98 protein-coding genes, 4 tRNA genes, 2 pseudogenes and 1 riboswitch (1 of these 105 only partly in view) are annotated in these 115,058 nt (G+C 69.0%); of the genes and pseudogenes, 55 read left to right on the forward strand and 49 right to left on the reverse strand.

The features are described from left to right. From ACIQBL_RS36165 to ACIQBL_RS36195, 7 genes are all read left to right on the forward strand, one after another. Positions 1-550: the final stretch of a transposase gene (locus ACIQBL_RS36165; RefSeq protein ID WP_401949748.1), read on the forward strand. It extends 1,661 nt beyond the left edge of the window; only the last 550 of its 2,211 coding nucleotides appear in the window; the start codon falls outside the window, past its left edge; its stop codon occupies positions 548-550. After that, on the forward strand, positions 547-1,707 hold the full coding sequence (locus tag ACIQBL_RS36170; protein WP_401949751.1) for an AAA family ATPase: 1,161 nt from the start codon (positions 547-549) through the stop codon (positions 1,705-1,707). Before ACIQBL_RS36165 ends, ACIQBL_RS36170 begins: the two co-directional genes overlap by 4 nt. Next, the gene (locus tag ACIQBL_RS36175) at positions 1,704-4,325 is read left to right on the forward strand and encodes a TniQ family protein (RefSeq protein WP_401949754.1); all 2,622 of its coding nucleotides are present in this window, start codon (positions 1,704-1,706) and stop codon (positions 4,323-4,325) included. The genes ACIQBL_RS36170 and ACIQBL_RS36175 overlap by 4 nt, the downstream gene beginning before the upstream one ends. 83 nt (positions 4,326-4,408) lie before the next feature. Then, positions 4,409-5,089 carry a hypothetical protein gene (locus tag ACIQBL_RS36180; protein WP_347612102.1) on the forward strand — a complete coding sequence of 227 codons (681 nt, stop codon included), beginning with the start codon at positions 4,409-4,411 and terminating at the stop codon, positions 5,087-5,089. Next, a complete protein-coding gene (locus ACIQBL_RS36185) occupies positions 5,086-7,173 on the forward strand; it encodes a hypothetical protein (RefSeq protein WP_401949757.1) in 2,088 nt (695 codons plus the stop codon). Before ACIQBL_RS36180 ends, ACIQBL_RS36185 begins: the two co-directional genes overlap by 4 nt. A 141-nt stretch (positions 7,174-7,314) precedes the next feature. Next, positions 7,315-9,261 (forward strand): hypothetical protein, encoded by a 1,947-nt coding sequence (locus tag ACIQBL_RS36190; protein ID WP_401949760.1) that lies wholly within the window; start codon positions 7,315-7,317, stop codon positions 9,259-9,261. A gap of 72 nt (positions 9,262-9,333) precedes the next feature. Further along, positions 9,334-10,962: an ISAzo13 family transposase gene (locus ACIQBL_RS36195; RefSeq protein ID WP_401949763.1), complete on the forward strand. Its 1,629-nt coding sequence runs from the start codon at positions 9,334-9,336 to the stop codon at positions 10,960-10,962. Between the two features lie 56 nt (positions 10,963-11,018). Here ACIQBL_RS36195 and ACIQBL_RS36200 read toward each other — a convergent pair whose 3' ends face one another. Beyond that, positions 11,019-11,477: a hypothetical protein gene (locus ACIQBL_RS36200; protein ID WP_401949766.1), complete on the reverse strand. Its 459-nt coding sequence runs from the start codon at positions 11,475-11,477 to the stop codon at positions 11,019-11,021. 109 nt (positions 11,478-11,586) lie between these two features. On the opposite strand from ACIQBL_RS36200, the pseudogene ACIQBL_RS36205 reads away from it, so the two are divergent. Beyond that, positions 11,587-11,748, forward strand: a pseudogene (locus ACIQBL_RS36205) (IS5/IS1182 family transposase); the annotation flags it as partial. A 14-nt stretch (positions 11,749-11,762) separates the two neighbouring features. Here ACIQBL_RS36205 and ACIQBL_RS36210 read toward each other — a convergent pair. Both ACIQBL_RS36210 and ACIQBL_RS36215 read right to left on the reverse strand, forming a co-directional pair. Further along, positions 11,763-12,419, reverse strand: a complete 657-nt coding sequence (locus ACIQBL_RS36210; protein ID WP_401949769.1) for a hypothetical protein — start codon at positions 12,417-12,419, stop codon at positions 11,763-11,765. Between the two features lie 311 nt (positions 12,420-12,730). After that, positions 12,731-13,297, reverse strand: a complete 567-nt coding sequence (locus tag ACIQBL_RS36215) for a dihydrofolate reductase family protein (RefSeq protein ID WP_401949772.1) — start codon at positions 13,295-13,297, stop codon at positions 12,731-12,733. Between the two features lie 195 nt (positions 13,298-13,492). On the opposite strand from ACIQBL_RS36215, the gene ACIQBL_RS36220 reads away from it, so the two are divergent. After that, entirely contained in the window at positions 13,493-14,878 is a 1,386-nt protein-coding gene (locus ACIQBL_RS36220) for a serine hydrolase domain-containing protein (RefSeq protein ID WP_401949775.1), read from the forward strand. A 94-nt stretch (positions 14,879-14,972) separates the two neighbouring features. Here ACIQBL_RS36220 and ACIQBL_RS36225 read toward each other — a convergent pair whose 3' ends face one another. After that, positions 14,973-15,425 (reverse strand): GNAT family N-acetyltransferase, encoded by a 453-nt coding sequence (locus ACIQBL_RS36225; protein ID WP_401949778.1) that lies wholly within the window; start codon positions 15,423-15,425, stop codon positions 14,973-14,975. A gap of 39 nt (positions 15,426-15,464) precedes the next feature. Next, a complete protein-coding gene (locus ACIQBL_RS36230; RefSeq protein ID WP_401949781.1) occupies positions 15,465-15,923 on the reverse strand; it encodes a MarR family winged helix-turn-helix transcriptional regulator in 459 nt (152 codons plus the stop codon). Between the two features lie 141 nt (positions 15,924-16,064). On the opposite strand from ACIQBL_RS36230, the gene ACIQBL_RS36235 reads away from it, so the two are divergent. Next, entirely contained in the window at positions 16,065-17,273 is a 1,209-nt protein-coding gene (locus tag ACIQBL_RS36235) for an MFS transporter (RefSeq protein ID WP_401949784.1), read from the forward strand. Between the two features lie 112 nt (positions 17,274-17,385). Beyond that, complete coding sequence (locus tag ACIQBL_RS36240) at positions 17,386-17,808, forward strand: heme-binding protein (protein ID WP_401949787.1); 423 nt, start codon at positions 17,386-17,388, stop codon at positions 17,806-17,808. 69 nt (positions 17,809-17,877) lie between these two features. Here ACIQBL_RS36240 and ACIQBL_RS36245 read toward each other — a convergent pair whose 3' ends face one another. After that, on the reverse strand, positions 17,878-18,744 hold the full coding sequence (locus tag ACIQBL_RS36245) for a GNAT family N-acetyltransferase (protein WP_401949790.1): 867 nt from the start codon (positions 18,742-18,744) through the stop codon (positions 17,878-17,880). A gap of 194 nt (positions 18,745-18,938) precedes the next feature. Between ACIQBL_RS36245 and ACIQBL_RS36250 the strand changes: the two genes are divergently transcribed. Beyond that, the gene (locus ACIQBL_RS36250) at positions 18,939-19,574 is read left to right on the forward strand and encodes an HAD family hydrolase (RefSeq protein WP_401949793.1); all 636 of its coding nucleotides are present in this window, start codon (positions 18,939-18,941) and stop codon (positions 19,572-19,574) included. A gap of 305 nt (positions 19,575-19,879) precedes the next feature. Beyond that, the gene (locus tag ACIQBL_RS36255) at positions 19,880-21,439 is read left to right on the forward strand and encodes a globin domain-containing protein (protein ID WP_401949796.1); all 1,560 of its coding nucleotides are present in this window, start codon (positions 19,880-19,882) and stop codon (positions 21,437-21,439) included. Positions 21,440-21,455: 16 nt separating this feature from the next. Here ACIQBL_RS36255 and ACIQBL_RS36260 read toward each other — a convergent pair whose 3' ends face one another. The 5 genes from ACIQBL_RS36260 to ACIQBL_RS36280 all read right to left on the reverse strand — a co-directional run bounded on the left by ACIQBL_RS36260 (position 21,456) and on the right by ACIQBL_RS36280 (position 25,202). Further along, a complete protein-coding gene (locus tag ACIQBL_RS36260; protein ID WP_401949799.1) occupies positions 21,456-21,938 on the reverse strand; it encodes an NUDIX domain-containing protein in 483 nt (160 codons plus the stop codon). Between the two features lie 111 nt (positions 21,939-22,049). After that, positions 22,050-22,955, reverse strand: a complete 906-nt coding sequence (locus tag ACIQBL_RS36265) for a LysR family transcriptional regulator (RefSeq protein WP_401949802.1) — start codon at positions 22,953-22,955, stop codon at positions 22,050-22,052. Positions 22,956-23,183: 228 nt separating this feature from the next. Further along, positions 23,184-24,329, reverse strand: coding sequence for a cystathionine gamma-lyase (locus ACIQBL_RS36270; RefSeq protein WP_401949805.1), 1,146 nt, complete (start codon positions 24,327-24,329; stop codon positions 23,184-23,186). Continuing rightward, complete coding sequence (locus ACIQBL_RS36275) at positions 24,326-24,817, reverse strand: low molecular weight protein-tyrosine-phosphatase (RefSeq protein ID WP_401949808.1); 492 nt, start codon at positions 24,815-24,817, stop codon at positions 24,326-24,328. Before ACIQBL_RS36275 ends, ACIQBL_RS36270 begins: the two co-directional genes overlap by 4 nt. A 7-nt stretch (positions 24,818-24,824) precedes the next feature. Continuing rightward, positions 24,825-25,202 carry a phage holin family protein gene (locus tag ACIQBL_RS36280; RefSeq protein ID WP_401949811.1) on the reverse strand — a complete coding sequence of 126 codons (378 nt, stop codon included), beginning with the start codon at positions 25,200-25,202 and terminating at the stop codon, positions 24,825-24,827. A gap of 48 nt (positions 25,203-25,250) precedes the next feature. Here ACIQBL_RS36280 and ACIQBL_RS36285 point away from each other — a divergent pair, with 48 nt between their 5' ends. The 4 genes from ACIQBL_RS36285 to ACIQBL_RS36300 all read left to right on the forward strand — a co-directional run bounded on the left by ACIQBL_RS36285 (position 25,251) and on the right by ACIQBL_RS36300 (position 27,621). Continuing rightward, complete coding sequence (locus tag ACIQBL_RS36285) at positions 25,251-25,568, forward strand: cupin domain-containing protein (protein WP_019073397.1); 318 nt, start codon at positions 25,251-25,253, stop codon at positions 25,566-25,568. A 196-nt stretch (positions 25,569-25,764) separates the two neighbouring features. After that, positions 25,765-25,977, forward strand: coding sequence for a DUF5326 family protein (locus ACIQBL_RS36290; RefSeq protein WP_401949814.1), 213 nt, complete (start codon positions 25,765-25,767; stop codon positions 25,975-25,977). Positions 25,978-26,175: 198 nt separating this feature from the next. After that, positions 26,176-27,084, forward strand: a complete 909-nt coding sequence (locus tag ACIQBL_RS36295; RefSeq protein ID WP_401949817.1) for an IclR family transcriptional regulator — start codon at positions 26,176-26,178, stop codon at positions 27,082-27,084. Positions 27,085-27,183: 99 nt separating this feature from the next. Then, positions 27,184-27,621: an SsgA family sporulation/cell division regulator gene (locus ACIQBL_RS36300; RefSeq protein ID WP_401949820.1), complete on the forward strand. Its 438-nt coding sequence runs from the start codon at positions 27,184-27,186 to the stop codon at positions 27,619-27,621. A 78-nt stretch (positions 27,622-27,699) separates the two neighbouring features. Here the strand turns inward: ACIQBL_RS36300 and ACIQBL_RS36305 are convergent, their stop codons facing one another. After that, complete coding sequence (locus ACIQBL_RS36305) at positions 27,700-29,226, reverse strand: YibE/F family protein (RefSeq protein ID WP_401949823.1); 1,527 nt, start codon at positions 29,224-29,226, stop codon at positions 27,700-27,702. 71 nt (positions 29,227-29,297) lie between these two features. Then, positions 29,298-29,487: riboswitch (TPP riboswitch) on the forward strand. On the opposite strand from ACIQBL_RS36305, the gene thiC reads away from it, so the two are divergent. The 3 genes from thiC to ACIQBL_RS36320 all read left to right on the forward strand — a co-directional run bounded on the left by thiC (position 29,480) and on the right by ACIQBL_RS36320 (position 32,523). Then, complete coding sequence (thiC, locus tag ACIQBL_RS36310) at positions 29,480-31,354, forward strand: phosphomethylpyrimidine synthase ThiC (protein ID WP_401949826.1); 1,875 nt, start codon at positions 29,480-29,482, stop codon at positions 31,352-31,354. Its footprint overlaps the riboswitch before it by 8 nt. Positions 31,355-31,504: 150 nt before the next feature. Continuing rightward, positions 31,505-32,038 carry a phosphoribosyltransferase gene (locus ACIQBL_RS36315; protein WP_401949829.1) on the forward strand — a complete coding sequence of 178 codons (534 nt, stop codon included), beginning with the start codon at positions 31,505-31,507 and terminating at the stop codon, positions 32,036-32,038. A 251-nt stretch (positions 32,039-32,289) separates the two neighbouring features. Continuing rightward, entirely contained in the window at positions 32,290-32,523 is a 234-nt protein-coding gene (locus tag ACIQBL_RS36320; RefSeq protein ID WP_401950380.1) for a hypothetical protein, read from the forward strand. 750 nt (positions 32,524-33,273) lie between these two features. Here the strand turns inward: ACIQBL_RS36320 and ACIQBL_RS36325 are convergent. Both ACIQBL_RS36325 and ACIQBL_RS36330 read right to left on the reverse strand, forming a co-directional pair. After that, positions 33,274-34,377 carry a metallophosphoesterase gene (locus ACIQBL_RS36325; RefSeq protein WP_401949832.1) on the reverse strand — a complete coding sequence of 368 codons (1,104 nt, stop codon included), beginning with the start codon at positions 34,375-34,377 and terminating at the stop codon, positions 33,274-33,276. Positions 34,378-36,063: 1,686 nt separating this feature from the next. Further along, entirely contained in the window at positions 36,064-37,176 is a 1,113-nt protein-coding gene (locus ACIQBL_RS36330; RefSeq protein ID WP_401949835.1) for a LacI family DNA-binding transcriptional regulator, read from the reverse strand. A 531-nt stretch (positions 37,177-37,707) separates the two neighbouring features. Between ACIQBL_RS36330 and hisC the strand changes: the two genes are divergently transcribed. The 6 genes and pseudogenes from hisC to ACIQBL_RS36360 all read left to right on the forward strand — a co-directional run. Continuing rightward, positions 37,708-38,787, forward strand: a complete 1,080-nt coding sequence (gene hisC / locus ACIQBL_RS36335) for a histidinol-phosphate transaminase (RefSeq protein WP_401949838.1) — start codon at positions 37,708-37,710, stop codon at positions 38,785-38,787. Between the two features lie 247 nt (positions 38,788-39,034). Then, entirely contained in the window at positions 39,035-40,543 is a 1,509-nt protein-coding gene (locus ACIQBL_RS36340) for a cytochrome ubiquinol oxidase subunit I (RefSeq protein WP_401949841.1), read from the forward strand. 21 nt (positions 40,544-40,564) lie between these two features. Beyond that, the gene (gene cydB, locus ACIQBL_RS36345) at positions 40,565-41,569 is read left to right on the forward strand and encodes a cytochrome d ubiquinol oxidase subunit II (RefSeq protein WP_401949844.1); all 1,005 of its coding nucleotides are present in this window, start codon (positions 40,565-40,567) and stop codon (positions 41,567-41,569) included. An 82-nt stretch (positions 41,570-41,651) separates the two neighbouring features. Continuing rightward, complete coding sequence (gene cydD, locus ACIQBL_RS36350; RefSeq protein WP_401949847.1) at positions 41,652-45,155, forward strand: thiol reductant ABC exporter subunit CydD; 3,504 nt, start codon at positions 41,652-41,654, stop codon at positions 45,153-45,155. 60 nt (positions 45,156-45,215) lie between these two features. Then, complete coding sequence (locus tag ACIQBL_RS36355) at positions 45,216-46,901, forward strand: GAF domain-containing sensor histidine kinase (RefSeq protein ID WP_401949850.1); 1,686 nt, start codon at positions 45,216-45,218, stop codon at positions 46,899-46,901. Between the two features lie 187 nt (positions 46,902-47,088). Then, positions 47,089-47,508: pseudogene (locus tag ACIQBL_RS36360) on the forward strand (M23 family metallopeptidase); the annotation flags it as partial. A gap of 51 nt (positions 47,509-47,559) precedes the next feature. Here the strand turns inward: ACIQBL_RS36360 and ACIQBL_RS36365 are convergent. Beyond that, positions 47,560-48,447: a Cof-type HAD-IIB family hydrolase gene (locus tag ACIQBL_RS36365; protein WP_401949853.1), complete on the reverse strand. Its 888-nt coding sequence runs from the start codon at positions 48,445-48,447 to the stop codon at positions 47,560-47,562. 88 nt (positions 48,448-48,535) lie between these two features. Here ACIQBL_RS36365 and ACIQBL_RS36370 point away from each other — a divergent pair, with 88 nt between their 5' ends. Then, positions 48,536-49,438 (forward strand): LLM class flavin-dependent oxidoreductase, encoded by a 903-nt coding sequence (locus tag ACIQBL_RS36370; protein WP_401949856.1) that lies wholly within the window; start codon positions 48,536-48,538, stop codon positions 49,436-49,438. Between the two features lie 93 nt (positions 49,439-49,531). Here ACIQBL_RS36370 and ACIQBL_RS36375 read toward each other — a convergent pair whose 3' ends face one another. The 5 genes from ACIQBL_RS36375 to ACIQBL_RS36395 all read right to left on the reverse strand — a co-directional run bounded on the left by ACIQBL_RS36375 (position 49,532) and on the right by ACIQBL_RS36395 (position 54,687). After that, positions 49,532-50,080: an RNA 2'-phosphotransferase gene (locus tag ACIQBL_RS36375; protein ID WP_401949859.1), complete on the reverse strand. Its 549-nt coding sequence runs from the start codon at positions 50,078-50,080 to the stop codon at positions 49,532-49,534. A 122-nt stretch (positions 50,081-50,202) separates the two neighbouring features. Further along, a complete protein-coding gene (locus ACIQBL_RS36380) occupies positions 50,203-51,117 on the reverse strand; it encodes a MerR family transcriptional regulator (RefSeq protein WP_401950383.1) in 915 nt (304 codons plus the stop codon). 77 nt (positions 51,118-51,194) lie between these two features. After that, positions 51,195-52,097 carry a metal-dependent hydrolase gene (locus ACIQBL_RS36385; protein ID WP_401949862.1) on the reverse strand — a complete coding sequence of 301 codons (903 nt, stop codon included), beginning with the start codon at positions 52,095-52,097 and terminating at the stop codon, positions 51,195-51,197. Then, on the reverse strand, positions 52,094-53,848 hold the full coding sequence (locus ACIQBL_RS36390; RefSeq protein ID WP_401949865.1) for an SDR family oxidoreductase: 1,755 nt from the start codon (positions 53,846-53,848) through the stop codon (positions 52,094-52,096). Before ACIQBL_RS36390 ends, ACIQBL_RS36385 begins: the two co-directional genes overlap by 4 nt. Next, a complete protein-coding gene (locus tag ACIQBL_RS36395; protein ID WP_401949868.1) occupies positions 53,845-54,687 on the reverse strand; it encodes a M24 family metallopeptidase in 843 nt (280 codons plus the stop codon). Before ACIQBL_RS36395 ends, ACIQBL_RS36390 begins: the two co-directional genes overlap by 4 nt. Positions 54,688-54,933: 246 nt before the next feature. On the opposite strand from ACIQBL_RS36395, the gene ACIQBL_RS36400 reads away from it, so the two are divergent. The 5 genes from ACIQBL_RS36400 to ACIQBL_RS36420 all read left to right on the forward strand — a co-directional run bounded on the left by ACIQBL_RS36400 (position 54,934) and on the right by ACIQBL_RS36420 (position 58,759). Next, positions 54,934-55,902, forward strand: a complete 969-nt coding sequence (locus tag ACIQBL_RS36400) for an ABC transporter ATP-binding protein (RefSeq protein ID WP_401950385.1) — start codon at positions 54,934-54,936, stop codon at positions 55,900-55,902. After that, the gene (locus ACIQBL_RS36405) at positions 55,892-56,800 is read left to right on the forward strand and encodes an ABC transporter permease (RefSeq protein ID WP_401949871.1); all 909 of its coding nucleotides are present in this window, start codon (positions 55,892-55,894) and stop codon (positions 56,798-56,800) included. The genes ACIQBL_RS36400 and ACIQBL_RS36405 overlap by 11 nt, the downstream gene beginning before the upstream one ends. Then, positions 56,797-57,708 (forward strand): ABC transporter ATP-binding protein, encoded by a 912-nt coding sequence (locus ACIQBL_RS36410; protein WP_043676185.1) that lies wholly within the window; start codon positions 56,797-56,799, stop codon positions 57,706-57,708. The genes ACIQBL_RS36405 and ACIQBL_RS36410 overlap by 4 nt, the downstream gene beginning before the upstream one ends. Before the next feature lie 11 nt (positions 57,709-57,719). After that, a complete protein-coding gene (locus tag ACIQBL_RS36415) occupies positions 57,720-58,439 on the forward strand; it encodes an ABC transporter permease (protein ID WP_401949874.1) in 720 nt (239 codons plus the stop codon). 80 nt (positions 58,440-58,519) lie between these two features. Next, positions 58,520-58,759, forward strand: coding sequence for a hypothetical protein (locus ACIQBL_RS36420; RefSeq protein ID WP_401949877.1), 240 nt, complete (start codon positions 58,520-58,522; stop codon positions 58,757-58,759). Positions 58,760-59,171: 412 nt separating this feature from the next. Here ACIQBL_RS36420 and ACIQBL_RS36425 read toward each other — a convergent pair whose 3' ends face one another. The 9 genes from ACIQBL_RS36425 to ACIQBL_RS36465 form a co-directional block, all read right to left on the reverse strand. Next, entirely contained in the window at positions 59,172-59,975 is an 804-nt protein-coding gene (locus ACIQBL_RS36425; RefSeq protein ID WP_401949880.1) for an HAD family hydrolase, read from the reverse strand. Beyond that, on the reverse strand, positions 59,972-61,249 hold the full coding sequence (gene serS, locus ACIQBL_RS36430; RefSeq protein ID WP_401949883.1) for a serine--tRNA ligase: 1,278 nt from the start codon (positions 61,247-61,249) through the stop codon (positions 59,972-59,974). Before serS ends, ACIQBL_RS36425 begins: the two co-directional genes overlap by 4 nt. 561 nt (positions 61,250-61,810) lie before the next feature. Then, positions 61,811-62,743, reverse strand: coding sequence for a prephenate dehydratase (gene pheA / locus ACIQBL_RS36435; RefSeq protein ID WP_401949886.1), 933 nt, complete (start codon positions 62,741-62,743; stop codon positions 61,811-61,813). A gap of 72 nt (positions 62,744-62,815) precedes the next feature. Further along, positions 62,816-64,114 (reverse strand): iron uptake transporter deferrochelatase/peroxidase subunit, encoded by a 1,299-nt coding sequence (gene efeB, locus ACIQBL_RS36440; RefSeq protein WP_401949889.1) that lies wholly within the window; start codon positions 64,112-64,114, stop codon positions 62,816-62,818. A gap of 8 nt (positions 64,115-64,122) precedes the next feature. Beyond that, complete coding sequence (locus ACIQBL_RS36445; protein WP_401949892.1) at positions 64,123-66,075, reverse strand: copper resistance CopC/CopD family protein; 1,953 nt, start codon at positions 66,073-66,075, stop codon at positions 64,123-64,125. 15 nt (positions 66,076-66,090) lie between these two features. Next, positions 66,091-66,537: a copper chaperone PCu(A)C gene (locus ACIQBL_RS36450; RefSeq protein WP_401949895.1), complete on the reverse strand. Its 447-nt coding sequence runs from the start codon at positions 66,535-66,537 to the stop codon at positions 66,091-66,093. Beyond that, positions 66,534-67,184, reverse strand: coding sequence for an SCO family protein (locus tag ACIQBL_RS36455; protein WP_401949898.1), 651 nt, complete (start codon positions 67,182-67,184; stop codon positions 66,534-66,536). The genes ACIQBL_RS36450 and ACIQBL_RS36455 overlap by 4 nt, the downstream gene beginning before the upstream one ends. 93 nt (positions 67,185-67,277) lie before the next feature. After that, positions 67,278-68,003, reverse strand: a complete 726-nt coding sequence (locus ACIQBL_RS36460; RefSeq protein WP_401949901.1) for a YcnI family protein — start codon at positions 68,001-68,003, stop codon at positions 67,278-67,280. A 171-nt stretch (positions 68,004-68,174) separates the two neighbouring features. Beyond that, complete coding sequence (locus ACIQBL_RS36465) at positions 68,175-69,023, reverse strand: hypothetical protein (protein WP_401949904.1); 849 nt, start codon at positions 69,021-69,023, stop codon at positions 68,175-68,177. 236 nt (positions 69,024-69,259) lie between these two features. Between ACIQBL_RS36465 and ACIQBL_RS36470 the strand changes: the two genes are divergently transcribed. The 3 genes from ACIQBL_RS36470 (at position 69,260) to ACIQBL_RS36480 (ending at position 71,630) form a co-directional block, all read left to right on the forward strand. After that, complete coding sequence (locus tag ACIQBL_RS36470) at positions 69,260-69,706, forward strand: ATP-binding protein (protein WP_401949907.1); 447 nt, start codon at positions 69,260-69,262, stop codon at positions 69,704-69,706. A 148-nt stretch (positions 69,707-69,854) separates the two neighbouring features. Further along, positions 69,855-70,787, forward strand: coding sequence for an intradiol ring-cleavage dioxygenase (locus ACIQBL_RS36475; protein WP_401949910.1), 933 nt, complete (start codon positions 69,855-69,857; stop codon positions 70,785-70,787). A 9-nt stretch (positions 70,788-70,796) separates the two neighbouring features. Continuing rightward, positions 70,797-71,630 (forward strand): triphosphoribosyl-dephospho-CoA synthase, encoded by an 834-nt coding sequence (locus tag ACIQBL_RS36480; RefSeq protein ID WP_401949913.1) that lies wholly within the window; start codon positions 70,797-70,799, stop codon positions 71,628-71,630. Here ACIQBL_RS36480 and ACIQBL_RS36485 read toward each other — a convergent pair. From ACIQBL_RS36485 to ACIQBL_RS36500, 4 genes are all read right to left on the reverse strand, one after another. Beyond that, positions 71,605-72,858, reverse strand: coding sequence for an MFS transporter (locus tag ACIQBL_RS36485; protein ID WP_401949916.1), 1,254 nt, complete (start codon positions 72,856-72,858; stop codon positions 71,605-71,607). The two genes, ACIQBL_RS36480 and ACIQBL_RS36485, sit on opposite strands and share 26 nt — an antisense overlap. A gap of 68 nt (positions 72,859-72,926) precedes the next feature. Beyond that, positions 72,927-74,300: a PLP-dependent aminotransferase family protein gene (locus ACIQBL_RS36490; protein ID WP_401949919.1), complete on the reverse strand. Its 1,374-nt coding sequence runs from the start codon at positions 74,298-74,300 to the stop codon at positions 72,927-72,929. 129 nt (positions 74,301-74,429) lie between these two features. Next, positions 74,430-75,896, reverse strand: coding sequence for an aminopeptidase P family protein (locus tag ACIQBL_RS36495; protein ID WP_401949922.1), 1,467 nt, complete (start codon positions 75,894-75,896; stop codon positions 74,430-74,432). Between the two features lie 93 nt (positions 75,897-75,989). Continuing rightward, positions 75,990-77,543, reverse strand: coding sequence for a SpoIIE family protein phosphatase (locus ACIQBL_RS36500; protein WP_401949925.1), 1,554 nt, complete (start codon positions 77,541-77,543; stop codon positions 75,990-75,992). A 459-nt stretch (positions 77,544-78,002) separates the two neighbouring features. Between ACIQBL_RS36500 and ACIQBL_RS36505 the strand changes: the two genes are divergently transcribed. Both ACIQBL_RS36505 and ACIQBL_RS36510 read left to right on the forward strand, forming a co-directional pair. Further along, the gene (locus ACIQBL_RS36505; protein ID WP_401949928.1) at positions 78,003-78,668 is read left to right on the forward strand and encodes a bifunctional DNA primase/polymerase; all 666 of its coding nucleotides are present in this window, start codon (positions 78,003-78,005) and stop codon (positions 78,666-78,668) included. Between the two features lie 95 nt (positions 78,669-78,763). After that, entirely contained in the window at positions 78,764-79,327 is a 564-nt protein-coding gene (locus tag ACIQBL_RS36510) for a hypothetical protein (protein WP_401949930.1), read from the forward strand. Between the two features lie 244 nt (positions 79,328-79,571). Here ACIQBL_RS36510 and ACIQBL_RS36515 read toward each other — a convergent pair whose 3' ends face one another. From ACIQBL_RS36515 to ACIQBL_RS36525, 3 genes are all read right to left on the reverse strand, one after another. After that, entirely contained in the window at positions 79,572-80,537 is a 966-nt protein-coding gene (locus ACIQBL_RS36515; protein WP_401949933.1) for a DUF5926 family protein, read from the reverse strand. Between the two features lie 196 nt (positions 80,538-80,733). Beyond that, positions 80,734-81,408, reverse strand: a complete 675-nt coding sequence (locus ACIQBL_RS36520) for an ATP-binding protein (protein WP_401949935.1) — start codon at positions 81,406-81,408, stop codon at positions 80,734-80,736. A gap of 143 nt (positions 81,409-81,551) precedes the next feature. After that, a complete protein-coding gene (locus ACIQBL_RS36525) occupies positions 81,552-82,397 on the reverse strand; it encodes a glycerophosphodiester phosphodiesterase (protein WP_401949938.1) in 846 nt (281 codons plus the stop codon). 260 nt (positions 82,398-82,657) lie between these two features. Here ACIQBL_RS36525 and ACIQBL_RS36530 point away from each other — a divergent pair, with 260 nt between their 5' ends. The 4 genes from ACIQBL_RS36530 (at position 82,658) to ACIQBL_RS36545 (ending at position 85,865) form a co-directional block, all read left to right on the forward strand. Then, the gene (locus tag ACIQBL_RS36530; protein WP_401949940.1) at positions 82,658-84,169 is read left to right on the forward strand and encodes a S1C family serine protease; all 1,512 of its coding nucleotides are present in this window, start codon (positions 82,658-82,660) and stop codon (positions 84,167-84,169) included. A 368-nt stretch (positions 84,170-84,537) separates the two neighbouring features. Continuing rightward, positions 84,538-84,711 (forward strand): hypothetical protein, encoded by a 174-nt coding sequence (locus tag ACIQBL_RS36535; RefSeq protein ID WP_401949942.1) that lies wholly within the window; start codon positions 84,538-84,540, stop codon positions 84,709-84,711. 85 nt (positions 84,712-84,796) lie between these two features. Continuing rightward, positions 84,797-85,681: a GNAT family N-acetyltransferase gene (locus tag ACIQBL_RS36540; protein ID WP_401949945.1), complete on the forward strand. Its 885-nt coding sequence runs from the start codon at positions 84,797-84,799 to the stop codon at positions 85,679-85,681. A gap of 93 nt (positions 85,682-85,774) precedes the next feature. Continuing rightward, a tRNA-Ser gene (locus ACIQBL_RS36545) sits at positions 85,775-85,865 on the forward strand. A gap of 896 nt (positions 85,866-86,761) precedes the next feature. Here ACIQBL_RS36545 and ACIQBL_RS36550 read toward each other — a convergent pair. The 3 genes from ACIQBL_RS36550 to ACIQBL_RS36560 all read right to left on the reverse strand — a co-directional run bounded on the left by ACIQBL_RS36550 (position 86,762) and on the right by ACIQBL_RS36560 (position 88,556). Next, the gene (locus ACIQBL_RS36550) at positions 86,762-87,604 is read right to left on the reverse strand and encodes a protein kinase (protein ID WP_401949947.1); all 843 of its coding nucleotides are present in this window, start codon (positions 87,602-87,604) and stop codon (positions 86,762-86,764) included. Positions 87,605-87,674: 70 nt separating this feature from the next. After that, a complete protein-coding gene (locus tag ACIQBL_RS36555; protein WP_093628013.1) occupies positions 87,675-88,118 on the reverse strand; it encodes a hypothetical protein in 444 nt (147 codons plus the stop codon). A gap of 195 nt (positions 88,119-88,313) precedes the next feature. Further along, positions 88,314-88,556 (reverse strand): hypothetical protein, encoded by a 243-nt coding sequence (locus tag ACIQBL_RS36560; protein WP_401949950.1) that lies wholly within the window; start codon positions 88,554-88,556, stop codon positions 88,314-88,316. Between the two features lie 113 nt (positions 88,557-88,669). Between ACIQBL_RS36560 and ACIQBL_RS36565 the strand changes: the two genes are divergently transcribed. Then, a complete protein-coding gene (locus tag ACIQBL_RS36565; RefSeq protein WP_401949952.1) occupies positions 88,670-90,010 on the forward strand; it encodes a hypothetical protein in 1,341 nt (446 codons plus the stop codon). On the opposite strand, the gene ACIQBL_RS36570 is transcribed toward ACIQBL_RS36565, so the two are convergent. Together ACIQBL_RS36570 and ACIQBL_RS36575 are read right to left on the reverse strand one after the other, a co-directional pair. Beyond that, complete coding sequence (locus tag ACIQBL_RS36570; protein ID WP_401949955.1) at positions 89,988-90,521, reverse strand: NUDIX hydrolase; 534 nt, start codon at positions 90,519-90,521, stop codon at positions 89,988-89,990. The genes ACIQBL_RS36565 and ACIQBL_RS36570 overlap by 23 nt on opposite strands. A gap of 225 nt (positions 90,522-90,746) precedes the next feature. Beyond that, positions 90,747-92,498, reverse strand: coding sequence for a toll/interleukin-1 receptor domain-containing protein (locus ACIQBL_RS36575; protein ID WP_401949958.1), 1,752 nt, complete (start codon positions 92,496-92,498; stop codon positions 90,747-90,749). 363 nt (positions 92,499-92,861) lie between these two features. On the opposite strand from ACIQBL_RS36575, the gene ACIQBL_RS36580 reads away from it, so the two are divergent. Then, positions 92,862-93,545 carry a DUF6338 family protein gene (locus ACIQBL_RS36580; protein ID WP_401949961.1) on the forward strand — a complete coding sequence of 228 codons (684 nt, stop codon included), beginning with the start codon at positions 92,862-92,864 and terminating at the stop codon, positions 93,543-93,545. A gap of 243 nt (positions 93,546-93,788) precedes the next feature. Here the strand turns inward: ACIQBL_RS36580 and ACIQBL_RS36585 are convergent, their stop codons facing one another. From ACIQBL_RS36585 to ACIQBL_RS36600, 4 genes are read right to left on the reverse strand one after another with little or no spacing between them, the layout of a single operon-like run. Beyond that, positions 93,789-95,147: a TIR domain-containing protein gene (locus ACIQBL_RS36585; protein WP_401949964.1), complete on the reverse strand. Its 1,359-nt coding sequence runs from the start codon at positions 95,145-95,147 to the stop codon at positions 93,789-93,791. Between the two features lie 7 nt (positions 95,148-95,154). Beyond that, positions 95,155-95,637: a hypothetical protein gene (locus ACIQBL_RS36590; RefSeq protein WP_401949967.1), complete on the reverse strand. Its 483-nt coding sequence runs from the start codon at positions 95,635-95,637 to the stop codon at positions 95,155-95,157. Continuing rightward, positions 95,634-96,635, reverse strand: a complete 1,002-nt coding sequence (locus ACIQBL_RS36595; RefSeq protein WP_401949970.1) for a caspase domain-containing protein — start codon at positions 96,633-96,635, stop codon at positions 95,634-95,636. Before ACIQBL_RS36595 ends, ACIQBL_RS36590 begins: the two co-directional genes overlap by 4 nt. Further along, positions 96,632-97,045 carry a TIR domain-containing protein gene (locus tag ACIQBL_RS36600; RefSeq protein WP_401949973.1) on the reverse strand — a complete coding sequence of 138 codons (414 nt, stop codon included), beginning with the start codon at positions 97,043-97,045 and terminating at the stop codon, positions 96,632-96,634. The genes ACIQBL_RS36595 and ACIQBL_RS36600 overlap by 4 nt, the downstream gene beginning before the upstream one ends. Before the next feature lie 387 nt (positions 97,046-97,432). On the opposite strand from ACIQBL_RS36600, the gene ACIQBL_RS36605 reads away from it, so the two are divergent. Next, a tRNA-Ser gene (locus ACIQBL_RS36605) sits at positions 97,433-97,519 on the forward strand. A 125-nt stretch (positions 97,520-97,644) separates the two neighbouring features. Here the strand turns inward: ACIQBL_RS36605 and ACIQBL_RS36610 are convergent. Further along, entirely contained in the window at positions 97,645-98,664 is a 1,020-nt protein-coding gene (locus tag ACIQBL_RS36610; protein WP_401949976.1) for a bifunctional DNA primase/polymerase, read from the reverse strand. Between the two features lie 369 nt (positions 98,665-99,033). Between ACIQBL_RS36610 and ACIQBL_RS36615 the strand changes: the two genes are divergently transcribed. The 8 genes from ACIQBL_RS36615 (at position 99,034) to ACIQBL_RS36650 (ending at position 106,967) form a co-directional block, all read left to right on the forward strand. Beyond that, positions 99,034-99,345 (forward strand): hypothetical protein, encoded by a 312-nt coding sequence (locus ACIQBL_RS36615; protein WP_401949979.1) that lies wholly within the window; start codon positions 99,034-99,036, stop codon positions 99,343-99,345. A gap of 243 nt (positions 99,346-99,588) precedes the next feature. After that, positions 99,589-100,806 (forward strand): acyl-CoA dehydrogenase family protein, encoded by a 1,218-nt coding sequence (locus tag ACIQBL_RS36620; RefSeq protein ID WP_401950388.1) that lies wholly within the window; start codon positions 99,589-99,591, stop codon positions 100,804-100,806. Beyond that, positions 100,803-101,777: a bifunctional MaoC family dehydratase N-terminal/OB-fold nucleic acid binding domain-containing protein gene (locus ACIQBL_RS36625; protein ID WP_401949982.1), complete on the forward strand. Its 975-nt coding sequence runs from the start codon at positions 100,803-100,805 to the stop codon at positions 101,775-101,777. Before ACIQBL_RS36620 ends, ACIQBL_RS36625 begins: the two co-directional genes overlap by 4 nt. A 1-nt stretch (position 101,778) precedes the next feature. Further along, positions 101,779-102,858: an acyl-CoA dehydrogenase family protein gene (locus ACIQBL_RS36630; RefSeq protein WP_401949985.1), complete on the forward strand. Its 1,080-nt coding sequence runs from the start codon at positions 101,779-101,781 to the stop codon at positions 102,856-102,858. Next, positions 102,855-103,262 (forward strand): MaoC family dehydratase, encoded by a 408-nt coding sequence (locus tag ACIQBL_RS36635; RefSeq protein ID WP_401949988.1) that lies wholly within the window; start codon positions 102,855-102,857, stop codon positions 103,260-103,262. Before ACIQBL_RS36630 ends, ACIQBL_RS36635 begins: the two co-directional genes overlap by 4 nt. Beyond that, positions 103,259-104,434: a lipid-transfer protein gene (locus ACIQBL_RS36640; RefSeq protein WP_401949991.1), complete on the forward strand. Its 1,176-nt coding sequence runs from the start codon at positions 103,259-103,261 to the stop codon at positions 104,432-104,434. Before ACIQBL_RS36635 ends, ACIQBL_RS36640 begins: the two co-directional genes overlap by 4 nt. Positions 104,435-104,581: 147 nt before the next feature. Then, positions 104,582-105,184 carry a SigE family RNA polymerase sigma factor gene (locus ACIQBL_RS36645; protein ID WP_401949994.1) on the forward strand — a complete coding sequence of 201 codons (603 nt, stop codon included), beginning with the start codon at positions 104,582-104,584 and terminating at the stop codon, positions 105,182-105,184. A 106-nt stretch (positions 105,185-105,290) separates the two neighbouring features. Then, positions 105,291-106,967 carry a long-chain fatty acid--CoA ligase gene (locus ACIQBL_RS36650; RefSeq protein WP_401949997.1) on the forward strand — a complete coding sequence of 559 codons (1,677 nt, stop codon included), beginning with the start codon at positions 105,291-105,293 and terminating at the stop codon, positions 106,965-106,967. A 66-nt stretch (positions 106,968-107,033) separates the two neighbouring features. Here ACIQBL_RS36650 and ACIQBL_RS36655 read toward each other — a convergent pair whose 3' ends face one another. Beyond that, positions 107,034-108,248, reverse strand: coding sequence for an MFS transporter (locus tag ACIQBL_RS36655; RefSeq protein ID WP_401950000.1), 1,215 nt, complete (start codon positions 108,246-108,248; stop codon positions 107,034-107,036). A 160-nt stretch (positions 108,249-108,408) separates the two neighbouring features. Between ACIQBL_RS36655 and ACIQBL_RS36660 the strand changes: the two genes are divergently transcribed. Beyond that, the gene (locus tag ACIQBL_RS36660) at positions 108,409-108,987 is read left to right on the forward strand and encodes a TetR family transcriptional regulator (RefSeq protein WP_401950003.1); all 579 of its coding nucleotides are present in this window, start codon (positions 108,409-108,411) and stop codon (positions 108,985-108,987) included. Positions 108,988-109,042: 55 nt separating this feature from the next. Here the strand turns inward: ACIQBL_RS36660 and ACIQBL_RS36665 are convergent, their stop codons facing one another. Together ACIQBL_RS36665 and ACIQBL_RS36670 are read right to left on the reverse strand one after the other, a co-directional pair. Next, entirely contained in the window at positions 109,043-113,755 is a 4,713-nt protein-coding gene (locus tag ACIQBL_RS36665) for a PAS domain-containing protein (RefSeq protein ID WP_401950007.1), read from the reverse strand. A gap of 239 nt (positions 113,756-113,994) precedes the next feature. Next, positions 113,995-114,471: an SSI family serine proteinase inhibitor gene (locus ACIQBL_RS36670; RefSeq protein ID WP_401950010.1), complete on the reverse strand. Its 477-nt coding sequence runs from the start codon at positions 114,469-114,471 to the stop codon at positions 113,995-113,997. Positions 114,472-114,639: 168 nt separating this feature from the next. Here ACIQBL_RS36670 and ACIQBL_RS36675 point away from each other — a divergent pair. Further along, positions 114,640-114,730, forward strand: a tRNA-Ser gene (locus ACIQBL_RS36675). A gap of 196 nt (positions 114,731-114,926) precedes the next feature. Next, positions 114,927-114,999: transfer RNA gene (locus tag ACIQBL_RS36680), tRNA-Arg, on the forward strand. The last annotated feature ends 59 nt before the right edge of the window (positions 115,000-115,058 follow it).

Consider the following 115,058-nt stretch of genomic DNA (forward strand, 5'->3'; position numbering starts at 1 on the left):
CCGGGGCGAGAGCAGCGAGTACACCGGGGCGAAGGCCAAGGGCCTGTGGCCCATCCAGGTCGACCCGGACAACATCAACTACATCTACTTTCGACGCCCCGACACCCGCCGCTGGCACGCCCTGGAGTGGGAGCATGCACCGGCGCTGAAGTTCCCGATCAGCGAGGGGGCCCTCCAACTTGCCCGGAAAGCGGCGGGCGAGAAGTCGCCCTTCCCTAACGACGAGAGTGCGGTTGCCGACCTGCTCAAGCGGTGGCACCTGGGACTGGGCCTGACGTTGCCAGAACGGCGCCTTGCCCTGCGCCATGCCCGTGAACAGTCTGCCTTCGACCTGCCGGAGACCGCCTGGGACGACGTGCGTGCGCTGCCGTCCGTCGCCCGGCTCCTTGCCAGTAGCGGCGACGAAGACGACCGGGACGCGGATGACTTCCAGGCGGGTGAGGCGGAGCCGTATGAGGGCCTGGTGGCCAGTGACGACGACGATGACGACGAACTCGACGGACCCGATGACGACGAGGACTTCTACGCCGATGCCCTGGAGGACGCGTGACGCCGCCCCGCACCACCGAGCTGCCTGAGGGCGCGCGTCCGAAGCTGGACAATCTCACGCTCTCCCGCAAGGAGGGGCTGCATGCCTTGGCCGAGGCGCCCCGCCGACTGCAACCGGAGACCTTGACGCTCAAGCAGATCGCCGCTCTGGGGGAGGTGGCCCGACTGGAATACGAGCACGGCCGCAGTGTCTGGCACGCCAACCTCGGCCCGCTCAGGACGCCTCAACTCGAAGCGCTGCACGAGGACTTGTGGGACATCGTCGCCAGCAATCAGCAGGACGGCGACAAGGCCAAAGGAGCCGTCGCCGTGGACGCGTTTCCCGGGCTCGGGAAGACCACAGCGGTACTGGACTTCGCACTGAAGTACCACCAGAGGGAGATTGTGCGGGTCGGATCCTTCACCGACTCCGGTCACGAACGATGGCCCGTGTGCCGGGTCGGGCTCACCAGCAACATCGGCATGAAGGACTTCAACCGCGCCCTGCTGGAGTTCTACGCACACCCCGGCCGCAAGACCGGCACGGCCACACTGTTTGCTCAGCGGGCCCTGGACTGTGTCCTGGAATGCGAGACGAAACTGCTGATCATCGACGACCTGCACTTCCTCAAGTGGCAGGACAAGAACGGCAAGGAGGTCAGCAACCACTTCAAGTACATCGCGAACGAGTTCCCGGTCACGCTCATCTTCATCGGCGTCGAACTGGGCAACCGAGGCCTGTACTCCGAGTCTGACTCCCGCGGTGACATCACACTCGCCCAGACCGCGCGTCGCACCACCCCGCTCACCATGGACGCCTATGCGGTGGGCAACAACAAGCAGCGGCACCAGTGGCGCAAGCTGATGCTGGGGCTCGAACAACGCCTCGTCCTGGCCCGGAAGTACCCCGGCATGCTCGCCGATGACCTGTCTGACTACCTCTACATCCGCACCACCGGCCACATCGGCTCACTGATGACGCTCATCAACCGAGGCTGTCAGCGCGCTGCCCGCACGGGAACCGAGCTCCTCGACCAGGAGCTGCTGAACCAGGTGAAACTCGACGCGGGGGCGGAGAGGGCGCGCAAGGCACTGGAGAAGAAGTTCGCCCGCAAACGCATGACGACCAAGCCCCGTTCCCGCGTGGCGAGGACCGTGCCGGCGAAGACTGTGGCATGAGCCGGACCCGTACGCTGCCGCTCCGCCGGGACCCGCTATCCGGCGAGGCTCTGGACTCTTGGCTGGAGGCTCTCGCCTACCGGCTTCGGACGCCGCTGGGTGAGGTGATGCTGAGCATCGGCCTGCCGCTCCTGCGGAAGACAGGAAACCCCTTGCTCGGCATCCCGCCGGACTGGACGATCCTCTTGGGTCCCCAGCAGGCCGCTGCCTTGTCTGCGACTACCGGCCTGGCGGAGGCCCGCCTCCACGCGATGACGCTGCGCCATTACGATCAGCGGGCGCTGGAGATCGACCATGAACGGCGCTTCGTCAACCGCCGGGTGCTCTGGGGACGGGGCGGTGGCTCCCGCTTCTGCCCGGACTGCCTGGCGGAATCCGGCGGCCGCTGGATGCTGTCCTGGCGGCTGGGATGGTCCTTCGCCTGCCTGCGGCACCACCGGCTGCTGGCCGACCACTGTCCGAACTGCGGGCGCGTGCCTCGTCTGCGGCCCCGAAGCGAGCGAGTCATCCCCAAACTCGGGCATTGCGGGAACGCGCCCTCCACCCAGAGTGGTTCCTTCACCAGTGGCTGCGGTCTCGACCTCACTCAGACATATACCCTCCGCCTGTCCGCCGGGCACCCAGTCACAGCCGCCCAGGCACTGATCACGGACATCATCGAGACAGGCACAGCCACCTTCGGGGCCTTCGCACTCGCACCGCAGCCGGCGGCGGGTGCGCTCAGCGACATCCGTGCCCTGTGCGGACGCGTGCTGTCCAGCCTCCCCGCCGAGGACCTCGCCCGACGGGTCCCGGCTGACATTACCGACGCCCACCTTGGTCCCGGCGCCGTCGGCTTGCTCGCGGTGGTCGGCGATCGGCCCGGTTTCATGGCTCCGCCCAGAGCCGCGAGCGCGGCGGCCGCTGTCACCGTCGCGCTGAGCGTCCTGGACCGGCCAGACATCCACCAAGTCGGCGAGGCGATGCGCGACCTGCTCGTCGCGATGCACGCAGACCTCTCCGAAGCCGGCATCGGTCAGATCAAGAGCTGGGGGAACCGCGTCACCCCAGTGCTCACAGGCGTACAACTGGCAGCAGCAGCACCCCTACTCCGCCCCGCGAACTATCTGCGGCACCGCATGACCTCGCCGGTCCCGCGACGGCCCATGGCCAAGAACGAGGACATCGCACAGCGGAGCCGGAAGATCCCCAGCACGTTCTGGAGCCTGTGGACTCTCCGGCTGGCCCCGCCCGACGGAACCGTCCCGCGCATCCTGGCACCCGCCTTGGCCGCAGCTGTGCTGACCGTCGACAGTCGCACCGACTTCGACACCGCCGGTGAACTCCTGGGATCGGTGGTGCACCGTATGGACGTTTCCTACGCCCTGCAGGCATTGGACGACCAACCACAGTGGCTCCATATCGTCACCGCTTTGACCAGGCTGGCCGATCACCTCGATGCCGCCGACGTCCCCATCGACTATGCGAGACGGCGGCGCCTTGACTACACCGGCCTGCTGCCGCGAGGCCGCTGGGGTGAGATCTGCCGCCGCACCGGCACACACCCCGGAACAGACCGCCGCGAACAGATCATCCGCTGCTACCTCTTCCAACGCATGAGCGGACTCCCACCCGAATCCACACAGGGTGCCCCGAACGCCGGTGAGGCGCTGTTCCGTACGGACTACTTCCGCTTCCTCGCCCAGCAGGGCCCGCAGCTGGCGCAGGCCGTCGACGCCGAAGCACGGGCCTTCCTCGCCAACCAGGACATCCACGACGAGCCGATCACCTGGCAGCCGCCCAAAGATCTCCTGGACGGGCTCGTTCTCCCGGGCCCGGACCCCGACCAGGTCGATATCTCCCAGCTGCATCACCTCGTACGTCGGCGAAGGCATGCCGTTCGACACGCTGCTGACGTGCTGGGTACTTCGGTCGAAGCCGTCCGATATCTCTTGGGGGAACAGCCTGCTCCCTCGCTCTCACCGACGACAGACCAGGCCATGGACAGGGCAAGGTACGCCAAAGCCATGCAGACCTTGCCCAAGGAGCGAATGGTCCGCCTGTATCTCGACGAGCACCGCTCTTTGTCGCAGATCGCCAAGCTCACCGGGTTCTCCTACAAGGTGGTGGCCCGGCTCGCCCACGAGTACGAGATCCCGATGCGCAGGCGCGAGGACTACGGGAGACATGACGCCGTGGAGCGTGACTGGCTCCATGACCAGTACGTCGTTCACCGCCGGACTCTGGCCGATCTTGCCCGTGAGAAGGGAGTGAACCAGAGGACCATGGCCCGCTGGGCACGCCACCACGAGATCCCGCTTCGCCGTGGCGGGGTACCCGCTGCCGCATACCGCGCCCCTGACTGGGCAGCCCGCGCTCCGGGGTTCCTGCGGGACGCTCTGACCGCCCCATACGCCTGGAAGTGGTTGGAACTCGTTGTTGCTGCGATGCCGTACGCCACGATCAGGAAGGCTGCCCAGGGCCTCGGCATCCATCAATCCACCCTGATCAAGAAGGTCAACGAGCTCGAAAGGGATCTGGGCCACCCTCTGATCGAGCGAGCCGAGCGAGGCCGCAGGATGCGACTAACACCGTTTGGCACCAAGGTCGCGGACGCCGTCCGGATCGCGACCTCCTGAGCCGAAGACCGTAGAGACGCCCGTGTAGATCTCGTAGCGCAGACGGGTTGATCGAATACCTTACGTATCGGTACGTTGAGTCAATGCCTGTGGAAGATGAGGGTGACCGGTTCTCCGATGCGGTCCGGCTTCTGCTCCTCATAGCGGCGACCGCTGATCCCCTCGACGAGGTCGCTATGCGTGCGGCGCCGGCCAACGCAGTTGCGGTCCTACACGCGGAGAGTCGATTGCAGAAGCTGGATTTTTGGCTACGCAATCCGGACTATCTTGCCGACGAACTGCTCAACGACTACGAACGCCAGCCGGAACCAGTGTTGCTGGACTTGGCTGGTCGGATCCTGGACTCGGAGGAGCCAGAGATCTACGCGATCCCGATGGTCCGCTACCTCTTCGGAGCGTTTGAGCACCTGGATCGTGCGTTGAGTGTCTTGGTGGCTCCTCGGCTGCTCGTGGTGTCCAGCCAGCGTGGAGCGAGCGGACAAGTGATCAAGGATAGCTACTACCTGACGCAGAAGGGTCAAGACGTCGCCGAGCAGGCCACGGCGCAATTCTCCGAACTGGCTTGGTACACCGAACGGGCTTTGCTGGTCCGGGCATTAGCGGAGGCGACGGGGCATACCGCATTGGCTCTGCGCAAACGCCAGTATCTGCAGCGGGACTACGCGCAGACGCCGCTGGGTGCCATCATTCCGTCGATCGCAGACAGGACGCGGAGCAGGCTGGCGTATCTTCGCGCCGCCGCATTGGGGGGGAACGCCGCATGAACGCAGACCTGCCGGTTCCATCGGAGGGCGAGCTCTACAAGCGCATTGCTGACCGGGTCGGTGTCGATTCAGATCGAATAGCCGAGGTGTTAACGTCTCACGGGCTGGAGCTGACGGGGTCACTGCCAGCGAAGCGTGAGTTGGTTGTACATCGCTTGATCTGCGAAGGCCGTAAGACCGGCACCACGGGCAATGACGGTCCCTTCACGGTTGACATGGGCCTGGGGCGCGGCCCCTGGGTAATCTCCAGCAGTATCAACTCGGCCGGTAAGTCGAGCCTGCTCTGGGCACTGAGTTTCGCGCTAAGAGGCGAGGGATTCGATGCGTTCTGCCGCCCCGAGACCGTCAGCTGGTTCCGCTTCGTTCGTGTCGACATCGAGGTTGGTGGAGCCGCAGCGTCGATCCGTCTGTACTTCGACAAACCTGGGCGCCCCAGCGTCCGGCTCCTAACTGCCGACTCGATCAGCGATCTACTCGTGCTTGAAGGCCGGGCCGAGGGGCGGATAGGTGTGCGCCTCGCAGCCACGGCCGAACCTAGCGGCGTGAAGGGTTTGATCGGCCGGTTCATGATGGAGCGCCTTGGTCTGCAGTCGGTATCGGTATGGGTGGCTGAGTCAAACGCGCCGAAGGACGAGGACGGTAACCGGGATAGCACCGAGCAGGTTCATGGCTGGGCAAGTTTCTTCTACGCCATCGCGTTGAACTCGGCCAGCGACAGTCTCCTCCTTGGACCGACGCTCGTCGGACAGCTTCCGGTCAAGCTGATGCAGTTGTTCTTGGATGTCCCGTACGCGCCGGAGCTGTCCCGCTTGACCACACTGCGCAAAGCGGAGACACAAGAGGTCAGTCGGGTAGCGCGTCGCGCCAAAGAGGACGCCCGCGCCCGCGACGAGCAGGCCGCCCCGCTTCGAAAGGCCCTCGAGGTAGCTCAACAGCGCCTCAGGGGACTAGAGGCTGGCCGGCCGGACGTTGGGAATCTTGTTGCGGCGGTGGATCATGCGGCGGCCGAACTTGCCCCATGCCAGGCGGCGTATCAGGAGGCGGCTGAGCAGCACCAGGCCGCGAAGAAGAGCCGCCAATCGGATCAGCGAGCTGAGCGCCGTGCCAAGCAAAGCGGCGCTGCACGGCTCCTGCTGGGCGCGCTGGACCCGGAGGTATGTCCACGATGCGATCACGACATCGACGACGAGCGCCGAGCCGCCGAAGATAACGAGCACCAGTGCTCCGTATGCGCCCGTCCACTAGCCAGCCTGCCGCAAGACCCGCAGGCTCAGGCTGACGCACTCGCTCGCATCGAAGCCCGTCTGGCTGCCTCGAAGACAGCGGAGGACAGTTGCGCAGCTGCGCTCGCTACCGCCACAGAGCGACTTACGGCCGCGCGGGCAACCTACGATCAGTCCGTAGCTCAGCTGGAAAAGACCCGCTCGAGCGACTGGTTCGCCCTCTTCGACAAGGCTCAACGTGAAGTTGACCAGCTGCAAGGAGCGGTGACCCTGTCCACCGGTGGCAGGAGCGGAGACACTCCGCCGGCGCTAGTGGCGGCGCTGGCCGCGGCGAAGCCAGCTCAGAAGACCTCTGTCGAGCAAGGCCCGGACGACGAGACCTTGCTGACCGCAGCAGCTGAAGTCATCAAGGATGTGGTGGATCAGCACAGTCGTGCGCTGTTCTCCGAACTCAACGACGAGATCGTTCAGATTGCCCACGACTTGGGGGTCACGAACCTCACGAGTGTAAATCTCTCACTGGGGGGTCAGCTCAACGCCGTCAAATCCGGCTCCAAGCACCGATTCTCCGCTTTCAGCCCGGTCGACCGGCTACGAATGAGAATCGCGGTCGTCGTCGGCATGATCAAGGTGAGTCGTAGGCGGGGCATCATGTCCCACCCGGGGCTGCTGCTGATTGACGCGCCCACAGCCGAGGAGCTAACTCCGCAGGCCACCTACCAGGTGCTGGATACCCTGTACCGCACTGGCAACAAGGTGCCTGGCTTGCAGATGATCATTACTTCGATCGAGGAAGCCGTCTGGGACATCTACCCGAAGGACCGTATCGTGACGGGAACCGACGGCCGAGAACTGTTCTGAAAGGCAAAAAGGGGCAAGGCGGGAATTCAACCTACGCTGGGGGCAGCCGTGCACGTCATGGATGAGCGAATCTCTGCGTGGGCGCGCACTGCCACTCCCGACCAGCGCCGCACCGGACCGACTCTCAATGATCTGGGCGGGTTGGACGAAGTCATCACACATGCGGGCTACCTCACGGGCGGCCCGCTCCTGGGCTTCCTCGTCAGTGCTGCTGCAAACGAGGTGAAAGAACCCTCCCTCCCGCCGGCCCTGAGCGACGCGATCATCACTGGGCTGGCGTCCTCCACCCGGCATCTAGCTTTCGCGGAGGCCGTCGACAAGCTGGCCACCCATCCACGACTGGTCGGTGACCTGGGAAGCAAGGCGATTAGGACTCTGCTACGCCGGCTCACAGATGCCCCGGACGCTGGGGACGACCCAGCAACTGCGCTCATTGGCGCCGAAGCCGCTGAGTGCCTTGTTCAACTCACCCTGGCCGGTGTTACCACCCCAGCTCAGTTGCTGGGAGCGATGGACATGGTCACGGAGGACACAACTGCTCTGCCGACTGAGTTCGCGGTAAGGCTTCCCCGCCTGTTAGGCGTCTTGGACGCGCACCATCCCGGAGCTGGGCTGCGGGAAGCCCTGGAACGCTGTCTTACCCCGGAGCACACCTTCCGGGACGCGGCCTTTGAACTTGCCCTGGGCGACGTGCGCACCGCCTTGGAGCAGGACGGTTATCAAGCGATGGTTGAGCAGCTCTCAGTCTGCAGGCAGCGTCTCGCCGAGTTAACGGCAATCGACCCTGACCGTCTGGATGCCCAGATCTACCTGGTCGGTATCGATGGCTTGCTTGGCCTGTCTGCACCGGACGCCCCCGCGCGCGTGGCTGCGGCAGCTAAGGCGTTGTACGACCGGCTGCATCACTATCGGGCCTGGCGCATACGCACCAACACTCCCGCATGGGCAATGGGAAGACAGGACGACATCACCGCCTGGTACGAGCTGACGGTCCTCCTGGACCATGCCGCTCAGCACATGGGCGATGGCGACCCGTGGTACACCCACGGCCACGGCATCTTGACCGCCCTCCTGCGTGCCTACACTGCGCACCACACCGTGAAGGTACTGACCGACACTCCGGCCGAGCAGGTTGTCGAGACTCTCGTGGCCCCAGTGATCGAGGACGCTTTTCTCAGGCGCGAGAACCGGTTCCACATCCTTCAACACGCTCTGGCTCACGATGAGGAATTGCACGACGATCAGGATGCGCAGCGCCTCTACGCGTCGCTCGGCGCGCGCCTGCGCAGTCCCGCTCCACATGAGCCCGGGACGGTGGGTGACCCGGGAAAAGCGCGTCGCTGGCCGCAGCTGGCGCGCCAGCTGCCCGGGGAGTTCACCGTCTTCGCTGATCAGAACAGCGACTACGTGCTGGACAGACTGGAGCTGGCATTGCGTGACAGTGAGGAGTTTCTCTTCTCCGTGACTGACGCTAAATACAGCCGTCTGATGGACGCGCTGATTGTGAGACTGGAGCAGTCTCGCGACTGGATCCCCACAGTCGCGGAGCCTTTTCAGGTTCTCCTGGAAGCAACCGTCCGATTCGCTTTCCTCTGCTATGACGTGGGCCGCACGATGGGTGGTGGCTACACAGAGTATCTGCGCGGTCGAGACAAGGGCGGTAAGAAACAGAAGGTCGATGAGGCTCTATTCCATCAGCACTACCGGGAGTTCCTTGCTGTCACTGCCCTGTTCCGGGTAGCTCATTTTGAGGTGATCGACAAGGCCGGAGGTCGCGTTGACGTATTGGCCACCTTCCCCTCGGCCTACTTCAACGTCGAATGCAAGATAGAAGAGAAAGACGGGAGCAAGGAGTCCCTGCGCACCTATGTCGCTCAGGCAGCCGAGTACCAGAATGCTGGCCCTTCCTTCGCGATCCTCTTGGCCCTGGACAAGACTGTTGGCAAAGAGGGCGCAGTCAATCTATTCGACAGCATCTGGATCGAGGAGGTGCAACGCCCCGGCGAGCTGGAGCCGTGCCTTGTGGTCGTTGTGCGCGTTCCTGGCGGACGCGAGAGCCCGAACGATCTGCGACCTGCTTCGCAGTAGGGTCGAGGTCCGGGCTAAGGGCTTGCAGGGAATCAAGGTGTTGCTTCCTGTCCTGAAGCTCGTTGGTGTGGCATGCGCATCCCGGATGAGACTCGTGATCAACTCGCCGTGAAGTTCGCGGTGTTGCTCCCGCATCTGGACGAGCGCCAGCGACGGCTGTTGATGGCTGCGGAGGCCCGGGCACTGGGACACGGCGGCGTCCGAGCCGTGGCACAGGCCGCGTCGGTCAGCGAGACGACCGTCCGCAAGGGCGTGTTCGAACTCGAGGCCGGTGAGGAGCCGTTAGGGCGGGTGCGTCGGCCGGGCGGGGGCCGCAAACGAGTCGCGGATCTGAATCCGGGCCTGCGGTCGGCACTGTTGGCGCTGGTCGAGCCGGATGTGCGGGGTGACCCGATGTCGCCGCTGCGGTGGACGGTGAAGTCCACCCGCACGCTGGCGCAGGAGCTGACCCGGGCCGGCCACCGCATCAGCGCCGACACCGTCGCCGGCCTGCTGCGGGAGGAAGGCTTCAGCCTGCAGGCCAACGCCAAGACCATCGAGGGCAGCCAGCACCCCGACAGGGATGCCCAGTTCCGCTATCTCAACGAACACGCCCGCACGCACCGGGACGCCGGCCAGCCCGTGATCAGCGTGGACACCAAGAAGAAGGAACTCGTCGGCGAGTTCAAGAACAACGGCCGCCAGTGGCGGCCGACGGGTGAGCCGGTGCCGGTGAACGTGCACGACTTCACCGACCCACAGCTGGGCAAAGCCGTCCCCTACGGGATCTACGACGTCGCGGCGAACACCGGCTGGGTCAACGTCGGCACCGATCACGACACCGCCGCGTTCGCGGTCGAGTCGATCCGCCGTTGGTGGCACAGCCAGGGCCAGACTGCCTACCCGCAGGCGGCACGGCTCCTGATCACCGCCGACGCGGGCGGTTCCAACGGCTACCGCACCCGGGCCTGGAAACTCGAACTCGCCCGGCTCGCCTCCGAAACCGGGCTGACGATCACCGTGTGTCACCTCCCGCCCGGCACATCGAAGTGGAACAAAATCGAGCACCGGCTCTTCTCCCACATCACGATGAACTGGCGAGGCCGCCCGCTGACCAGCCACGAAGTCATCGTCCAGTCCATCGCCGCGACCACCACCCGCACCGGACTGCGCGTGAGCGCCGCACTCGACACCAACATCTATCCCACCGGGGTCCGTATCGGTGAGGCGGAGATGGCGGCACTGCCGCTGACCCGGCACGCCTTCCACGGCGAGTGGAACTACACCCTGCACCCGCAGCCCCGCCCTGCTGTTCCGATGGCCCGGGCTCCACAGCACCCGGCCCCGCGATGGGACCAGGCCCTGCTGTCCGATCCCGCCCTGACCGGTATGTCCCGGCAGCAACTCGCCGACTTCACAAGGACTTTGATCCCCGACGGCGATGCCCGACGCGGCCGTCCGCCCCGGCTCGCCTTCCCCGAACAGATCCTGGCCACCGTGCTCCACCTACGGGTCGCCCTGGCCGCTGAACCTCTCGCCGTACTGTTCGGCAGCAGCCGGACCGCGATGCACCGCACCCTTCTGAAAAACAGAAGACTCCTCAAGGCACACGGCATCGTCATCCCACCCGCGACCACGCCACCCGTCGTCCTTGCAGCCCTCCACGCGCGGGTCCTCGCTCAAACCGGCGAGCCCCACAACAAGATCAAGACGACGTGTTAATGATCTGCAAGCCCTAAGGATTGTCCCGTAAGTCGCGGGCGCCTGCGGTCCGGTGGTCAGCCGAAGACGATCTCAACGTCCTTGTCCAAACAGAACTTCATGACGGTGACTAGCTGGCGGGTGTCATCGATACGTCGTTCGAGAACGGGGTCGCTGGCATCGTGTTGCCGCTCATCAATGATTGCTTCCAGCCGGGGCAGTATAGCCGCGCATTGAGCGGGCGTGAGGTCCGGACCAGCGTCATCTGGATGGTTGAGTAGTGGTGCCAGCGTTGTGGAGACGGTGCTCCACGGGCGGTCTCCGTCGAAGCCGTGCATCTCGGAGAGGATGAACCCCTCGGCCTGGGCCAGCCACACCCTGAACATGTTGAAGCCGGTGTAGGACCAGGAGATGTCCGGGCTGGTCACATCGTCGTCTCCGGGGAAGAGCACGAGCCCCATCCTGTCCTCCTTGTTTGCCCGGTGCTCAGGATCGATCGTGGGAAGCCTGTCGGCAACTGAAATGATCTGCCGCATGGTTGGTGTGATCACGGCGTCGGAGTCGTCCTGGATACGTCAGTTCGCCGGGTTGAGCCCCCGCTGCTTCAGCAAGTTGGTGACCGCGGTGCGGCGCGAGAGCACAGCCGAACACAACCGCTCACACAAGCAGGTCCGTGCACGAGTGAAGCAAGTATTTGCCCGGATGAAAACTTGGAAGATTCTCCGCGACTGCAGACTCAAGGGCGACGGCGTACACCTCGCCGTGCGCGGCATCGCCCGCCTGCACAATCTCACCCTTGCTGGATAGGAACATGGCCAAACTCAGGCAGGTCCCTCATCCGCGTCCGCCAGCGGGGGCGGCGTGTGCCGCGGCCACTGCGCGCCCACCTGTTCCATAACAGCGGCCCGGAACGCTTCCAAAAGGACGCATCCGGGATACGTCCCAAACGCTCCGTACTTCCAACGGTAGTAGCACGACCAGTAGCTCACCACGCGCCGCTCCGTGCGTGTGAAGAAGGCCGGATTCCGAGCGATGAACTCCCCGTAGAGTCGGCGCTGGGTTGAGCCCGGGACCGCAAGCCTGGGCAGCCCCCGGCCGATAGACTCAAGGATCTCCAGCACGTATTCGCCGGCCAACTGCACCACGAACGGGACCACCCACGGCTCACCCGACGCCGTAATCTGCTCGAGGTGCCGCTGGCGGACCCGGCCATCGTGGTGCCGGGAGTACAGGCAGTGCAAAATCATCTGCTGGGTTCCGGACAGGGGCCGCTCCAAGTTGGCGTACGGCTCCTCGTTGTAGAGGCGATAGGGGATGGCGACGATCTCGTCCTGCACCTCGACCTCGAAGGGCATCATCGGTGCGGAGCTGGCCTCCGGCATGACCGCCAGGACACTCTGCACGTCACCGGCGAGACGGGTCGGAAACGCCGCCGCCAGGGCGTGGGCGACGTTCGACGGATCCCGAGGCAACTGCACAACAGGAGGATAAGCGGCGGACCTCTCGGTCTCTCAACCGCCCACCTCAACGTTGCGGGACAGTCCTTGGCGAACCCTCGGCGGCTTTCCGTAGGCAGGCAACTGGTCTCGTGTTCCGGCAGCCCTTGTTCGTCTCAACTGCCCCGTGCGGCAGGGAAAAGGACACGGAGGTGAGACGAACTCACGAGGACATCGCGTGAGACGTCAAGCGTTGAGCCTGGTTAACGCTGTGCCTGGGGACATCAGAAATGCGAACCTACAACGATGTCGGATATGGCATCACCGTGAGACCAGCGCGTGGGTGCTGCTGCTCAGCGCCTCGTCTCGTACCTGGTCAGGATCACGCCGCCGGGAAACGTCCGCGTCTCCACCATGTTCAGGTTCACCCAGTTGTCCAGTGCGGTGAAGAACGGCGTGCCGGCGCCCACCAGGACCGGCGCGGTGGCCAGCACGTACTCGTCGATCAGCCCGGCCCGCATGGCGGCCCCGGCTAGCGTCGCGCCGCCGATGTCCATCGGGCCGCCGTCCTCGGCCTTGAGCCGGGTGATCTCGGCGACCGCGTCGCCACTGACCAGGCGGGTGTTCCAGTCGACCTTGTCGGTCGTCGAGGAGAACACCACCTTCGACATGTCCCGCCAGCGGCGCGCGAACTCGATCTCCGCCGGGGTGGCCCCCGGCTGCTGGTCGCCGGTCGGCCAGTGGGAGCTCATCGTCTGCCACAGCTTGCGCCCGTACAGCGACAGATCGGTCGCCTGCAACTGGTCGGACCAGAACTGGAACAGCTCGTCGCTCGGCGGTCCGCTCCAGCCGATGTCGTCGCCGGGCGCGGCGATGTAGCCGTCCAGGGTCAGGTTCATGCCGTAGATCAGTTTCCGCATGGCGCCAGCCTTCCGTGAGTCGGTCTCACGCGTACAGACCGGCGCGCCGCGGGGAACTCATCGGTGCGCGTTCTGCTCACATGTAGTCCTCGTGGCGGCGCGACGCGGCGCCACGCGACCGCAGGCGGCCGACCCGGCGCCGTGTCCCGAGAAATGTGCTCGACGTACGGCCGTCCCGCCGGATGGACTGGGGGCATGACGACATCTCAGGACGACTTGCTTCCCGGTACCCGCAGGGCGCTGCTGCATCGGATCGCCGTGGCCCAGGCCGAGGGGCGGGCGCCGTCGTTGGTCGCGACGGTGGTGCGGGGAGGGCGCGCGGTGTGGCACGGCGCGCGGACCTCGGTGGACGGGCACGGGCCGGACGAGAACGTGCAGTACAGGATCGGCTCGATCACCAAGACGTTCACCGCAGTCCTGGTGCTGCGGCTGCGTGACGAGGCTGTCCTCGATCTCGGTGACCCGCTGGAGAAGCATCTGCCCGGCACCGGCGCGGGGGAGGCCACCATCGCCGAACTCCTCGCGCACACAGGCGGGTTGGCTGCCGAGTCGCCCGCGCCCTGGTGGGAGCGGACGCCGGGTTCCCTGCGTCCGGAGCTTCGCGATGTGCTGGGTGAGCAGCCCCTGCTGCATCCGGTCGGCCGCAGGTTCCACTATTCGAACCCCGGCTACACGGTGTTGGGCGCGCTCGTCGAACAACTGCGAGGTGCCCCGTGGGAGGACGTACTCCGGCGGGAAGTGCTCGAACCTCTGGGCCTCGACCGCACGAGTGCTCAGCCGCAGGCGCCGCACGCGGGTGGCTGGGCGGTGCATCCGTGGGCCGACGCGCTGTTGCCGGAACCCGCCGAGGACCTCGGCCGTATGGCACCGGCCGGTCAACTCTGGTCCACCACCGCAGACTTGGCCCGGTTCGCCGTGTTCCTGGCCGACGGAGACGACCAGGTCCTGAGCGCGGAGTCCGTGCGGGAGATGCGGACGCCCGCGGCACCGGCGGAGGCCGCCGACGTCATGGACGGCTCCGCATACGGTCTCGGACTGCAGGTCCAACGCCGCGACGGCCGACTGTTCGTCGGCCATTCCGGATCGCTGCCCGGCTTCCTGGCGAACCTCACCATCAGCCTGGCGGACGACGTCTCGGCGGTGGTGCTGGCCAACTGCACCTCCGGACCGCTGCTGTCATCGGTGGCCGCCGATCTCGTCCGTATCGTCGCCGAGGCCGAGCCGAGGATTCCCGAGCCCTGGCGACCGATGGCCGAAGTCGACGCCGCCGTACTGGAGTTGGCGGGGCAGTGGTACTGGGGGACGCACGGCTTCGCCCTACGGCTGACGGCCGACGGAGGGGCCTCGCTGGAGCCGTTGGCCGGCAGTGGCCGCCGTTCGCGTTTCCGGGCCAACGGTGATGGCACCTGGACCGGGCTGGAGGGCTACTACGCCGGAGAGCTCCTGCGACCCGTACGGCGCCCGGACGGGTCCGTGAGCCACCTTGACCTCGGCTCGTTCGTTTTCACACGTCAGCCGTACGAGGAGAGCGCTTCTGTGCCGGGTGGGGTGGACCCGGAGGGGTGGCGGGGGATTCGTTAGCCGTCGCGGCCGCGGAGGGGTCATGTTTCACGTGAAACATGACCCCTCCTGCCGTCGGCAGGATGCTTCGGTCCCGCTTGGTGGAGAGCTCTCTTCAGAGCGGGAGTTTGAATCCCACGTGTGAGGCGGTGAAACCGAGCCGCTCGTAGAAGCGGTGGGCGTCGGTGCGCGTGATGTCAGAGGTCAGCTGGACCAGTTGGCAGTCCTGGCGGCGTGACTCGGCGATCGCCCACTCGATGAGCCGCGTACCCAGGCCGCTGCCTCGCTCGTCAGCGTGGACGCGTACGGCCTCGATGATCGAGCGGGTGGCTCCCCTGCGGGACAGCCCGGGGACGACCGTGAGCTGGAGGGTGCCGACGACACGGTTCTCGCGCACGGCGACGACCAGGTGCTGGTTCGGGTCGACGGTCAGACGTTCCAGTGCGGCCAGGTAGGGCGTCAGGTCGTCCGGTGACTCGCGCTGGGAGCCCAGCGGATCGTCGGCGAGCATGCCGACGATGCCGGGGACGTCTTCGGTGACTGCGGCCCGTATTTCAAGATCTCCCATGACCCCACCTTAGGCAGTGGCGTGCGGCACGGGACGGGCCTAGGCGGGCGCGTTCGTCGACTCCACGACCCGGACCAGGGGTGCCAACTCGGGGTTCCGGGCCGCCGCGTCGAGAGCCTCGCGCAGAGCGGTGTCGTTGGTCGGGCGGGCCTCTTCGAGCAGGGCGAGGCCGGCCTCGGTGACGTTCGTGTAGATGCCCCGGCGGTCGGTCGGGCAGAGGTACCGGGCGAGCAGGCCGCGGTCCTCGAGCCGGGTGACCAGCCGGGTGGTGGCGCTCTGGCTCAGGACGACAGCGTCGGCGACCTGCCGCATCTGGAGATGGCCCCCCTCACCGTCGTGCTGCCGACTGAGCACGTCGAGCAGGGAGTACTCACGCAGGCTCAGGTCGTGCTTGGCCTGCAGGGCCCGCTCGATGTGCACCTCGATCCTCCCGTGCAACAGGGAAAGGGCGCACCAGCCCTGGGCGAGGGCGGTGAGTGCGGGGTCCGTCGCTGTCATTGGCGTTTCCTCCGTTCCGGAGCGGCTGAACCCAGGATAGGGCACAAGTGAAATAGTCTGCGCTTGCATATAACCCGCGCCTGCAACTATTGTGAACGCGCGTAAAGCGCTCATGCAATCTTCTGGGAAGGGCACCTCCACATGCCTCTCGCGCTTCTGGCCCTCGCGATCGGGGCCTTCGGAATCGGCACGACCGAGTTCGTGATCATGGGTTTGCTGCCCCAGGTCGCGGGTGACTTCGGGGTCTCCATCCCCACCGCGGGACTGCTGGTCACCGGTTACGCGCTGGGTGTCGTCATCGGCGCCCCGCTGATGACCGTGCTCGGCACCAAGGTCCCCCGCAAGCGGATGCTGATGCTGCTGATGGGCCTGTTCATCGTCGGCAACCTGCTCTCCGTCGTCGCCCCCAGCTTCTCGGTGATGCTGATCGGCCGCGTGGTCGCCTCGCTCGCCCACGGCGCCTTCTTCGGTATCGGCTCGGTCGTCGCGGCGGAACTCGTGGCCTCGGACAAGAAGGCCGGAGCCATCGCGATGATGTTCACCGGCCTGACCGTCGCCAACGTCGTGGGCGTCCCGCTGGGCACCCTCGTGGGGCAGTCCATCGGCTGGCGGGTCACCTTCGCCCTCGTCGCGGGCCTCGGCGTCATCGGCCTGGCCGGCATCGCCAAGCTCGTGCCCGACCTGCCCAAGCCGGAGGGCGTACGACTGCGGCACGAACTGGCCGCGTTCAAGAACACCCAGGTCCTGCTCGCCATGGCGATGACCGTCCTCGGCTTCGGCGGCGTCTTCGCGGCCATCACCTACATCGCGCCGATGATGACCCACGTCGCCGGCTTCGCCGACGGCTCCGTCACCTGGCTGCTCGTCCTCTTCGGCCTCGGCATGGTCGGCGGCAATCTCGTCGGCGGCAAGTTCGCCGACCGCGCCCTGATGCCCATGCTGTACGTCTCGTTGGGCGCCTTGGCCGTCGTGCTCGCCCTCTTCACGGTCACCGCGCACAACAAGATCGCGGCAGCCGTCACCATCGCCCTCATCGGCGCCCTGGGCTTTGCCACCGTGCCGCCGCTGCAGAAGCGGGTCCTCGACCAGGCACACGGTGCCCCGACGCTGGCCTCGGCCGTGAACATCGGCGCCTTCAACCTCGGCAACGCGCTGTCCGCCTGGCTCGGCGGCCTCGTCATCGCGGCCGGCTTCGGCTACACCGCACCCAACTGGGTCGGCGCCGTCCTCGCCGCCGCTGCTCTGGTCCTCGCGATTCTCTCGGCCGCCCTGGAACGCCGTACCAGCGCCCGCAGCGCGGTCCTGGCGGCTGCCACACCGAGCGAGCAGCGGACCGCCCTCCACCACTGACCCCGCCGGGCAGCAGTGGGGAGACGCGGGGCCAGGGCGGCCCCTGTGCCCTCCTGCCGACCTCGGCCTCTGACCGACACCAGAACAGCAACACCCGCAAGGAGAAACCCTGATGAGCACCAACACCGCCGTAGCCCCGCTGACCATCCAGGACGCCGAGGCACTCGTCACTCAGGCCCGCTGTGCCGTTGAGGCCGCCGGGGTCACGGTCAGCATCACCGTGCTGGACGCGGGCGGTCATCTGCTCGCCTTCCGGCGGGACGACCAGGCTGTGCTGATCTCCGGGGAGACCAGCACCCGCAAGGCGTACACCGCGCTGCAGTTGAACGCGGCCACCGCCGACCTCGTCGAGGCCGTTCAGCCCGGAGGTCTCTTCCACACCCTGCCCACCGCGCTCGACCGGCCGCTGCTGTTCATCGCGGGCGGTATCCCCGTGCACCGTGACGACCGCCTGATCGGAGCGATCGGGGTCGGTGGCGGCGCGCCGACGCAGGACCACGGCTTCGCGCAGGCCGCCGTAGAGGCACTCGTCTGACGCTTGACGATGACGGAAACGCCGATCCCTGAGGTAGCCGGGGGCCGGCGTTTCCGTACACCGAAGTCGTCAGCCTGCCGCGACCGTCAGTGGGGCGAACCGCCGTGTCCAGTCGCCCGGCAACTCCGCGATCCCGTACGTCATCACGGCGTTGAAGGCGGAGGAAACGAGTCCGCGTTCCTTCGCCCAGGACAGCAGGTCTTCGTGGCGTACGTCGATGTCGGTGCGCAGCGGACGGTCGGTGCGGGCGGCGAGTGAGGCGAGGAGTGCCTTCGCTGTCTCCGCGTCCTGTGCGATCAGTGGGCCCACGACCTGTGTGTCCATGTTGGGCCAGGCCGCCGCGTACCCCATGATCCGGCCGTTCTCCTCCGCCACCCGCAACTGGTCGGCAAAGGCGGGGAGCCGGGCGATGAGGGGCGTGCGATCGGTGCCGAACACCGCCTCGTCGAGACGCAGGATGCCGGTGAGGTCCTCTGCTGTGGCCGCACGGGTGGCGATCCGGGACTCCGGTCCAGCAGACGTGAAGTGTCCGCGCAGCGTCTCGGACCGGCCGGTCGCCTTGAAGCCGAGTTCCTCGTAGAGCGGGCGGCCGTTCGGGGTCGCGTACAGGGTCAGGGGTGTGGTGCCCATCGCCGAGAGCACATGGTGCATCAGCCGGCGTCCCACACCCTGGCGGGCATGCCGCTCGGCGACCAGAACCATGCCGATGGCAACCAGATCCGGGCGGTCCTGCGGGCCGTACTCCGTGACGACGCATGCCGCGACGAGGCCGCCCTCGGGATCGTCGATGCCGTAGCCCTTCCCCGCGCTGAGGAGGAAACCCCACTTGTGTTCCTCGCGTGGCCACCTCCGGTCCTCGGACAAGTCGGCACAGGCGATGCGATCGCGGAGCGTCAGCCGGCGGATGGGCAGAGCGGCGAGGGAAGGAGTCGGCACGCAGGTCAGGCTGTCTGACTGCGTTGTCGGCGTCCACCTGTTTCCGATCAGACGTACTCGCTTTTGGCCATGTCGTGGCCGACTGCACAACGCACCGACAGAAGCCGGATGTTTCACGTGAAACACCGGCGAACGGTGGTCATCCGGCAGGCTCGCGGAAGGCGCCACAGGGTGTCCCACTAACCTCGTGGCCCATGGCGAGACTTCATCTCTTCGACCTCGACGGCACTTTGCTGCACGGAACCAGTGCGCCCCTGGAGATCTCACGTCAACTCGGTCTGGAGGCCGAGACGGTGGCACTTGAGCAGGAGATCTCGGCCGGGCTGATCGGGCCGCCGGAGTATGCGACCCGCGTGTACACGCTGTGGGCGGATCTCACCGAGGCAGATGTAGCGGCGGCCTTCGAAGGCGCCCCTTGGCTGGCGCGGATCCGTGAGGTCTGGGCCGAGATCAGGAGTGCCGGCGAATACTGCGCCGTCGTATCGCTCTCGCCTTCCTTCTTCGTGGAACGGCTCAGAGGCTGGGGCGCGCACGCGGCACACGGATCGCTTTTTCCCGCCGTGCCTTTCACCGAGCCTTCCATGGACCTGGCCGGTGTCCTCAATTCTGCGGCGAAGGTGGTGATCGCGGATCGATTGTGCGAGGAGTTCGGGGTGACGAGGGCCGACTGTGTCGCCTATGGCGACTCGATGTCGGACAAGGATCTGTTCGGTGCCGTGCCCGTCTCTGTGGCGGTCAATGCCGATCAGCATCTGTCGGGCCTCGCGACTCACTCCTATGCCGGGCGGGATCTGTGGGATGCCTACGAATTGGTGCGCCGCGCCCGGTAGTTGAGGGAGCCGATGGTTCGCCTCTCTGCCTGTTCGTGGGGGAGCGAGCCGGGGCTTGTGTGCGGAACGCGGGCCGGTATGGTCGACTCCGGTTCCTGTGCGGAGCGGGACGCCGCGTGAGAGTACTGCGGGCAATGTCACACTCTCGCCTTACTTGTCCGTACGCAGTGCGAATGCGGGTTGGATATGGCTGTATTGGCCGCTTGACCGAATGGGGAGAAGCAAGCCGTCCACGCGGAAAGCAGGCAGCTTCCGGTTGAGGAAGCGCGCCGACCGACCGAGAGATGTTCGAGGCGAGGCACACCATGGACGGTCCGACCACCCCGTCGGCCGACGACGGCACGTCCGGGGGCGGCGGCGGAAGCGGCTGGTTCACTCCGCGCAAGCAGCCGGAAGTGCCTCTGGGCGAAGAGCGTGAGACGACGGAGGGGCGGCGTCCAGCCGTGCTGCGCCCGGTCCGCAGAGGCACGGCGGGGAGCAAGGAGCGTCCGCCCATGGAGAGTTCGGTCCGGACCGATCCGAGCGGCGACGCTGCCGGGTCGCATACGGGCGGGCCCGGTGCTCAGCAGGGCACAGTGGCCTACCAGGAGCGAATACCGTCGGCAGAGACCGCCCCGCAGCCCTCCACCCCTGCCCAGGCACTGTCTCCCGCCCCCGCGCGGACGGCGCCCCCACTGCGCGCTGTCGAAAGCGCCCCGGCCACTCTGCGCGTGCCCGCCCAGCGTTCTTCCGGCCCGGTCCCCGAGCAGGCATCCCCGGACGCCGTGCTCATCCGACGGACCATGGCCGAAGTCGGGCCCGTGGCCGACAAGGTCACCTCGTACTTCTACGCGCTGCTTTTCGTGCGCCACCCCGAGCTGCGGTCGCTGTTCCCGGCGGCGATGGACACCCAGCGGGACCGGTTGCTCAAGGCGTTGCTCACCGCGGCCGAGCACATCGACAACACCGAGGTCCTCGTCGCGTATCTGCGGAACCTCGGCCGCGGGCACCGCAAGTACGGCACCCGGGCCGAGCACTACCCGGCCGTCGGCGAGTGCCTCATCGGCGCCCTGAACAAGTACGCCACCGCCGTCTGGGACGCGGAGACGGAGGCGGCCTGGGTACGGGCGTACACGACGATCTCGCAGGTCATGATCGACGCGGCCGCCGCCGACGAACTGCGCGCTCCGGCCTGGTGGCATGCGGAGGTCGTCAGCCACGATCTCCGAACCCGGGACGTCGCCGTCGTCACCGTCCGCCCGGACCAGCCCTACCCCTTCCTCGCCGGGCAGTACACGAGCCTGGAGACACCCTGGTGGCCGCGGATCTGGCGGCACTACTCCCTGGCCTCGGCACCCCGCTCGGACGGACTGCTGACCTTCCATGTGAAGGCCGTCCCGGCGGGCTGGGTCTCGAACGCGCTGGTGCACCGAGCCCGGCCCGGCGACGTCATCCGGCTCGGCCCGTCGGCCGGCTCGATGACCGTGGACCACACCACCGACAGCGGCCTGCTCTGCCTCGGCGGCGGCACTGGCATAGCGCCGATCAAGGCGCTCGTCCAGGACATCGCCGAGCACGGCGAGCGGCGACCGGTGGAGGTGTTCTACGGCGCCCGCACCGACCAGGACCTCTATGACATCGACACGATGCTCCGGCTCCAGCAGTCGCACCCGTGGCTGGAGGTCCGGCCGATCGTCGAACAGCGGGCGCGCCTTCAACTCCCCGACGCCATAAGGACGTACGGGCCGTGGAGCGGCTACGACGCCTACGTCTCGGGGCCGCCCGGAATGATCCGCAGCGGTGTCCATGCCCTGAGGGACGTCGGTATCCCACCGGAACGCATACGGCACGACGCGGTCGAGGAATTGGTGGCGGCCGGGGACTGACCCGGTGCCGGAGGCGTCAGCCGAGGTCGGGAGCGTGCATCGCGCGGACCCCTTCGATGTTGCCGTCCAGGTAGTGCCGTAGGGACAGGGGCACGAGATGGACGGACGCGATGCCGACCCGGGTGAAGGGCACTCGTACGATCTCGTACTCGCCGAGGGGCTCGTCCACTTCGGGGCCGTGGCGTAGCGCCGGGTCCATGGACTCCAGGTGGCAGACGAAGAAGTGCTGCACCTTCACGCCGGTCGTGGCCGCGTTCGCGCCGATGTGCTCGACGGTGTCCACGAAGCAGGGCACCACGTCGGTGATCTTGGCGCCGAGTTCCTCGTACACCTCTCGGTGGAGGGCGTCGACGACGGTTGTGTCCCCGGGTTCGACCCCGCCACCGGGCGTGACCCAGTAGGGATCCACACCGGGCTTGGTGCGCTTGATGAGGATCAGGGCGTCGCCGTCGAGGAGAACGGCGCGTGCGGTGCGCTTGACCACGGGTCGGACGGTCATGGGAGAAATGTGGCCCGGCTGGTTCCACGTGAAACATCGCGAAACGTGACCTCGACGGTTCAGAGCGTGACGTTCGGCGCGCTCGTTGCGGAGCGGCCGTAAAGTCCCTGGTCAGCCCCAGTCGGTGGCCGCCCGCTGCAACCACTCGTGGGCCCGGGCGATGTGCGGCATCGCGAGAGTGCCGGTCCGGACCACCAGGAAATACGTCCGCAGCGGCGGTACCGCGGGCTCGTGGAGCGGGACGACCTCACCGCGTTCCAGCGCGAGGGCGCACAGATAGCGGGGCAGTACCGCGAGGCCGGCTCCCGCGATCGCGCAGGCGAGGACCGCGCGCAGGTCCGGTACGACGACGGTGCCCGGGGTGGCCGGACGGGAGTCGAAGACGGAGGCCCAGTACCGCGAGACGAAGGGCAGCGACTCGTGGACCTCGACCACAGGGAGGTCGTCCAGGGCAGGGGCGTCCTTGGGGCCGGGCTTCGCGGAGTCGATCTGCTCGGCCCAGTGCGGGGCGGCGACCAGGACGTGCTCCTCGTCGCAGAGCGTTGTCGCGGTGAGCAGAGCCCCTCGGGGACGGGCCGTGCTGATGGCCAGATCATGATGTCCGGCGGCCAGCCCCTCCAGGGTCTCCTCGGCGTTCCCGAAGGACGCGCGCAGTGCGAACCCCTGGCCGTCGTCGCCGGTCAGCTCCGTGAGCGCGGGCAGCGCCCGCTCGGCGGTGAACTCGGGAGGCCCGGCGAGATGCAGGGTGCGCAGCGAGGAGTCGTTGTCGGGGCCCGTCTCGGCTATCTCCACGAGCGCGTCGAGATGCGGCGCGGCCTTGTGCGCGAGTTCGTCGCCCATGGTGGTGGGGGTGACTCCACGGGCCTGGCGCAGGAACAGAGGGCGGCCCAACTGCCGTTCCAGGGTGCGGATCTGGGACGTCACCGCCGGCTGGGAGAGGCCGAGCAGGGCCGCGGCGCGGGTGAAGGAGCCGGCCCGGTGCACGGTCACGAAGGTGCGCAGCAAGGCCAGATCCATGGCGCGCACTCTCCTTTCCCCACCCTTTCTCCAGCCCCGGGCAGGGCCCAACTATAAATAAGTCGATAGGTTGCTGTCGCTACTGTGATTGGACACTGACACAGAGTCAACTAGCCTGGTTCGCGCGGTTCTTCGCGTACGGAACCGAGGACGGTCCGAGCCACGAGGGGGGAGGCTCGGACCGTCCGTTGTGCGTATCAGGACACCGACCGGCGGTACGTAAAGCGGTCACCGCGCCGACGCGTCCAGCGCACGCAGCACATCGGCCACCAGGTCCTCGGGATCCTCGGCACCGACCGAGAAGCGAATGAAGCCCTCCGGCACCGCGTCACCTCCCCAGCGCCCCCGCCGCTCGGCGGTGGACCGCACCCCGCCGAAGCTCGTCGCGTCGTCCACGAGCCGCAGGGCGTCGAGAAAACGCTCGGCACGCGCGCGCGTGGGCAGCGTGAACGAAACCACACACCCGTAGCGCCGCATCTGCCGCGAGGCGATCTTGTGCGAGGGGTCGTCCGGCAGCCCCGGATAGCGCAGTCCCGTCACCTCGGCCCGTCCGCGCAGGGCCCCGGCGAGGGTCAGCGCGGTGGCGTTCTGCCGGTCGACGCGCAGCTGGAGGGTGGCGATCGAGCGGTGCGCGAGCCAGGCCTCCATGGGCCCGGGAATCGCGCCGACGATCTTGCGCCAGCGGCGTACGGCGGCCATGGCGGTGGCGTCGGTTCCGGCGACGTACCCCAGGAGGACGTCCCCGTGCCCGGTGAGCTGCTTGGTGCCGCTCGCCACGGAGAAATCGGCGCCGAGTGCCAGCGGACGCTGTCCCAAGGGCGTGGCGAGGGTGTTGTCGACGGCTACGAGGGCGCCACGCGCGTGTGCCGCTTCCACGAGCCGACTGATGTCGCACACGTCGAGCCCGGGGTTCGACGGGGTCTCGATCCACAGCAGTTTCGCGCCGTCGAGGACGTCGAGCTGGGCGTCCCCGGCGGTCGGCGCGGTGCGCACCTGGATGCCGTACGCCTCCAATTGCGCACGGACCAGGGGCAGTACCTGGTAGCCGTCGTCGGGCAGGACGACCGTGTCGCCGGCCCGCAGCTGGGAGAAGAGCACCGAGGAGATGGCGGCCATGCCGGAGGCGAACACGAGCGTCTCCACGCCGTCCTGCCCGGGTGCCTCCAACTCTCCGACGGCGCGCTCCAGATGGGTCCACGTCGGGTTCTCGTCACGGCCGTAGGCGTACGGGCCCGTCACCTCGCCCGGGAGGTGGAAGTGCGCGGCGAACACCGGCCCGGGCAGGGTCGGTTCGTGCTTGACCGGCTCGGGCAGTCCGGCCCGCACCGCGCGCGTGCCGTCTCCCGCCCCCTTGTCTGCGGCGGAATCACTCATACCGCTCGTCCCTCCACTTCCTCGCGCACCGCGGCGAGCAGTCCCGCGCTCGCCGCCTCCACCATCTCAAGGCACTCCTCGAAGCCGTCCAGGCCCCCGTAGTACGGGTCGGGTACATCCAGGTCGCCGTCGGCGGCGGGGTCGTAGGAGCGGAGCAGGTGGACCTTCCGGGCGTCCTGCTCGGTCGGGGCGAGGCGGCGCAGTGCGCTGCGGTGGCCCGAGTCGAGGGCGACGACCAGGTCCAGACGGGGGAACCAGGAGGCCTGGAACTGGCGTGCGACATGGTCGCCGTCGTATCCGTGCTCCTCCAGGACGGCGACGGCGCGCGGGTCGGCGCCGTCGCCCTCGTGCCAGCCGCCCGTGCCCGCGCTGTCGACCTCGACCAGACCGTCGAGCCCGGCCTCCTCCACCCGCGCGCGGAAGACCGATTCGGCCATCGGGGAGCGGCAGATGTTGCCGGTGCAGACGAAGCTGACGCGGTAGGTCACGGCGTGCTCAGTCCCCGTCGGGCAGGACGACGTTGAGCGCCCAGGAGACGACCGAGATGATCAGGCCGCCCAGGACGGCGGTCCAGAAGCCGTCGACGTGGAAACTCAGGTCGAACTTGTCGGCCAGCCACGAAGTGAGCAGCAGCATCAGCGCGTTGACCACCAGGGTGATCAGACCGAGCGTCAGGATGAACAGCGGGAAGGTCAGCACCTTGACGATCGGCTTCACGAGGAAGTTCACCAGGCCGAAGACCACCGCGACGAGCAGCAGGGTCCAGACCTTCTTGAACGTGTTGTCGCCGGTCAGAGTGATCTTGTCGAGCAGCCATACGGCGACCGCCAGGGCGCCCGCGTTGGCGATCGTCTTGACTAGAAAATTCTTCATGTGTCTGATCGTGACAGAAGAGATCGAATCCGAGTGTGGACGAGGGCGATGAAGGCATTCCGGTTGGATGAACTGGAGGCGGAGCGTGCCGCCAACGACGGCGCATACCTGCAGTTCCTGCGTGAGAAGAACATGTCGGTCGGCCTGTACGCGCTCGACGCGGGCGACCACGACCGTCAGCAGCCGCACAACCAGGACGAGGTGTACTTCGTCGTGAGCGGGCGCGCCGCGATCACCGTCGGCATGGAGACCACCCAGGTGGCACGCGGCAGCGTGGTCTACGTGCCGGCCGGGGTGGCCCACAAGTTCCATCACATCAGCGAGGACCTGCGGGTGCTGGTGGTGTTCTCGCCCCCCGAAGCCTGACTCTCCACCGGAAGCCTGACCCGTGTCTCAGGGTTCCCTAGGGGAACGGTCAGGGGAGGACAAGGGCTGCGAGGCCCCCGTTCGGCCGTCGCCCGCCCTAGCATCGGGTGCAGGACATCAGAGATCCGGCACAGGAGTGCCGGACACCGACAGGACCCGGTACGAGCGACGGGCGGAGAGGCAAAGGACGAGGGCAATGCGAGAGATCTTCGGCGGACTGCCGTGGTGGGTGAAGTGGGTCGCGGTGCCGGTCATCGCCCTGGTCGTGTTCGGCAGCCTGATAACGGCCGTCGTGAGCATCATCGTCGGCCTGCTCTTCAAGGTGCTGGTCTTCGTGGCGCTGGTCGGCGGACTGATCTACGTCGTGCGGAAGTTCACGGCGAGCTCCTCCTCACGCAGCGACTGGTGAGGCCCTGCTGGGCAACCGGTGATCGGTAACAGGAATCACCGGTTCCCTCGGGGGAGGGAAGTTTTCCGGACAGGCCGTCTGCGGGCGGTGGCGGGCGGTTAAAGTCCGGAATTCGACGCGGGGACGAACCCCGCGGGCGGCGCACCCCCTCCCCGTGTTCCCCGCACGGGCTGCCCCCTCGCGCTCCGGGAGTGACCCTTGGCCACGGTTGACACCGCACCCGTAGAACCACACGCACCCCCCACCCAGCCCGTCCCACCCCCTCAGCCACGACCCCTGACGGCCTCCGCGCGGCAGCCGCGCCCGGTGGCGGCCCCGCCGCAGCAGCGCTCCGTGCCGGCTCCCGACCAGCATCAGTCCGCCGCCACCCTCATCGGATCCGTGCAGCGGGCGATGCGCCTGCTGGAGTCCGTCGCCGGGCACGAGCACGGAGCCCCCGCCAAACAACTGGCCCGTGAGACCGGCCTCGCCCTTCCCACGGCGTACCACCTGCTGCGCACCCTCGTGCACGAGGGCTATCTCCGCCGCGACAAAGGGCTGTTCTTCCTCGGAGAAGCGGCCGAGCGGTTGAGCAGCAGCGGAGCACAGGAGAAACGTCGCAGCACGATCGTCGACGCGTTGGCGGCCTGGCGGGATTCGATCGGCGTACCGGTCTACTACGCGATGTACCGCGACGGCGAGATCGAGGTCATGTGCGTCTCCGACACCCCGGGCAATCCGGCGGTCGAGGAGTGGGCCGACTTCCGTGAGACGGGGCACGCGCACGCGATCGGGCAGTGTCTGCTGGCTCAGCTGGACGAGGAGGCCCGGCGCGACCACCTCGACCGTTTCCCCGTGCGGTCCCTCACCCCGTACACCGTGCGGGACGGCCACTCCCTGCTGCGGCGCCTGGACGGGATGCGGCGGATGGAGCCGGTGGTGGAGCGTCAGGAGTACGCGCTGGGGACGGTCTGCGCGGCGATTCCGATCACGCTCGGCACCACGGCCGCCACGATGGCCATCTCCCTGCCCGCGCATCAGGCCGAACGGCTGCCGGCCGCGGCCCGGCAACTGCAGACCGAGGTCGGCAGGCTTGTGGGGTCGCTCGCGCTCTCTATCAGCATCTGAAAAATTACTCCTTGTGATCTGCCGTGCACGTTCAGCAATATTCCTTCAGTGTCACAGGGATCATTCCCAGCCAGTCGGCGGCAATTGACGGGATAGGCGATGCGCGAGTCCGTACAGGCAGAGGTCATGATGAGCTTCCTCGTCTCCGAGGAGCTCTCCTTCCGTATCCCGGTCGAACTGGGCTACGAGACATGCGATCCGTACGCCGTGCGGCTGACCTTCCATCTGCCGGGGGACGCCCCGGTGACCTGGACCTTCGGCCGGGAGCTGCTGATCGACGGGGTGGGCAGGCCGTGCGGGGAAGGGGATGTGCACATCGCCCCCGTCGATCCCGAGACGCTGGGCGAGGTGCTGATCCGGCTTCAGGTGGGCAGCGACCACGCGCTGTTCCGCACCGGCGCGGCACCGCTCGTGGCGTTCCTCGACCGCACCGACCGGCTGGTTCCGCTCGGTCAGGAGCGTGCCCTCGCGGACTTCGACGCCCACCTCGACGAGGCGTTGGACCGCATCCTGGCAGAGGAACAGAGCGCCGGCTGAAGCGCTGTCACGGCGGTGTTGGGCCGATTAGCTGGCGTAACGCTTCTGCTCAGCTCTGCGCGGCGGTTCTCGCCGTCCTCAGTGCTTGCGGCGCCGGCCCTTCCCGCCGCGTGCCGGTGCGGGCTTGGCGCCCGGCGCCGCAGTAGCCGCCGCCGGTGCTCCCGCCGTAGCCGCTGCCCGTCCTCCCGCCGGAGCCTTCTCGGGTCCCGGTCGGTCCGCCGAGACCACCAGGGCGGCGAGGGCCGTGGTGACCGGTACCGACGCGACCAGGCCGATCGAACCCACCAGCGTGCGCACGATCTCCTCGGCTACCAACTCGCTGTTGGCGACCGCCCCGACGCTGCTCTGCGCGATGGAGAAAAGCAGCAGCAGAGGCAGGGCGGCGCCCGCGTAGGCGAGGACGAGCGTGTTGACGACGGAGGCGATGTGGTCGCGGCCGATACGGATGCCGGCGCGGTACAGCCCGCGCCAGCCCATCGACGGGTTGGCCTCGTGCAGCTCCCAGACCGCCGATGTCTGCGTGACCGTCACATCGTCGAGCACACCGAGCGAACCGATGATGACGCCGGCGAGGAGCAGACCGCTCATGTCGATCGACGGGTAAAGGCCATGGATCAGGCCCGTGTTGTCGTCCGTGTTACCGGTGAGCGCGGCCCAGCCGATGAACACCGACCCCAGGACGCCGATGAGCACCAGCGACATCAGCGTGCCGAGCACCGCCACCGATGTACGGGCCGACAGGCCGTGGCACATGTAGAGGGCGATCAGCATGATGGCGCTCGACCCGACCACCGCCACGATCAGCGGGTTCGAGCCGTGCAGGATTGCGGGCAGGATGAAGAAGTTCAGGATCATGAAGCTGATGGCCAGCGCGATCAGTGCCATGACACCGCGCAGCCGTCCCACCACCACGACGGCCAGCGCGAAGATGCCGGCGAGCAGCGCCATCGGGAACTTGCGGTTCACATCGGCGACCGAGTACTGCAGATCCCGGGGCGCGGAGGGTTCGTACGCGACCACGACCTTCTCGCCCTGATGCAACTGCCGTGACTGGTCGGGCTGCACGATCTCCGTGAACGTACGGCCCTTGTCCTTGCCGGTGCCGACCGTGACCGTGGCCTTCTTGCAGGTGCCGCCCGCCTCCTGCTGGGCGGAGGAGCCCTCGGCGGTGGAGGTGTCCCCGGTCGCGCTCCCGCCCGAGGCGTTCACCGACGCGCAGCTCACGCTGACGACCTTGGTGACCGTCGCCTGCTGCGTCTGCCGGTCGAAGCCGACCCCGGTGCGCTTGTGCGACGGGGCGCCGCCGGGCCACAGCACCACCATGCCGACCACGACCGCCACGGTGAACGGGATCAGGATCGCCGCGATGACCTTTCGGAGATGCCGGGAGACGGGGGCGGCGGGGCCGTGACTGTGGGAATGACCGTGTCCGCCGCCCGCACCGGAACCGTGTCCGCCGTCCCCGCTGGAGCCGTGGTCGTCCCCGGAACCCGATCCGGAACCATGGTCGTCCCCGGACCCGTGGCCGTGGTCGCCTCCGGGACCGTGGTCGTGGCCATGGGGCGGCCCGGTCGGCGGGTACGGGGGCTGCTGCGTCGTGGTCACCGCCCGATCATCGCAAGAACGCCGGAGGCCCACTGTTCACCGCGCCACTTATGACGCTAGCGTGGAGGCACCTTTGCACACGCGGGAGCTCGGAGCACCGGGCTGAGAGGGCGCTGACCTTCGTCTCTGCGATGTTTCACGGGAAACGTCACCTGAATCGAGTGATGTTTCACATGAAACATCGGCTGACGGAAGCCGCTGCGTCGACCGCCGAACCTGTTACCGGGTAATGCCGGCGTAGGGAGTAGGTCTCATGACCAACAAGGACGTACGCACGTCTGCCTTCAGCCAGGACGAACAGCCCATTCCGGGCGAAGAGTTCGCGCGGGCCGGGCAGTCCACAGAGGCCGAGCAGTCCGCGGCGAACGGAAAGCCGACGGAGGCCGAGCGGCGCATCGGCTGGCACAAGGGGTACGTCGCGGGCTCGCGCCCCGATCTGCGGGTGCCGGTCCGTCAGGTGCACCTCACCAATGGGGAGTCGGTGACGCTGTACGACACCTCCGGCCCGTACACCGATCCGCTCGTCGACACCGATGTCCGCAGGGGGCTGGCGCCGCTGCGGGAGAACTGGATCATCGCCCGCGGCGACACCGAGGAGTACGCGGGCCGTCCCGTTCGCCCCGAGGACGACGGAATCAAGCACACCTCACCGCGCGGTGGGCTGCGCAACCTCGACGCGGTCTTCCCCGGGCGGCCTCGTCAGCCGCGACGCGGACGCGACGGCGTGGCGGTCACGCAGCTCGCCTACGCGCGACGGGGCGAGATCACGCCCGAGATGGAGTTCGTGGCCGTACGGGAGAACGTTTCGCCCGAGGTGGTCCGGGAGGAGATCGCGGCCGGGCGGGCGGTGCTGCCAGCCAACGTCAATCATCCCGAGATCGAGCCGATGATCATCGGCAAGCGGTTCCTGGTGAAGGTCAACGCCAACATCGGCAATTCCGCGGTCACTTCCTCCATCGAGGAGGAGGTCGAGAAGATGACCTGGGCGACCCGCTGGGGCGCCGACACGGTCATGGACCTGTCCACCGGCCGCAACATCCACACCACCCGCGAGTGGGTGCTGCGCAACTCCCCCGTCCCCATCGGCACGGTGCCGCTCTATCAGGCGCTCGAAAAGGTCGACGGCCGCGCCGAGGAGCTGACCTGGGAGATCTACAAGGACACGGTCGTCGAACAGGCCGAACAGGGTGTGGACTACATCACGGTTCACGCGGGCGTGCGGCTGCCGTTCGTACCGCTGACGGCGAACCGCAAGACCGGCATCGTCTCGCGCGGCGGCTCGATCATGGCGGCGTGGTGCCTGGCGCACCACAAGGAGTCTTTCCTGTACGAGAACTTCGAGGAGCTGTGCGAGATCCTCGCCGCCTACGACGTCACCTACTCGCTGGGTGACGGCCTGCGGCCGGGGTCGATCGCGGACGCCAACGACGAGGCGCAGTTCGCGGAGTTGCGGACGCTCGGGGAACTCAACACGATCGCGAAGCGTTTCAATGTACAGACCATGATCGAGGGCCCGGGACATGTCCCGATGCACAAGATCAAGGAGAACATCGACCTTCAGCAGGAGATCTGTGATGAAGCTCCGTTCTATACGCTCGGCCCGCTGACGACGGACGTCGCGCCGGCGTACGACCACATCACCTCCGGCATCGGTGCCGCGATGATCGCCTGGTGGGGCACGGCCATGCTCTGCTATGTCACGCCCAAGGAGCACTTGGGCCTGCCCAATCGTGACGACGTCAAGACCGGCGTCATCACCTACAAGATCGCCGCCCACGCAGCCGACCTCGCCAAGGGGCACCCCGGTGCGCAGGAATGGGACGACGCGCTGTCCGACGCCCGCTTCGAGTTCCGCTGGGAGGACCAGTTCAACCTGGCCCTCGACCCGGACACGGCACGGGAATTCCACGACGAGACGCTTCCGGCGGAGCCGGCCAAGACGGCGCACTTCTGCTCGATGTGCGGGCCGAAGTTCTGCTCGATGAAGATCAGCCAAAGCATCACAGCGCAGTTCGGTGGTACGGCGGCTGCGGGGGCGACGGCTGAGGAGGTCGCCGAGGGGATGCTGCAGAAGTCGAAGGAGTTCGCGGCCAGCGGGAGCCGGGTGTACCTGCCGCTCGCTGACTGACGCTCACACGAGCGCCGCTCCGAGAAGCTCCGCTGTCGGGGCGGCGTTTCGTCGCAACTGTTTGTGGACGCCGGTGGGTCCGGTGGTGGTTGGTGGTGTCGACCGCATATTGAGTTGCCCAGCTGACAGGGGGACACGAGACTCGCGACCATGTCGACCACTGCGCGCAGCCTCACGCTTGAGCACTTCCAGTGGATCGACGGCCACGCCGATGTGTGGAAGATCTTCCGCGACCCCAAGGCGCTCGCCCTGGTTGTCCGTGGTCTGGTGGACCCGTTCAAACAGGACGACATCACGGCTGTCTGTGGCATCGAGTCCCGAGGATTCCTGCTCGGGGCGGCAGCCGCCATCGAACTTGGGGTCGGATTCGTCCCGGTGCGCAAGCAAGCCGGACTCTTTCCGGGCGTGAAGGCCGTCCGGCAGACCGCTCCCGATTACCGCGGCATCCGCCACGAGCTACGCCTTCAAAGGGCGTCGCTGACCCCGACGGACTTGGTGCTGATGGTTGACGACTGGATCGAGACTGGCAGTCAGGCGACAGCTGTCCGGTTGATGGTCGAAGAGTGTGGCAGTCGCTGGGGCGGTTGCGGCGTGATCGTCGACCAAGCCAGTGACCACTGCCGATCGAACCTTGGAGTCCGTGGCATCGTCAGCGCGGCTGAGCTGCCCGCCCACAACGCGTAATAGGCGGTACGACCTGCCATACGGCATTTCATGGGTGTAGCTGTCCTCAATGAAGATCTCCCGCGACATCCGGCGTGAGCAGGGCGGGGAGTCGGGGAGAGTTCGACGAGGGCACGGCTCCGCGGCCCCTGTGACCGGGTGTTCGGCTTGCGCTCCCCTGGGTGGGGGCGCAAGCCGAGGGGCTACTCCGGCGCGTGCTCGGGCCCCCCGAAATCCGGACTGCTGAAGTCCGGGCTGCTGAAGCTCGGGCGGTGGCCCGGCTCCGGGCCGTCGTCGGGGCTGGAGAAGCCGGGGCGGTCGTAGCCGAGGTGCGGCATGCGACTCGGGCCCGGGGGCGTCGTACGGCGCACTGGTGCCGCTCCTGGAGTCGCGAGCGCCTCTTGGAGGAACGGCAGGATGCCGCGTTCCAGGAGGGCGTCGTGCCAGGCATCCCTGGCCCGGGCCACTTCGCCGCCCGACTCGCCGTAGGGGCCGGTGTCGGGTGAGGGCCGGTTGCGCAGGGCGGTGAGCAGCAGGCCGACGGCGGCGACGAGGATCGCCGCGGCCGTCATGGCGCCGAACACCCATCCGGCGGTGAGCATGGTCTGGGCGAACGCCGGTTCGGGGGTGAGCATCTTGAGGATGTAGCCCACGAGCAGGAAGATCGCCGCGGCCGTGCCGGCGAGGACGGGGGTGAGGACGGCGGCGACGGCGACGGCACCCGCACCCTCGGCAGCCTCCCCCAGGGTGGTGGCGAGCCCCATCGCACCCGCGGCGTCCGGCTCCGCGGAGCCGGTCTCGCCGACGGACGACGGGGTGGACGACGCCGGATGGCGCAGTTCCTCGCGGACCTTCACGTAGTGCTGGTACTCGGTCGCCGCGGCCGCCGTGATGAGTGCGGTGGCGTTCAGCGCCATGGTGCGCAGCTGTTCGGGGTTGAGCCGCTTACCGACAGCGGCCAGTTCCGGGCGGGTAGGGGCGGAGCGCAGCGCCTCGTCGAGGATCCGCTCGTACTCCTGGCGGTCCTCGCTGTGCAGGTGCTGCGGAACGCTGTTCATGTGCATCCCCCGATGCTCCGTAGGGCTTGGGGCTCGCATGCCAACGAGCCGTCGGGCAGAAACGGAGGGGAGCCTGCTACGGATAAGGCGATGGTAGAGCGGCGACGGCACACGGTGACAGGGGGTTTCCAGAAATTGGCCCCTGGCCAGCGCTGTCGTCCGCCGGTCCTCCGAGGGGGACGTCTGCCCGATAAACGCTCAGATATCCAGGGGCAGTTGCTGGACCAGCAGTTTTCCGGCCATGGTCACTCCGCCGTCCATCGCGATGGCCAGTCCCTCGGCGTAGACGTGCGGTCCCTCGACCACGGGACCGGCGGTGTCCTCGCCGTCCTCGGAGCCGACGTCGCCCAGGAGATAGGGAATCGGGCTGTGGCCGTGGACGATCCGGGTCCCGCCGTACATGTCGAGCAAGGAGCGGACGTGTTCGGCGCCGCCCTCGTCGCGGAAGGAGAAGCGCTTGGTGAACTTGCGGAACACGTCCCACACCTCGTCCGCGTCGTTGCGCGTGAGGGTCTCGCGGACGTTGTCGTTGACGGCCTCGATCGAGTCGCCGTAGTCGAGGTAGGCGGTGGTGTCGGAGTGGACGAGCAGATGGCCGTCGACCTCCTCCATGGCGTCCAGACGGGCCATCCACTGCAGGTGGACGTCCTGGAGGCGGTCCATGTCGGTCTTCTGGCCGCCGTTGAGCAGCCAGGCCGCCTGGAAGGTGGCGGTGCCCGCGCCGGAGTTGACGGGGGTGTCGCCGAACCGCTTCGCGCCGAGCAGGAGCAGCTCGTGGTTGCCCATGAGCGCCTTGCAGTAGCCGCCGGCCGCGGCGGCCTCGGCGGACAGGCGCATCACCAGGTCGATGACGCCGATGCCGTCGGGTCCGCGGTCGGTGAAGTCGCCGAGGAACCACAGCCGGGCGGTGCCCGCGCACCAGCTGCCGGCGGCGTCGATCAGGCCCTTCTCCCGCAGTGCGGCCACCAGTTCGTCGAGGTAGCCGTGCACGTCTCCTACGACGAACAGCGGACCGGGGCCCTCCGTCTGCTGCGCGGCGGCCACCGACGCCGGGTCCACCGCGACCTGAACCGTGTCACCCCGATTGATGACCGGCAGATCGCGCTGAGTCGGCGTGTACCCGTCGGGATAGGCCTCGTCGAAGGCCTCCTCGTCGGGTCGTACGGCGCCGCCGGGCTGCGCGCTGTCGGCGTACGGACCGGTCTCGTGGACATACGCCGGTACCCGGAAGTCGCGCAACGTCGCCGTCCGCTCCACCTCGGGTCCCTGACCGGCCCCCTGAGTCATCGACCCCTCCACCATCGCGCCGCATCTGCACCGCGTCGGACTGCCTGGTCGCAGCGGCCCGCGGTGCCGTGGGCCCATCATAGGAATGCGGATCGCGCCATGTGATGACCCAGGGGTGGTGAATCAGAGCAGGACTCCACTTCACGGCGGCTTTCGCCCCGATTGGACCGGGCTTCGACCGGGTGCCCTCCGCTTGACGGCGGTCGGTTCCCGCCGTGTACGCGGCTGGATTTCGCCGGTGGGGGTGCTGGGTCGGCCGGGGCGGGTACGGGGGGCCTTGCCGGTGCCGGTGCCCGGCCCCTGCCCGTGCTGGGTCTCTGCCTGGTGCTGATGCCGGGCCCCTGCCGGTGCTGGGTCTCTGCCTGGTTCTGACGCGGGTGCGGGTCGTCTGCCCGGTGCTGGCGCGGGTGCGGGTCGTCTGCCCGGTACCGATGCTGGTTGCCTGCCTGCTGGCGGTATTGGGTTACCAGTGGGCGCCGGTGCCCAGAACCTGCCTGGCTCGTGCCGGCGCCGGTGCCCAGCGCTCGCCCGGGGTCATCCCGGTGCCGGTGCTGTTCGGGCCGTCGCGGGCGGTTGCGGGAAGTCCTGCGCATCGCGACGTCGGGTGTCTGCCCACCGCTCCGGTTCTCCTACGGCGGCTGGCGTGCTGCCTCCGGGCGCCCGCCTCGGCCGGACCGGGGGGAGGGGTCGGAGCCCTGGGGTTGGTTTCGCTCGCCAGGCGCGCCTGGGGGTTCTCGCAGTGGGTCCGCTCCCGCCCCCGGCGGGCCCCGGCACGGCTCCGGGCGTTGCCTCGGCGGGACGGCAACACCCGGTGGGAGCCGAACGGCGGGCGGTACCCGATAGGACTCCGGCACCGCGCCCACTCGCCACGCCACCCGAAAGGAGTGCTCAGCACCGAACCCTCCTCGGCACGGGCACCCGGCGTGAGTTCCGACACCGAGCAGCCCTTCCCCAGCGGGAAGGTGGAGCGCGAATGCGGAGCGGGAGGGTGGCAACTCCGCGCCCCGCTCTGCCGGACCGCGGTACCCGGTGGCGAGCCCGCGCCCTGCCGCGCCGGGCTGCGGTACCCGGTGGGAGTCCGAGTACCGCTTCTCCCGACACCACGTCCCGAGAGAGTCCCGGCAACAGCGCCCGCCCCTGACGGGCACCCGTAGACGAGCCTCGACACCGAGCCACGCCCCTGGCACACCTCGACGGGAGTCCCGGCACCACCCCTCGCGAGGCACCCTCGCGAGGCACCCTCGCGAGGCACCCTCACGGGGACCCGGAGCGGGTCCGGTCCTGCCCGCGCCAGACCACGGCACCCGGTGAAACCCAAGCGCAGCCCCGTCCGACGCCAAGCCCTGACCGGATCCGGCCCCCGGCGACGGCACCAACGCCCGCCCAAGCGGCCCCTGCGCCCCGCCAACCCGTCACAGCACCCGGCCGCGAGCGCAAGCTCAACCGCCCCACCCACTCGCGGCGCCCACCACATGCTCAGGCACCGCCCACTCGGCAACAAGCCTCACCCGGCAACAAGGCTCACTCGGCTTCAAGCCCCGCCCGGCACGAAGCCCCACCTGGCACCAATCCTCGCCCGGCTTTTAGCCCCATCCGGCACCAAGCCCCACCCGCCCCTGGTGCCGCCCCCCCAATGCCCTCCCAACGCCCTCCCGATGCCCTCCCGACGACAGACCCCGACAAACCCCCGGCAGGCTCCCCCTACTTCCCCTCGGGCGACCGAGGCGGACTGACGGTTGTCCGAGGTGGACGCCGCTGGGACGACGTCCGCACGATCAGTTCCGTCGGTATCACCTGCTCGATCGGCTGGTCCGAATCGATGCCCTCGATGGCGTCGATGAGGAGTTGGACCACCGCCGTGCCGATCCGGCGCGGCTTCAGGGAGAGCGTGGTGATGGGCGGCTCGGTGTTGGCGTACACCGTGGACTCGCTGCAGCACACGAGCAGCAGGTCCTCCGGCACGCGCAGCCCGTAGCGGCGCGCGGCGGCCAGCAGATCGGTGCCGTTGGGGTCGAACAGGCCGTAGACCGCGTCGGGACGGTCGGGGCGGGCGAGCAACCGGTCGGCGGCGACGGCTCCCGCGCACGGATCGTGCGCCGGATAAGCCTCGTACACCGGATCCTGGCCCACCCGCTCGCACCAACGCAGGTATGCGGTGGTCGACAAGTGCGTGTACGTGTCGGTCGTCGTGCCCGTGAGCAGGCCGATCCGGCGGGCGCCGGCGTCGGCCAGGTGGTCGAGGATGCCGAGGACGGCGGCCTCGTGGTCGTTGTCGACCCAGGCGGTCACCGGGAGCGACCCGGCCGGGCGGCCGTCGGAGACGACCGGTAAACCCTGCCGGACGAGCTCGCTGACCACCGGGTCGTGGTCGGACGGGTCGATGACCACGGTCCCGTCCAGGGCGACGTTCGACCACACGTCGTGGCGCGAGGTCGCCGGAAGGATCACGAGGGCGTAGCCGCGGGCGAGCGCGGCCGAGGTGGCGGCGCGCGCCATCTCGGCGAAGTACGCGAACTCGGTGAAGGTGAAAGGTTCATCCCCGTATGTCGTCACGGTCAGGCCGATGAGGCCCGACTTGCCGGTACGGAGGGTTCGGGCAGCCGCGGAGGGCCGATAGCCCAGCCGGTCGGCCACTTCACGGACATGGCGTCGGGTGGCGTCCGGGAGCCGGCCCTTGCCGTTGAGGGCGTCGGAGACGGTCGTGATGGAGACTCCGGCCGCGGCGGCCACGTCTCTGATTCCCGCCCGGCCCGGCCGGCTTCCTCGACGAGAGGTTTCCGCGCGGCTCACCTGGTGCTTCCCTGCTGCTGTCATGGCGAGCCGATAGTAGGGCTCATGCGGTGGGGTAGTGCGGACGCATATGCACGCGTTGACAGGCACGTTTCTGCAAGGTCAGAAGGGGTCAACTGCCTTAGAAACAAAGTCAGTTAAACGATGCAATGGCATTACGTGACTTGTCGGCGCGCATGGGCCTGCCAAGTCCCCCATGTTTCGAAGAGGTCTCAACTCACCTGTACGAGGGATGCGCGCCACGGCGTGAGCTACCAGCGCATAGATATATGTACAGCGCGCCCCCGGTTCGTGCGCCTTCGTGCGGTGTTGCCCCTGATGTGGATGTGACGCGTGGGGCGTTCCCCGACCGGCACCCGACCGGCACCCGACCGGCACCCGACCGGCACCCGACCGGCACCCGGCAGGCACCCGGCCGGCAGCCAGCAGGCATCCGGCCGGCACTTCACCCGCACCCGGCGGCTGCCCGCCCGGACCCGATCTGTACGCGTCGGCGCCTAATCCTCATAAGGTGAGCAGTATTGAAAGCCGGTGGTGGTCACAAGGAGGACTGCGGTGAGCGAGACGAGCCCGAAGCTGCGTGCCGAGCTGGAGGGTATCCCCACCTACAAGCCGGGCAGGCCTGCCGCGGCCGACGGTCCGGTGGCCTACAAGCTGTCCTCCAACGAGAACCCGTACCCGCCCCTGCCCGGCGTGCTGGAGAGCGTGACCGCGTCCGCCGCGTCCTTCAACCGGTACCCCGACATGGCGTGCACCGGTCTGATGAACGAGCTGGCGGAACGGTTCGGCGTCCCGGTCTCCCACCTGGCCACCGGCACCGGCTCGGTCGGCGTCGCCCAGCAGCTGATCCAGGCCACCAGCGGCCCCGGCGACGAGGTCGTCTACGCCTGGCGGTCCTTCGAGGCGTACCCGATCATCACGCGCATCAGCGGTGCCACGCCGGTGCAGGTGCCGCTGACCCCGGGCGATGTGCACGACCTGGACGCGATGGCCGACGCCATCACGGACCGGACCCGGCTGATCTTCGTCTGCAACCCCAACAACCCGACCGGCACGGTCGTACGGCGGGCCGAACTGGAGCGCTTCCTGGACCGGGTGCCCGGCGATGTGCTCGTCGTACTGGACGAGGCGTACCGGGAGTTCATCAGGGACCTTGAAGTGCCGGACGGCGTCCAGCTCTACCGCGACCGGCCGAACGTCTGCATCCTGCGGACCTTCTCCAAGGCGTACGGCCTCGCCGGGCTGCGGGTCGGTTTCGCGATCGCGCACGAGCCGGTGGCGGCGGCGCTGCGCAAGACGGCCGTGCCCTTCGGGGTGAGCCAGCTCGCGCAGGACGCGGCGATCGCCTCGCTGCGCGCCGAGGACGAACTGCTGGGCCGCGTCGGCTCGTTGGTGAGCGAGCGCACCCGTGTGGTCGACACGCTGCGCGCCCAGGGCTGGACGGTCCCGGAGACCCAGGCCAACTTCGTGTGGCTGCGGCTGGGGGAGCGTACGGTCGATTTCGCGGCGGTGTGCGAGCGGCACGGTGTGGTCGTCCGGCCGTTCGCGGGCGAGGGCGTGCGCGTCACGGTCGGGGAGACCGAGGCCAACGACATCTTCCTGAAGGTGGCGGAGGGGTTCCGCAAGGAGCTCTAGCGGTCTCCGGCGGACTTGGCCGTCGGTGCGTCGGTCGAGGTCGTTCGTAACGAGTGACGTTAGGGGGGTTGCCACATGGGGACCCCCCTTCGTAATGGGACCCCCCTTCGGATGTCGAAAATCGGTGCGTCATAATAGCTTGTGAATGTGAACGCGTTCACAAGCGTGTCCCGGTTCGTCCCGTGATGCATGTGGCACAAGGGGCAAACTGCCGCTGTGACCACGGCGACATAAGGAGACTGACGACGTGGAATTCGCTCTGGCGCCGGAGACACTGGCGCGATGGCAGTTCGGCATCACCACCGTCTACCACTTCCTGTTCGTCCCCCTGACGATCTCGCTCGCCGCCCTCACGGCCGGGCTGCAGACCGCGTGGGTGCGCACGGAGAAGGAGAAGTACCTCAGGGCCACCAAGTTCTGGGGCAAGCTCTTCCTGATCAACATCGCCATGGGCGTCGTCACGGGCATCGTCCAGGAGTTCCAGTTCGGCATGAACTGGTCCGCCTACTCGCGGTTCGTCGGCGACATCTTCGGAGCCCCGCTCGCCTTCGAGGCGCTGATCGCGTTCTTCTTCGAGTCCACCTTCATCGGGCTGTGGATCTTCGGCTGGGACAAGCTGCCCAAACGGATCCACCTGGCCTGCATCTGGATGGTGTCGATCGGCACGATCCTGTCGGCGTACTTCATCCTCGCGGCCAACTCCTGGATGCAGCACCCCGTCGGCTACCGGATCAACAAGGCCAAGGGGCGCGCCGAACTCACCGACTTCTGGCACGTGCTGACCCAGAACACGGCGCTGGCGCAGGCGTTCCACACGCTCTCCGCGTCGTTCCTGACCGGCGGCGCGTTCATGGTCGGCATCGCCGCCTTCCACCTGTTCCGCAAGAAGCACATCCCGGTGATGAAGTCCTCGCTGCGGCTGGGCCTGATCACCGTCACCATCGCGGGCCTGCTCACCGCCGTCAGCGGTGACACCCTCGGCAAGGTCATGTTCAAGCAGCAGCCGATGAAGATGGCCGCCGCCGAGGCGCTGTGGGACGGCCAGAACTCCGCGCCGTTCTCGATCTTCGCCTACGGCGACGTCAGCAAGGGCCACAACACCGTCGAGCTGTCCGTCCCCGGGATACTGTCGTTCCTCGCCGACGACGACTTCAACTCGTACGTCCCCGGCATCAACGACACCAACAAGGCCGAGCAGGCCAAGTACGGTCCCGGCGACTACCGGCCCATCATCCCCGTCACCTTCTGGGCGTTCCGCTGGATGATCGGCTTCGGCATGGCGTCCTTCGCGATCGGCCTGGCCGGACTCTGGCTGACCCGCAAGAAGTTCATGCTCGCTTCCCATCTGCGGGTCGGCGACGACGAAGTGCCGAACGTGGTCCTCTTCAAGAACAAGACCCTCGGCCCGAAACTCACCAAGCTCTACTGGCTCGTCTCCATCTGGACCCTCGGCTTCCCCCTCATCGCCAACTCCTGGGGCTGGATCTTCACCGAGATGGGCCGCCAGCCCTGGGTCGTCTACGGCCTCTTCCAGACCCGCGACGCGGTCTCCCCCAGCGTCTCCCAGGGCGAGGTCCTCACCTCGATGATCGTCTTCACCTCGCTCTACGCCGTCCTCGCCGTCATCGAGGTCAAGCTGCTCGCGAAGTACGTCAAGGCCGGCCCGCCCGAACTCACGGAGGCCGACCTCAACCCGCCCACGAAGATCGGCGGCGACTCCCAGGACGCCGACAAGCCGATGGCCTTCTCGTACTAGGCCGAGGGAGCTGCAACAGTCATGGAACTGCACGACGTCTGGTTCGTCCTCATCGCCGTCCTGTGGACCGGCTACTTCTTCTTGGAGGGCTTCGACTTCGGGGTCGGCATCCTCACCAAACTGCTCGCCCGCGACCGGGTCGAGAAGCGGGTCCTGATCAACACCATTGGGCCCGTCTGGGATGGCAACGAGGTCTGGCTGCTCACGGCCGGCGGCGCGACCTTCGCCGCCTTCCCCGAGTGGTACGCCACCCTCTTCTCCGGCTTCTACCTCGCCCTGCTGGTCATCCTGGTCTGCCTGATCGTCCGGGGCGTTGCCTTCGAGTACCGGGCGAAGCGGCCGGAGGAGAACTGGCAGCGCAACTGGGAGACGGCGATCTTCTGGACCTCACTGCTCCCCGCGTTTCTGTGGGGTGTGGCCTTCGGCAACATCGTGCGGGGCGTGAAGATCGACAAGAACTTCGAGTACGCCGGCACCTTCTGGGACCTCTTCAACCCGTACGCGATCCTCGGCGGCCTGGTCACGCTGACGCTCTTCACCTTCCACGGTGCGGTGTTCACGGCGCTCAAGACGGTCGGGGACATCCGGACCCGGGCGCGCAAGCTGGCCCTTCAAGTCGGGGTCATCACAGCCGTGTTCGCGCTGGCCTTCCTGATCTGGACCCAGGTCGACAGCGGTGACGGCAAGAGCCTGGTCGCGCTGATCGTGGCCGTCGTCGCTCTCGTCGCGGCGCTGGGGGCGATTCAAGCCGGCCGTGAGGGCTGGTCGTTCGCGTTCTCCGGCGTCACCATCGTGGCGGCCGTCGCGATGCTCTTCCTGTCGCTCTTCCCGAACGTCATGCCGTCCTCGCTCAACCCGGACTGGAGCCTCACGGTCACCAACGCCTCGTCGAGCCCGTACACCCTGAAGATCATGACCTGGTGCGCGGGGATCGCCACGCCGATCGTCCTGCTCTACCAGAGCTGGACGTACTGGGTGTTCCGCAAGCGGATCGGTACGCAGCACATCGCCGAAGCCGCGCACTGAGTCCGAAGGGGAGGGCGTCTCACATGCCCCGCATCGTGCACAGGGATGTTTCACGTGAAACACCCTCCCCTGACCGAAGGGCATGTTTCACGTGAAACCAATCGACCCGCGTCTCCTCCGGTACGCCCGTGCCACCCGCCTCTTCCTTGTGGCTGTCGTCAGCCTGGGCGCCGTCGGTGCGGGGCTGGTCATCGCGCAGGCGATGTTGATCGCCGAGATTGTGGTCGGCGCCTTCCAGCACCGGATGTCCGTCGGTGAACTCGGCACTCCCCTGCTGCTGTTGGCGGCGGTCGCCGTCGGTCGTGCCCTGGTCTCCTGGCTCACCGAACTCGCCGCCCACCGGGCCAGCGCCGCCGTGAAGTCGGAACTTCGACGCCGGTTGCTGGAGCGTTCCGTGGCGCTGGGGCCCGGGTGGCTGAGCGGGCAGCGGACCGGATCGCTGGTCGCCCTCGCCACCCGGGGCGTCGACGCCCTCGACGACTACTTCTCGCGCTATCTCCCGCAGTTGGGGCTCGCGGTGGTCGTCCCGGTCGCGGTGCTGACGCGGATCGTCACGGAGGACTGGGTCTCGGCGGCGATCATCGTCGGCACGCTGCCGCTCATCCCGCTCTTCATGGTGATGATCGGCTGGGCCACGCAGTCCCGGATGGACCGCCAGTGGCAGTTGCTGTCCCGGCTCTCCGGGCACTTCCTGGACGTGGTCGCGGGGCTGCCGACGCTGAAGGTGTTCGGGCGGGCCAAGGCGCAGGCCGAGTCGATCCGGCGCATCACCGGCGAGTACCGGCAGGCGACCATGCGGACCCTGAGGATCGCCTTCGTCTCCTCCTTCGCGCTGGAGTTGCTGGCCACCCTCTCCGTGGCCCTGGTCGCCGTGACGATCGGCATGCGGCTCGTCCACGGCGACATGGACCTCTACATCGGTCTCGTCGTCCTCGTCCTGGCCCCCGAGGCGTACCTGCCCCTGCGTCAGGTGGGCGCCCAGTACCACGCGGCGGCGGAAGGTCTTGCGGCGGCCGAGGAGATCTTCTCGGTACTGGAGACACCGGTCCCGCCCTCGGGCACCACCGAGGTGCTGTCGGACGCCCTGGCCTTCGAGGGCGTGACGGTCCGGTACCCCGGGCGGTCCATGGATGCCGTATCGGAGATCTCCTTCGCCGTGGAACCCGGAGAGACGGTCGCCCTCGTCGGCCCCAGCGGCTCCGGCAAGTCCACTGTGCTGAACGCCCTGTTGGGATTCGTACGGCCCGCCGAGGGCCGGGTGAGCGTCGGGGGAGTCGATCTCACCGACATCGACCTGGCGCGGTGGCGGTCCCGAATCGCCTGGGTACCGCAACGGCCGCAGCTGTACGCCGGGACGATCGCCGAGAACGTACGGCTCGCCCGGCCCGACGCCGACGACACCACCGTACGGCGGGCGTTGGCCGACGCCGGGGCCCTGGAGTTCGTGGACGCGTTGCCCGAGGGGACCGGGACCGTGCTCGGTGAAGACGGGGTCGGGCTGTCCGCCGGGCAGCGGCAGCGGCTCGCGCTCGCCCGGGCCTTTCTCGCCGACCGGCCCGTGCTGCTCCTCGACGAGCCGACGGCCGCGCTGGACGGGGCGACCGAGGCCGAAGTGGTCGAGGCGGTACGGCGGTTGGCGGTCGGGCGGACGGTGCTGCTCGTGGTGCACCGGCCGGCCCTGCTGGCGGTGGCGGACCGGGTGGTACGGGTGACGGAGGGCGTGGCCGCGGTGCGCGCGGAGGCCGGGCCGGCGACCCCCGGGACAGGGACTGCCGAGGAATCGTCGGCGAGTTCCACTGCTCCCGACGAGCCCGAGACGCGGCTCGTGGCGCACGCGGGTGGCGTGCTCTCCCGGGTCCGTGCGATGTCCGGTGCCCGGCGTGGGCGGCTCGCCCTGGCGCTGCTGCTCGGAAGTCTCGCGCTGGGCAGTGCCGTTGGGCTCATGGCCACCTCGGGATGGCTCATCTCGCGGGCCTCGCAGCAACCGCCCGTGCTGTATCTGATGGTGGCCGTGACGGCGACCCGGGCCTTCGGGATCGGGCGGGCCGTGTTCCGGTACGCGGAGCGGCTCGTGTCGCACGACGCGGTGCTGCGGATGCTGGCCGACACCCGGGTCGTCGTCTACCGGCGCCTGGAGCGGCTGGCGCCCGCCGGACTGCGTGACACCCGTCGCGGCGATCTGCTCTCCCGGCTCGTCGCCGACGTAGACGCGCTCCAGGACTACTGGCTGCGCTGGCTGCTGCCCGCCGGGGTCGCGGTCGCCGTCTCCGCCGCGACGGTCGGCTTCACCGCCTGGCTGCTGCCCGAGGCCGGGGCCGTGCTCGCGGCCGGTCTCCTCGCGGCCGGCGTCGGTGTCCCCCTCGTCACCGGTGCCGTGGCCCGCCGTGCCGAACACCGGCTGGCCCCAGCCCGCGGGGTGCTCGCCACCCGGGTGACCGAACTGCTCACCGGAACCGCCGAGTTGACGGTCGCCGGCGCCCTGCCGGCCCGTACCGCCGAGGCTCGACGAGCAGACGGCGTACTCACGAGGATCGCCTCCCGTGCCGCCACCGCCACCGCCCTCGGCGACGGTCTCACCGCGCTGCTCTCGGGCCTGACCGTCACCGCCACCGCCCTCGTGGCCGCCCAGGCGGTCGCCGCGGGACGACTCGGCGGAGTGCTGACGGCCGTCGTCGTCCTCACCCCGCTCGCCGCCTTCGAAGCGGTCCTCGGACTGCCCCTCGCGGTGCAGTACCGGCAGCGGGTCCGCAAGAGCGCGGAGCGCGTGTACGAGGTGCTGGACGCCCCCGAGCCCGTACGGGAACCGGAACGGCCCCTCCAGGCACCCGCGACGCCGTTCCCGCTGGTCGTGCAGGGGCTGGCCGCCCGGCACACCGGGCAGGACCGGGACGCGCTCGCCGGGCTCGACCTGACGCTGGAGAAGGGCCGCCGGGTCGCCGTGGTCGGGTCCTCCGGGTCCGGCAAGACGACGCTGGCGCAGGTGCTGCTGCGGTTCCTCGACACGGATGCGGGCTCGTACACGCTGGCCGGCGTGGACGCGTACGCGCTGGACGGCGACGACGTACGACGGCTCGTCGGGCTGTGTGCCCAGGACGCGCACCTCTTCGACAGCTCGGTGCGCGAGAACCTGCTCCTCGCGAGGAAGGACGCGACCGAGGACGAACTGCGGGCCGCGCTGGAGCGGGCCAGGCTGCTCGACTGGGCCGACGGGCTGCCCGACGGCCTGGACACGCTGGTCGGTGAGCACGGGGCGCGGCTGTCCGGCGGGCAGCGGCAGCGGCTGGCCCTCGCCCGCGCGCTGCTCGCCGACTTCCCGGTCCTCGTGCTCGACGAGCCCGCCGAACACCTGGACCTGGCGACCGCCGACGCGCTCACCGCCGATCTCCTGGCCGCCACGGAGGGCCGTACGACCCTGCTCATCACGCACCGGCTCGCGGGTCTGGAGGACGTGGACGAGGTGATCGTGCTGGACGAAGGGCGTGTGGTGCAGCGAGGGTCTTACGCCGGACTCGCCTCGGTGGAGGGGCCGTTGCGCGGGATGGCGGAGCGGGAGGCTGAGTCGGAGCTGTTGGTGGCGGCCGGTTGAGGGGCTCACGGCTGCTGCGCTCGACTTTCCGTGTCAAAGGGGACTAATTAGGCTCGGGGCATGTCAGTCGCCGCGCGTCCCGGTCCCCCGCCGCCCGCCTCGGGACCGTCGGCCGAACTGGCCGCCCGCGTGCCGCAGTTGCTGGCGGCGATGCGGTCCGTGGGCAGTGGGCTCGAACTGCACTCCACACTGGAGCGGATCTGCGAGGCTGCGGCCACTCTGACGGACGCCCGTTACGCGGGCATCGGTGTCGTCGACGAGGACGGTGACGCCCTGATCGACTTCGTCTTCCACGGGGTCGACGCGGGGACCGCGCGGCGCATCGGGCGGATTCCCGACGGGCACAAGGGGTTGCTCGGCGCGCTCATCCGGGAGCCGGATCCGGTCCGGCTCACGGATGTGACCGAGGATCCGCGTTTCTGGGGCTTCCCCGAGCATCATCCGCGGATGCGCGGCTTCCTCGGCGTTCCGATCCGTGTCCAGGGGGAGGTCTTCGGCAACCTCTATCTGGGCGAGAAACGCGGCGGGGACCCCTTCGACGACTACGACCTCGGCATGGTCCGCGTCCTGGCCACTGAGGCCGGTATCGCCATCGGCAACGCCCGGTTGTACGAGGCCGCCAAGCAGCGTGAGCGGTGGATCGACGGATCGGTGGCCGTCACGACCGCCCTGTTGTCCGGCGGCGACGCGGAGGACGCGTTGCAGGTGGTCGCGGAACAGGCCCGTCGGCTATCCGGTTCGGCGGCCGGGATCGTGCTGCTGCCCGCCGACGAGGGCGGCATGGAGATCGTCGCCGTGGCCTCGGAACGGCCGTCGAACGCCCTCGGCGTGGTCGTCCCCCCGGAGAGCGAGATCGTCGCCGAACTCCTGGGAGGAAAGCCGGTGTTCGTGGCGGACGCGGCCACCGACCCACACCTCGTCACCGGTCTTGCGTGTGCCTACGGGCCGGTCATGGTGCTGCCCCTGCAATGCGACGGGCGCGTCCTCGGGGCCCTCGTCACGCCACGGGCGCGAGGAGAGCGGCCGTTCACGGAGGCGGAACGCACCCTCGCGATCCAGTTCGCCTCGCAGGCCGCGCTCGCGCTGATGATGGCCGAGGCACAGCGCGACCGGGAGCGGCTCGCGGTGTACGAGGACCGCGACCGGATCGCCCGCGACCTGCACGATTTGGTCATCCAACGGCTGTTCGCCACCGGGATGATGCTGGAGAGCGCCCAGCGCGGAGCGCTCGCCCCCGAGGTGCGGCAGGGCGTGGGCAACGCCGTCGACGAACTCGACGTCACCATCCAGGAGATCCGCACCGCGATCTTCGCGCTCCAGCAGGGCCCCGCCGAGGCGCCCTCCGGGCTGCGTACGCGGGTGCTGCGGGAGATCAACATGGCCGCCGTGCCGCTCGGTTTCAAGCCCGCGCACCGTTTCGTCGGTGACGTCGACATGGCGGTCGGCGACCTCACCGGCAAGAACCTCGTCGCGGCCCTGCGCGAGGCCCTCTCCAACGCGTTCCGGCACGCGGCGGCCACCCGGATCGAGGTCGTCGTCGACGCGACCGCCACCCTGCCGGACGGGCGGCCGGGCGTACGGCTCACCGTCGCGGACGACGGGGTCGGTATCCCCGCGGGCGGTCGGCGCAGCGGCCTGAAGAACCTCAAGCGGCGCGCCGAATCCCTGGGCGGCGACAGTTGCTACGGGCCGGGCATCGGCGCCGACGGAGGCGGTACGACGGTGGTGTGGCAGGCACCCCACTGAAGCCGTCCTCATGGGCTTCCGCTGAGCCGTTCGCAGCAACGCGTCCCCCATGCCTACGACGTGAACAAGGCCCTCGTCCGAAGCACGGGTCAGGATCGCTGACATGGGCTCATCCCGCCGTCACCCGCTGCTCGTTCCGGCGCTGCTGTGCGCGATCGCCGTGCTGGCGGCCCGACCCGGTGACGACGCCGACCTGAAGCGGGATATCCAGCGGAAACTCGACGAGGCGCGCGGGCAGTTGCAGGGTCAGGCGGACGTCTCGGTCGCGGCGGGCACCTGCCGGGGCGCCGTCCGCCTCGACCAGCCGCCTGCCCAGGTCGCCGACCCGTGGGTCGCGCCGGTGGAGAGCGTCGAACTGTCCGCCGGATTCGGCAGCGGCGGCTCCCGCTGGGCGAACCGGCACACCGGCCAGGACTTCGCGGTCCCCATCGGCACGCCGGTGCGGGCGGTCGGAGCGGGCCGGGTGGTGCGGGTGTCGTGCTGGGGCGCCTTCGGCATCGCGGTCGTGGTCGAGCACCCGGGCGGCTACTCCACGCAGTACGCCCACCTCGCCGCCGTCACCGTCGACCAGGGTGACCGCGTGACCACCGGCCAGTGGATCGGCCAGGGCGTCTATGTAAGGGGTGTGCTCCGGGACGACGCTCGTTACCGGCCGCTGCTACCGCCGCTCCGCCAGCATCCGCTCGATCACGACGGCCACACCGTCCTCGTTGTTGTCGACGGTCCGCCCCGAGGCCGCGGCGAGCACGGCGGGGTGCGCGTTGCCCATCGCGTACGACCGTCCCGCCCAGGTGAGCATCTCGACGTCGTTCGGCATGTCCCCGAAGGCGACGACCTCCTCGGGCGCGATACCGCGCTCCGCGCAGCACAGGGCGAGTGTGCTCGCCTTGGAGACGCCGGGCCCGCTGATCTCCAGCAGGGCGCTGGGGCTGGAGCGGGTGACGTTCGCGCGGTCGCCCAGGGCAAGGCGGGCCGTGGTCAGGAAGGCGTCCGGATCGAGCGCGGGGTGGAACGCGAGGATCTTCAGTACCGGCTCGTCGGCCCCCGGGGCGTCCGACGCCAGGAGCTTCTCGGCGGGCGCGAGGGTGTCCGGTATCTCCATGTGCAGCTTCGGATACGCCGGCTCCTGGTAGAAGCCGTACGTCTGCTCGATCGCGTACACCGTCCCGGGCGCCGCCTCACGCACGAGCTGTACGGCGTCGATGGCGTTCTCCCGGGCCAGCTCGCGGACCTTTACGAAGCGGTGGGCGCCGGGGCCGCCGTGCAGGTCGACCACGGCGGCGCCGTTGCCGCAGATCGCCAGGCCGTGGCCGTGGACATGGTCGCTGACGACGTCCATCCAGCGGGCCGGGCGGCCTGTGACGAAGAAGACCTCGATGCCTGCCTCCTCGGCAGCCGCCAGCGCGGCCACCGTGCGGGGGGACACCGACTTGTCGTCGCGCAGCAGAGTGCCGTCCAGGTCGGTGGCGATCAGCCGTGGGGGGACGGCGGAGGCCGGGGTCTCGGGCTGTCGAGTCGCTGAGGTCACCGGACCATTCTCCCGCATATGCCCGCACGCCTGTGCGGGACCATCACAGGCGGCGCCGGCAACGCTCGTTCGGCGCCCCACATTGCCGCGCCGTAGGCTCTGAGGCATGAGTCTGCGTCTGAGCACCGTGATCCTCCCGTACCGCCGCTGGAACGAGGGGAGCCGCGAGGCATGGCAGCGGGCGGAGCAGCTCGGGTTCCATACCGGCTTCACGTACGACCACCTGTCCTGGCGCACGTTCCGGGACGGCCCGTGGTTCGGTGCCGTGCCGACGCTGACGGCCGCCGCGGCCGTCACCGATCGGATGCGGCTGGGGACGCTCGTCACGTCGCCCAATTTCCGGCACCCGGTGACCCTCGCCAAGGAACTCATCTCCCTCGACGACATCTCCGACGGGCGGGTCACGCTGGGGATCGGTGCGGGTGGTACCGGGTTCGACGCCACGGCACTCGGGCAGGAGCCGTGGACCCCGCGGGAGCGTGCCGACCGGCTCGGGGAGTTCGTTCCGCTGCTGGACCGGCTGCTCACCGAGGACTCGGTGTCGTACGAGGGGGACTTCTACTCGGCGCACGAGGCTCGGAACATCCCGGGGTGCGTGCAGCGGCCCCGGCTGCCGTTCGCGGTGGCGGCCACCGGCCCTCGTGGTCTGAAGCTCGCCGCCCGGTACGGACAGGCGTGGGTGACCACCGGCGATCCCCGGCTCTTCGAGAGTGGTACCCCTGAGCAGTCGGTGCAGGCCCTTCGTGGGCAGGTCGAGAAGCTGGCCGACGCCTGCGCGGCGATCGGCCGGGAGACGGCCGAACTCGACAAGATCCTGCTCACCGGGTTCACCCCGGACCGCGGCCGTCCGCTGGAGTCCCTCGGCGCCTTCGTCGACTTCGCCGGCCGGCACCAGGAACTGGGCTTCACCGACATCGTGATCCACTGGCCCATCCCGGACACGGACTTCGCCGCCGACGAGAAGGTCTTCGAGCAGATCGCGATGGAGGCTTCGACGCAGCTCGGCTGAGTCGGTGATCTTTGGGGCGGCCTCGCTGGGATCGGCTGTGCGGCCGGTCATGTTTCACGTGAAACCCCGTCACCCCACCCGGCTGCTCAGCGGTCAGTGCGACTCGGGAAACCGCAGATACCCCACGGGCACCCCCTCCGTGAGCCACACCCCGTTCTCGCTGACCCGGAACACATGGCCATCACTGTGCATCGCGCCCGCGTCCACGGAGAGCACGACGGGTCGGCCACGCCGGGCTCCTACGCGGGTCGCGGTCTCGCGGTCGGCGGAGAGATGTACGGCGTGGCGGTTCATGGGCCGGAGCCCCTCGGCCCGGATCGCGTCCAGGTTGCGGGCGACCGTGCCGTGGAAGAGGTACGGCGGCGGGGTGGCCGGGGGCAGTCCGAGGTCGACCTCGATGCTGTGGCCCTGGCTGGCGCGGATACGGGTGCCCTCAATCGCGAAGCGGCGCTTGTCGTTCGTGGCCACCACATGGTCGAGGTCCTCACGGCTGAACCGGAACCCGTGTGCGGCACAGGCGGCGATCAGCGTGTCGATCTCGACCCAGCCGGCCTCGTCGAGGGTGAGCCCGATCCGCTCGGGTTGGTGGCGCAGGTGCTTCGAGAGGTACTTCGACACCTTCACGGTGCGTCTTTCATCCATCCGCTCAGCATGACGGGAGAGACGTGGATCACGCATTTTCTTTTGTGGCCGATGTTTGATCCACAACCAACTGTAGTTATCCACAGGGGAATTGGCGTTTCTGTGGACAACTCCCGGTCGTGTCACCCCTGTTCGTCAAGATCAGCTGGGGGCGCACCCTTTGGCATGAGCGCATCCAACGCCCTTGCCCGCACCTCGCGTTCAACCGCCAGAGCGACGAACGCGGCAACCCGTCCCGGGCCAACCAGCTCCTCCACCGCCCGAATTGTCTCTTTGGGCACGGCCACGGAACGTGACGTCGGGCCTGTCCTACGGGACTCCCCGGTACCCAGGTGCCGGCGCAGCGAACGGTTGGCGAACAGACGCATCGCGCGGGCGAGTTCGGCGTCCACGGTCTGCTGCGCGAGAGGGCGCAGTCGTCGTACGAGTGAGGCCGCCTCGGCCGCGTCCGCGTCCGTCGGACGGTGCGGGCCGTCGAGGTAGCGGGCGAAGACGTGCTCGGTGGTGAACTCCAGGAAACGGGAGGCGATGTGCTCGACCTGCACCCTCAACTCCCGCAGGTGGGACGAGATCGCGGACAGCGGGACGCCGGAGGCGTACAACTCGACGGCCACCGCCAGCTCTTGGGGGCTCGGCACGAGGAAGAAGTCGGCGTCACCGGGGACCGGCTCCAGTACGCCGAGTTCGACGGCTTCGGCGACGGCCGCGTCGTCCGAGCCGCCGCCGAAGCGCCGCTCCAACTCGGCGCGCGAGATCCGGACCGCCTCCTCGTCGGTCCACGGCCCGTCGACCTCGGCGACCAGCCCGAGCACCCCGCCCAGGCCCTTGCCCGCGTCCCAGGCCTCCAGCAACTCCTTGATGGAGGCCAGGCCGTAGCCGCGGCCGAGGAGGTCGGCGATCTGGCCGAGCCGGGCGAGATGGACGTCGGTGTACACGTTGGCCCGCCCGCGCCGCTCGGGGCGGGGGAGCAGGCCGCGGTCCTGGTAGGCGCGGATCGTCCGCACGGTGGCCCCGCTGAGATGCGCGAGGTCCTCTATCCGGTAGGCGACCTCGCCAGGAGGGGAGTTGGCGCCGGAACCCGAGTCGGCGCCGGCGTCCGGACCGGACCCGGAACTCACGCGGCCCCCGCCCGCGCCGCCGGTGACCTCCTCAGGTACTCCATCGCCCTGCTCAACGATCCCTCCCGCGACGGATGGTAGGAGCGCCGTAGATAGCGCGGAACGGCCGCGCCGAGCGACCGCCACGTGGGCAACAGGCCTTTCCGTACCGCCCTGTTGTGCTCGGTGAGCGAGTAGCGGACGCGCCCGGCGAGCTGGGGGTCGTGGCGGATCAGGTAGGCCGTCCCCCAGGCCCACAGGTAGAGCATCACGGGCGCCGTGACCGCCATGCCGGCGATACGGCGGGTGTACCGGGGGAGTCCGCGGCCTCCGCAGTGCTGGAACATGTCGAAGGCCACCGCGCGGTGTTCGACCTCCTCCGCGCCGTGCCAGCGCAGCAGGTCGAGCATGATCTCGTCGGCGCCGGCCCGGTCGAGGCCCTCGGCGGCCAGGATCCAGTCGCCCAGCACCGCCGTGAACTGCTCGATCGCCGCGACGACCGCCAGCCGGAAGCGCAGCCACTCGCGTTCGGGTATCGGCGCGCCGAGCGGCGGGCGTTCGCCGAGCAGCCGTTCGAAGAGGAAGTCGACGTACTGGGTGAAGTCGACGGTGTCGAGCCGCTGGGCCGCCAGATGGTCCAGCACGTGCGCGTGCTGGACGCTGTGCGTGGCCTCCTGGCCCATGAACCCCTTGACGTCCGCGAGGAGTTCGCGGTCCCTGACCAGCGGCAGGCCCTCTTTCAGGACCTTCACGAACCACCGCTCCCCCGCCGGGAGCAGCAGATGCAGCACGTTGATGACATGGGTGGCCGTCGGCTCGCCCGGAATCCAGTGCAGAGGGGTGCGTGACCAGTCGAAGGAGACCCGGCGGGGCGCGATCGCGTGGTGCTCGTGCGCGTGGTGCTCGGTGGAGGCGGTCACAGCGGCGGCTCCACGCGGGCCATCGCCCGCAAGGCGCGCGGGGCGAACCGGGACAGCAGACGGGCGCCGCGCGCCTCCGGGGTGACGGGCACGACGGCCTGGTTGCGGACGACCGCCCGCAGGATCACTTCGGCGACCTTCTCCGGTGGGTAGTTCCGCAGCCCGTAGAGCCGTGCCGACCTCTTCTGGCGCCGCTTCTCCTCGTCGGCGTCGACCCCGGCGAAGTGCGCGGTCGAGGTGATGTTGGTGTTGACGAGGCCCGGGCATATCGCCGAGACGCCGATCCCCTGCCCGGACAGTTCGGCGCGCAGGCACTCGCTGAGCATCAGCACGGCCGCCTTGGAGGTGCTGTAGGCCGGCAGCACCTTGGAGGGCTGGAACGCCGCCGCCGACGCCGTGTTGACGATGTGGCCGCCCTGGCCGCGCTCGGCCATCTGCTTCCCGAAGAGCCGGCAGCCGTGGATCACGCCCCACAGGTTGACGTCCAGGACCTTCTTCCAGTCCTCCGGGGTGGTGTCGAAGAAGGAACCGGAGAGTCCGATTCCGGCGTTGTTCACGAGGACGTCCACGACTCCGTACTCGGCGGCGACCTTCTCGGCGAGCTTCTCCATGGCCTGCTCGTCGGAGACGTCGACCGTCTCCGACCAGGCCTCCGAAGCGCCGATCAGCCGGGCCAGCTCGGCGGTGCGGGCGGCGCTTTCCGCGTCCCGGTCGACGGCCACCACGCGCGCGCCCGCCTCGGCGAACGCGAACGCCGTGGCCCGCCCGATCCCGCTGCCCGCCCCGGTGACCAGCACCAGTTGGCCGCCGAACCGCTCGGCGTACTTGCCCGTTGCTGTGGACGTCACCTGTCCGCCTTCGTTGGCCGTCACGAACTCCGTGATCCAGGACGCCAGTTGATCGGGCCGTGTGCGTGGGATCCAGTGCTTGGCCGGCAGCGTCCGCCGCACCAGGCCCGGCGCCCACTGCTCCAGCCCGTCGTAGAGCCGCGCGGAGAGAAACGCGTCCCCCAGGGGCGTGACGAGCTGCACGGGCGCGTGCGCGTACGCGTCGGGGCGTGGCCTGCGCAGCCTCGCCCGGACGTTGTCGCGGTACAGCCAGGCGCCGTGGGCCGCGTCGGTGGGCAGGGAGGAGGTCGGGTAGTCGCCGCCGGGGACCTTCTCGACGCGTTCCAGGATCTTCGGCCAGAGTGTGCCCAGGGGGCCGCGCCAGGCGAGTTCGGGCAGCACGGGCGTGTGCAGCAGGTACACGTACCAGGACTTGGCGCCCTGGCCGAGGAGTTGGCCGACGCGGCGCGGGGTGGGCCGGGTCAGGCGCTTGTTGATCCAGTGGCCGAAGTGGTCGAGGGACGGCCCGGACATCGATGTGAAGGAGGCGATACGGCCCTTGGCGCGCGCGACGGTGACGAATTCCCAGGACTGCACCGAGCCCCAGTCGTGCCCCACCAGGTGCACCGGCCGGTCCGGGCTGACCGCGTCCGCGACCGCCAGGAAGTCGTCCGTGAGCTTCTCCAGGGTGAACCCGCCCCGCAGCGGCTTCGGAGCCGTGGACCGGCCGTGGCCCCGGACGTCGTAGAGCACGACGTGGAAGCGGTCCGCGAGGCGGCCGGCCACCTCGGACCAGACCTCCTTGCTGTCGGGATAGCCGTGCACCAGGACCACCGTCGGGTTCGACGCGTCCCCCAACTCCGCGACGCACAGCTCGACTCCGCCGGTCCGTACCCAGCGCTCCCGCGCACCCTCAAGCGTCACTTGTCCTCCGCCCAGCGCCGCACGTGCGGCAGATCGTCGTCCAGCCAGAAGGCGCTCTGTTCGGGGTCCTTGGAGTCGGTGACGACCAGGATCTCCTCGAACTTGGCGCCCGTGCCGCGGAATCCGAGATGCGGTTCGACCGCCCACAGGCCCGGGTGCGGCGGGTGGTCCGAGAAGCGGTACGGCGACCACAGCGGGGACCAGCCGTCGCGATGGCCGTGCAGCGCGTCGCTCGCGAGGCCCTTCAGAGCCTGGGTGCCGAACCCGAACAGCCGCGGGGACCAAGGGCGTTCGGCGACCCGGTCGACCTTGTGCGCGATCACGCCGAAGGGGTACGCGCGGTGCCGGTTGGCGTAGCCCTGGCGGACCATGAGGCGGTCCACGTCCTCGTAGATCTCGCGCAGCGGGCGCCGCTCGCGCACCTCGCGCAGGAGCAGCCCGCGATGCGCCTCCAGGTCGGCCATCAGCCTGTCCTGCACCGGGTTCGCCCCCAAGGAGCCGGAATACCCGATGTCGGCCGTGAAGCTCTTGTACACGGGGGCCATGTCCAGGATGAACGGCATCCCCGGCTCCAGCCGGCGGCCCGTGGGGAAGAACTGCAGCGGCACCCGGAAGTTCGTGAACGCCGTGCGGTCGCCGAACCAGGCGAAGGGCAGATGGAACCAGTCCCGCACTCCCCGCGCGCGCAGCCACGACCGCTGCATCCGCGCCGCGTCGCGCTCGGTCACCCCGGGCTCCAGCCGGGCCGCGACGGCCTCGGCGCACTCGTACGCCAGCCGCTGGACCTCTTTGAACCCCCGCAGTTCCGCGGAGAGTTCGCGTGTCACCGCCGTAGTCATGCCACCGCCCCCACCTGTCCACACTGACTGCGGTACGTGCTCGTAACTTGACACTGGTGAATGTGACAGTTGTTAGAGGCTGCGTCAATAGGCCTGATCTCTCTCTGTGGACAACCCGGCGGAGCCTCCGCGTAGCTCTCAAGCAGGGCATCCCCTACGGGCCCGTACGTCTGGAGTCTGACGTGAGGACAGCTCTGCGGGGTGACGACCGGAGTGGTCCGCGTCACTACCTTCGAAGATGTGACTGTGATCGCGACCGAAAGCCTGAGCAAGCGGTTCCCCCGGGTGACCGCGCTTGACCGGCTCTCCGTGGACGTCGGCCCCGGTGTGACGGGGCTCGTCGGTGCCAACGGAGCCGGCAAGTCGACCTTGATCAAGATCCTGCTGGGTCTGTCCCCCGCCTCCGAGGGCCGTGCCGAAGTGCTCGGCCTCGATGTCGCCACCAAGGGCGCCGACATCCGCGAGCGCGTCGGGTACATGCCGGAGCACGACTGCCTGCCGCCCGACGTCTCGGCCACCGAGTTCGTCGTCCACATGGCGCGCATGTCCGGACTGCCGCCCACCGCGGCACGCGAGCGCACCGCGGACACGCTGCGCCATGTCGGTCTGTACGAGGAGCGCTACCGCCCCATCGGGGGCTACTCGACGGGCATGAAGCAGCGCGTCAAGCTCGCGCAGGCCCTCGTCCACGACCCGCAGCTGGTCTTCCTGGACGAGCCGACCAACGGCCTCGACCCGGTCGGCCGCGACGAGATGCTCGGCCTGATCCGCCGCATCTACACGGACTTCGGCATCTCGGTCCTGGTGACCTCGCACCTCCTGGGCGAACTGGAGCGCACCTGCGACCACGTGATCGTGGTCGACGGCGGCAAGCTCCTGCGGTCCAGCTCCACCACGGACTTCACCCAGACCACCACCACCCTGGCCATCGAGGTCACCGACACCGACGACCACCCGGACGGCACCCGCGCGGTGCGCGAGGCGCTCCACGCGCGCGGGGTGGAGACCCACGACAGCAGCGGGCTGCCGGGCGCGGGTCACGTCCTCCTCCTGACGGCCTCGGGCGAGGAGACGTACGACCTGATCCGCGACGTGATCGCGGACCTGGGCCTCGGACTGGTGCGCATGGAGCAGCGCAGGCACCACATCTCCGAGGTCTTCACCGACAGCGACAACGACGCAGAGCGGAAGGAGGCCGTAGGCCATGGCAATTGACCAGCCCCTGGTCCCCCAGCCGGGCGACCAGACCCGCATCCACAACATCGGCTACCGCAACTACAGCGGCCCCCGCCTGGGCCGCGCCTACGCCCGCCGCTCCCTCTACTCGCAGTCCCTGCGCGGCGCCTACGGCCTCGGCCGCTCGGTGAAGTCCAAGGTGCTGCCGATGCTGCTGTTCGTGGTCATGTGCGTGCCCGCGGCCATCATGGTGGCCGTCGCGGTCGCCACGAAGGCACACGACCTGCCGGTGTCCTACACCCGCTACGCGATCATCATGCAGGCCGTGATCAGCCTGTACGTCGCCTCGCAGGCACCCCAGTCCGTCTCGCGCGACCTGCGCTTCAAGACCGTACCGCTGTACTTCTCGCGGCCGATCGAGACCGCCGACTACGTGAGGGCCAAGTTCGCGGCCCTGGCCTCGGCCCTGTTCGTACTGACCGTCGCCCCGCTGATCGTGCTCTACGTGGGCGCCCTGCTGGCCAAGCTGGACTTCGCAGACCAGACCAAGGGCTTCGCCCAGGGCCTCGTCTCCGTGACCCTCCTCTCGCTGCTCTTCGCCGGCATCGGCCTGGTCATCGCCGCGGTCACCCCGCGCCGAGGCTTCGGCATCGCCGCCGTCATCGCCGTACTGACCATCTCCTACGGCGCCGTCTCCACCCTCCAGGCGATCGCCGACAATCAGAACGCCACGAGCGCCATCCCCTGGATCGGCCTCTTCTCGCCCGTCACCCTCATCGACGGACTGCAGGCGGCCTTCCTGGGCGCGAGTTCGGCGTTCCCCGGAGGCGTCGGCCCCAGCCACGCGGAAGGCGTGGTCTACGTCCTCGCCGTCCTGGGCCTCACCGCCGCGACCTACGGCCTTCTGATCCGCCGCTACCGGAAGGTGGGCCTGTGACCACGCTCTCCATCGACCACGTCTCCCGCTGGTTCGGCAACGTGGTCGCCGTCAACGACATCACGATGAACGTCGGCCCCGGCGTCACCGGACTCCTCGGCCCCAACGGCGCCGGAAAGTCCACCCTCATCAACATGATGGGCGGCTTCCTCGCCCCCTCCACCGGCACCGTCACCCTCGACGGCCAGCAGGTGTGGCGCAACGAGCAGATCTACAAGCACATCGGGATCGTCCCCGAGCGCGAGGCGATGTACGACTTCCTCACGGGACGCGAATTCGTCGTCGCCAACGCCGAGTTGCACGGCCTCGGCGCCAAGGCCGCCCAGAAGGCGCTGGCCACGGTCGAGATGGAGTACGCGCAGGACCGCAAGATCTCGACGTACTCCAAGGGCATGCGCCAGCGCGTGAAGATGGCGTCCGCCCTGGTCCACGACCCCTCGCTGCTGCTCCTCGACGAGCCCTTCAACGGCATGGACCCGCGCCAGCGCATGCAGCTCATGGACCTGCTGCGGCGGATGGGCGACGAGGGCCGCACGGTGCTGTTCTCGTCCCACATCCTCGAAGAGGTCGAGCAGCTCGCCTGGCACATCGAGGTCGTCGTCGCCGGACGGCACGCGGCCAGCGGCGACTTCCGCAAGATCCGCCGCCTGATGACCGACCGCCCGCACCGCTACCTGGTCCGCTCCAGCGACGACCGCGCCCTCGCGGCAGCCCTGATCGCCGACCCGTCGACGTCCGGCATCGAGGTCGACCTCGCCGAGGGCGCGCTGCGCATCCAGGCCGTGGACTTCGGCCGCTTCACCGCCCTGCTGCCCCGGGTGGCCAAGGACCACGGCATCCGGCTGCTCACGGTCTCGCCGTCCGACGAGTCGCTCGAATCCGTCTTCTCGTATCTCGTCGCGGCGTAGGAGGCCAAGAGATGTACGACCCCACAGTCGCCCGACTCACCTACCGGGCCCTGCTCGGCCGGCGCCGGGCCCTCATCCTGGGCGCCCTGCCCTTCCTGCTGATCGCGATCTCCGTCGTGGTGCGGGGCCTCGCCGGCGCCGACGACCAGACCGCGGTCGACGTCCTGGGCGGGCTCGGCCTCGCCACGATGGTGCCGATCATCGGCGTCATCGCGGGCACCGGCGCGATCGGACCGGAGATCGACGACGGCTCGGTGGTGTACCTGCTGTCCAAGCCGCTGAAGCGGCCGACGATCATCTTCACCAAGCTGATCGTCGCGGTCGCCGTCACCATGGTGTTCTCGGCGGTCCCCATGCTGATCGCCGGGCTCATCCTCAACGGCAACGGACAGCAGATCGCCGTCGCCTACACGGTGGCCGCCCTGGTCGCCTCCATCGCCTACGCGGCGCTCTTCCTGCTGCTCGGCACGGTGTCCCGGCACGCGGTGGTCTTCGGACTCGTCTACGCCCTCGTCTGGGAGGCCCTGTTCGGCTCCCTGGTCGCCGGCGCCCGCACCCTGAGCGTCCAGCAGTGGTCCCTGGCCGTCGCCCACAAGGTGGCCGGCGGCGACCTGGTGACCTCGGACGTCGGACTGACCACGGCGACGGTGTTCCTGGTCGCGGTCACGGTGGGAGCCACCTGGTACGCCGGACAGAAGCTGCGCTCGCTGAAGCTCGTCGGCGAGGAATGACAGGTCCTGATCTTGACGGGGGCTTCATCTCTGTCCGGGCACACTGGGCAAACGGGACGGCACGGCTAGGAGGAACGGGGATGGCTGGAGAGGCAACGTACGGCGGCGGTCAGGCCGAGCCGGGGGACGGCTGGGACAAGTTGGTCCTGGACGACGACTTCATACGGTCCGCCGAGACGGCCGAGCCGTCCGCCCGCGCCCGGATGCTCGCGGCACGCTGGCGCGACGAGTCGCCCGAGCCGCAGCCGTGGCGCTCCGACGAGCCGCCCGCGGGGTGGTTCTTCAGCAAGGCGCGTCGGCGCAAGTGGCGGCGGCGGTAGCCGTTCCGGCAGATGCGTAGCTCGCTTGCCGCGGGCCGGTGGGGGCCGGTCGCGCCCACGCGGCGGAGCCGCACAGTGTCACAGCCCCGCGCCCCTTGGGGGCGCGTGCCGGAGCCCGGGTTAATTAGGTGGCGTCCAACTCGGCGTACAGGCACAGTTGTTGTGTCGACGCCGGATCAGCCGGCGCCACCGACTGGGAGAGGAGCTGGACGATGTCGATGCACGACAGGACGTCCAACTCCCTTCAGGGCAGCCCGCGGCGGTCTCCGGAGTAGTTACCCCTCCGTCGAGTCGCCCACCACGGGGAGCTGCCCGGGGCGGCCGCTTCGAGCACGCGACTCATTCTCGCGTGGGCCGCCCTCCCTGTTGCCCCCTCGCAGGGGGCAAGCCGAGCTGGGGCGGTTGCCCACACCTACGCGAGCAACCGCTCCAGCACCACCGCGATGCCGTCCTCCTCATTGGACGCCGTCACCTCGTCCGCCACAGCCTTGAGTTCCTCATGCGCGTTGGCCATCGCCACGCCGTGGGCCGCCCATCCGAACATCGCGATGTCATTGGGCATATCGCCGAAGGCAATCGTGTCGGCGGACTTCAGTCCCAGGCGACGGGCCGCCAGGGACAGACCCGTGGCCTTGGACAGGCCGAGCGGGAGCAGTTCGACGATGCCCTCGCCCGCCATCGCGGCCGAGACGAAACCGCCCGCCGCCTCACGGGCCGCCTCGGCGAGTTCGTCGTCCGTGAGGGTCGGGTGCTGGATGTAGATCTTGTTCAGGGGAGCGGCCCACAGATCGGACGCGTCCGTGAACGGGGTCGCGGGCAGTGCCCCCGTGACCCGGTACCCGGGACCGACCAGCACCTCGCCGTCCAGGCCGCCCTGGCTCGCCGCCAGGAACAGCGGGCCGACCTCCGCCTCGATCTTGGCGAGCGCCACAGCGGCCAGTTGCCGGTCCAGGGTGACCGAGGTCAGCAGGCGGTGCTCGCCGGCGTCGTAGACCTGGGCGCCCTGGGCGCAGACCGCGAGGCCCGCGTAGCCGAGGTCGTCGAGGATGTGCCGGGTCCAGGGGGCCGCGCGGCCGGTCACCACGATGTGCGCGGCACCGGCCTCCGTGGCCGCCGCGAGGGCGGCACGGGTGCGCGGCGAGACCGACTCGTCGGAGCGCAGCAGCGTTCCGTCGAGGTCGGTCGCGATCAGCCGGTAGGGGAAGTCGGCGGTCACTTGGCGACCGGCGTCAGGACCTCACGGCCGCCCAGGTACGGGCGCAGCACCTCGGGCACGCGCACGGAGCCGTCGGCCAGCTGGTGGTTCTCCAGGATTGCCACGATCGTGCGCGGTACGGCGCACAGCGTGCCGTTGAGCGTGGCCAGCGGCTGCACCTTCTTGCCGTCGCGCAGGCGCACGGAGAGCCGGCGGGCCTGGAAGCTGTCGCAGTTGGAGGCCGAGGTCAGCTCGCGGTACTTGCCCTGGGTGGGGATCCACGCCTCGCAGTCGAACTTGCGGGAGGCGGAGGCGCCCAGGTCGCCCGAGGCCACGTCGATGACCTGGAAGGGCAGTTCGAGGGCGGTGAGCCACTGCTTCTCCCAGTCGAGGAGCCGCTGGTGCTCGTTCTCCGCGTCCTCGGGGAGGACGTACGAGAACATCTCGACCTTGTCGAACTGGTGCACGCGGAAGATGCCGCGCGTGTCCTTGCCGTAGGTCCCGGCCTCGCGGCGGAAGCACGGGGAGAAGCCCGCGTAGCGCAGCGGGAGCTTGTCCGCGTCGAGGATCTCGTCCATGTGGTAGGCGGCGAGGGGGACCTCGGAGGTGCCGACGAGATAGAAGTCGTCCTTCTCCAGGTGGTACACGTTCTCCGCGGCCTGGCCGAGGAAGCCGGTGCCCTCCATGGCGCGCGGGCGGACCAGCGCCGGGGTCAGCATCGGGATGAAGCCGGCCTCGGTGGCCTGTGCGATCGCCGCGTTGACGAGCGCCAGCTCCAGGAGGGCGCCGACGCCGGTGAGGTAGTAGAAGCGCGAGCCGGAGACCTTGGCGCCGCGCTCGACGTCGATGGCGCCCAGCGCCTCGCCGAGCTCCAGGTGGTCCTTGGGTTCGAAGCCCTCGGCGCCGAAGTCGCGGATCGTGCCGTGCGTCTCCAGGACGACGAAGTCCTCCTCGCCGCCCACGGGCACATCGGGGTGCACGAGGTTGCCGAGCTGGAGCGCGAGGCGCTTGGTCTCCTCGTCCGCCTCGTGCTGCTCGGCGTCGGCCGCCTTGACGTCGGCGGCGAGCTGGCCCGTCTTCTTGAGCAGCTCGGCCTTCTCGTCGCCGGAGGCCTTGGGGATGAGCTTGCCGAGCGCCTTCTGCTCGGAACGCAGCTCGTCGAAGCGGACGCCGGACGACCTGCGCCGCTCGTCGGCGGACAGGAGAGCGTCGACGAGCGCGACGTCCTCTCCACGGGCGCGCTGGGACGCGCGCACACGGTCGGGGTCCTCACGAAGCAGGCGAAGGTCAATCACGCGGACCAGGCTACCGGTGCCGGGTTCCGGCTCACGACTTGGTATTCCGAACTGCGTCTTACATCCAGTTATGGGGCAATTGCGAAGAGTGTCGTCCCAGGTCAATGCGAGTCAATAAAAGAGCGTCCCACTCCCTGGAACGGGGCAGGCGCGAGGCGGCTGGTTGACTCGAATCCCTTGCGGGAAACGGGACTTGAGGTCGCGGTTGTCCACAGGAATCCACATCCCGGAAAAGTTATCCACAGGCTGTGTGGAAGATCTGTGGATGTCGGAAGTGATCATTCCGAAAAGAGCCTCCGGGGTGAGGAATTCCCGACCCAAACGTCCCTCACACCCACTTTCGGGTGGAATTGCGTCGCTCCATAGGATTGCCCGAAGGAAACGGGTGGACGAAGAGTGACCTACGCGCCGGTGCGCGCCCCTGTGGGCTGTAGGGCGATTTGTCGACAGGATGGTGCTCCACTGTCGACTTGTCCCCAGGTCGAGAGTGCGCCTGTGGATAACTTCTGTGGATAACGAAGATACGCAGGTACTACCGGGGCGCTACCGGGGCGCAACCTGTCAGAAACGGCCGTCCTGGCAGTGCGCGACCCAGTCGGCCGCCGCGAGGAACTCCTCGTCCGAGGTCCCCGGGAACGGCGCCCGCACGCCGTCCACGCCGACGTCCGCGCGCGGGTACGAACCGAGGAAGCGCACCTGGAGACAGATCCGCTTGAGCCCGGTCAGGGCCTCGGCCACCCGGCGGTCGGAGATGTGCCCCTCGGCGTCGACGCAGAAGCAGTAGTTGCCGATGCCGGCACCCGTCGGGCGGGACTGGAGCAGCATCAGGTTGATGCCCCGGGTGGCGAACTCGCCCAGCAGGTCGCGCAGACCGCCGGGGTGGTCGTCCCGCTGCCAGATCACGACGGACGTCTTGTCCGCGCCGGTCGGGGCCGCCGGCCGGGCGGGCCTGCCCACCAGCACGAACCGGGTCTGCGCGTTCTCCGCGTCGTGGATCTCGGTCTCCAGGGCCTCCAGACCGTACCGGACGGCGGCGAACTCACCGGCGAACGCGGCGTCGTAGCGGCCCTCCTGGACCAGCCGGGCGGCGTCCGCGTTCGAGGCGGCCGACTCCCAGAGGGCGTCCGGGAGGTTCGCCTTCATCCAGTTGCGGACCTGCGGCTGGGCGGCGGGGTGCGCGGAGACGGTCTTGATCTCGGAGATCTTCGTGCCGGGCCTGACCAGCAGCGCGAAGGTGATCGACAGCAGCACCTCGCGGTAGATCATCAGCGGCGCGCCCGCGACCAGCTCGTCCAGGGTGGTGGTGATGCCGCCCTCGACGGAGTTCTCGATCGGCACGAACGCGGCCTCGGCCTCGCCGGTGCGCACCGCGTCCAGCGCGGACTGCACCGACACATACGGGATCAGCTCCCGGGTGGCCGCCTCGGGAAGCGTGCGCAGGGCGACTTCGGTGAAGGTGCCCTCGGGGCCGAGATACGCGTAGCTGGCTGGCATGACCTCACCCTAATGGGCCTTGCGAAACCGGGCGCACGCTTCCCCGATCGGCCACCCGTCAGGGCGACGGCCTCACCCCTCCAGCAGCCGTTGCCCCACGTACTCGCCCTCCGCCGCCCCGCCCGGCACCGCGAACAGGCCGCTCGCCTCGTGGCGGACGTACGTCGACAGGGCGTCGCCGCGGTCGAGTTTCCGCTGCACGGTGACGAAGCCGCGCAGCGGGTCGGCCTGCCAGCAGACGAAGAGGAGCCCGGCGTCCGGGGTGCCGTCGGCGGCGATGCCGTCGTGATACGAGAAGGGGCGGCGGAGCATCGCCGCGCCGCCGTTCTGGTCGGGGCGGGCGATCCGGGCGTGCGCGTTGATGGGGACGACCAGAGCGCCCTTCGCGTCGGTCTTCTCCAGGTCCATCGCGGTCGTCTCGGTGCCCCCGGACAGCGGTGCCCCATTGGACTTGCGGCGCCCGATGACGTTCTCCTGGGCGCCGGCCGAGAGCTTCTCCCAGTCGTCGAGGAGCATGCGGATACGGCGTACGACGGCGTAGGAGCCGTTCGCCATCCACGCCGGGTCGGTCGAACCCGACGCCGGCACGAAGATCCGCTTGTCGAAGGTGGACTCCGTCGGCTTGGGATTGCGGGTGCCGTCGAGCTGGCCCATGAGGTTGCGGGCCGTCATGGTGTGGGCCGTCGCGCCCGGCGTCCGGTTGAAGCCGTTCATCTGCCAGCGGACCTTGGCCGCGCTGCCCGCGTCCTTCTGGATCGTGCGCAGGGCGTGAAAGGCGACCAGCGCGTCGTTGGCGCCGATCTGCACCCACAGGTCGCCGTTGCTGCGCGTCTTGTCGAGCTGGTCGGAGGAGAAGTCGGGCAGCGGGTCGAGGGAGACAGGGCGCTGCTTCTCCAGCCCCGTACGGGAGAAGAAGCTGTTGCCGAAGCCGAAGGTGATCGTCAGCGACGAGGGCCCCGCGTCCCGGGCGACATCCGTGTCGTCCTGCGCCGCCGGCTCGCCCGCCATCAGCCGCTGCGCTGTCGTCGACCAGCGGCGCAGCAGGGCCGCCGCCTCCTTGCGGCCCGCGCCCGCCGCCAGGTCGAAGGCGACGAGGTGACCACGCGCCTGGAGGCCCTCGGTGATGCCGGGCTGATGTTTCCCGTGAAACATTGCCATGTCCTCGCCCAGCGAGGTGAGCGGTGTGGCCCCGGCGGGCGCGGAGGCGTACCCCACGGCCCCGCCCGCCGCACCGAGCACGAGCCCGGTGGCAGCGGCCGTACCGAGGAGGCGTCGGCGGGAAATGCCCTCCTCTGGGGAGGCGTTTTCGGAAACGGTCTCCCCAGGAGGTGCCTCTGCGCTGCGCGCCTCGGGAAGGGACTGGTCAGGCATGGCGTGGTTCAGCCGATCTGCGCGTTCTTGTCGACGGTCGTCTGGTCGATGTCGGAGGTCCGCACGGTCACCGAGATCTTCCAGTCGCCCGCCATGGGGATCTGGATTCCGTTCGCGGCCCAGTGCCCGGTGGCGATGCGGTCGGGCGTCACGGGCAGTGGGCCGATCTTCTTGGCGGCGAGGGTGAAGGCGACCTTCACCTCGGGGACGTCGAAGGCCCGGCCGTTGGGCCGCTGCACATAGACGTGCATCTCGTTGCCGCCGACCCGCGCGGGGTCGAGGTCGAGCCGGATGACGCCCTTGCCGTCCTTGCCGCCGGTGTCGAACGACATGTCCAGGGTCAGGGCGCCGGCGGACGACGAGGAGGACGAGGACGATGCCTTGGCCGCCTTGGCGTCCTCCTCCGTGCGGCCCGGTTCCGTGGTCGTCAGGGCCGTGGTGACGGCGAGGACGACGATGGCGACGGCGGTCTCGGCGAGGACCGAGCGGCGCAGGCCGAAGCGGTTCGGGTCGGCGTCGCGCAGCCGCTTCTGCCGGGTGGTGTCCACGGCGGCCTGCTGGCGGGCGAGTTGGGCGGCGCGCTGGGAGTCACCGGTCGTGGCCGACGAGCCGCCGGTCTCGGCGGACGCGGTCACATCGGAATCGGCCTTGGCGGACGAGTCACCCGTCTTGGCGGACGCCGTGGCGTGGGCCTTCTCCGGCTCGCGTTCCTCGACGACCGTCTCGGCCGTGTCCGCCAGCCGTCCCGTCCAGCGGCGGGAGATCGACGCGATGCCGACGAGCAGCGCCACCAGCCCGATCTTCACGAGCAGCAGCTGCCCGTACCCGGTGTCGGTGAACGCCGACCAGGAGCCGAGCTGGCGCCAGGACTGGTAGATCCCGGTCGCGATCAGCGCGACGACACTGCCGAACGCGACGCGCGAGAAGCGTTGTACGGCCGCCCGTTCGACGGGGTTGTCGGAGGGCGCCCGGTAGAGCGCGACGAGGAGGGCGGCGAGGCCGCCGAGCCAGGCCGCGACGGCCAGCAGGTGGACGACGTCGACGGGCATCGCGATGCCGGGCTGCAGCCCGGTCGAGGCGTGCTCGGCCAGCGCCCAGCTCGCGGCGAGCCCTGCGGCCACCACACCCCCGCCGATGGCCAGCCCGAAGGTCAGGTCCCGCTTCTCCTCGTCCTCGCGCTTGTCATAGGCCCCGAAGAGGACGGCGATGAACAGCGCGGCGGCGGCGAGCAGCAGCAGCCGGGAGACGAGCGCGGCGCCCGTCTTGGTCTGGAGGACCTGCCCGAGGAGGTTCAGGTCGAAGATGTCGCCGAACTTCCCGCTGGTCGTGTACGAGCCGCGCAGGAGCAGCAGCCACAGCGTGGCCGCGGTCAGCGAGACCCAGCCGGAGACGACCAGCCGCTGCACCGCGCGCACACCGGCGCCCCGCTGCCAGCAGGCCAGCACGAAGGCGGCGCCGCCGACCATCACGATGAAACCGGCGTACGACAGGTAGCGCCCGAAGCCGTACAGCCCGCCGACGAGCCCGCCGCCCACGTCCTGTTCGGCCGCCGCGGAGACGGTGGTCTTCGAGGGGGAGCCGATCGAGAAGGTGAAGGCGCCGCCGACGGGGTGGCTGTCCGCCGACACGACCTGCCAGGCCACCGTGTAGGTGCCGTCGGGCAGCCCGCTGCGGATCTGCACGGAGTACGTCGTACCGCTGATGTTGGACGGTTTGCCGACGTCGACGCGCTTGCCCTTCGGGTTGAGCACGCGCAGTGAGTCGTCGTTCGTCGCGACCTTCTCGGAGAAGGTGAGCGAGACCTGTGTCGGAGCCTTGTTGACCACCACCCCCGAAGAGGGGTCGCTGCCGGTCAGCGCGGCGTGCGCGGACGCCGTCCCGGCACCGGCGAAGAGCATGCCGGTGACGGCCAGGAACAGCAGCACCAGATTGCGGACGCGGGGGGTGATGGTCGTCTTCAAGATGGGGTCCCTCCCTCAGTGCCCGGTCGTGGGGTTGTACGTCGCCGACTTCACGGGCATCTCAACCGTGAGGGGGCCGGACTTGGCAAAGTGCAGCTTCACGGTCACGCGGTCGCCCTGCTTCAGCGTGTGCTTCAGCTTGTCGAACATCAGGTGGTTGCCCCCGCTCTTGAACACGAGTTGACCGTGTGCGGGCACATCCAGGGAGGTGACCTCCTCCATCGCCTGGCCGACCGTCCGGTGCACGGAGACGGGACCGAGATCACTGGTGACGGAGGTCAACTCGTCCTTCGCACCGCCCTTGTTGGCGATGTCCAGGAAGCCCGCCGCCATGTCCGAGACCGGCTGGGGCATGTAGGCGGAACTGACGGAGAGGTCGGCCTTCGCGTCGTCCGAGCCGCCACAGCCGGTGAGGACCAGCGCCCCCGTGATCACCGCGGCGGGCACGACAGCGTGTCTCACGGCGTCTCCCCCTTGATGATCTTGGGGAGGTCCTTGGTGTAGTCGTCGACGGTGGTGTCCTGGCCGTAGAGCAGGTAGCCGCCGTTGGTCTTCGGGGAGAACGCGACGACCTGGGTGCCGTGGACGGAGACGAGCTTGCCGTTCTTGTCCTTCGAGGTCGCCTCGATGGAGATGCCCAGGGTGCGGGCGCCGGCCTGGATGGTGGCGAAGTCGCCGGTCAGGCCCACGAACTGGGTGTCGATGCCCTTGAGCCACTTGCCCAGTTCCGACGCGGTGTCCCGGGCCGGGTCGGTGGTGACGAACACGACCAGCAGCTTGTCCTGCTCGGCCTTGGGCAGCGACTTCTTCGCCACGGCGATGTTGTTCATCGTCAGCGGGCAGATGTCGGGACAGTGGGTGTAGCCGAAGTAGATCAGCGTCGGCCGGCCCTTGGTCTCCGCCCGGAAGTCGTACTTCTTGCCGTGCGTGTCCGTGAGGACCAGGTCCGGCTTCTCGAACGGGGTGTCGAGCACGGTGGCGGCCTGTGTCGCGGTGTCCTCGGAGACCACGGCGACGGGGCTGTTGCCGTCGGCGCCGCTGCCGCAGGCGGAGAGCGTCAGGGTGGCGGCGGCGAGCAGCGCGGCTGCCGCGAACGTCTTCTTGCGCATAGAGAAATGTCCCAGTTGTGAGAGCTCCGGCGCGCACCGGGGTCGTACGCAAGAGTCGCACGGACCCCTGTGCGCACCATGAGCGGACGGGCCTCAGACGGTCGTACGCCGCCGGCCGGCGAGAACTCCGTACGCCACGCCCGCCGCGCCCACGACGATGCCGACCACGCCGAGGACGCGGGCGGTGGTGTCGGCGGAGCCGTCGGAGGAGGTGGTGTCGGACGCGGTGGTCTCGGTCTTCGCGGATGTGTCGGAGGCGTCCTCGGCGGTCGAGCCGGCGGCCGATGCGGAGGTCAGCTCAAGCGTGGGTGCCGGGTTCTCGGGCTCCTCCGCGCCGTCCTTCTGCACCTCGATCCAGCGCACGACCTGCTTGTCGGAGTACGTCTGCAGCGCCTTGAAGACGAGCTGGTCGGTGTCCGTGGGCAGCATGCCGACGGAGACCGGGAACTTCTGGAAGTAGCCCGGCTCGACGCCCTTGCCGGTCGCGGTCCAGGTGACCTTGGTGACGGCCTCGGTGATCGTCTCGCCGTGCATTTCGGCGGGCTTGGCCAGCTTCGACCTGGTGACCTTGACGGTCCAGCCGCTGATCGGCTCCGGCAGCACGGACGCCAGCGGGTGGTCGGTCGGGAAGGTGACTTCCAGCTGGGTGGTCGAGGCGTCGTCGCGCTCGTTCGGGACCTTGAAGTCGACGACCGCGTAGCCGCCCTTGACGGCCGCGCCCTCCGGCTGCACGGAGACGTGCGCGAAGGCGGGGGAGGACAGGACGACGACGGCCGAGCCGGCGACGGCAGCGGCGGCGGCGATACGAGAAGCCTTCATGGAAAGGAGCACTCCACTTCGAGTTCGAGTGAGTTCCGGTGGTGAAGAGGGGCGCGTGATGTCCCTGGTGAGAGGGGGTTTCCCGGCTGAAGAACACGGGCACGCGCGTGTGCCGCACGACGGCGGCCTCTCCACGCACAGAAGGGAGTGCGGGGTGGTGGTCGCGTCGCGTCAGGCGGCGAGGACGTGTGCGGCGGCGGCCGGCGGGCCGCGGCGGATCACCGAGTGCTGGAGTGCGGTGGTGTGCGGCGCGAGCGGGGCGAAGAGGGCCGTACGACACGGGCGCGGGCCCGCCTCGGGCGCCCCCGGCAGTCCGGCCCGCAGGGCGCGCACCAGGGCGAGGGCCCCGCGCAGGGACCGTACGAGCGCCCCTTCCGCGACTCCGTGCGCCGACAGTTCCATGAGGCGCAGCAGCGCCAGGTCCCCGCGCCGCAGCAGCCAGCCCGCGGCGAGCGCCGCGAGGACGTGGCCGAGCAGCATGGACAGGGACGGGAACAGCGGCATGGAGGAGGCGGCGGAGGCCGACATGGCGTCGGCCGGGTGGAGCATCGACCCCATGGCGCTCATCGAGCCGTGGGAAGCCGTCGAGCCCGAAGTCGGCAGGATCCGCGCGTTGGTGAGGATCTGGTGGGCCTGCGCCGGACTGATCGCCGCCGCGGTGGTCCCGCACAGCAGATGCGCGGCGCGCGCGACGAGGGTGGCGTCGGACGAGGACAGACCGCCGGTGGCCTGCGTACCGGCGGCGCTCTGACCGAGCCCGAACACCGTGTGCAGCACGGCCTGTCCAACCGCGAGCAGGGCCGCGATCCCCGCCCCGGAGCGGGCGCGCCCGGCGAGCGGTGTCACGACCAGGAACGTGCCGAGGAAGCCCGCGCCCAGTGTCCACAGCGGGACGGTCGCGCAGGAGGCGATCGCGTGACCCGCCGCGGCCAGCACGACACAGACCGCGGCGAACACCGCGGCCCGCAGGATCCGGAGTTCACCTCCGGAGCGCGCCGTGCGTGGGTGGGGGACAGTCATGGCGGGCTCATCATCGCACCGGCGTTGTCGGCGCCATACGGCAGGTCCGCAACGCCGGGACCATAATGTGTCGTAGGTCACAAAGGTGACTCTCCGACGTGAGCTACCTCCGGATACACCAATTACGTTTGGGACACATCCCCCATATGGGCGGCATCACGTCAACTCCGTGCTTACACAGGGGCACTGGCGGCAATAGGTATCGGTATGTCGAGCCGCGGCCGGGAGGCTGGAGCATGAGCATCTGGTGGTCACTCCATCTGAGGCGCGAGGCCGCGAGCGTGCCACTCGCCCGGCGACTGTTCCTCGGCACGATGGAGACCGCGGGCGTCGACCCGGACATCTCCTACGACCTCTCCGTCGCCCTCAGCGAGGCCTGCGCCAACGCGGTCGAGCACGGCGGCGACACCGCGCACGGCGCGCCCTCGGAGGCGTACCGGGTCACCGCGTACCTCGACGGCGAGAAGTGCCGTATCGAAGTGGTGGATTCGGGCCCCGGGTTCGCCCGCGCGCAGTCCGTCCGGCCGGCCCCGAGCGAGGCCGAGAACGGCCGCGGCCTCTGTCTCATCCAGGAACTCGCCGACCACGTCCACATCGGCAACAAGCCGGGGGTGGGCGGCGCGGTGGTGAGCTTCGACAAGATCCTCAAGTGGCGGAAGGACGCGCCGTTGATGGCGGTGTGAGGGCGCGGCGGAGGCGGGCACGCGGCTCGACGGCAGACGCCTGTCCGACGACTCGGCCGACGACCCGACTTCAGGTTTCTGGGGATTCTTACCTCGCGCACAGCCCAGGCCCACGTCCCTGACGGCTGCCGTCCCTAGCTTCGTGATCATGACGGGAAACCACAGAGACAAAACCATCAGCCGGCGTCGCGCCCTCGCGGTGACCGGCGGGACGGTCGCGGCCGGCGGGCTGGTGGCGGCCGGGTTCCAGTCGGCGTTCGCGGACACCGCGGACACGACGGCCGACGCGGACGCCACGGCGTCGGCGACGTCGACCAGCAGCGAGTGCATGACGCTGATGACGAGCGTCACCGAGGGCCCCTACTACCTCGACGGCGCCCTGGTCCGCAAGGACATCACCGAGGGCAAGGCCGGCGTCCCGCTCACCCTGCGCCTGACCGTGGTCGACGCCACGGACGGCTGCACCCCTGTCTCCGGCGCGGCCGTGGAGATCTGGCACTGCGACGCCTGGGGCTACTACTCCGGCTACACCACCGCCAACCCCGGCGGCTCGGCCCCCGCGGAGAGCGAGGAGGGCGACTCCGCCAACGACCAGACCTATCTGCGCGGTTACCAGATCGCCAACGCCAACGGGGTCGTCAAGTTCGAGACGATCTTCCCGGGCTGGTACACGCCCCGCACCTGCCACATCCACGTCAAGGTCCACACCGGCGGCGAGAAGGAGGACGGCACCTACGAGGGCGGCAAGGTCAACTACACCGGCCAGCTGTTCTTCGCCGACGACATCGCCGAGGAGATCTTCACCCTCGACCCCTACGCCAAGCACACGGGCTCGTACACCGTCCTCGCCGACGACATGGTCTACGACGGCGGTGGCGCCTCCAGCGGTCTGCTCACCCTCAAGGCCGTGCACAAGAAGGACCCGTCCAAGGGCTACAAGGGCTCGCTGACGCTCGGGGTCGACCCGGACGCCGAGAGCACGGGCGCGGGCAGCGGCGGAGGCGGTACGCCCCCGAGCGACGCCCCGACGGGCACACCGCCCAGCGACAGCCCCTCCCCTTCGGCCTCCGCCTCCTCCTAAGGTACGACGATGACGAGCCGCGAGGACGAGGCGCTGGCGCGGGCCGCCGTGGACGCGCTGACCGTACAACTGGCCCTGGCTCCCAAGCCGGGCCTGCCCGACCCGCGCGACCTGGCCGCCCGGACGACCCGCGTGGACCACTGCGCCCTGCGCTGGTCGGCGAAGGCGCTGGCACCCGGCCTCGCGGCGATGGCGGCGGCGGCCCGCCGCACAGGAGAGCCGACTCCCGTGCTCCGCGCGGAACTCGGCGCGATCGGCCGCTGCACCGAACACTCGGTGACGCTCGCGGGCGGCGGCCACCGGGGTGCCCTGTGGGCGCTGGGTCTGCTGGTCGCGGCGGCAGCCCTGGACCCCCGTGCCGGGGCCAAGGACGTCGCCGCGACCGCGAAACGCATCGCCGGCCACCCCGACCGACGCGCCCCGCGCCGCCCGTCCCGCGGCTCGTCGATCTCGGCGAAGTACGGCGCGGCCGGCGCCCGGGGCGAGGCCAAGGCCGGATTCCCGCACGTACGGCGGGCGTTGGACACCCTCACGGCGGTCCGCTCGACCGGTGCCACCGAGACCCAGGCCCGCCTGGACGCCCTGCTCACCGTGATGTCCACCCTCCAGGACACCGAACTCCTCCACACGGCGGGCCCGTTGGGCCTGCGCCACGTCCAGGCGGGAGCCCGCGGCGTCCTGGAGGCGGGCGGTACGGCGACGGAGGCGGGCGCGGAGGCACTGGCCGCCCTGGACGCCGACCTCCACGCGCGCGCGTGGAGCCCGCGCGGGAGTGCGGGGCTCCTGGCGGGCGCGCTGTTCCTGGACTCCCTACCGGTCAACTCGCCAGCGCGGGCCGCCTGACAGCCTCGCCCTCCTCCCCCTCCTCATCGGCCTTACGACCCGTACCGGCCGCCCTCCGCACCGCCGGCCCCATCGCATACGACGCCACCACTGTCGCCCCGCCCAACAGCAGCCAGCCAGGCGTCCCCCACTCCAGCAACAGGGACGTCAGCACCAGGGGCCCCATCGTCCTGGCCACCGTGACGCCGGTCCCGAAGAACCCCTGGTACTCGCCCACCCGGTCGACAGGCGCCAGATCGAAGGACAGTTGCCAGGAACCCGCCGACTGGCCCATCTCGGCGGCGACTTGGAGCACCGCTCCGGCCACCAGCGCCCCCACGGCCACCCACGGCGACGCGCCCGCCGACAGTGCGAACGCCGCGCATGCCGCCAGCATCACCCAGCCCGATCGCCGTACCGCGCGCGTGGCCGACGCGAGCCCCGTGATCCCGCGCGCCGTCCGGACCTGGAAGACCATCACCGCCCCGGTGTTGAGCACGAACAGCGCGGAGACCACCCAGGTCGGCGCGTCCGTCCGCTCGGCGATCCACAGCGGCAGCCCGAGGCTGAGCAACGGCATCCGGAGCAGCAGCACGGTGTTGAGGAGCGTGACGACGACGTAGGGGCGATCCCGCAGGACGCCGAGACCGCCCGCCTTCCGCGCCTGGACGCCCCGCACCGGGGGCAGCCGCAGCAGCAGCCCCGCGCACACCAGGAAACTCACCGCGTCCAGCGCGAACACCCCGAGGTACGCCGACCGCGTCCCCGCCCGCAGCGCCAGCCCGCCCAGACCCGCGCCCACCGCGAGCCCGGCGTTCAGCGTCGACTGGAGATGGGCCAGCAGCCCGGTCCGCTCCCCGGCGGACACCAGTCCCGCCAGCAGCGCCTGCCGGGCCGCCGCGAGCCCCGACTGCGCGGACGCGTACCCGCACGCGGCGATCACGAACGGCACGAATCCCCGTACGACGAGGAAGGAGGCCACCGCGAGCCCCGTCGCCAGCGCCAGGAGCACCGCCGTACCGCGCGGCCCCCGCCGGTCGGCCAGCCGCCCCAGCGGTACCCCGACCAGCGAACCGACGGCCCACGCGAGGGTGAGCCCGAGGCCCACGCGTGCGGGGGCGAGGCCGACGACGTGGGTGAAGTACAGCGCCGAGGTCACGTAGTAGGCGCCGTCGCCGACGGAGTTGGTCAACTGGGCCAGCGCGAGGGTGCGTTGCGGGCCGGCGGGCGGGACGAGTGAGTTCGTCATGGCTACGACGGTAGAAGGTCAATGGGCCGCCCGAAAGAACCAATAATCATCACTGTTACTGGTCCAATTCAGAACCCCTCCAGCACCCGCCCCAACACCTCCAACACCTCCGGATACACCCGCTCCCGAGGCGTCCCGTACCCCACCACCAACCCCTGCGGCCGGCCCTCGCCGCCGTCCGCCGCGTGCCAGTGCTCACCGAGCCGCCCCACCGCGAGCCCCTCCGTCTCCGCGCGGGCGAGCACGGCTTCCTCGTCGGCGACCTCCACCAGCGCGTGCAGCCCGGCCGCGATCCCGCGCACGCTTCGGCGCGCCCCCAGCCGGTCGAGGAGCTGGTCGCGGCGGCGCCGGTACCGCAGCCGGCACGCGCGCACGTGGCGGTCGTAGGCGTGGCTGTCGATCAGTTCGGCGAGTGCCAGCTGGCCGATGGTCTCGGTGTGGTGGTCGCTGTGCAGCTTGGCGTCGGCGATCGGGTCGACGAGGTGGGGCGGGAGCACCATCCAGCCGAGCCGCAGCGCGGGTCCGAGGGTCTTGGAGGCGGTGCCCAGGTATACGACCTGGCCCGGTGCCATCCCCTGGAGCGCGCCGACGGGCTGGCGGTCGTAGCGGAACTCGCCGTCGTAGTCGTCCTCGACGATCAGTCCGCCACGCGCGCGTGCCCAGTCGGTGAGCGCCCGTCTGCGCTCCGGGTGCAGGGTCACGCCGGTCGGGTACTGGTGGGCCGGGGTGACCACCACGGCCGCCGCGTCCCCCAACTCCTCGGCGCGGGCGCCCCGTTCGTCGACCCCTACGGGCACCACGTGTCCGCCGTTGTGCCGGACCACCTCCCGGTGGAAGGGCAGTCCGGGATCCTCCATGGCCACCCGGGAACCGTCGAGCACGCGCGTGAGGAGGGCGAGTCCCTGGACGTACCCGGACGTGATCACGATCCGCTCCGGGGGCGCGATCACCCCGCGCGCACGCCCCAGGTAGCCCGAGAGCGCGGTGCGCAGTTCGACACGGCCGCGCGGATCGCCGTAGTCGTACGCCAGGGAGGGTGCCGTCGCGATCGCGCGGCGCAGTGAGCGCAGCCAGGCCGCCGCCGGGAACGCACCGACGTCCGGGCTGCCGGGCCGCAGGTCGAAACGGGGTACACGCGCGCGTGCCGCCGCGCCCGGTGCCTCCGCGTCGACGGAGGGCAGCAGCGCGACCTGGGTGCCCGAGCCCTGGCGGGCGGTCAGGTAGCCCTCGGCGACGAGCTGGTCGTAGGCCGCCTTCGCGGTGCCCCGGGAGACGCCGAGTTCGGTCGCGAGGCGGCGGGTCGCCGGGAGGCGGGTCCCTGGGGACAGCCGGCCGTCGCGTACGGCGTCCCGGAGGGCGCGTTCGAGACCGACCCGGCGGCCTCCCTCCGAGTCGGGTTCCAGATGCAGGTCGACCCCGACGCCGGACCAGAAGTCGTTCACGAAAAAGCCCTCCCCCTGGGCACGTTCATGAAAAACGCCTCCCCCTAGGCACACGATTGGCACACGAATGGCCGGGCACCGCACGTGTGCCCGGCCATCAGTCTTGTATCAGTTGGCGGTCGTCGGCTGTCAGCCCTTGAGGGAGGCCATCCACAGCTCGACCTCGGACGAGGTCCGGGGCAGCGCGTCGGACAGGTTCCGGTTGCCGTCCTCGGTGACGAGGATGTCGTCCTCGATGCGGACGCCGATGCCGCGGTACTCCTCGGGGACGGTCAGATCGTCCGCCTGGAAGTACAGGCCGGGCTCCACCGTGAGGACCATGCCGGGCTCCAGGGTGCCCTCCACGTACGTCTCGGTCCGCGCGGCGGCGCAGTCGTGGACGTCCATGCCGAGCATGTGACCCGTGCCGTGCAGCGTCCACCGGCGCTGGAGGCCCAGCTCCAGGACCCGCTCCACAGGGCCCTCGACGAGCCCCCACTCGACGACCTTCTCGGCCAGCACGCGCTGCGCCGCGTCGTGGAAGTCGCGGTACTTGCCGCCCGGCTGCACCGCCGCGATACCGGCCTCCTGGGCCTCGTAGACGGCGTCGTAGACCTGCTTCTGGATCTCGGTGAAGCGGCCGTTGATCGGCAGCGTGCGCGTCACGTCGGCGGTGTACAGGGTGTGCGTCTCGACGCCGGCGTCCAGGAGGAGCAGGTCGCCGGAGCGGACCGGGCCGTCGTTGCGTACCCAGTGCAGGGTGCAGGCGTGCGGTCCTGCGGCGCAGATCGAGCCGTAGCCGACGTCGTTGCCCTCCACGCGCGCGCGGAGGAAGAACGTGCCCTCGATGTAGCGCTCGCTGGTCGCCTCGGCCCTGTCGAGGACCTTCACCACGTCCTCGAAGCCGCGGACCGTCGAGTCGACGGCCTTCTGGAGCTCGCCCACCTCGAACTCGTCCTTGACCAGGCGTGCCTCGGAGAGGAAGACCCGCAGTTCCTCGTCGCGCTCGGCGGTGACCTTGTCGGTCAGCGCGGCCTGGATGCCCGCGTCGTAGCCGCGGACGACCCGGACCGGGCCGGTGGCCTCGCGCAGCGCCTCGGCCAGTTCGCGGACGTCGGAGGCGGGGATGCCGTAGAGCTTCTCGGCCTCGGTGAGGGAGTGGCGGCGGCCGACCCACAGCTCGCCCTGCCCGGAGAGCCAGAACTCGCCGTTCTCGCGGTCGGAGCGCGGCAGGAGGTAGATCGTCGCCTTGTGGCCGTCGGCGATGGGCTCCAGGACGAGGACGCCGTCCTCGGTGAGGTTGCCCGTCAGGTACGCGTACTCGACCGACGCCCGGAAGGGGTACTCGGTGTCGTTCGAGCGGGTCTTCAGGTTGCCCGCGGGGATCACCAGGCGCTCGCCCGGGAAGCGCGCGGAGAGCGCGGCGCGGCGGCGCGCGGTGTGCCCGGCCTGCTCGACGGGCCGCAGGTCGTGCAGCTCGGTGTCGGCCCAGCCGGACTTCATGCTCTCGGCCAACTCGTCCGACACGCCCGGGTACAGGCCGTTCTTCCGCTTCTTGATGGGCTCTTCAGACTCATCTTCCGGGGTCTCCGGGGTGAGCTCGTCGGCCACGGTCATCCTCCTAGATACGGCACTGGACCCCGTCCATCGTACGGTCGTACGGAAGGGGGCCCAGGGCCGGAAGGCCTGTTACACATGGCTGCGCGGCGACTACTCGAAGCGAGCCGCCAGGAGGACGACGTCCTCGTCGCTGTCGGCCGTGTCGAGGCCGTCCGGCAGCACGGTCCGCAGCACGTGGTCGGCGATCGCGGCCGGGTCGGCGCGCAGCGCCTTGGGGACGCTCGCCGCCGCCGCGTGGAGGCGGGCGAAGGCGCGGTCCATGGGGTCGCCGGTGCGGTGCAGCAGGCCGTCCGTGTAGAGCAGCACCGTCTCGCCGGGCTCCGCCTCCAGCTCCACGCTCGGCGCCTCCCAGCAGGCCAGCATGCCCAGCGGCGCGGAGACGGAGGTCTCCACGAACTCCGTGCGTCGCTCGCCGACCAGGAGGGGCGGGCTGTGTCCTGCCCCCGCCAGGGTGATCTTGCGCAGCGCGGGCTCGCAGTAGGCGAACAGGGCGGTGGCCGAGCGGGCGGGTTCGGTGAGCCTGAGGAGCAGTTCGAGGTCGGACAGGACCGCGACCGGGTCCTCGCCCTCCATCACCGCGTACGCCCGCAGGGAGGCGCGCAGCCGGCCCATCGCGGCGATCGCGCTCGGCCCGGAACCGGTCACCGAGCCGACGGCGAGGCCGAGTGCGGCGTCCGGCAGCGGCAGCGCGTCGTACCAGTCGCCGCCGCCGCGCGGACCCGTGCGGTGCAGCGCGGCGAGCTGCACACCGGCCACGCGGGGGAGCCGGGACGGCAGCAGCTCCTCGGCGATGGTCGTCATGCACGCGCGCGTGCGCTCGACTTCGAGGAGCCGCGCCAGGTGCTCGGTGGCGTAACGGACGTACAGGCCGGCGAGATGACGCTGCCGCTCGACCGGCTCGGCGGGCTCGTCGTACAGCCACACGGCGGCGCCGATCCGCCCGGCCGCGTCGGTCGCCAGGGGCAGCGCGTAACTGGCCGCGTAGCCCAGGCGTACGGCGACCTCGCGGTGGCGCGGGTCGAGGGCGGCCTCGGCGAACAGGTCGGGGTGGACGACCTCGTGGCCCTCGCCGCAGGGAACGCCGACAGGGCTGTCGAGGAGCCGGCCGTAGGACATCGCCCCGCGCGGGACGGTCTCGATGTGGCCGAGGTCCGAGCGGGCGAGGCCCAGACCGATGGTGGTGTGGGGGCCGAGGCCGTCGCCGGGTTCGAGGACGACGAGTCCGCGCCGGGCGCCCACCAGGGCGGCTCCGGCGCGCAGCAGCTCCTGGAGCGCTTCGTCGAGTGCGTCCGTGCGTGCCAGCCGCTCCGTGAGTTCGTGGAGGGTCGTGAGATCGGAGACCCAGCCGGCGAGACGGTCCTGGAGCAGGGCACTTGGCGCGTTCGGAGCGGTTTCCGGCGTGTTCTGGGTGTTCGGGGAGGGGGCCGGAGGGGTACCGGTGGCGGCAGGCGCGGGCGCGACAGTGTGTGCGGGCGAGGGAACCGTTGAATCGATTCCAGCCACTTTCGGAGGGTGAGGGGCGTTCATGGCGTCCGGCTTTCCGACCGGTGCGTATTGCTCAAAAGCATCGCAAACCCCCATGTCATTCTGCGCCGCTGGCAGTGTCTCCACATGTACACGCACTCGTGAGGGGATGTCCAGCATTGTCCTGCTGGGATTCCTGGTGTCCATGGGTTTCGCGGGGGCGTTTCGCTCTCCCCTTGCGGATTGGCAAAGTTGGCTTAAAACTGCATCAGGGGACGGTCCATTGCGGTCGACTGGGTTTGCTCGACGGAGCGTCACAGCGGTCGTGATGGGTACGTACTCGGAGAAGGCCAGGGGTGGCTGGGGGCCACCCGGAACCTGGCGCGGGACCCGGGCGTCTTAACCACCGACGATCGTGCCCCATCCTCCCGTGGCGGAGGCGGAGAGAAATACGCGGAACGGCAAAACGCCAGACTTCGCCACCCCCACGCCACGCCCATGCTTTTCAGCACGCACGGGTTCCCCTTGCCGCAGGCAGGGGTGTGATGCGCCAACAGGTACGCACAGTGAAGTGATCGACACATGGTGTGATGTGGTCCTCGGTGTTGCCAGCGGTGCAACGGAAAGGAACGAGCGCTCATGCGCGAGATCCTCGGAAAGCGACGCAGGCTCCTGTCCAGGCGAGACAACAGGAGGTCTGAGATGCTCAGCGCGGCCCTGACCTTCGCGACGGAATGGAAATGGCCCGTACTCCCGGGCGTGGCACCGGACCCCCAGGGCCGGGCCCGCTGCGGCTGTCCGGACCCGGAGTGCACGGTGCCCGGCGCACACCCCTTCGACCCCGGCCTCCTCGCGGCCACCACCGACGCCCGCATGGTGCGCTGGTGGTGGGGCAACCGAACCGCCGCGCCGATCGTCCTCGCCACCGGCGACAAGGCCCCCTGCGCGGTCAGCCTGCCCGCACCCGCGGCCTCCCGGGCCCTCGCCGCGCTCGACCGCCAGGGCATGCGCCTCGGCCCGGTCGTCGCCGCGCCGACCCGCTGGTCGCTGCTCGTCAAGCCGTACTCCCTGGAGCAGCTGGGCGAGCTGCTCTACGCCAAGGACCACGTCCCCGGCTCGCTCCGCTTCCACGGCGAGGGCGGCTACCTCGCCCTGCCCCCCTCCGAGACCGGCCAGGGCCAGATCCGCTGGGAGCGCGCGCCACTGCCCGGCTCGTCCTCGCCCTGGGTGCCCGATGTCGAGGCCGTGGTGGACGCCGTGGTCGAGGCCCTCACTCGTACGGGTGTGAGCGCGCCCGAGTTGTAGGGGTGTCGGGCGTGCGGGGAACGTGGCGCCCGTAGTTGGTCGTTATCTTCCGACACATGCTGCGTCATTCCGGGGGACGACCCCCAGACCCCCGAATGGTTCGTCTGCTCGCCCTCGCGGGCGTCGCGGTGTGCGCGGTCGCGCTGCCGCTGGCCGTGGCGTCCGCGGGGCCCGTACGCGACGAGGGCCACGCAGTCGTACGTTCCCTGGTCCACTCCTCGGATTCCTCCGGCTCCTCCGACGGTGACGCGAAGGAGGCGTCGGCCGCGCCCTCGCCCGCCCGCTCCCCGCTGACGCTCGGCCTGGGTCTGGCGACCGCCGCGCGCTGCGGACCCGAACTCTCCTCCCCCGACGGCGTCGAGGCGCAGACCTGTGTCATGACGCAGGGTGAGGACACCTGGGCGCGCACCTACTACCGCAACGCGACCGGCGACGACCTGGACGCGGTGCTGAGCCTCATGGGTCCGGCGGACCGCACCGTGCAGATGCACTGCGCCGTGGCGGCCGAGGACGAGCCCGCGCTGTGCGAGACACCCCGGGAGCGGACACAGGGCGATCTGGCCGCCTACACGGCCGTAGCGGAGTTCGCGGCGCGGAGCGGGAGCGGGCCGCTTTTGCTGCGCTCGGGGAGCAACTCCTCGGCACCTACGGCGAGTTGACGGACGGCGTCGTTCCGTAAACGGGAGCCGGGCATGAAAAGACCCGGTTGCTGGCGACGGGGGATGCACCAGCAACCGGGCTACTCGAACGGTAACAAGAGATCGGCGGTTCGCAAATTCGATCTCGGCTATTCGGACACCGACTTCCCTTTCACAACGGGGAGTTGTGACAGGAGTCACCGGAGTGAACAGGCCTGTTGCGGCTGAACGGTCGGTCAGTCGAACCCCTGCCCCATTCCGTACGTCAGCTCAGCGTGACCTGCCGGTTGGTCAGACCGCCGCGCGCGCGGCGCTCGTCCGCGGTGAGCGGCGCGTCCGTGGCCAGCGCGGCGGTGAGGCGCTCGGCGAACTCGGCGGCCGGCTTCTCGATGTCGTCCGCGGTGAGCCCGCTCGGGAGGTCCCAGACAGGGACGGTGAGACCGTGAGCACGGAAGGACCCCACGAGACGGGTGCCCTCACCGAGACCGGAGCGGCCCGCGGCGTGCAGCCGGGCGAGACCGTCCAGAAGCTGCTCCTCCGGGTACGGCATGACCCAGCGCAGATGGTTCTTGTCCGGCGTCTCGCACCAGTACGCGGCGTCCACGCTCTGGAGCTTCGTGGTCGGGATGGCGGCGGCGTTGGCGCGCTCCAGGGAGGCGGTCACCTCCGGCGTCGCGTGCTCCGCCTCCGGAACCCAGAATTCGAAGCCCGGGTGCACAACTGGCTCGAACGTGCCTTCCGGGTCGAGCAGGTCCTGGAGCCGCGGACCGTCGGCCGGGGCCCGGCGGGCCTGCACCGGAGTGCCCGGCTCCGCGGCCAGCGCGCGCTGGAGGGTGTCGGCGAGGTCGCGGCTGATGTCGCCGGAGGCCGTGTCGTTCTGCAGGCCGAGCAGCACCGAGCCGTCGTCCCGGCGCAGGGCCGGCCAGGCCATCGGGAGCACCGTGGCGAGTGTGACCGACGGGACCCCTTCGGGGAGGCCGCCCTTCAGGGGCAGTGCGACCGTGGCGGCGGGCACCAGCTCGCGCAGCGCCACCCAGTCGCCCTCGCCGGCCAGCCCCTCGAAGGGGCGCTGCACCAGCTCGGTCGCCGCGTGGGCCGCGGCCCGGCCGTGGCAGGCCTTGTAGCGGCGGCCACTGTCGCAGGGGCAGGGCTCGCGGGCACCGACCACCGGGACCTCTGCGTCGCTGAGCTGAGGCCGCTTGGCCGTGGTCTGGGGTCGCTTCTTGGCCATCGTGGGTGTCTCCCGGTTACGGCTCGTCTCGTACTGGCGGGAGCCTAGCCGTTCACGCCATGACCGACGGGAGCCTGTGGACAACCGGGCGGGTGTGGACGGCGGCCTGTGCACGACACCGCCGGTGCCGGCCTGTGGACGACGCGGCCGGTGTGGACAGGTGCGTGCCGTCAGGGGTCGGTACTGGCCCGGCGTGTCAGTCCAGGTCGTCGAACGCGTCCGCGAACTCCAGCCGGGGGACCGCGGCGACCGCGGGTGCCGTGGGGGCACCTCCCGCTCGAGCGAAGTCGCGAGTGGGGGAGCGCGTAGCGAAGTCGTCCCGGCGGTGTCCGGCGTCCGGATCATCGACGTCGTCCTGTACGACGACCCACACCGTGACCTCGCCCTGGGCCTCGTCGCGTACGCCCCAGTCGTCGGCCAGCGCGGTGATGATGTTCAGCCCGCGTCCGCCGTGCGCCGTCACCGAAGGAGTGGCCGGAGCCGGGCGGGTCGGGCCGCCGCCGTCCGTGACCTCGACCGTGAGCCGTCCGCCCGTGTCCACGCGCCAGGCGCACCGCACGTCACCGTCACCGGCCAGGGCGTCGCCCAGGGGCCGGCCGTGCTTGCACGCGTTGCTCAGAAGTTCGGAAAGGATCAGTACGGCATCGTCGATGACCGCTTCCGACACACCGCCCGTGCGCAACTGGTCGCGCATGCGATGTCTTGCTTCCCCCACGCCCGCAGGGCCATGGGTTACGGCCATGCTCGACGACGCGGGCACCTCCTGTGCCACCACCAACGCCACCCCCGAGACCTCCTTCGCCCCACGCCACGGTGTGGATGCCCCATTGGCCTGTACCGGAAACCGGCCAATCCACGTTCGGTGACGCATTCACAACGATCGAACACGGACCGAACGCGCCGGAGCACTCCCTGTAACGAAGTGGCTTGTTTTCGATGGAGTGGCCGAGTTCGGAGGATGGTGCAGGTGAGGTGCCCGGGTCAAGGGGTGTTTGGCGGTCTTTATGAGGTTCTTTAATGTTCCCGGCCGAGCTGGCTCAGAACGGCCCCCGGCCGGTTGGTGATGATGGCGTCAATGCCCAGGTCAACGCAGAGATCGACGTCCTCGGGCTCGTTGACGGTCCACACGTGCACCTGATGACCGGCGTTTTTCAGCCGCTCGATGTACGCAGGGTGATTGCGCACGATCCGGATCGAGGGCCCTGCGATCCGGACACCGGCCGGAAGTCGACCGTCCCGGAGGCGGGGCGAGAGGAACTGCAACAGGTAGACCGTGGGCAGCGTCGGGGAGGCCGCCCGCACCCGGTGCAACGAGCGCGCCGAGAAACTCATGACCCGTACCGGGGAGTCGGCGGCGGACGCCGGGGCGTCCAGGCCGAACCGCTTCAGGAGCACCAGCAGCCGCTCCTCGACCTGTCCCGCCCAGCGCGTCGGGTGCTTGGTCTCGATGGCCAGCTCCACCCGCCGGCCCGCGTCCGCGACGAGTTCGAGCAGCCGCTCCAGGGTGAGCACGGAGGTGTCCTCCCGGTCCTCCGGGAGGTGCTCCCAGTCGGGCTCCTCGTCGCGCGTCTTCCAGGAGTCGCGGGACAGGTCGCGGCCCTTCCAGGAGCCGAAGTCGAGGGCGGCCAGATCGGCGAGTTCGAGGGCGGAGACCGCGCCGCGTCCGTTCGACGTACGGTTGACACGACGGTCGTGTACACAGACGAGATGGCCGTCGGCGGTCAGCCGTACATCGCATTCGAGGGCGTCCGCACCGTCCTCGATCGCCTTCTTGTAGGCGGCCAGGGTGTGTTCGGGCGCCTCTTCGGAGGCTCCGCGGTGGGCGACGACTTGGATCCGGTGCTGCCGTGCGTGGGTCACCGCGTCATGGTGCCACCGCGAAGGGGTACACGTGGAACCGAGAACGTGTAGGTATATGGCTTTTTGGTGTGAATGACACCTTATAAAGGATCGCCATGGACCCACAGGCACCGCTTATGGTGCCCTGACGGCCGGTGGGAAAAGCTGACGGCATACAAAACACATGCACAGCTGTTCCGCGCCGGACCGTCGACAAGCGTGAACGAGTGTGACCGCATGCTTCCGAGAACAACAACAGCCGTGGACCGAGGAGAAGAGCTGTGAGCACCGAGAACGAGGGCACTGAGGTACCCCCGGCCCCGTCTGCACCTCCTGTGCCGGTGGAATCTCCCGCAGCTTCCCCGGCCGCGCCCGAGGGGGGCGCGCCCACCACCCAGCTCCCGCCGGTGCCCCCGAGCGCCCCGCAGGACACGCTGCACGCCGGACCCGCTCCGGCGTACGCCGGCACGCCCGGCGGCACGGGATCGGCTCCCGACGCCGCCTGGCCGCCCCCGCCGCCCGCCACCCCGTCGTACGCCGACGGCGGCACGAGCGCGGGCGCGTACGGCGGCGAGGGCGTGGGCGGATACGCGGGCGACGGGTACGGAGGTGACGGCTCCGCCGGTGCGGGCGGCGGCTGGGGCACCCCCTACCAGCAGGAGCCCGCCCCCAAGAAGCCCGGCGGGGGGCGCGGCGGACTGTTCGCCGCGGTCCTGGTCGCCGCGCTGGTCGCCGGCGGCCTGGGCGGTGGCCTCGGCTACACCCTGGCCAAGGACAACGACAACAACACCAGCTCCACCACCGTCTCCTCCGACACCGGCAGCGCCTCCGTGAAGCGCTCCCCGGGCACGATCGCGGCGGTCGCCGCCAACTCCCTGCCCAGCACGGTCACCATCGAGGCCGAGAGCACCAGCGGCGAGGGCGGCACCGGCACGGGCTTCGTCTTCGACACCCAGGGCCACATCGTCACCAACAACCACGTCGTCGCCGACGCGGTCGACGGCGGCAAGCTCACGGCGACCTTCCCGAACGGCAAGAAGTACGACGCCGAGATCGTCGGCCACGCCCAGGGCTACGACGTCGCCGTCATCAAGCTGAAGAACGCCCCCAGCGACCTCAAGCCGCTCGCCCTCGGTGACTCCGACAAGGTGGCCGTCGGCGACGAGACGATCGCCATCGGGGCCCCCTTCGGCCTGTCCAACACGGTGACCACGGGCATCATCAGCGCCAAGAACCGCCCGGTGGCCTCCAGCGACGGCAGCTCCACCAGCAAGGCGTCCTACATGAGCGCCCTGCAGACCGACGCCTCGATCAACCCGGGCAACTCGGGCGGCCCGCTGCTCGACGCGCAGGGTTCGGTCATCGGCATCAACTCCGCGATCCAGTCGACCAGCAGCGGCGGCCTCGGCGGCAGCAGCCAGTCCGGCTCGATCGGCCTGGGCTTCGCCATCCCGATCAACCAGGCGAAGTACGTCGCCCAGCAGCTGATCAAGACCGGCAAGCCGGTGTACGCCAAGATCGGCGCCTCCGTCTCCCTGGAGGACAGCACCGCCGGCGCGACGATCACCACCGGCTCCTCGGCGGTCGAGGCCGGCGGCCCCGCGGCCGATGCGGGCCTCAAGGCCGGCGACGTCATCACTAAGCTCGACGACTCGGTGATCGACAGCGGCCCGACCCTGATCGGCGAGATCTGGACCCACAAGCCGGGCGACAAGGTCACGATCACCTACAAGCGCGGCGGCACGGAGCACACGACCGAGCTGACCCTGGGATCGAGGGTCGGCGACAGCTGACGTAGCGTCGCACGCTCAACCGGCGGGCCGGGCAAGGGTTTCCTTGCCCGGCCCGGCCGTTTTCCGCCCTCTCCCTCCAGGGGCGCGTACACACCGCGGAGGCCGTACGCGGTCAACTCGCCTTCGCCCTGGCCCGGTTGCCGCCCGGCACCGGGACGTGCCCCTGCTGGTCTCCTGGGCCGACCTCGAGGATCAATGACCTGAGGAACGCACTCGACCTCCTGAGGGAGTGGGACACGGACGCGCCCCCGCACGCGCGCGTGCCCGCTTCCGCCTCTACGAGGCGCTCGCCACCGTTCCCGGCATCCGGGTCCTGCCCCACCCACGTATGGGCCGCCAACGGCCGCGAGGGCATCGGCATCCAGTACGTGGGACCCTCCGGAACCCCCTGGGCGCACGGCGGCCCGCCCCTGATCTTCGACGCGAGGACGTATCGCTACCTGGGCACACACGATCGGCACACGGCGGCCGGGACGAGGTACGAGCAGTGGTCGTACGTCACCGCGAGCGCGGTGGTGGACCGGGTGATGCAGCGGCCGTAGCGAGGTGAGAGGGGCAACTGGGCGTGTGCCGAGGCTTGTTGAGCAAAACTCAGGCACCCGCCGACGGCACGGGAAACCATGAACCATGCGACCGGACGACTGGCACCTCACCGATGACGTCGAGGAGTTCCTGGCCCGAGCGGGAGAATTCCTGGAGTCACGCCCCACCCCTCACACCCACCTGTTGACGGCGATCGAGAAGATCCGAAAGCGGGGGCCGGCCGAACACGGCACAGAGGCCCCCGTGTTCGGCCACCTGGAGCGGGAGGGCGAAGTCCAGGCGGCCTTCTACCGACTCAACTCCCACCGCAACCTGAACCCCACCGCCCTCTCCCCCGAGCAGGCGGACACCCTGGCCGCCCACTTGACCGGCCTGCGCCACTCCCTCCCCGGCGTCCTCTCGGACCACGACACCGCCACCACGTTCGCCGAGGCCTGGCAGCGGCACACGGGAGCGACAGCGGTACGCAGTTGGGGCGCCCGCCTCCACCGCCTCGGCACACTCACCCCACCGGAACCGATCCCGGCGGGCCGGGGCCGAGCTGCGGGCGAGCAGGATCGTGACCAAGTAGTGCGCTGGTGCCGGGAGTTCTGCGTCGACGTCGGCGAGACCGTCTCCATGGACGCCATCGACGCCGGCTCCTGGTCCACCTCACGCTTCGGCGACCGGCACTTCACGTTCTGGGAAACCCCGGACGGCACCCCCGCGTCCATGGCGGCCGTGACGTCGATGACCGTCGGCATGGTCCGCATCGACCCCGTCTACACCCCGGCCCACCTCAGGGCCCGCGGCTACGCCGGCGCGGTGACGGTCGCGGTGAGCAGAGCCGCGCTGAACACCGGTGCGACGGATGTCGTCCTGTTCGCGGATCCGGCGAACGCCACGAGCAGCGCCTTGTACCGGCGGATCGGGTTCGTGCCGGTGGGGGACTTTGTGGGGTACGACTTGTTGGGGGCGGCGCGGGGGTAGCTCCGGCGGAGAGCCCGCAAGCGGGAACGTGCCACCGCGAACCCTTCGGCGCCGGTACGCGGTGCCCGCTCTGTCTCTGGGGGGAGGGTGCGGGGGTGGGTTGCCCGAGCGGCCTGGGGAACGGTCTTGAAAACCGTCGTGACGCGACAGCGTCGCGGTGATTTCGAGTTCTACCGCCTGCGCAGAGCGAAGAGGACCAGATGAGCTGGGGTGCCGGAGTTTGTCCGGCACCCCAGCTCTTTTCGCTTTCTGTCTCTCACCTGGTTGCGTCAACCCTCCGGAAACGGAAGTTGGTCGATTTTTGTACGAGACCCTGGCGAACGCTGGCGAATAGTTGGAGGCCTGAGAACCGTTGAGCTGTGCGCGGTAGCGTCCGCGGCAGTGGCTCAGTCCCTCGCCTCTCTGCGTCTCTCCTGCTCGGCTGTTGAGCAGGGGGAACCAGGAGAGGTGGGAGGTGAGTTGATGGACCAGTCGAGGGAGCCCAAGTGGTTCGGCCGGCATCAGTGGTGGATCCAGTTGGCATTGGATGCGCTTGCCGTGGCTGGGACGATCGTGGGGTGTGTTTTGCCGTTCGTGCTCTGAGGAGATGGCGAACGACAGTCCGGTTGGACGGGTTCAGGTGTGGGCCCGGCCGCTTCGTATTCGACCGGGCCCACTTCCTGCGTGGCTGGCCTGGCTCCGGGTGCATCCGGAGCCAGGCCTTTGCCATGCAGGAGCCTTTATGGGTACGCCACGAGACGACCCGTCGTTGCGGTTGTATTGCGGTCAACCGCGCTGTGCAAATGTAGCGAGACGCTTGAACGGAACGGCAGGTCGCGCCATGAGAATCCATCGTTGTTAGTCGCCGTTAACATGATGAAGTCCCAGCTCGGCGAGGGTCAAGGTGGCGATTCATGGCGAAATGGGTGATCTTGAAGTGTGGTGCGAGAATCGAGTTCAGACGGTTGCCCACGTGCCCGATGCTTGAGTCAGCGCCGCGAGGTGGGCCGCCTTCTGCCCCTAACTTCTTGCACAGGACGTGGCTTCCCTGAACCGCACGAAACAGTCGACCTGCCTCGGTGGTGCCGGATGAATAGGGCCTCACAAGCAGTTCAGGACCTTACCCACCTCGTAGATGGTCGGCCGGTCCTCGGGAGCATGGCTGAGCATCGCGTCGACCAGCTCGCCCAGTTCACCGCGTACCTTCACCGGCCGTCGTCGACCATTCGCTACTGCCTCTCTCTGCACTGAGCGGGGAGCGTCGTCCGGGTACTCCATCGCCCGCCAGCCGGTGGCGGAGATGAGCAGGGAGGCGCCGAGCGCGTAGATGTCGGCTTCCTCGGTCGGCTCGGCTTCTCCGGTGGCGAGCACGCTCCGGGCGATCTCCGGTGCCTCGTAGTGGACGAGGCAGCCGCGGAACGGGAAGTCGTAGCCCTCGGGCACGTTTCCGCCTCGGGCAAGGGCGAGGTCGATGAGGTGGGTTCGCTCTGGCCCGATGATGAAGTGTGCGGGCTGCACATCACCGTGCGCCCAGCCCTTGGCGTGGAGTTCGGCCAACGCCTGGACGCAACTCGCCGCCACGCTGATATGCGGAGCGAAGGACGAGCCAGGCCGACGGCACGGCTCCCACAGTTGGTACAGATCCGACCCTTCGTGCCACGGCTGGAAGTTCCAAGTTCCTTGCTCCCACTCGCCGTACGCGAAGTCGACGACGCCGAGGCGATGCAGCACGGCCCCCTCGCGGGCTGGTGCGAGAGCGGTCCAGGGCTGGGCGGACCAGTCGGCAGCGGCCTCGATCGGATAGCCGACCTTCACGGCGTAGTGGCCCCGATGGCTCTGCACCTCCCAGACCATGGAGCCCCGACGGTTGAGCACCAGCCGCTGGCTCGTGGGCATGAGCGCGTCGAGCACCGCGATCGGCAGTTCAGGGGGTGACGCGGACAACGTCTGTTCTCCTTCCAGGCGAACGCGGCCGACCACGAGTGGGCCGGCCGCGACGCTGATGTGGTGGGTGCTACGCCTGACCGTACGGTCGGCCGCAGTCCGAGTCGCACTGCGCGAGGTTCCTGCCGCCCACGGTCCACAGGTCGTCGAAGACCATGAACCCGGCCGCCTTCATGGCGCGTGCCGAGGTGACCACCTTCTCCGGGTCGCGGCCCCCGCCACCCGGCTTCGGGTTGTGGTGCAGGAAGCGGCCCGCGTACCGGTCGCACAGCTTCGCGTACTCCCTCGTGTGCAGGATGAGGGCGTGCAGGCCGAGGTCGACGTCGTCCGACGGGACCATGGGGACGGTAGCCGTGGCCGCAGTGACCAGGAAGGCGACCGCCTGGTCCGCGATCCGTTCGGCGCGCTGGGGCGACTGCCCGTTGTGGACGACTACGAAGTGGGCGAGGCTCTCGAACAGCTCCTCACCAGCCACCGCGCGACCGGTCTTCCGATCGTTCGCCGTTGTCGTCATGCGAGTACTCCTTGTGTGTGGCGGTGCGTGGGTTGGATGGCCGGCCCCGAACGGGCAAGGAGGAACGGGGAGTTGGCGCCCGTCCGGGGCGGCCGGTCTACTGGCCCATGGCGAGAGCCATGCCGATCACCAGGCCGCACGAGCCGCTGATCATGATCACGAACAGGACTCCTGCGTATCGGCTGATAGCGCGCGTCACAGCCCATCCCGACTGTTGGCGTTTCTGATGGCCAGACGTGCGCTGAGTTCCTCTCGTGGACTCGGCGCCACCACGCTGTCCGGCATGGCGTCCCATTCCCTGCCTCCGCAGATCGGCCTTATCTGCACCCGACCGCCGACCTCACCCATGACGACGCCGATCCGGTCTCGGGCGCTGTCCTTCGCCAGTTCACCGATGCCTGGCCTGGTCTGCTGGTTGCTCGCCATGTGAAGGAGCATCGCGATCCGGGGGCCCGCGCCAAAAGGTCAGGCTGATTACCCAACTTGGGTAATATCGCGGGAAGTAGGGAATCAGCGACGTTGCGTAGCCCTCGCAGTGTGGGAGCTTGCCAATGCCCGACGCGGACCGGCCGCAGGAACTGCCCGCCAGGCTGCTCACCGATCCCGAGATGATCAATGCCTGCCGGGTGCGGGACTTCGCCAGGGTCTTCCGGCTGGTGAAGACCAAGGCGGGCATCTACCCGTCGATGATCGCGAGGCGCTGTGAGCTGACACCCAGTCGTGTCGGCGAAGTGATCGCAAGGCAGCGCCAGTTGCAGCACATGGACGTCGTCGAGCGCATCTCGGACGGCCTGCGCATCCCGGGCCACATGCTTGGACTCGCACGTCGCGAGTGGGAGACGCCCCAAGCCCTCGTGGTCACGGAGCGAGAGCCTCCCCAAGCACCTGAGCCCGAGCAGCAGACGCCCGCGTCTCTACCTGGCCCTGATGTGGACAGCATCTTGGCGCTGGCCACGCGAACGAGCTTGAGTGCGGCCACACTTGAAGCTTTTCGCTCGTCCATCGAGGACTACTGGCGACGGGACGACCAGCACGGAGGCGAGGCTCTGAGGCCGGCCATCGTCGGCCAACTCCGCCATGTGGTCGGACTCTTGAAGGAGAACCGCCCGCCGTCCATCCAACAGGGCCTGTACGGAATCGCGGCCGAGCTGGCCCGCCTCACCGGCTGGACCTACTTCGACGCCCGCCAGTACAACCAGGCCCGCGCGTACTTCACCGAGGCGTTGCAACTGGCCAAGGAGATCGACGACCGCCAGTTCATGGCCAACGTGCTTGCCTGCATGAGCCTGCAGGGCACGTACCAGGACAAGCCTGCGGACTCTCTGGCCCTCGTGACTGCCGCCCAGGACCAGGCTCGTTCAGCGCTCGACACCACCCCACGGGTTCAGTCCATGCTGTCGATACGTGAAGCCTTCGCTCACGCCACGCTCGGCAACCGGGACTCCACGCACCGGGCGATCGGGGAAGCGCACCGCCATTTCGAGCAGATCCAGGAGAGCAACCCGGACCCGTCATGGGTGACGTACTTCGACGAGACGAAGCTGATCGTGGACACGGGGATTGCTCACGGCCGACTAGGCGAAGCCGCGACCGCAGAACCGTTGATCGCGGACGCGTTGCGGCGCGAGGCCCACACCAACCAACGCGGCCGGGCGTTTCACTCGTTCTGGCTGGCGCGCACGCAGTTGGACCAGGGCAAGCTTGAGCAGGCGTGCCACACCGCCACACAAGCACTGGAGCCAGCGTCGGCAGTGGGCTCCGAGCGAGTCTCGGGCCATCTCAGGGAGTTCTACGACCAGTTGGCCCCACACAGGCAGGAGCCCGTAGCCCTGGCCTTCGAGGCACGGCTACGGGAACTCCTCCCGCCGGTTAGCGGATCGCTTCGTCCATGAGCAGGTAGAGCAGGCCGACGAGCGAGCCGCTGCTTACGACCTCCCGGCGGTCGATCATGCCCCGCACCTCAGAGAGGGGAATCCACTCGATGCGGTCGGATTCGTTCTTCTCTGTGGGCGGTCCGGCGTAGGTAGCGCCGTCCGCGCGGAAGACGTGGTGCTGGGAGTCGGTGATGCCGTTGGCCGGCTCGGCGTAGATCAGGGGTTTGATGGGGCCAGGGCGCCAGCCCGTCTCCTCCAGGACCTCGCGGGCCGCCGCCTCCTCCGGAGTCTCGCCCTCCTCGACCAGGCCCATGGGCAACTCCCAGGCCCATGAGTCCGTGATGAAGCGGTGCCGCCACATCATCAGAACTTCTTGGCGGTCGTTGACCACAGCGGCCACGGCCAGGTGCCGCAGGCGAACGACGTGGTACTCCCACCTGCGCCCGTCAGGCTGCTGGACGTCGACCAGACACAGATTCACCCACTTGTTCGTGTAGATCTGCCGCTCACCGTGCGTCTTCCACTCCATACCTGCGACCCCTCTCGATCGGTCTCCAGGATCTCAGACCGATCCGGAGACAGATGTAACCTCTGTCAATTTGACGTCACTCTGACGAGATGGGTGCTTTAGAGCTGAGTGGTCCTACAGCGGACTCAGACGCGGAGGCCCGATGATCTGGAACCCTCGCCAACGGCCCTCCCGTCCCTAACCAAGGTGGGCAGCGCCTACCCGAACGGAACCACGATCTCAGGATCACTCGCCGTGCCCGTCATACCGAAGGATGTGTCTGCCGTCCGCTGACACCGACGCCTGTGCGACGATCTCGCCTCCCCCGTAGAACCGAAAGAACCAGTTGGCCCCAGATGTTGGCCTCTTCAGGGTTACTGAAAGAAAGGCGTACGGCACTTCGACCGCCCGCGTTGCCGCCTTCCGGGCACGATCGCACGCCTCAAGCCAGTTGCCAGGAATGGGGCTCGCCGAAAGTGGCGACGTCATGACCACATACGGATCATTCTCGTTCTCGATTGTCGCGCCCCGGGAGGTACACACGATCCGCTGGTAGTCGTAGCCGTACCCTGTGTGCCCATCCTCGGTGATCCGGGTGACGCTCAGTCCGCACATCTCGACGACCCACTGCCCTGCGGTCCCGTCATGGTGTATCAGCGCATTCCCGGCGCTGCCGAGCCCTGGGCTGACGACTGTCCGCACTGCACCTGTGTTCGATAGGAACGCCAGTTGCCATCGGTCGGACGGCTCCCGCTCCGAGAGTAGGGAGTACGCCATGTCCACAGCCTCTGCTGCAGTGAGCCCCAGTTCGGGAAGGCCCCAGACCTTCGCTTCCAAGGCGTTGAGCAGGGTGGTGGCACTCAAGACGATGTTGCCCTCGTCGTCGGTCCGGATCGCCAGATGTCGCGCATTGAGGAGCTGACCCGGCAACTGCATGTCCCGGATTGCACCGGTGCGCGGATCGACTCCGACGGCCAGAACGCTCTTCGACAGCGCGGGATCGAAAAAGGAGATCTTCCAAGTTGGGACGCCGCGCGTGTGCTTGTCCCGCTCGAGGCAGGACAACAAGAAGAGGTCAGCCCCGCGCTGGAGAGGGCCGTCAGCCCCGAAGGCGTAGGTGGTCGCGACGTCGATCGCCTCTGCTGAGTCGATGAACGGTTCCTTCAGGGGCAAAGGTCGGAACTTGGTGTATCGCTTGCTGATCTTGGTGACCTGATCTCCGCCTTGCTCCAGAATCGCGGCGGCCTGATCCTCTGACAGCGCTGCCCGGTGGTTGAGCGCGCATGACATCACGACAACTGAATCTGGTGCAGGACTAGGATCGCTGCCCTGGAGATGGAGTTCTGGCAGCGGTTGCACCCGGCCGTCGATGACGGCGTAAGGCTGAATACACGACCCGGCGACATCACAGAACTCGGTGATCCAGAAGCGGCTTGCGCCGTCCATCGCGTCGGCGAACTCCCAGTCTTCGGCGTTGGCCAGGCTGTACATTGTCGCGACGCCCTGCTGAGAGACGCCGAAGAGGTCTCCCTGGGGTGAGTACCTGGTTTTGACGAGCGCCACTGCCTCCTTCGCGCGAAGGAACCTCCCTCGCTCAGGCACGTCCTCGATCGCGCAGATGAGACGGTGTAGTGAGCGCCGGTACTCTCGGTGCCTACGGAAGTCAACGTGTGCCAGACCCGCGAAGCTCGGGGCCCAGGAGACTGGGACGTCCTCAAGCAGCACTGGTAGGACACGGATGCTGGTGGACTCGGCGATCTGGATCTCGCGCTCCACCCAAAACGAGCCTGCTGACGCTTGTGACACCACGACCATCAGGCAGGAACACTGAGCGATCGTGGCCTCAAGATCCTGAAAGTTCGAGCCGATAGCTTGGCCGACGCGAAGTTCGCGTTCGTCTAGCCATAGGGAGACGTCAGCGTCGGACCTCTCAAGGTCGCCGACCACACGGCGGACAAAGTCCTTGTCCTGGCTGCTATAGGAGACGAAGACCTGCATGCTGGTCATTCTGCCGTGATTTTCCGGTCCAGGACTGGGTAATTCGAAAATGAGAACTGCTGCCGGAAGACCGAGCGCAGACGGGCCAGGACGTCGAGGACCTCCCTAGTGGCTGCACACTGCGGGTCGGTAGCCCCCGAAGCTGATGATCTCCCGGCTTTTGACACGCCCGCTGTGCGAGACAGGCCAGCCTTACCGCCAGCAGTACCCACGGGCTCAGTGTCCGGAACTCCCACCGCGGGCAACAGCTGTCTTCTAGGTAGATGCTGTCAAGTTCACTGTCGGGTGAGTTTCTCGAAGCTCCATCAGTGCTCTAAGGTTTCCTGCAAGGAATGACGACAATGAATTTACGAGGTGCCTACCGTGCCCACCACAATCACGGGGCTTGTGCTGTTGGTAGTTCTGCTTTTGCCAGGACTAACTTTCGTGATCGTTCGCGATCGGCGTGGCAGTGAGCAGCGAACAACCCCGTTTCGTGAAACTGGCATTGTTGTATTCGGCAGCGTCATCGCCGAAATAATCACGCTTGGGATTTTTGGAGTGGCGCGAGCGCTCATGCCTGGGTTGACGCCAGATGTGGGGCGACTTGTTCGTGAAGGTACTGCTTATGCTCGCAACCACTACGTTGAAATCAGTTGGTGGGCTGCTGGCTTCCTGCTGGTCTCATGCTTGATTGCCGCATGCGCTGCTCAACTGACAGGAAAAAGTCCACATCCTTCTGCTGCCTCAGCTTGGTGGATCATGTTCGACAGTTGGTTCCCTGGAGAGAACCCAGTGGTGGGATGTGTCCTAGAAGACGGCTCTTACGTTGAAGGGCGCCAGGCATCCTTCAACGTAAGCTCGGATGATTCGCCGGACAGAGACTTGATTCTCGTTGAGCCGCTTAAGTACCGAGCTCCCGGCGCGGCCGAGGCAACATCTCTACCTTGGGGTGCAGCATGCATCTCTGCACGTCAGATAGTGACTATGTTTGTTAGCTACCCTGTCGATTCTGAGGGGGCGGCGGCGGGGGCGGTGACGCAGGCGTCCGACCCGGCTGCATCGTAGGTTTGTGACCGCGATTGTCTGACTCCGAGGGCTTTGGCTGAGGCTGACCGGACGGGCGGGGCGACCGTGGAGTATCGGCCATGTGTGACCTCTTTCCTTGTAGGTAAAAGTCCCAGTGCCCTCGGATGAAATGGCGCAGGGACCCTTCAGTTTCATCTTACAGGGCCAAGAGGTCCTATGGCAGGGTCAGGCTCCTGATGCCCTGGCGATGGGGTCTAGACATTTCGACAGGTCGTGAGAATCTTAGTCTTCATGTTCCTCGGCCGACCCATCATGTAGCAACGATTTCCATTCCGCCATTTCTTCTGCTGTGGCTCCGAGAAGCGGCAGAATGCGGATTAATCCACCTTCGATAGTCTGCATGTCGGCCTCGCTTGGATTGTCGTTCCTGATGGCAGAGAAGTATTTGATCGCGCTATCGCGATCTCCGCTCACAATCGCCGCATTCGCAGCCGTCGCATAAACCCAGAAATTTCTATCTGTGAGTCTCTCGATTATGGACAGAGTGCGTCGGTATATATTAGCTGCGCCATGCCTGTCTCCGAGTTGGAGCTTCGCTGTGGCAAGGAGATCCCCGAGATAGTATGAGTCGGAGTTCTCTTGGAAAGCTTTCCAGTATATATCATGCGCTTCCGTGTGCTGGTCTTGCTCTCGGTGCCACCTTCCTTTCAGGGCTGCGCACTCTGCATTCTTCATAAAAGCATGAGGATCCAGATTGTTGATCTCGTCGATTACGCGGGCGGTATCAGAGTAATTACGTTGCGCTAGGTAAGCCTGGCCGAGAGAGCGCATGATGAAGATATCTCGTGGAGAAAGGCGACGAGCCAGATCGAACTGCTGGGCCGCTTCCGCGTAGTGCGCTGAAGCCATGTAGAGTTGCGCCAGGCGTCGATGGAGTCGAATGTCAATAGGCTTCGCGCCATTTCCTTCTTTCTGTCCGAATGCAACTAGCAACCACTCATGCAGTTGACGGACTTCAGAATGGCGGTGATGTTCAGCGAGACTGTCTAGTCGCGCGCACCACTCATTCACAATTGCTTCCGTCGGAATTAGGGGTGACGTGCGTAGAGCCTCACTGACGGTTTCCAGCAGAGTTTTCGCTGCATCCGGAACTCTCTGTGCGGCTCGGATAACCACCGCCTTTTCAGTGACATTGTTGAAGAAATCGTAGACAAACTCGTTGAGGAGTTGAATGACGTCTTCGTACTGATCTCCCCGGGCCACCTGGGCGTGACTACTCCTCAGTGGCGAGGGGATATCGTCCATGCCTATTTGAAAAGCCAGAGGACGTACGCGGTGCAGGGTTGAATTCTCACTCGTCAACGCTGCGCCGTAAACAGCTCCAGCCTCCCAAAGTACCCAGGGTTTTTGGACAGAAGTTGGCGTGAGTAGCACCAACGTCACAGTGGCTGCGTGAACCTGCTCACCAATCCAGCGGAACCAGTCTTCACCGATTCGAACACCGCCACCAAGCTCGCGACTTGTTGAATATGCAACCGAAACAGATTCTCTTCCGAAGAGATCGAAGATCGCATCGCGCACAGCATCCGCTACGGCTTGGTCCGTGTGTGTATGACTGATAAAAATTTTAGGTTGTGGCATTTCAGAGTCACTCTCGCTGTGAGTCTGGTGGCCAAATGATTCGGACCTCTACTCCCATGCGGCGGGCGTACGCGACGACATCTGCTGTGCCCCCTTTCCCGCCTGCCGGCTTCCCATCCCATACCGCAAGTAGTACATCGCATTGGTCAACAATTTCTTGTCCGGCTGCCATAAAGGCGTCCTCGCTTGGTGCCGAAAACGACAATGTGGACACATCGCTGGCAATGTTGAGGAGGGCCTTGTAGTTCTCACGCGACTGCTTGGTATGGAAAGTACTTTCGTACTCATTGCTGGGAATGACTACATGCATTCGACCACCTGAGGCCAAAATCGTAAGGGCAAAGAGTTGATCCGCGCCCTCTGCAAGGCAGCACAAGCCAATCAGTTCGTCTCGCCATCTACGGGTGATCTCTGATGCAATAGCGTGGACAACATTGCGGCGAGTGGCAGCAGTCAATGTTTGGTGACCGGTGCAGCCGATACGCGTCACAGAACTCCCCTATTGGCTAGGCTCCAGAAGTAGCGCCCCAGTGAAGTCAGGTATACATCGCCGCTCTCCATAGCCACCCAGTAGTGATCCCGCCGATTCTCTGTAGTGACGAGGTTGGCGTTACGCAACCGTCCCAGGTAATCGAACTGTTGCTGTTTGGCTGTTCCTGGGCTACCAGGAGACAACGGTCGTCCTTCACCTTCGTGCTCTGGGCTCAATTGCAGATGGCTGTCGGCTGTCGGGAAATGCTCGGGAAGTCGTCGCAGTAGATCCCTGTCAACCCATGGTGGGCCGAACCGAAGAATCACCGGCTCTGTAAGGTGGGTCTTGAGGACGGGGCGTTGTTGCCAGGCATCAAAGGCGGCACTGACGTGGCCGTACAGACTTAGCGCAGTTACGTTACCGAGATGATCTCCAGCTCCTCCGGTGAGACCATCTAGCAAAATTCGAGTAAATGCACCGTGTCCCGCGTTTTCCTGCGAGAATTCAGTTGACCGACTCGCAGCCATAACAGTGACGTTCTCGCGCAGGAGACTCTTGTTCAAACGAAAATTCTCGGCTACCGCTGCTGCCTGCTGTCCGGGAGCGTTGCCGAGATCACCACTGAAGCAACAGTCCAGAATCAAGGTGACACTGCGTGCAGGCGAATCGTTTGCGAGGGTGATTAGATCGTTCATGGATACCCCGAGGCTATTTTCGGTGGCATCTTGAGTCACCAAATCAGCACCCCAGGGCGTCTGGGCACCGTGACCAGCGAAGAAAAATAGAAGGTCGGTATCACGGGCGTTTGCGAAAAGCTGAGTGAGTGCGCGCCGAAGGCCATCCCGCGTTACCGCGGAGGGTCCGTCTTCGCTCGTCATCAGTTGTGTATCCCAGTTGCGATCGCCATTGGCGTGACGGGACAGCAGCTCTGTGAGGGCTGTGGCATCCGCAACGCAGCCTGTCAGGGACCCAACCGTGGGATATTCATCGATCCCAACGAGGATGGCTCGCTTCACGCGTTCTTTCCCTCACCCATCATCTGCGTCACGGCCTGCGCAATGATGTCCCACTTCCATGCCATGGTGCGGTTCCGTTGCAGACCTGCTGGCAGGGTGGTGGAGGTGCCGGCTCCGTCGACATAGACCCCGAAGACCGGAACGTCGATTTCTTTGGCCATGGCGATCTCCTTGGCGACGCCAGTAGCGGTTGCCATGGACCTGCCGACCAGAACGATGCACATGTTCGTGCTGGCCATCTTCCGCTTGACCAGGGCCTCCCACTGTGACTGCGGAAGCGCGGTCTTGCTTGACCAGTCTTGGACGGTGAAGGGCGTAGGCGAGTCAGTCTTCGCTTGCCCCGCGAACAGGTTCTTCTGGGTTTCGTTGTTGTCGAAGTCGAAACTGACGAAAGCGCGCGGATCTGCCACAGTTCCCCCTGATGAGCTTGTTGCGATCGACCTCACCATAGAGGCAGGCCAAGGCTGTTGTCTGGAAAGTCGGGATGATGGAAGAGATGACGGCAACGAGCACACAACGGCTGCTGGCACCGGCACTGATGCTGACCGCTAGCACGGGTCGCGGCAAGGCGGCGGCTGACTCTATAGAGCGGAAGGTTGCGGGGGAGTCTGGCCATGGCCGGCTCTCGGCGGCTGCGGGCACGTATCCGGCTAGCGCACGCTGCTCGGACTGGGGGACCGGGTGCTGAGTACGGCGAGAGGAAACGGAGTCAGTGGACCCCGTGTGGACCACTCACCCCACACGTGGCCCGTGCCCGGTACGCTGTACCCGCTCCGCCCCTGGTGGGCGGGTGCGCAGGTGGGTTGCCCGAGCGGCCTAAGGGAACGGTCTTGAAAACCGTCGTGGCAGCGATGTCACCGTGGGTTCAAATCCCACACCCACCGCGGTGTTCGTAAGGGGTGTCCTCCAGGGAGGGCACCCCTTACGCGTGCCCGCTCCCGCACGCACCGTCGACCCACCTCACCCCGTCGACCCACCTCCCTCCTACGCCTCCTGCTCCCCCGCCCCGTCACCCCCGCCGCCCCGTCATCCGAGCCGCAGAAGCGATAGTCGCCCGCGCCTCCCGCTCGGAGAGCCCCGTGCCCAGGGCCGCCTCCACCAGGGGTTCGACGAGGGCCGGGCCGATGTCGTTCTCGTAGGCGCGGCAAGCCGCCCAGAAGAGGCGGGTGTTGCGTTGGCCCTCGTGGGCGGCGAGGACGAACTGGACGAGGCCCTGGCCGTGTTGGCCGGTCGAGGTCGAGTTGGGGGTGGGGTGGTACGTGCGGGGCGGTGGGAGAAGCAGGCGCAGCAGTGAGGGTGGGCACGGCGCCGGTGCCAGGTGGGCCGTGGCCGGGGCGGCGCCGTAGAAGCCGTGGTCGGTGCGGGAGCCGGGGCCGACGAGGTAGCCGCCGGCGCCGCGGATGTCGATGCCGGGGGCCAGGCGGCCCGCGGAGTTGGGGACGACGACGTCCGGTGGGCCGGTGAGCCAGAGGTGACGGCCGCCGCTGGGGGTCAGGACGACCACGGTCTCCGGGATCGTGAACAGGTGGCGCAGGGCGAGTTCGCGCAGCGCGGACGAGGAGTCCGTGCCGGACTTGGTGTCGAGGTCGATGCCGATCAGGTGGTGCGGCGGCAGTCCGCAGGCGATGCCGTAACCGGTGGCCCAGGGCGCGGCGGCGAACAGTTCGCGGATGCGCGCCGGGTCGGTGGAGGCGTCGTACACCCCGTGGCCGAGGCGCCCGCACTCGCCGTGACAGGGCGGGCCCACGGCGCTTGCCGAGCCCTCCGGACCCACGGCACCTTCCGCGCCTGCCGAGCCCACCGCGCCCACGGCGCCCGCCGAGCCCACGGCGCCCGCCGAGCCCACGGCGCCCGCCACGCCCACCGAGCCCGCCACGTCCACCCGGTCGGGGGCGGTGTCGTCGCGGTGCGGGGAGCGCAGGGCGGGGAGTTTGGTCCGGGACAGGGGGATCACGGCCAGTCCGCGTTCGGCGGCTGACAGGGCGTGTGCGAGGGCCAGCGTCGTGGCCTGCCGGTCGGTGGTGGCCATGCCTCCATTTTCGTACGAGTGTTCGAAAAAGGGAAGGGGGTGCGGCGGCGACGCGCCGGGGCGGAGGGATTGGCCGGAAATGTGGAGGAACGCTTCGCCTCTTGGGGTGCCTGGGCCGAACTGTCCGCACTGTCCTGAGCTGCGGCTTCAGGGTGGTCAAAGGGGTTTATCGACTTGTCATCACGCTTCAGGGGGAATAACCGCTTCCGGCCTGGTTCGCCGGGGATTCGGTGGGCAACTCTGGTCTCGCGACGTCGTGCACCACACCGAGGCGGTCGGCCAACTGCCTTGGTAGAAGCCGTACTTGAAGCCGTAGTTCATGTGCGTTCGGCTCAGCAGCCGCTACGCACCCTGTTCTGGAGGAACAACATGGCAAGCATCCGTACCGCCCGCGTCATCGCCGCCGTCTCCGCCCTCCCGCTGGCAGCCGCCCTCTTCACCGGCGTCGCGGCGGCGGACAACGGCGCCATCGCGGGCAACGGATCGAACGCGGGTGTGGCGACCGTCAGCGGCAGCGGGGTCGGGCACAACAACAGCGGCAACTCGTCCACCACCCAGCAGCAGGCGGTCGGCTCCGGGGCCTCGAACCAGAGCAACACCGCCCAGGTCAACGGTTCCGCGTTCACCGCCATCAACCAGGGAAACGAGAACGTCGCCGTCAACTTCGCCCACTTCTGGTAGCCGCGCCCGACTCCCGCGCGGGGATGCGCGGGGGCGGCTGAGGGTGTGTCAGGTGTGCTCTGTGGGGTCGTAACGCGTCTGCGCGGTGGTGCTTCGGTGCCGCCGCGCAGGCGTTTTCTCGTGTGCAATCGCCCGTCCGTGTCAGTGATCTCCCTTCTTCGGAAACGACCTTGACAGTGCACGCCATCTGACGGACAGTCAGAAACCCTCGCCCCTGCGATGTCGCCCCGGAGGTCCGCCGCCGTGCACCTCGCCCCCACCCTCCGCCAGCAGCAGCTCCGCGTCGAACTCCGCACGTACTTCACCGCGTTGATGCCCGACGGTCCACCCGGCGCGGACGAACCCCAGGCCCAGCGCGCCCTGTTGCGCCGTATCGGCGGCGACGGCTGGCTCGGGCTCGGGTGGCCGGTCGAGTACGGCGGTCAAGGGCGGGGCGCGGACGAGCAGTTCGTGTTCTTCGACGAGGCCTACCGCGCCGGCGCGCCCGTCTCCATGGTCACCCTGAACACCGTCGGACCGACCCTCATGAAGTACGGCAGCGAGGAACAGAAGGCCGCCCTCCTGCCGGGCATCCTGCGCGGCGAACTCGTCTTCGCCATCGGCTACAGCGAACCCTCGGCCGGCACGGATCTCGCGTCGCTGCGGACGCGGGCCGTGCGGGACGGGCAGGGCTGGCTGATCGACGGGCAGAAGATCTTCACCTCCAACGCCCACAACGCCGACTGGATCTGGCTCGCCTGCCGCACCGACCCCGAGGCCCCCAAGCACCGCGGCATCTCGATCGTTCTCGTCCCGACCGATGCGCCCGGCTTCTCCTGGACCCCGATCGAGACGGTCGGCGGGCAGCGCACGACGGCCACGTACTACGACGGGGTCCGGGTCCCCGCCGGCAACCTCGTCGGCGCGGAGAACGACGGCTGGTCCCTCATCACCAACCAGCTCAACCACGAGCGGGTCGCGCTCGCCGCCACCGGAATGCAGGCCGAGGACTTCTACACGGCCGTCCTGAACGCCGCCCGCACACCCGACCCCGTGACGGGACGGCGCCGGGCCGACGAACCGTGGGTGCGGGCGCAGTTGGCCGAGGCGCACGCCCGGCTGGCGGCCACGCGCCTGCTCAACTGGCGTCTGGTGGGCGATGTGGGCGCGGGCCGGTTGGCGCCAGGCGACGCGAGCGGCGTGAAAGTCGCGGGCACCGAATCGACGGTCGCGGTGTACCGGCTGTGTCAGCACGTCGCCGGGGCGGACGGCCCAACAGGACCAAAAGGACCAACAGAGTCAACCGGGTCAACAGGGCTGGCCGGACTGGTGCGTTCGGGATCGCCGGGTGCCTTCGGGGACGGCGAGCTGGAGCGGCTCAACAGAGCCGCGCAGATCAACACCTTCGGGGGCGGGGTGAGTGAGGTGCAGCGGGAGATCGTCGCGACGATGCGGCTCGGGATGACGAGGGGGCGGCGGTGAGCGCGGCGGACGTTGTCGATGAGCTGGGGGCGCGGCTCAAGGCGTACGAAGGGCGCGCGGCAGCCGTCGCGGGCACGGGCAAGGACCCCGTCAACGAGCCGATGATCCGGCACTGGTGCGAGGCGCTGGGCGACACGAACCCGGCGTACAGCGGCCCGGACGCCATCGCCCCGCCCACCATGCTCCAGGCCTGGACCATGGGCGGCCTCTCCGGGCACACGGGACGCACGGAGGCCTACGACGAGTTGTTCGACCTCCTGGACGAGGCGGGCTGCACCTCGGTCGTCGCCACCGACTGCGAGCAGGAGTACCTACGGCCCCTGCGGCCGGGGGACGAGGTCACCTTCGACGCGGTGATCGAGTCGGTGTCGGACCGCAAGACGACGAAACTGGGCACGGGTTACTTCGTCACGACGCGCATGGACGTACGGGTGGGCCAGGACCTCGTCGGCACCCACCGTTTCCGCATCCTCAAGTACGCCCCCGCGCGACAGAAGCAGCAGAAGCAACAGAGGCAGCAGGAAGAGAAACAGGCTCGCGCCCGCCGCCCACGCCCCGTCGTCAACCGCGACAACGCCGGCTTCTGGGAGGGTGTGGAGCAGCACCGCCTCCTCATCCAACGCTGCATGGACTGCGGGACGTTACGCCACCCCTGGCTGCCGGGCTGCAATGCCTGCGGCGGCCCCGACTGGGACACGGTCGAGGCGAGCGGCGAGGGGGCCGTCTACTCATACGTGGTCATGCACCACCCGCCCTTCCCCGCCTTCGCCCCGCCGTACGCGGTAGGCCTGATCGAACTCGCCGAGGGCGTGCGGATCGTGAGCAACGTGGTGGGGGTGCCCTACGACAAGGTCCGCATCGGGCTGCCGGTACGGCTCGAATTCCAGCGGTACGACGACGATGAGGACGCCGTCCCCTTGGTGCTCCCCGTCTTCCGGGCCCAGGAAGGCCGAGAGGGCGGGGTGGGCTGACATGGACTTCACGCCCACGGAGGAGCAGGCCGCGGCCCGTGACCTGGCCGCCCGGATCTTCGGCGACCTCGCGACACCCGAGCGGCTCACGGCGGCCGGGACCGGCAGCGACCCCGAGCTGTGGAAGGCCCTGTGCGCGGCCGGACTGGTCGGCGCCGTAGAGGAGTTGGGGCTGCTCGGCCTCGTACTCCTGCTGGAGGAGCAGGGGCGGACGACGGCCCAGGTGCCCTTCGCGTCGACCTGCGTGTACGGGCTGCTGGCGGTCGCGGCGCACGGTTCGCCGGAGCAGCGGGAGCGGTTGTTGCCGGGGATCGGGGACGGGTCGGTGGTGGTGTGCGGGGCGTTTCCGGCGCAGGGGGATGTGCGGGCGAGATGTGGATCCGGTGAGGGTGAACAGGCTTCCGCTCAGGGTGAGTTGACCGGCACGGTTCCCGTCGTCCCCTGGCTGCGTGACGCCACGCATGTCCTTGTCGCCGACGAGCGGCGCGAGTTGTGGCTGACGCCGGTCACGGATGCCACGCGCGTCGAGGCGGTCGAGCTGACGGCACCTTGGTCGGCGGGGCGACTGACACTCGACGGGGCGCCGGCGGAACGGCTCGGTTCGGCGGCCGTTCGCCCGGGTGCCGCCTACGCCGACGTCCTGGCCACCGCCCGCACCGCCTTCGCCAGTCTCCAGGCCGGCGTCTGCGCCGGTTCGCTCGCGCGGGCCGTGGCGCACACCAACGCCCGGGAGCAGTTCGGGCGCCCGCTGGCGACCCGGCAGGCGGTCCAACTCCGGGCCGCCGACGCCCACATGGACATCGAGGCGATACGCGTGACGACGTACGAGGCGGCCTGGCGGCGCGACGCGGAACTGCCGTACGCCACCCACGCGTTGACCGCCGCCTGGTGGGCGTCCGAGGCGGGTGTGCGGGTCGTCCACGCGGGCCAGCATCTGCACGGTGGCGCGGGAGCCGACCTGGACCACCCGGTGCACCGGCACTTCCTCTGGGGCCGCCAGTTGGACGCGTACCTGGGCTGCGGAGGCGAAGTGCTTCAGGAACTGGGGGAGTTGGTCGTCAGTGAGGAGGTGCGGCCATGAGGGCAGGTGAGGGCGAGGACTTGCCCCCGCTCGAGATCGAGATCACGCGCACCCTGATCGTCGCCGGAGCCATCGCCTCCCGCGACTACCAGGACGTGCACCACGACGCGGAGTTGGCACGGCGGAAGGGCTCCCCCGACATCTTCATGAACATCCTGACGACCAACGGCCTGGTCGGCCGCTACATCACCGACCACTTCGGCCCCGGAGCGACCCTCCGCAAGGTGGCCGTACGGCTCGGCGCCCCCAACTACCCCGGCGACACAATGGTGTTGACGGGCCGGATCGAGGAGACGGACGGCGACACCGTGACCGTACGCGTGCTCGGGACGAACGGCATCGGCAGACACGTCACCGGCACGGTCACGGTCACGGTGCCGGGGACGACGGAGGCCGGCGCATGAGCATCCGCACCCGCGACACCCTCGGCGGACGCGCCGCGATCGTCGGCATCGGCGCCACGGAGTTCTCCAAGGACTCGGGGCGCAGCGAGCTGCGGCTGGCGGTGGAGGCGGTGCGGGCCGCGCTGGCCGACGCGGGGCTGACCCCGGCGGACGTGGACGGGATGGTCACGTTCACGATGGACACCAACCCGGAGATCACCGTCGCCCAGGCCTGCGGGATCGGCGAGCTGTCCTTCTTCTCCCGGGTCCACTACGGCGGCGGCGCGGCCTGCGCGACCGTCCAGCAGGCGGCGCTGGCCGTCGCGGCGGGAGTCGCCGAGGTGGTGGTCTGCTACCGCGCCTTCAACGAACGGTCGGGGCGCAGATTCGGCTCGGGCGTCACCCACCGGGAGCCGTCGGCGGAGGGCACGGCACTCGGCTGGTCCCTGCCGTTCGGGCTGCTCACGCCGGCGTCGTGGGTGGCGATGGCGGCGCAGCGGTATCTGCACACGTACGGCCTGACACCGGAGGCGTTCGGGCCGGTGGCGGTCGTGGACCGCAAGTACGCGGCGACGAACCCGGCGGCGTACTTCCACGGCAGACCGATCACCCTCGCCGACCACGCGGCCTCGCGCTGGATCGTGGAACCGCTCAGACTGCTCGACTGCTGCCAGGAGACGGACGGCGCCCAGGCGATCGTCGTCACGTCCGCGGAACGGGCCCGCGACCTGCCCCGCCCGCCCGCGGTCATCGCGGCGGCGGCCCAGGGCGCCGGCCGCGCGCAGGAGCAGATGACGAGCTTCTACCGCGACGACCTGACCGGCCTCCCCGAGATGGGCGTGGTCGCCCGCCAGCTCTGGCGCACGGCCGGCCTCGGCCCGCAGGACATGGACGTGGCGATCCTGTACGACCACTTCACGCCGTTCGTGCTGATGCAGCTGGAGGAGTTCGGGTTCTGCGGAAAGGGCGAGGCGGCGGACTTCGTCACCGAGGAGCGCCTGCCGGTCAACACGCACGGGGGCCAGCTCGGGGAGGCGTACCTCCACGGCATGAACGGCATCGCGGAGGGCGTCCGGCAGTTGCGCGGCACGGCCGTGAACCAGATACCGGGGGCGGGGAGGGTGCTGGTGACGGCGGGGACGGGGGTGCCGACATCGGGGCTGGTCCTGACCGTCCCTAGTGCCCAGGGCTGAGCCCCCAGGGGTAAACCCGCAGTAGGCGTCACTCTCTCGTCCACCTTCAGGAGGTGGAGCCAGCCCCACCCCTACAACCTGAGGCGGAGTCGGCTTCGGGACCTGCGGGCGATCCGCGGAAGCCCTGGTCGCTCATAGCGTGGAGCCATGACCACAGCAGTCTGCACCAGCGCGTCGAACGCCACCGCACGGGCCACCGCGCGGCCCGACGTACGGGCCGCCACAAGGCCCGCAGCACGGGGTACGCAGACCCTCACGTACCCGTCGTTCTCGTCGTACGTGAGGGCCAGGCAGCCGGTCCTGCTGCGCACCGCGCGGTCGCTGACCGCGAACCCGTGCGACGCGGAGGACCTGCTGCAGACCGCGCTGACCAAGACGTATGTCGCCTGGGAGCGGATCGAGGACCACCGGGCGCTGGACGGCTATGTGCGCCGGGCGCTGCTGAACACGCGGACCTCGCAGTGGCGCAAGCGCAAGGTCGACGAGTTCGCGTGCGACGAGCTGCCGGAGCCGGACGGCGGCGCGGAGGAGGACCCGGCCGAGCGGCAGGCGCTGCACGACGCGATGTGGCGGGCGATCGCGAAGCTGCCGGACCGGCAGCGGGCGATGGTGGTCCTGAGGTACTACGAGGATCTCAGTGAGGCCCAGACGGCCGAGGTGCTCGGAGTCTCCGTGGGCACGGTGAAGTCGGCGGTGTCGCGCGCGCTGGGCAAGCTGCGGGAGGACCCGGAGCTGGTTCTCGTACGGTAGGACCCGGGTAGGACCCGGGCAGGCCGGGTGATCGATCATCCGCTCCTAGTGACATACCGTGCGGTATGTGAGCAGAATCAGCGCATCCCTTACTACCGCGCAGGCAATGCCGCCCCGGGAGGACGCCGTGCTGAGCACCATGCAGGACGTACCGCTGCTGATCTCGAGGATCCTGACCCACGGGTCGACGGTCCACGGAACATCGCAGGTGATCAGCTGGACCGGTGAGGGGGAGCCGCAGCGCCGTTCCTTCGCGGAGATCGGTGCCCGTGCGGCCCAGTTGGCGCACGCCCTGCGCGAGGACCTGGGCGTGGTGGACGGCGAGCGCACGGCGACCTTCATGTGGAACAACGCCGAACACGTCGAGGCCTACTTCGCGATCCCCGCCATGGGCGCGGTGCTGCACACGCTCAACCTCCGTCTTCCTGCGGAGCAGTTGGCGTGGATCGTCAACCACGCGGAGGACCGGGTGGTGATCGTCAACGGTTCGCTGATCCCGTTGCTCGCCCCGCTGCTGTCCAAGCTGCCGACGGTCGAGCACCTCGTCGTCTCCGGACCCGGCGACCGCACTCCCCTCGACGGCGCCCACGCGCGCGTGCACGAGTACGAGGACCTCATCGCCGGGAAGCCGACGACGTACGACTGGCCCGAGTTCGACGAACGCCAGGCCGCCGCGATGTGCTACACCTCCGGGACCACGGGCGACCCCAAGGGCGTGGTGTTCAGCCACCGTTCGATCTACCTGCACTCCATGCAGGTCAACATGACCCAGTCGATGGGTCTCACGGACCAGGACACCTCACTGGTCGTCGTGCCCCAATTCCATGTGAACGCCTGGGGTTTGCCGCACGCCACCTTCATGACCGGCGTGAACATGCTGATGCCGGACCGCTTCCTGCAGCCCGAGCCGCTCGCCGACATGATCGAGAGCCAGCGTCCGACGCACGCGGCGGCCGTCCCCACCATCTGGCAGGGTCTGCTGGGCGAGTTGACCGCCAGGCCCAGGGACGTCTCGTCGCTCACCCATGTCACCATCGGCGGCTCGGCCTGCCCGCCCGCCCTCATGGCGGCGTACGACAAGCTGGGCATGCGGGTCTGCCACGGCTGGGGCATGACGGAGACGTCCCCGCTGGGCACGCTCTCCCGCCCGCCGGCCGAAGCGGTCGGTACGGACCAGGAGTTCGCGTACCGGGTGACCCAGGGCCGTTTCCCGGCGAGCGTCGAGGCCCGGCTCACCGGCCCCGGCGGCGAACGGCTGCCCTGGGACGGCGAGTCGGCGGGCGAGCTGGAGGTGCGCGGCCCGTGGATCGCCGGCGCCTACTACAACGGCCCCGACGCCGAACCCCTGCGCCCCGCCGACAAGTTCAGCGAGGACGGCTGGCTCAAGACGGGCGACGTCGGCACGATCTCCCCCAACGGCTTCCTCACCCTCACCGACCGCGCCAAGGACGTCATCAAGTCCGGCGGCGAGTGGATCTCCTCCGTCGACCTGGAGAACGCCCTGATGTCCCACCCGGACGTCACCGAGGCCGCCGTGGTCGCCGTACCGGACGAGAAGTGGGGTGAGCGTCCGCTGGCGACCGTGGTCCTGCGGGAGGGTTCCACCGCCGACTTCGAGTCCCTGCGTGCCTTCCTCGCCGACGCGGGGAAGATCGCCAAGTGGCAGCTCCCCGAGCGCTGGACGATCATCGAGTCGGTCCCGAAGACGAGCGTCGGAAAGTTCGACAAGAAGGTGCTGCGCCGGCGTTACGCCGCCGGCGACCTGGACGTCACCAAGCTCTGACCGGTGGGTACGTACGGCTGCGTCGTCGTCGTAATGCGACGACGACGCAGCCGTACGGCACTGGTCTCACCGCCTCACCGCTGTCGTCACCCACCCGAGCACCAGCCACACCCCCGCCACCGCGCACACGCCACCCCAACCCCAGTGACTGAACGCCGTGCCCGCGAGGGCCGAGGCGAGAGCGCCGCCCGTGAAGCCGGCGACGACGTAGGCGGTGTTGGCGGTCGCCGGGGTGGAGGTGGTGGTGAGGGCGAGGGTCTGGTTGGCGACGTGGGAGGCGACCAGGGCCGCGTGGAGGGCGATCGCGGCGACGAACAGCGCCCACAGCACCTGCCCGCCCAGCCAGAACAGCGGCACGGACACGGCCGCGAGCCCATACGCGGCCCGTACGACCTTGGTGGCGCCGAACCGGTCGACGAACCCGCCCGCGAGCGGAGCCACCGCGCTGGCCGCCAGCCCGAAGAGCCCGAACAGGCCGGCGGTCGCGGTGGAGAAGCCGTAGGAGCCGTGGGAACCGCCCCTCGTGCTCGTCAGAAGCAGTGCGAGCGTGGTCCACAGGGCGCTCCACGTGCCGAACATCCCCGCCTGCCGCAGGCACGCGCGCCACAGGTCGGGAGAGGTGCGGACCAGGCCGGGCAGGGCCGCGATACCCGCGAAGAGCGCCCCCGTCCGCCGCCGCTTCTCCGACGGCAGGGCGAACGCTGTGGCCAGGCCGAGGACGAGGGTCAGGGCGGCCGAGCCGGCGAAGACGAACCGCCAGCCGTAGGCCTGTCCGACCAGGCTGCCGAGGACGCGCGCGGCCACGATGCCGGTGAACAGGCCCGCTATGACGGCCGCGACATGGCGGGCGCGGTGGTGGGCGGGGGCGCGTTCGGCGACCAGCGGGACGAGGAGTTGGGGGACGACGGTCGCGGCGGCGGCGACGAAGACGGCGACCGCGAGGGTGGTGGTCCCGGAGGCCGCGGCGCCGGCGAGCAGGGCCGCCGTGGTGGCCACGGAGAGGGCGGCGACCAGGGGACGCCGGTTCACGCGGTCGCCGAGCGGGGCGAAGAAGAGGAGGCCGGTGGCGTAGCCGAACTGCGCGACCGAGGCGATCCAGGCCACGGCGGACGGGGTCGAGCCGAAGTCGTGGGCGATGAGCGGGAGCAGCGGGCCCGCGAGGTAGATGTTGGCCGCCGTCACGGCGGTGCAGACGGCGATGAGGACGAGGAAGAGGCGGCCGGAGGCCGTCGGGGCGCCCGGTTTCCGGGCTGGGGCCTGGGTGACGGTTGCGGAGGACATGGGCGGCGGCACTCCTTCGAGCCGGCGGGGACTTCGGGACTTCGGGACTTCGAGCCAGCTCTAGCAACTAACTGGTTGGTTGGAAGCTGGAACAGCATGCACCGCCGCCGAATTCCCTGTCAACCAAACGGTTGGTTACTTGACGGACTACCCTGGCCCCATGGCAGTAAGAGACCCCGAAGCCACCAAGGCCCGGATCTTCGAGGCGGCGGTCGCCGAGTTCGCCCGGCACGGCATCGCGGGCGCCCGTATCGACCGCATCGCCACCGAGGCCAAGGCCAACAAACAGCTGATCTACGCCTACTTCGGCAACAAGGCGGACCTGTTCACGCAGGTTCTCGGCAAGTCCATGCTCGACCTGGCCGTCGCGCTCCCCGTCGATCCCGACGACATCGAGGGCTGGATCGACCGGCTCATGGACTACCACGCGGCCCACCCCGAACTCCTGCGCCTCCTCTTCTGGGAGGGCCTGGAGTACGGCACCGCCGAACTGCCCGACGAGACCGAGCGCCAGGAGCACTACGCGCTCAAGGTCGCCGCCCTCCAGGACGGCCAGGACCGGGGTGTCGTGAGCGACGCGATCCCGGCCCGCGACCTGCTGTTCCTGCTGGTCGCGATGGCCAACTGGGGCGTCGTCGTCCCCCAGATGCGCCGCGTCCTGGTCGGCGCGGACGACACGGACGGCGACCGGCTCCGCGAGTCGATCAAGGAAGCGGCGCGGCGGCTGATCGCCAAGTAGCCCGGCTGGAGCGCTGGTTGGCGCCGAACCGGGCCCAAGCAGCCCTACCGCGCCGCTAGTTGGTACCGATCCGCGCCAACAGGTCCACGATCCGCGACTGGACCTCCGTACTCGTCGACCGCTCGGCGAGGAACAGGACGGTCTCCCCGGAGGCGAGCCGCGGCAGGTCGGCCTCGTCGACGGCGGCGGTGTAGACGACGAGCGGGGTGCGGTTGAGCTGCCCGTTCGCCCGTAGCCAGTCGACGATCCCGGCCCGCCGCTTGTGCACCTGGAGCAGGTCCATCACGACGAGGTTGGGCCGCAACTGCCCCGCCAGCGTCACCGCGTCCGCGTCACTCGCGGCCCGCGCCACCTGCATCCCGCGCCGCTCCAGCGTCGCGGTCAGCGCCAGCGCGATCTCCGCGTGCTCCTCGATCAGCAGCACCCGCGGCGGATGCTGCTCACTGTCCCGGGGCGCGAGCGCCTTCAGCAGGACGGCGGGATCGGCGCCGTAGGCCGCCTCGCGCGTGGCCTGTCCGAGCCCGGCGGTCACGAGCACCGGCACCTCGGCCGCGACGGCCGCCTGCCGCAACGACTGGAGTGCGGTACGGGTGATCGGGCCGGTCAACGGGTCCACGAACAGCGCCGCCGGGAACGCGGCGATCTGTGCGTCGACCTCCTCGCGCGAGTGCACGATGACCGGCCGGTACCCGCGGTCGCTCAGCGCCTGCGTCGTCGTCACGTCCGGCGCGGGCCACACCAGCAGCCGCCGCGGGTTGTCGAGCGGCTCGGGGGGCAGCTCGTCGTCCAGCGGCTGCGGCCTCGGGGTGTCCGCGATCTCGACGGCCCCGCCCGGCCCGTCCAACGGCTCCGGTCCCTCGGCCGCGTTCTCGTCCGGTGCTCCTATGGCGTACGACCGTCCGGCGCCCTCGGTCATCTGCGCGAGCCGCGACTGCCCGGCCATGGAGGGCTGCGCCTGCTCACCCTGGGGATGCGGACGCGCCGCCCCGGCGGTGCCGGCATCGGGCCGCGTCCCCAGCTTCCGCCTGCGCCCGCCCCCGCCCGCCTGATGCGGCGGAGGCGTGGCCGTGCCGGCCGGCTGCTGCACCTGAGCCGCCTGCCGCGTGAACGGCACCCCCTGCCCCAACGTCCGCACACTGATCGCCCGCCCCTGAGTGGAGTTCGGATCGACAGGCGCGGCGGCCTCGGCGGGCAACGGCTGCGCGACACGCGCCTGCGCGGCGACCGGGACGCTCGGACTGGGGTTCGGATTCGGTGCTACGGCGGGTTCGGCGCCGTTCGCCGGTACGGGGGCGCCGGGAGCCGCGCCCGGAACGGCCACCGCCGGAGTCGCCTGCGCGGCGGGCAGCGCCTGCGGCGGAACCGCCTCACCGGGGTGACCCTGAGCCGGCACACCCTGCCCGGGGATGCCGTGCGGGGAGACCGGCTGACCCTGAGGGGGTGCGGTCTGCCCCGGGATTCCCTGGGGTGAAATCGGCTGGCCCGGGATTCCCTGAGCTGAGACAGGCTGTCCGGGGAGACCCTGAGACGGAACCGGCTGGCCGGAGATCCCCTGAGGTGACATCGGTTGGCCGGGGACGCCCTGGGGTGAAATCGGCTGCCCGGGGATTCCTTGAGGAGAGACCGGTTGGCCGGGGACGCCCTGCGGTGAGACGAGCTGCTCGGGGAGGCCCTGGGACGGAACCGGCTGCCCGGGGATGCCTTGAGGCGAGACCGGTTGGCCGGAGACGCCCTGCGGTGAGACGAGCTGCTCGGGGAGACCCTGAGACGGAACCGGCTGGCCGGAGATCCCCTGAGGTGACATCGGTTGGCCGGGGACGCCCTGCGGCGAGACGGGTTGTCCGGGGAGACCCTGGGACGGAACCGGCTGCCCGGAGATCCCCTGAGGCGAGACGGGCTGGCCCGGGACTCCCTGAGGCGCGACCGGCTGCCCGGGGCTGCCCTGCGGCAGAGCCGCCTGGCCGCCCGGGGTGGCCTGTCCGGGCATGCCCTGTGCCGGGAGCGGCAACGGCTGGGGCGCGGCGGGCTGTCCCTGGGCGGGGAGATTCTGCGCGGAGGCGAGCTGCATGGCGGCGCCGGGCCGGCCGCCGGCCGCCGGTACTACGCCCTGCTGCGGCACGGGCACCGCCTGCCCCGCCGGCACCTGCCCGGGCAGCGAGGCCACCTGCGCCGGCACCCCTACGGCAACACCCTGACCCTGCTGAACAGGCTGCCCCTGCGCCGGAACCACCGCGCCCGCCTGCGCCGGAACCGACTCGGCGGCCTGCGGCTGCGGCTGCGGCTGCGCCACGGCCCGGCGTCGCCGCCCGGTCGGCGCGTTCGCGGGGTGCGGCTGCGGCGGAGTGTGGTCCTCGGACTGGTCGAGCGGAACGGCGTCGTGCCGTCCGTCGTCACCGGCGACGCCCTCGGGAACCTGCGGCTGTGCCTGTGCCTGCGCGGATGCGGCCGTGGCCATGGACACGTCCGGCGTACGGTCCGCCTCGGCCGGCGGCAGGGCGAACACCGTACGGCCGCCCGCCTCCTGCGCCGCGGCCCGCTCGGCCGCAGCCGCCAGGGCACGCCGACGACGCCCGGTCGGCTGCCCGTCCTCGCCCACCTCGGACTCGGCACCACCCGGTTCGGCACCACCGGCGGGCAACGCGGGCGGCAGCGCCTGCCGCTCGCCGCCGGGCGCGGGCACGCCCTGCGGCGGCACCGTCCCGCCCAGACCCGTACCGGTCGCCGCGGTCCCGGCGGCATGCTCCGCCGCCGTCATCACCGCGCCCTCGGAGACACCCTCCGCACCCTCGTCGGACCCGTCACCGGCCGCGCCTTCGGCCGCCCGCCCGCGCCGCCGCCCGGTACCGCTGGACGCACCACCGCTGGACGCACCGTCGCCGCCCGCTTCCAGAGCCGCCGCGGACTCCTCGCCCGCACGCCTTCTGCGCCGCCCGGTGGGCACCGCGGCCTCGCCGGCGGAGTCGTCGGAACCCGGCGGCACCTCGCTCTCCAGGAACGCGTCCACGGAGGACCGCCTGGCCCGCCGCCGGCCGCTGCTCCCGGAGGCCTGCTCGGGTACGGCGAGTTCGGCGCCGCCACCGGTCGCGGCCGGAGCCGCCACGGCCCCCGCCCCGCCGCCGATGGGAACCTCCAGGACGTACGCGCTGCCGCTCATCCCCGGCACGTCGTGCGTCTGCAGCACACCGCCGTGCGCCCGCACGATCCCGCGCACGATCGGCTCGTGCACCGGGTCTCCCCCGGCATACGGCCCGCGCACCTCGATCCGTACGACCTCACCGCGCTGCGCCGCCGCCACGACGACCGTGTTGTCCATGTAACCGCCCGCGGAAACGGGCGAGTTGCCGGTCGCGTCGACACCCGCGACATCCGCGACGAGGTGCGCGAGCGCGGTCGCGAGAAGCCCGGGGTCGACCTCGGCCTCGATGGGCGGCGCGTGCACGGCGAACTGCACGCGTCCCGGCCCGATCAGCTCCACGGCCCCGTCGACACCGGCCGCGACGACCGCGTCCAGCATCACCTTCGTACGCGAGATGTCCTCGGCGCCGGTCTCCAGCCGCTGGTACCCGAGCACGTTGTCGATGAGTTGCGTGATGCGCGAGTACCCGGCCGACAGGTGATGCAGGACCTGATTGGCCTCGGGCCACAGCTGCCCGGCGTCGTCCGCTGCCAACGCGGCCAGTTCCCGGCGGAGTTCGTCGAGGGGCCCGCGCAGCGAACGCCCGAGCAGCGTGAGCAACTGCTCGTGCCGCCCGGCGAGTTCCTCGTACCGGTCCTTCTCCCGCTCCCCGAGCGCGGCGTACCGCTCCTCGTTCGCCGCGAGTTCCTCCTCGTGCCGCTCCTGGAGTTCCTCGGTCTCGGTGATGTGCTTCTGGCGCAGCGCGGTCAGCTCGGAGGCGTGGTCCTCGTCGATCCGCTCCAGCTCGTCCCGGTGCAGCTTGTCGGCGGCGTCCTTCTCCTCGGCGAGCGAGTCGTAGGGCCGCCGGTCGGTGAAGGTCATCACGGCGCCGACGAGCTGGTCGCCGTCGCGCACGGGCGCGGTGGTGAGGTCGACGGAGACCCGGTCCCCGTTCTTGGCGAACAGCACCTGCCCGCGCACCCGGTGCTTGCGCCCGGAGCGCAGGGTGTCGGCGAGCGGCGACTCCGCGTACGGGAACGGTGAGCCGTCCGCGCGCGAGTGCAGTACGAGGGTGTGCAGCTCCTTGCCGCCGAGGTCGCTGGCGCGGTACCCGAGGATCTGGGCGGCGGCCGGATTGACGAGCACGACCCGCCCGTCCGTGTCCGTCCCCACGACGCCCTCGGCCGCCGCGCGCAGGATCATCTCGGTCTGCCGCTGCGAACGGGCCAGTTCGGCCTCGGTGTCCACGGTCCCGGAGAGGTCGCGGACGACGAGCATCAGCAGTTCGTCGGAGGTGTAGCCGTAGCCGTCGTAGGCCTGCTGGCCGTCTTCGAGGTTGGCGCTGGTGACCTCGACGGGGAACTCGGAGCCGTCGGTCCGGCGGGCGGTCATGCGGGTCGGCTTGGTCCGGCCGCGCGGGTCCATCGAGTCGGGGCGCCGCATGGAACCCGGGATGAGCCGCGAGTCGAACTCCGGCAGCAGGTCGAGCAGTCCGCGTCCGACGAGCGCGGTGCCGGGCGCCTCGAAGGCCTCCAGCGCGATGGTGTTCGCGTTGACGACGGTTCCGTTGGCGTTGACCAGTACCAACGCGTCCGGGAGCGCGTCGAGTATGGCTGCGAGGCGAGCAGCGCCTCGGGATGGCCTGCTGCTCACGAGACGCTTCCTCCCTGTTACCGCACCTTGCCGACCGCGGAGGCCATCTTGCCAACCGGCCCGCGACGTGTCACGCGAGGGAGTCTAAGGGCAGTCCTTGTGCTCGCGGAGTGAGATGAGAGGGAGGTCGCACGCCGAGGTGACGTAGAACGTGTGACCGGCCACTGATCACCGCCGTCTTCCATGGTCACGTCTTCCGTGGTTGCGGCTTCATGGTCACGACTTCAGTGGTTGCGACTTCAGTGGTTGCGGCCGAGATCGGGCAGTAGCGGGACCATCCGGTTCCAGCGGGAGATCTCGCAGCCGTCGCCGCGGTCGTACGTGGTGTCGACGGGGCGTCCGGCCCAGGTGCCGGTGACACGGGCGGTGGCGGGGCCGCCGTAGATCATGGTGCACATGCTGTCCGGGGGCACCGGTGCGAAGGGGTCGCTTCCCCACCGGGTGTTGCGGCCCACGGCCTCGCAGGCGCCGCTCACGTCCGGGTGGGTGCCGCCGCCGGGGTGGCAGTACAGCTCGTACGTGCCGTCGCCCGCGCCGCCCGCGTGCCGGACGGTGACGGTGAGGTGGTCGCCGCCGGACCGGTCCTCGTCACGGACGGGCGGCGGCGCGAGGGTGTGGGGAGTCGTGGGGACGGTCCGCGCATGGGCGGTGGCGGGAACGGCGGCCAGCGAGCCTACGGCGGCGGCGATCACGAGGAGACGGTTGACCTGGGACATGACGTGACTAACGCCCGCCGCCCCCGGACGTTGCGGACCCGGCGGCCGGCGTCAACGGCTTTGCCCTGCGGGCCGCCTGCCTAGTACCGTGGGAGGCGATTGGTGACACCGCGCTCGTCTGTGTCATCATCTGCACGCACCTTCCGCGCTCGCGCGGGCGGTTGTGCTGGAGGCGTCGCCTAGTCCGGTCTATGGCGCCGCACTGCTAATGCGGTTTGGGACGCAAATCCCATCGAGGGTTCAAATCCCTCCGCCTCCGCACCTCACTCGAAGCCCCGGTCCGCGCGACCGGGGCTTCGGTCGTTCCCAAACGTCACTATCCGGTCGTTCCCGCAGGTCACAAGGGGTATGGCTAACGGATTTCACATGGCGGCGGCAGTCATGTAATGTTCTTCCTGTCGCCGCGAGCGGGCCGGAAGGGCCGGGAGCGGCGAAGGAAAACAAGAGAAAATCAAGCACTCGTAGCTTAACGGATAGAGCATCTGACTACGGATCAGAAGGTTGCAGGTTCGAATCCTGCCGAGTGCACATCGTCGAGAGGCCCCGGAGTGATCCGGGGCCTCTCGCGTTTGCGCAGGACAGGCCAG

Origin of the sequence: Streptomyces sp. NPDC088350 (assembly GCF_044753545.1) — a bacterium.
Lineage (GTDB): Bacteria > Actinomycetota > Actinomycetes > Streptomycetales > Streptomycetaceae > Streptomyces.

Coding starts and splice junctions, on each gene's coding strand:
- ACIQBL_RS36540 (WP_401949945.1), top strand. CDS start 84,797: ATGCGACCGGACGACTGGCACCTCACCGATGACGTCGAGGAGTTCCTG.
- ACIQBL_RS36175 (WP_401949754.1), top strand. CDS start 1,704: ATGAGCCGGACCCGTACGCTGCCGCTCCGCCGGGACCCGCTATCCGGC.
- ACIQBL_RS36280 (WP_401949811.1), bottom strand. CDS start 25,202: ATGAAGAATTTTCTAGTCAAGACGATCGCCAACGCGGGCGCCCTGGCG.
- ACIQBL_RS36235 (WP_401949784.1), top strand. CDS start 16,065: ATGCCTCTCGCGCTTCTGGCCCTCGCGATCGGGGCCTTCGGAATCGGC.
- ACIQBL_RS36215 (WP_401949772.1), bottom strand. CDS start 13,297: ATGCGGAAACTGATCTACGGCATGAACCTGACCCTGGACGGCTACATC.
- ACIQBL_RS36405 (WP_401949871.1), top strand. CDS start 55,892: ATGGCAATTGACCAGCCCCTGGTCCCCCAGCCGGGCGACCAGACCCGC.
- ACIQBL_RS36565 (WP_401949952.1), top strand. CDS start 88,670: ATGCCCGACGCGGACCGGCCGCAGGAACTGCCCGCCAGGCTGCTCACC.
- ACIQBL_RS36635 (WP_401949988.1), top strand. CDS start 102,855: ATGAGGGCAGGTGAGGGCGAGGACTTGCCCCCGCTCGAGATCGAGATC.
- ACIQBL_RS36670 (WP_401950010.1), bottom strand. CDS start 114,471: ATGTCCCAGGTCAACCGTCTCCTCGTGATCGCCGCCGCCGTAGGCTCG.
- cydD (WP_401949847.1), top strand. CDS start 41,652: ATGTTTCACGTGAAACCAATCGACCCGCGTCTCCTCCGGTACGCCCGT.
- ACIQBL_RS36650 (WP_401949997.1), top strand. CDS start 105,291: ATGCCGCCCCGGGAGGACGCCGTGCTGAGCACCATGCAGGACGTACCG.
- pheA (WP_401949886.1), bottom strand. CDS start 62,743: ATGCCAGCCAGCTACGCGTATCTCGGCCCCGAGGGCACCTTCACCGAA.
- ACIQBL_RS36460 (WP_401949901.1), bottom strand. CDS start 68,003: ATGAAGGCTTCTCGTATCGCCGCCGCCGCTGCCGTCGCCGGCTCGGCC.
- ACIQBL_RS36500 (WP_401949925.1), bottom strand. CDS start 77,543: ATGCTGGACATCCCCTCACGAGTGCGTGTACATGTGGAGACACTGCCA.
- ACIQBL_RS36290 (WP_401949814.1), top strand. CDS start 25,765: ATGCGAGAGATCTTCGGCGGACTGCCGTGGTGGGTGAAGTGGGTCGCG.
- ACIQBL_RS36555 (WP_093628013.1), bottom strand. CDS start 88,118: ATGACGACAACGGCGAACGATCGGAAGACCGGTCGCGCGGTGGCTGGT.
- ACIQBL_RS36255 (WP_401949796.1), top strand. CDS start 19,880: ATGGACGGTCCGACCACCCCGTCGGCCGACGACGGCACGTCCGGGGGC.
- ACIQBL_RS36240 (WP_401949787.1), top strand. CDS start 17,386: ATGAGCACCAACACCGCCGTAGCCCCGCTGACCATCCAGGACGCCGAG.
- ACIQBL_RS36480 (WP_401949913.1), top strand. CDS start 70,797: ATGACGAGCCGCGAGGACGAGGCGCTGGCGCGGGCCGCCGTGGACGCG.
- ACIQBL_RS36510 (WP_401949930.1), top strand. CDS start 78,764: ATGGTTCGTCTGCTCGCCCTCGCGGGCGTCGCGGTGTGCGCGGTCGCG.
- ACIQBL_RS36575 (WP_401949958.1), bottom strand. CDS start 92,498: ATGCAGGTCTTCGTCTCCTATAGCAGCCAGGACAAGGACTTTGTCCGC.
- ACIQBL_RS36325 (WP_401949832.1), bottom strand. CDS start 34,377: ATGGTGGAGGGGTCGATGACTCAGGGGGCCGGTCAGGGACCCGAGGTG.
- ACIQBL_RS36485 (WP_401949916.1), bottom strand. CDS start 72,858: ATGACGAACTCACTCGTCCCGCCCGCCGGCCCGCAACGCACCCTCGCG.
- ACIQBL_RS36475 (WP_401949910.1), top strand. CDS start 69,855: ATGACGGGAAACCACAGAGACAAAACCATCAGCCGGCGTCGCGCCCTC.
- ACIQBL_RS36315 (WP_401949829.1), top strand. CDS start 31,505: ATGTCGACCACTGCGCGCAGCCTCACGCTTGAGCACTTCCAGTGGATC.
- ACIQBL_RS36645 (WP_401949994.1), top strand. CDS start 104,582: ATGACCACAGCAGTCTGCACCAGCGCGTCGAACGCCACCGCACGGGCC.
- ACIQBL_RS36495 (WP_401949922.1), bottom strand. CDS start 75,896: ATGACCGTGGCCGACGAGCTCACCCCGGAGACCCCGGAAGATGAGTCT.
- ACIQBL_RS36365 (WP_401949853.1), bottom strand. CDS start 48,447: ATGCGGGAGAATGGTCCGGTGACCTCAGCGACTCGACAGCCCGAGACC.
- ACIQBL_RS36420 (WP_401949877.1), top strand. CDS start 58,520: ATGGCTGGAGAGGCAACGTACGGCGGCGGTCAGGCCGAGCCGGGGGAC.
- ACIQBL_RS36270 (WP_401949805.1), bottom strand. CDS start 24,329: ATGAGTGATTCCGCCGCAGACAAGGGGGCGGGAGACGGCACGCGCGCG.
- ACIQBL_RS36520 (WP_401949935.1), bottom strand. CDS start 81,408: ATGCGTCACCGAACGTGGATTGGCCGGTTTCCGGTACAGGCCAATGGG.
- ACIQBL_RS36455 (WP_401949898.1), bottom strand. CDS start 67,184: ATGCGCAAGAAGACGTTCGCGGCAGCCGCGCTGCTCGCCGCCGCCACC.
- efeB (WP_401949889.1), bottom strand. CDS start 64,114: ATGCCTGACCAGTCCCTTCCCGAGGCGCGCAGCGCAGAGGCACCTCCT.
- ACIQBL_RS36655 (WP_401950000.1), bottom strand. CDS start 108,248: ATGTCCTCCGCAACCGTCACCCAGGCCCCAGCCCGGAAACCGGGCGCC.
- ACIQBL_RS36505 (WP_401949928.1), top strand. CDS start 78,003: ATGCGCGAGATCCTCGGAAAGCGACGCAGGCTCCTGTCCAGGCGAGAC.
- ACIQBL_RS36185 (WP_401949757.1), top strand. CDS start 5,086: ATGAACGCAGACCTGCCGGTTCCATCGGAGGGCGAGCTCTACAAGCGC.
- ACIQBL_RS36660 (WP_401950003.1), top strand. CDS start 108,409: ATGGCAGTAAGAGACCCCGAAGCCACCAAGGCCCGGATCTTCGAGGCG.
- cydB (WP_401949844.1), top strand. CDS start 40,565: ATGGAACTGCACGACGTCTGGTTCGTCCTCATCGCCGTCCTGTGGACC.
- ACIQBL_RS36610 (WP_401949976.1), bottom strand. CDS start 98,664: ATGGCCACCACCGACCGGCAGGCCACGACGCTGGCCCTCGCACACGCC.
- thiC (WP_401949826.1), top strand. CDS start 29,480: ATGACCAACAAGGACGTACGCACGTCTGCCTTCAGCCAGGACGAACAG.
- ACIQBL_RS36220 (WP_401949775.1), top strand. CDS start 13,493: ATGACGACATCTCAGGACGACTTGCTTCCCGGTACCCGCAGGGCGCTG.
- ACIQBL_RS36515 (WP_401949933.1), bottom strand. CDS start 80,537: ATGGCCAAGAAGCGACCCCAGACCACGGCCAAGCGGCCTCAGCTCAGC.
- ACIQBL_RS36370 (WP_401949856.1), top strand. CDS start 48,536: ATGAGTCTGCGTCTGAGCACCGTGATCCTCCCGTACCGCCGCTGGAAC.
- ACIQBL_RS36230 (WP_401949781.1), bottom strand. CDS start 15,923: ATGACAGCGACGGACCCCGCACTCACCGCCCTCGCCCAGGGCTGGTGC.
- ACIQBL_RS36470 (WP_401949907.1), top strand. CDS start 69,260: ATGAGCATCTGGTGGTCACTCCATCTGAGGCGCGAGGCCGCGAGCGTG.
- ACIQBL_RS36285 (WP_019073397.1), top strand. CDS start 25,251: ATGAAGGCATTCCGGTTGGATGAACTGGAGGCGGAGCGTGCCGCCAAC.
- ACIQBL_RS36465 (WP_401949904.1), bottom strand. CDS start 69,023: ATGACTGTCCCCCACCCACGCACGGCGCGCTCCGGAGGTGAACTCCGG.
- ACIQBL_RS36300 (WP_401949820.1), top strand. CDS start 27,184: ATGCGCGAGTCCGTACAGGCAGAGGTCATGATGAGCTTCCTCGTCTCC.
- ACIQBL_RS36330 (WP_401949835.1), bottom strand. CDS start 37,176: ATGACAGCAGCAGGGAAGCACCAGGTGAGCCGCGCGGAAACCTCTCGT.
- ACIQBL_RS36375 (WP_401949859.1), bottom strand. CDS start 50,080: ATGGATGAAAGACGCACCGTGAAGGTGTCGAAGTACCTCTCGAAGCAC.
- ACIQBL_RS36355 (WP_401949850.1), top strand. CDS start 45,216: ATGTCAGTCGCCGCGCGTCCCGGTCCCCCGCCGCCCGCCTCGGGACCG.
- ACIQBL_RS36640 (WP_401949991.1), top strand. CDS start 103,259: ATGAGCATCCGCACCCGCGACACCCTCGGCGGACGCGCCGCGATCGTC.
- ACIQBL_RS36200 (WP_401949766.1), bottom strand. CDS start 11,477: ATGCGGCAGATCATTTCAGTTGCCGACAGGCTTCCCACGATCGATCCT.
- ACIQBL_RS36260 (WP_401949799.1), bottom strand. CDS start 21,938: ATGACCGTCCGACCCGTGGTCAAGCGCACCGCACGCGCCGTTCTCCTC.
- ACIQBL_RS36395 (WP_401949868.1), bottom strand. CDS start 54,687: ATGACTACGGCGGTGACACGCGAACTCTCCGCGGAACTGCGGGGGTTC.
- ACIQBL_RS36570 (WP_401949955.1), bottom strand. CDS start 90,521: ATGGAGTGGAAGACGCACGGTGAGCGGCAGATCTACACGAACAAGTGG.
- ACIQBL_RS36585 (WP_401949964.1), bottom strand. CDS start 95,147: ATGCCACAACCTAAAATTTTTATCAGTCATACACACACGGACCAAGCC.
- ACIQBL_RS36415 (WP_401949874.1), top strand. CDS start 57,720: ATGTACGACCCCACAGTCGCCCGACTCACCTACCGGGCCCTGCTCGGC.
- ACIQBL_RS36630 (WP_401949985.1), top strand. CDS start 101,779: ATGGACTTCACGCCCACGGAGGAGCAGGCCGCGGCCCGTGACCTGGCC.
- ACIQBL_RS36250 (WP_401949793.1), top strand. CDS start 18,939: ATGGCGAGACTTCATCTCTTCGACCTCGACGGCACTTTGCTGCACGGA.
- ACIQBL_RS36265 (WP_401949802.1), bottom strand. CDS start 22,955: ATGGATCTGGCCTTGCTGCGCACCTTCGTGACCGTGCACCGGGCCGGC.
- ACIQBL_RS36615 (WP_401949979.1), top strand. CDS start 99,034: ATGGCAAGCATCCGTACCGCCCGCGTCATCGCCGCCGTCTCCGCCCTC.
- ACIQBL_RS36225 (WP_401949778.1), bottom strand. CDS start 15,425: ATGGGAGATCTTGAAATACGGGCCGCAGTCACCGAAGACGTCCCCGGC.
- ACIQBL_RS36180 (WP_347612102.1), top strand. CDS start 4,409: ATGCCTGTGGAAGATGAGGGTGACCGGTTCTCCGATGCGGTCCGGCTT.
- ACIQBL_RS36195 (WP_401949763.1), top strand. CDS start 9,334: ATGCGCATCCCGGATGAGACTCGTGATCAACTCGCCGTGAAGTTCGCG.
- ACIQBL_RS36560 (WP_401949950.1), bottom strand. CDS start 88,556: ATGCTCCTTCACATGGCGAGCAACCAGCAGACCAGGCCAGGCATCGGT.